Annotated in this window: 97 protein-coding genes and 1 pseudogene (2 of these 98 cut by a window edge); 40 read left to right on the top strand and 58 right to left on the bottom strand. The window is 62.7% G+C overall.

The window, feature by feature from the left end; all coding sequences use genetic code 11:
* The 5 genes from ACFIQF_RS06130 to ACFIQF_RS06110 all read right to left on the bottom strand — a co-directional run.
* Positions 1-3327, bottom strand: the 5' portion of a protein-coding gene (locus tag ACFIQF_RS06130) for a DNA repair ATPase (RefSeq protein WP_393941096.1). 2163 nt of this gene lie to the left of the window's left edge; 3327 of the gene's 5490 nt are visible here — the first part of the coding sequence; the start codon lies at positions 3325-3327; the stop codon falls past the left edge of the window.
* Positions 3328-3568: 241 nt separating this feature from the next.
* Positions 3569-5641: a hypothetical protein gene (locus tag ACFIQF_RS06125; RefSeq protein ID WP_393941094.1), complete on the bottom strand. Its 2073-nt coding sequence runs from the start codon at positions 5639-5641 to the stop codon at positions 3569-3571.
* 75 nt (positions 5642-5716) lie between these two features.
* Positions 5717-6400, bottom strand: a complete 684-nt coding sequence (locus ACFIQF_RS06120) for a ubiquinone biosynthesis protein UbiH (protein ID WP_393941093.1) — start codon at positions 6398-6400, stop codon at positions 5717-5719.
* Between the two features lie 128 nt (positions 6401-6528).
* On the bottom strand, positions 6529-7233 hold the full coding sequence (locus tag ACFIQF_RS06115; RefSeq protein ID WP_393941091.1) for a PspA/IM30 family protein: 705 nt from the start codon (positions 7231-7233) through the stop codon (positions 6529-6531).
* Between the two features lie 39 nt (positions 7234-7272).
* Positions 7273-7911, bottom strand: a complete 639-nt coding sequence (locus ACFIQF_RS06110; protein WP_393941089.1) for a YjfI family protein — start codon at positions 7909-7911, stop codon at positions 7273-7275.
* Positions 7912-8090: 179 nt separating this feature from the next.
* Between ACFIQF_RS06110 and ACFIQF_RS06105 the strand changes: the two genes are divergently transcribed.
* The 3 genes from ACFIQF_RS06105 (at position 8091) to catC (ending at position 10470) form a co-directional block, all read left to right on the top strand.
* Complete coding sequence (locus ACFIQF_RS06105; protein ID WP_393941087.1) at positions 8091-8861, top strand: enoyl-CoA hydratase; 771 nt, start codon at positions 8091-8093, stop codon at positions 8859-8861.
* Between the two features lie 172 nt (positions 8862-9033).
* Positions 9034-10008 (top strand): Bug family tripartite tricarboxylate transporter substrate binding protein, encoded by a 975-nt coding sequence (locus tag ACFIQF_RS06100; RefSeq protein ID WP_393941084.1) that lies wholly within the window; start codon positions 9034-9036, stop codon positions 10006-10008.
* Between the two features lie 177 nt (positions 10009-10185).
* Complete coding sequence (gene catC, locus ACFIQF_RS06095; protein ID WP_393941083.1) at positions 10186-10470, top strand: muconolactone Delta-isomerase; 285 nt, start codon at positions 10186-10188, stop codon at positions 10468-10470.
* Positions 10471-10547: 77 nt separating this feature from the next.
* Here the strand turns inward: catC and ACFIQF_RS06090 are convergent, their stop codons facing one another.
* Positions 10548-11330 (bottom strand): fumarylacetoacetate hydrolase family protein, encoded by a 783-nt coding sequence (locus ACFIQF_RS06090; protein ID WP_393941082.1) that lies wholly within the window; start codon positions 11328-11330, stop codon positions 10548-10550.
* Between the two features lie 230 nt (positions 11331-11560).
* On the opposite strand from ACFIQF_RS06090, the gene ACFIQF_RS06085 reads away from it, so the two are divergent.
* Positions 11561-12868 carry a Glu/Leu/Phe/Val family dehydrogenase gene (locus tag ACFIQF_RS06085; protein WP_393941081.1) on the top strand — a complete coding sequence of 436 codons (1308 nt, stop codon included), beginning with the start codon at positions 11561-11563 and terminating at the stop codon, positions 12866-12868.
* Between the two features lie 71 nt (positions 12869-12939).
* On the opposite strand, the gene ACFIQF_RS06080 is transcribed toward ACFIQF_RS06085, so the two are convergent.
* The 4 genes from ACFIQF_RS06080 to ACFIQF_RS06065 form a co-directional block, all read right to left on the bottom strand.
* On the bottom strand, positions 12940-13584 hold the full coding sequence (locus tag ACFIQF_RS06080; protein ID WP_393941080.1) for a helix-turn-helix domain-containing protein: 645 nt from the start codon (positions 13582-13584) through the stop codon (positions 12940-12942).
* Between the two features lie 54 nt (positions 13585-13638).
* Positions 13639-14724, bottom strand: coding sequence for a YkvI family membrane protein (locus ACFIQF_RS06075; protein ID WP_393941078.1), 1086 nt, complete (start codon positions 14722-14724; stop codon positions 13639-13641).
* A 169-nt stretch (positions 14725-14893) separates the two neighbouring features.
* On the bottom strand, positions 14894-16036 hold the full coding sequence (locus ACFIQF_RS06070) for an NAD(P)/FAD-dependent oxidoreductase (protein WP_393941077.1): 1143 nt from the start codon (positions 16034-16036) through the stop codon (positions 14894-14896).
* A gap of 165 nt (positions 16037-16201) precedes the next feature.
* Positions 16202-16981 carry a hypothetical protein gene (locus tag ACFIQF_RS06065; RefSeq protein WP_393941076.1) on the bottom strand — a complete coding sequence of 260 codons (780 nt, stop codon included), beginning with the start codon at positions 16979-16981 and terminating at the stop codon, positions 16202-16204.
* 281 nt (positions 16982-17262) lie between these two features.
* Between ACFIQF_RS06065 and ACFIQF_RS06060 the strand changes: the two genes are divergently transcribed.
* The 3 genes from ACFIQF_RS06060 to ACFIQF_RS06050 are packed head-to-tail and all read left to right on the top strand — an operon-like array spanning position 17263 to position 20820.
* Complete coding sequence (locus ACFIQF_RS06060) at positions 17263-18216, top strand: Bug family tripartite tricarboxylate transporter substrate binding protein (RefSeq protein WP_393941074.1); 954 nt, start codon at positions 17263-17265, stop codon at positions 18214-18216.
* Between the two features lie 31 nt (positions 18217-18247).
* The gene (locus ACFIQF_RS06055; RefSeq protein WP_393941073.1) at positions 18248-19816 is read left to right on the top strand and encodes a class I adenylate-forming enzyme family protein; all 1569 of its coding nucleotides are present in this window, start codon (positions 18248-18250) and stop codon (positions 19814-19816) included.
* 29 nt (positions 19817-19845) lie between these two features.
* A complete protein-coding gene (locus ACFIQF_RS06050; RefSeq protein ID WP_393941072.1) occupies positions 19846-20820 on the top strand; it encodes a Bug family tripartite tricarboxylate transporter substrate binding protein in 975 nt (324 codons plus the stop codon).
* Between the two features lie 74 nt (positions 20821-20894).
* On the opposite strand, the gene ACFIQF_RS06045 is transcribed toward ACFIQF_RS06050, so the two are convergent.
* The 7 genes from ACFIQF_RS06045 to ACFIQF_RS06015 all read right to left on the bottom strand — a co-directional run bounded on the left by ACFIQF_RS06045 (position 20895) and on the right by ACFIQF_RS06015 (position 28938).
* The gene (locus tag ACFIQF_RS06045; protein WP_393941071.1) at positions 20895-21779 is read right to left on the bottom strand and encodes a hypothetical protein; all 885 of its coding nucleotides are present in this window, start codon (positions 21777-21779) and stop codon (positions 20895-20897) included.
* Between the two features lie 82 nt (positions 21780-21861).
* Positions 21862-22740 carry an HpcH/HpaI aldolase/citrate lyase family protein gene (locus tag ACFIQF_RS06040; protein ID WP_393941069.1) on the bottom strand — a complete coding sequence of 293 codons (879 nt, stop codon included), beginning with the start codon at positions 22738-22740 and terminating at the stop codon, positions 21862-21864.
* A 308-nt stretch (positions 22741-23048) separates the two neighbouring features.
* Entirely contained in the window at positions 23049-24044 is a 996-nt protein-coding gene (locus ACFIQF_RS06035; RefSeq protein ID WP_393941067.1) for a tripartite tricarboxylate transporter substrate-binding protein, read from the bottom strand.
* 46 nt (positions 24045-24090) lie between these two features.
* Entirely contained in the window at positions 24091-25479 is a 1389-nt protein-coding gene (locus ACFIQF_RS06030; protein WP_393941066.1) for an MmgE/PrpD family protein, read from the bottom strand.
* Positions 25480-25504: 25 nt separating this feature from the next.
* Positions 25505-26686: a CaiB/BaiF CoA transferase family protein gene (locus ACFIQF_RS06025; protein WP_393941064.1), complete on the bottom strand. Its 1182-nt coding sequence runs from the start codon at positions 26684-26686 to the stop codon at positions 25505-25507.
* 108 nt (positions 26687-26794) lie between these two features.
* Positions 26795-27961, bottom strand: a complete 1167-nt coding sequence (locus tag ACFIQF_RS06020; protein WP_393941062.1) for an acyl-CoA dehydrogenase family protein — start codon at positions 27959-27961, stop codon at positions 26795-26797.
* Positions 27962-28035: 74 nt separating this feature from the next.
* Positions 28036-28938 carry an HTD2 family dehydratase gene (locus ACFIQF_RS06015; protein WP_393941061.1) on the bottom strand — a complete coding sequence of 301 codons (903 nt, stop codon included), beginning with the start codon at positions 28936-28938 and terminating at the stop codon, positions 28036-28038.
* A 225-nt stretch (positions 28939-29163) separates the two neighbouring features.
* Here ACFIQF_RS06015 and ACFIQF_RS06010 point away from each other — a divergent pair, with 225 nt between their 5' ends.
* The 6 genes from ACFIQF_RS06010 to ACFIQF_RS05985 all read left to right on the top strand — a co-directional run bounded on the left by ACFIQF_RS06010 (position 29164) and on the right by ACFIQF_RS05985 (position 36367).
* The gene (locus ACFIQF_RS06010) at positions 29164-30069 is read left to right on the top strand and encodes an SDR family NAD(P)-dependent oxidoreductase (RefSeq protein WP_393941200.1); all 906 of its coding nucleotides are present in this window, start codon (positions 29164-29166) and stop codon (positions 30067-30069) included.
* 224 nt (positions 30070-30293) lie between these two features.
* Positions 30294-31175, top strand: coding sequence for a MaoC/PaaZ C-terminal domain-containing protein (locus ACFIQF_RS06005; RefSeq protein ID WP_393941059.1), 882 nt, complete (start codon positions 30294-30296; stop codon positions 31173-31175).
* A gap of 6 nt (positions 31176-31181) precedes the next feature.
* On the top strand, positions 31182-32450 hold the full coding sequence (locus ACFIQF_RS06000; RefSeq protein WP_393941058.1) for an acetyl-CoA hydrolase/transferase family protein: 1269 nt from the start codon (positions 31182-31184) through the stop codon (positions 32448-32450).
* Positions 32451-32475: 25 nt separating this feature from the next.
* Positions 32476-33672 carry an acetyl-CoA C-acetyltransferase gene (locus ACFIQF_RS05995; protein WP_393941056.1) on the top strand — a complete coding sequence of 399 codons (1197 nt, stop codon included), beginning with the start codon at positions 32476-32478 and terminating at the stop codon, positions 33670-33672.
* 96 nt (positions 33673-33768) lie between these two features.
* Positions 33769-34746, top strand: a complete 978-nt coding sequence (locus ACFIQF_RS05990) for a Bug family tripartite tricarboxylate transporter substrate binding protein (protein ID WP_393941054.1) — start codon at positions 33769-33771, stop codon at positions 34744-34746.
* Between the two features lie 115 nt (positions 34747-34861).
* Positions 34862-36367 carry a class I adenylate-forming enzyme family protein gene (locus tag ACFIQF_RS05985; protein WP_393941053.1) on the top strand — a complete coding sequence of 502 codons (1506 nt, stop codon included), beginning with the start codon at positions 34862-34864 and terminating at the stop codon, positions 36365-36367.
* A gap of 100 nt (positions 36368-36467) precedes the next feature.
* Here the strand turns inward: ACFIQF_RS05985 and ACFIQF_RS05980 are convergent, their stop codons facing one another.
* From ACFIQF_RS05980 to ACFIQF_RS05960, 5 genes are all read right to left on the bottom strand, one after another.
* Entirely contained in the window at positions 36468-37289 is an 822-nt protein-coding gene (locus tag ACFIQF_RS05980; RefSeq protein ID WP_393941051.1) for a TlpA family protein disulfide reductase, read from the bottom strand.
* A 131-nt stretch (positions 37290-37420) separates the two neighbouring features.
* Positions 37421-37753, bottom strand: a complete 333-nt coding sequence (locus ACFIQF_RS05975; RefSeq protein WP_393941050.1) for a hypothetical protein — start codon at positions 37751-37753, stop codon at positions 37421-37423.
* Between the two features lie 182 nt (positions 37754-37935).
* A complete protein-coding gene (locus ACFIQF_RS05970) occupies positions 37936-39375 on the bottom strand; it encodes an NAD-dependent succinate-semialdehyde dehydrogenase (RefSeq protein WP_393941048.1) in 1440 nt (479 codons plus the stop codon).
* Between the two features lie 82 nt (positions 39376-39457).
* Positions 39458-40690: an ABC transporter substrate-binding protein gene (locus ACFIQF_RS05965; protein ID WP_393941046.1), complete on the bottom strand. Its 1233-nt coding sequence runs from the start codon at positions 40688-40690 to the stop codon at positions 39458-39460.
* Positions 40691-40738: 48 nt separating this feature from the next.
* On the bottom strand, positions 40739-41944 hold the full coding sequence (locus ACFIQF_RS05960; protein WP_393941045.1) for an ABC transporter substrate-binding protein: 1206 nt from the start codon (positions 41942-41944) through the stop codon (positions 40739-40741).
* Between the two features lie 264 nt (positions 41945-42208).
* Between ACFIQF_RS05960 and ACFIQF_RS05955 the strand changes: the two genes are divergently transcribed.
* The 4 genes from ACFIQF_RS05955 to ACFIQF_RS05940 are packed head-to-tail and all read left to right on the top strand — an operon-like array spanning position 42209 to position 45432.
* Positions 42209-42574: a Zn-ribbon domain-containing OB-fold protein gene (locus ACFIQF_RS05955; protein ID WP_393941043.1), complete on the top strand. Its 366-nt coding sequence runs from the start codon at positions 42209-42211 to the stop codon at positions 42572-42574.
* 21 nt (positions 42575-42595) lie between these two features.
* Positions 42596-43789 carry a thiolase gene (locus ACFIQF_RS05950; RefSeq protein WP_393941041.1) on the top strand — a complete coding sequence of 398 codons (1194 nt, stop codon included), beginning with the start codon at positions 42596-42598 and terminating at the stop codon, positions 43787-43789.
* Between the two features lie 21 nt (positions 43790-43810).
* The gene (locus ACFIQF_RS05945; protein WP_393941039.1) at positions 43811-44971 is read left to right on the top strand and encodes an acyl-CoA dehydrogenase family protein; all 1161 of its coding nucleotides are present in this window, start codon (positions 43811-43813) and stop codon (positions 44969-44971) included.
* A gap of 5 nt (positions 44972-44976) precedes the next feature.
* Complete coding sequence (locus tag ACFIQF_RS05940; RefSeq protein WP_393941198.1) at positions 44977-45432, top strand: PaaI family thioesterase; 456 nt, start codon at positions 44977-44979, stop codon at positions 45430-45432.
* Positions 45433-45806: 374 nt separating this feature from the next.
* Here the strand turns inward: ACFIQF_RS05940 and minE are convergent, their stop codons facing one another.
* The 6 genes from minE to ACFIQF_RS05910 all read right to left on the bottom strand — a co-directional run bounded on the left by minE (position 45807) and on the right by ACFIQF_RS05910 (position 51417).
* Complete coding sequence (minE, locus tag ACFIQF_RS05935) at positions 45807-46064, bottom strand: cell division topological specificity factor MinE (RefSeq protein WP_393941037.1); 258 nt, start codon at positions 46062-46064, stop codon at positions 45807-45809.
* Between the two features lie 5 nt (positions 46065-46069).
* Positions 46070-46882 (bottom strand): septum site-determining protein MinD, encoded by an 813-nt coding sequence (gene minD / locus ACFIQF_RS05930; protein WP_393941035.1) that lies wholly within the window; start codon positions 46880-46882, stop codon positions 46070-46072.
* A 71-nt stretch (positions 46883-46953) separates the two neighbouring features.
* On the bottom strand, positions 46954-47697 hold the full coding sequence (gene minC / locus ACFIQF_RS05925) for a septum site-determining protein MinC (protein WP_393941033.1): 744 nt from the start codon (positions 47695-47697) through the stop codon (positions 46954-46956).
* A gap of 210 nt (positions 47698-47907) precedes the next feature.
* Positions 47908-49566 carry a hypothetical protein gene (locus ACFIQF_RS05920; RefSeq protein WP_393941032.1) on the bottom strand — a complete coding sequence of 553 codons (1659 nt, stop codon included), beginning with the start codon at positions 49564-49566 and terminating at the stop codon, positions 47908-47910.
* 14 nt (positions 49567-49580) lie between these two features.
* The gene (locus ACFIQF_RS05915) at positions 49581-50216 is read right to left on the bottom strand and encodes a hypothetical protein (protein ID WP_393941031.1); all 636 of its coding nucleotides are present in this window, start codon (positions 50214-50216) and stop codon (positions 49581-49583) included.
* Positions 50217-50238: 22 nt separating this feature from the next.
* On the bottom strand, positions 50239-51417 hold the full coding sequence (locus ACFIQF_RS05910) for a double zinc ribbon domain-containing protein (protein ID WP_393941029.1): 1179 nt from the start codon (positions 51415-51417) through the stop codon (positions 50239-50241).
* Between the two features lie 317 nt (positions 51418-51734).
* On the opposite strand from ACFIQF_RS05910, the gene ACFIQF_RS05905 reads away from it, so the two are divergent.
* A complete protein-coding gene (locus ACFIQF_RS05905) occupies positions 51735-53027 on the top strand; it encodes a solute carrier family 23 protein (RefSeq protein ID WP_393941027.1) in 1293 nt (430 codons plus the stop codon).
* A gap of 321 nt (positions 53028-53348) precedes the next feature.
* The gene (gene scpC, locus ACFIQF_RS05900; RefSeq protein ID WP_393941025.1) at positions 53349-54869 is read left to right on the top strand and encodes a succinyl-CoA:acetate CoA-transferase ScpC; all 1521 of its coding nucleotides are present in this window, start codon (positions 53349-53351) and stop codon (positions 54867-54869) included.
* 72 nt (positions 54870-54941) lie between these two features.
* On the opposite strand, the gene ACFIQF_RS05895 is transcribed toward scpC, so the two are convergent.
* Entirely contained in the window at positions 54942-55928 is a 987-nt protein-coding gene (locus tag ACFIQF_RS05895; RefSeq protein WP_393941023.1) for a YihY/virulence factor BrkB family protein, read from the bottom strand.
* Between the two features lie 222 nt (positions 55929-56150).
* Positions 56151-57959 (bottom strand): NAD(P)/FAD-dependent oxidoreductase, encoded by a 1809-nt coding sequence (locus ACFIQF_RS05890; protein WP_393941021.1) that lies wholly within the window; start codon positions 57957-57959, stop codon positions 56151-56153.
* Positions 57960-58239: 280 nt separating this feature from the next.
* On the opposite strand from ACFIQF_RS05890, the gene ACFIQF_RS05885 reads away from it, so the two are divergent.
* Together ACFIQF_RS05885 and ACFIQF_RS05880 are read left to right on the top strand one after the other, a co-directional pair.
* Entirely contained in the window at positions 58240-60156 is a 1917-nt protein-coding gene (locus ACFIQF_RS05885) for a sigma-54-dependent Fis family transcriptional regulator (protein ID WP_393941020.1), read from the top strand.
* A gap of 67 nt (positions 60157-60223) precedes the next feature.
* Complete coding sequence (locus tag ACFIQF_RS05880; protein ID WP_393941018.1) at positions 60224-60463, top strand: DUF7661 family protein; 240 nt, start codon at positions 60224-60226, stop codon at positions 60461-60463.
* 532 nt (positions 60464-60995) lie between these two features.
* Here the strand turns inward: ACFIQF_RS05880 and ACFIQF_RS05875 are convergent.
* From ACFIQF_RS05875 to ACFIQF_RS05865, 3 genes are all read right to left on the bottom strand, one after another.
* Positions 60996-62723: an acetyl/propionyl/methylcrotonyl-CoA carboxylase subunit alpha gene (locus ACFIQF_RS05875; RefSeq protein ID WP_393941016.1), complete on the bottom strand. Its 1728-nt coding sequence runs from the start codon at positions 62721-62723 to the stop codon at positions 60996-60998.
* A 68-nt stretch (positions 62724-62791) separates the two neighbouring features.
* Positions 62792-64414, bottom strand: coding sequence for a 5-oxoprolinase subunit B/C family protein (locus ACFIQF_RS05870; protein ID WP_393941015.1), 1623 nt, complete (start codon positions 64412-64414; stop codon positions 62792-62794).
* Positions 64411-65187 (bottom strand): LamB/YcsF family protein, encoded by a 777-nt coding sequence (locus ACFIQF_RS05865; protein WP_393941013.1) that lies wholly within the window; start codon positions 65185-65187, stop codon positions 64411-64413. Before ACFIQF_RS05865 ends, ACFIQF_RS05870 begins: the two co-directional genes overlap by 4 nt.
* Positions 65188-65525: 338 nt before the next feature.
* Here ACFIQF_RS05865 and ACFIQF_RS05860 point away from each other — a divergent pair, with 338 nt between their 5' ends.
* Positions 65526-66200 (top strand): GntR family transcriptional regulator, encoded by a 675-nt coding sequence (locus ACFIQF_RS05860; protein ID WP_393941012.1) that lies wholly within the window; start codon positions 65526-65528, stop codon positions 66198-66200.
* A gap of 38 nt (positions 66201-66238) precedes the next feature.
* Here the strand turns inward: ACFIQF_RS05860 and ACFIQF_RS05855 are convergent, their stop codons facing one another.
* Positions 66239-67429: a helix-turn-helix transcriptional regulator gene (locus ACFIQF_RS05855; RefSeq protein WP_393941011.1), complete on the bottom strand. Its 1191-nt coding sequence runs from the start codon at positions 67427-67429 to the stop codon at positions 66239-66241.
* 247 nt (positions 67430-67676) lie between these two features.
* On the opposite strand from ACFIQF_RS05855, the gene ACFIQF_RS05850 reads away from it, so the two are divergent.
* Positions 67677-68438 carry a hypothetical protein gene (locus ACFIQF_RS05850; protein ID WP_393941009.1) on the top strand — a complete coding sequence of 254 codons (762 nt, stop codon included), beginning with the start codon at positions 67677-67679 and terminating at the stop codon, positions 68436-68438.
* Between the two features lie 92 nt (positions 68439-68530).
* On the opposite strand, the gene ACFIQF_RS05845 is transcribed toward ACFIQF_RS05850, so the two are convergent.
* The 7 genes from ACFIQF_RS05845 to ACFIQF_RS05815 all read right to left on the bottom strand — a co-directional run bounded on the left by ACFIQF_RS05845 (position 68531) and on the right by ACFIQF_RS05815 (position 80221).
* The gene (locus ACFIQF_RS05845) at positions 68531-69607 is read right to left on the bottom strand and encodes a homocysteine S-methyltransferase family protein (protein ID WP_393941007.1); all 1077 of its coding nucleotides are present in this window, start codon (positions 69605-69607) and stop codon (positions 68531-68533) included.
* A 75-nt stretch (positions 69608-69682) separates the two neighbouring features.
* Positions 69683-72589, bottom strand: coding sequence for a tetratricopeptide repeat protein (locus ACFIQF_RS05840; protein ID WP_393941005.1), 2907 nt, complete (start codon positions 72587-72589; stop codon positions 69683-69685).
* A gap of 142 nt (positions 72590-72731) precedes the next feature.
* Complete coding sequence (locus ACFIQF_RS05835; protein ID WP_393941004.1) at positions 72732-74150, bottom strand: formimidoylglutamate deiminase; 1419 nt, start codon at positions 74148-74150, stop codon at positions 72732-72734.
* Positions 74151-74182: 32 nt separating this feature from the next.
* Positions 74183-75340, bottom strand: a complete 1158-nt coding sequence (locus tag ACFIQF_RS05830; protein WP_393941002.1) for a histidinol-phosphate transaminase — start codon at positions 75338-75340, stop codon at positions 74183-74185.
* Positions 75341-75377: 37 nt separating this feature from the next.
* A complete protein-coding gene (gene hutI / locus ACFIQF_RS05825) occupies positions 75378-76634 on the bottom strand; it encodes an imidazolonepropionase (protein WP_393941000.1) in 1257 nt (418 codons plus the stop codon).
* A 350-nt stretch (positions 76635-76984) separates the two neighbouring features.
* The gene (gene hutU / locus ACFIQF_RS05820) at positions 76985-78709 is read right to left on the bottom strand and encodes a urocanate hydratase (protein WP_393940999.1); all 1725 of its coding nucleotides are present in this window, start codon (positions 78707-78709) and stop codon (positions 76985-76987) included.
* Between the two features lie 33 nt (positions 78710-78742).
* A complete protein-coding gene (locus tag ACFIQF_RS05815) occupies positions 78743-80221 on the bottom strand; it encodes a purine-cytosine permease family protein (protein ID WP_393940997.1) in 1479 nt (492 codons plus the stop codon).
* Positions 80222-80363: 142 nt separating this feature from the next.
* Here ACFIQF_RS05815 and hutC (ACFIQF_RS05810) point away from each other — a divergent pair, with 142 nt between their 5' ends.
* Positions 80364-81092 (top strand): histidine utilization transcriptional repressor HutC, encoded by a 729-nt coding sequence (hutC, locus tag ACFIQF_RS05810; RefSeq protein WP_393940996.1) that lies wholly within the window; start codon positions 80364-80366, stop codon positions 81090-81092.
* Between the two features lie 47 nt (positions 81093-81139).
* Here hutC (ACFIQF_RS05810) and hutH read toward each other — a convergent pair whose 3' ends face one another.
* From hutH to ACFIQF_RS05780, 6 genes are all read right to left on the bottom strand, one after another.
* The gene (hutH, locus tag ACFIQF_RS05805) at positions 81140-82699 is read right to left on the bottom strand and encodes a histidine ammonia-lyase (RefSeq protein ID WP_393940994.1); all 1560 of its coding nucleotides are present in this window, start codon (positions 82697-82699) and stop codon (positions 81140-81142) included.
* A 66-nt stretch (positions 82700-82765) separates the two neighbouring features.
* Complete coding sequence (gene hutC / locus ACFIQF_RS05800; RefSeq protein WP_393940992.1) at positions 82766-83524, bottom strand: histidine utilization transcriptional repressor HutC; 759 nt, start codon at positions 83522-83524, stop codon at positions 82766-82768.
* Between the two features lie 20 nt (positions 83525-83544).
* Complete coding sequence (locus ACFIQF_RS05795; RefSeq protein WP_393940990.1) at positions 83545-84324, bottom strand: ABC transporter ATP-binding protein; 780 nt, start codon at positions 84322-84324, stop codon at positions 83545-83547.
* Positions 84325-84433: 109 nt separating this feature from the next.
* The gene (locus tag ACFIQF_RS05790) at positions 84434-85207 is read right to left on the bottom strand and encodes an ABC transporter permease (RefSeq protein ID WP_393941197.1); all 774 of its coding nucleotides are present in this window, start codon (positions 85205-85207) and stop codon (positions 84434-84436) included.
* Positions 85208-85329: 122 nt separating this feature from the next.
* Entirely contained in the window at positions 85330-86244 is a 915-nt protein-coding gene (locus ACFIQF_RS05785; RefSeq protein WP_393941195.1) for an ABC transporter substrate-binding protein, read from the bottom strand.
* A gap of 416 nt (positions 86245-86660) precedes the next feature.
* The gene (locus ACFIQF_RS05780) at positions 86661-87554 is read right to left on the bottom strand and encodes a LysR family transcriptional regulator (protein WP_393940988.1); all 894 of its coding nucleotides are present in this window, start codon (positions 87552-87554) and stop codon (positions 86661-86663) included.
* An 87-nt stretch (positions 87555-87641) separates the two neighbouring features.
* On the opposite strand from ACFIQF_RS05780, the gene ACFIQF_RS05775 reads away from it, so the two are divergent.
* The 4 genes from ACFIQF_RS05775 to ACFIQF_RS05760 all read left to right on the top strand — a co-directional run bounded on the left by ACFIQF_RS05775 (position 87642) and on the right by ACFIQF_RS05760 (position 93335).
* Complete coding sequence (locus ACFIQF_RS05775; RefSeq protein ID WP_393940986.1) at positions 87642-88886, top strand: CaiB/BaiF CoA transferase family protein; 1245 nt, start codon at positions 87642-87644, stop codon at positions 88884-88886.
* Positions 88887-88954: 68 nt separating this feature from the next.
* Entirely contained in the window at positions 88955-90103 is a 1149-nt protein-coding gene (locus ACFIQF_RS05770) for an acyl-CoA dehydrogenase family protein (RefSeq protein ID WP_393940984.1), read from the top strand.
* Positions 90104-90341: 238 nt separating this feature from the next.
* Positions 90342-92273, top strand: coding sequence for a RecQ family ATP-dependent DNA helicase (locus tag ACFIQF_RS05765; protein ID WP_393940982.1), 1932 nt, complete (start codon positions 90342-90344; stop codon positions 92271-92273).
* Between the two features lie 9 nt (positions 92274-92282).
* Positions 92283-93335, top strand: coding sequence for an ankyrin repeat domain-containing protein (locus ACFIQF_RS05760; protein ID WP_393940980.1), 1053 nt, complete (start codon positions 92283-92285; stop codon positions 93333-93335).
* 13 nt (positions 93336-93348) lie between these two features.
* On the opposite strand, the gene ACFIQF_RS05755 is transcribed toward ACFIQF_RS05760, so the two are convergent.
* The 5 genes from ACFIQF_RS05755 to ACFIQF_RS05735 form a co-directional block, all read right to left on the bottom strand.
* Positions 93349-93639, bottom strand: a complete 291-nt coding sequence (locus tag ACFIQF_RS05755) for a hypothetical protein (RefSeq protein ID WP_393940978.1) — start codon at positions 93637-93639, stop codon at positions 93349-93351.
* Positions 93640-93758: 119 nt separating this feature from the next.
* Positions 93759-93998, bottom strand: coding sequence for a hypothetical protein (locus tag ACFIQF_RS05750; RefSeq protein ID WP_393940976.1), 240 nt, complete (start codon positions 93996-93998; stop codon positions 93759-93761).
* 25 nt (positions 93999-94023) lie between these two features.
* Positions 94024-94491, bottom strand: a complete 468-nt coding sequence (locus tag ACFIQF_RS05745; RefSeq protein ID WP_393940974.1) for a hypothetical protein — start codon at positions 94489-94491, stop codon at positions 94024-94026.
* A gap of 35 nt (positions 94492-94526) precedes the next feature.
* Positions 94527-94880, bottom strand: a complete 354-nt coding sequence (locus ACFIQF_RS05740; RefSeq protein WP_393940973.1) for an immunity 8 family protein — start codon at positions 94878-94880, stop codon at positions 94527-94529.
* Between the two features lie 48 nt (positions 94881-94928).
* On the bottom strand, positions 94929-95657 hold the full coding sequence (locus ACFIQF_RS05735; RefSeq protein ID WP_393940971.1) for a YrhB domain-containing protein: 729 nt from the start codon (positions 95655-95657) through the stop codon (positions 94929-94931).
* A gap of 363 nt (positions 95658-96020) precedes the next feature.
* On the opposite strand from ACFIQF_RS05735, the gene ACFIQF_RS05730 reads away from it, so the two are divergent.
* From ACFIQF_RS05730 to ACFIQF_RS05700, 7 genes are all read left to right on the top strand, one after another.
* Entirely contained in the window at positions 96021-96878 is an 858-nt protein-coding gene (locus tag ACFIQF_RS05730; protein ID WP_393940969.1) for a hypothetical protein, read from the top strand.
* A gap of 131 nt (positions 96879-97009) precedes the next feature.
* On the top strand, positions 97010-97651 hold the full coding sequence (locus ACFIQF_RS05725; RefSeq protein WP_393940967.1) for an ABC transporter ATP-binding protein: 642 nt from the start codon (positions 97010-97012) through the stop codon (positions 97649-97651).
* A complete protein-coding gene (locus ACFIQF_RS05720; protein WP_393940966.1) occupies positions 97648-98448 on the top strand; it encodes an ABC transporter permease in 801 nt (266 codons plus the stop codon). The genes ACFIQF_RS05725 and ACFIQF_RS05720 overlap by 4 nt, the downstream gene beginning before the upstream one ends.
* Before the next feature lie 67 nt (positions 98449-98515).
* A complete protein-coding gene (locus tag ACFIQF_RS05715; RefSeq protein WP_393940964.1) occupies positions 98516-99907 on the top strand; it encodes an L-serine ammonia-lyase in 1392 nt (463 codons plus the stop codon).
* Positions 99908-100006: 99 nt separating this feature from the next.
* Positions 100007-100951: a LysR family transcriptional regulator gene (locus ACFIQF_RS05710; RefSeq protein WP_393940963.1), complete on the top strand. Its 945-nt coding sequence runs from the start codon at positions 100007-100009 to the stop codon at positions 100949-100951.
* 114 nt (positions 100952-101065) lie between these two features.
* Positions 101066-101488, top strand: a complete 423-nt coding sequence (locus ACFIQF_RS05705; RefSeq protein WP_393940962.1) for a hotdog fold thioesterase — start codon at positions 101066-101068, stop codon at positions 101486-101488.
* Between the two features lie 245 nt (positions 101489-101733).
* Complete coding sequence (locus ACFIQF_RS05700) at positions 101734-102051, top strand: cupin domain-containing protein (RefSeq protein ID WP_393940960.1); 318 nt, start codon at positions 101734-101736, stop codon at positions 102049-102051.
* Here ACFIQF_RS05700 and ACFIQF_RS05695 read toward each other — a convergent pair.
* Both ACFIQF_RS05695 and ACFIQF_RS05690 read right to left on the bottom strand, forming a co-directional pair.
* Entirely contained in the window at positions 102048-102779 is a 732-nt protein-coding gene (locus ACFIQF_RS05695; protein ID WP_393940959.1) for an aspartate/glutamate racemase family protein, read from the bottom strand. The two genes, ACFIQF_RS05700 and ACFIQF_RS05695, sit on opposite strands and share 4 nt — an antisense overlap.
* Before the next feature lie 71 nt (positions 102780-102850).
* A complete protein-coding gene (locus ACFIQF_RS05690; RefSeq protein WP_393940958.1) occupies positions 102851-103735 on the bottom strand; it encodes an amino acid ABC transporter substrate-binding protein in 885 nt (294 codons plus the stop codon).
* Positions 103736-103958: 223 nt separating this feature from the next.
* On the opposite strand from ACFIQF_RS05690, the gene ACFIQF_RS05685 reads away from it, so the two are divergent.
* Complete coding sequence (locus ACFIQF_RS05685) at positions 103959-105185, top strand: D-amino acid dehydrogenase (protein WP_393940956.1); 1227 nt, start codon at positions 103959-103961, stop codon at positions 105183-105185.
* A gap of 83 nt (positions 105186-105268) precedes the next feature.
* On the opposite strand, the pseudogene ACFIQF_RS05680 reads toward ACFIQF_RS05685, so the two are convergent.
* From ACFIQF_RS05680 to ACFIQF_RS05670, 3 genes and pseudogenes are all read right to left on the bottom strand, one after another.
* Positions 105269-105955: pseudogene (locus tag ACFIQF_RS05680) on the bottom strand (DNA helicase); the annotation flags it as partial.
* 159 nt (positions 105956-106114) lie between these two features.
* Complete coding sequence (locus tag ACFIQF_RS05675) at positions 106115-107014, bottom strand: LysR family transcriptional regulator (RefSeq protein ID WP_393940955.1); 900 nt, start codon at positions 107012-107014, stop codon at positions 106115-106117.
* 29 nt (positions 107015-107043) lie between these two features.
* The gene (locus tag ACFIQF_RS05670; protein WP_393940953.1) at positions 107044-107628 is read right to left on the bottom strand and encodes a cob(I)yrinic acid a,c-diamide adenosyltransferase; all 585 of its coding nucleotides are present in this window, start codon (positions 107626-107628) and stop codon (positions 107044-107046) included.
* A gap of 154 nt (positions 107629-107782) precedes the next feature.
* On the opposite strand from ACFIQF_RS05670, the gene ACFIQF_RS05665 reads away from it, so the two are divergent.
* Positions 107783-108010: a hypothetical protein gene (locus ACFIQF_RS05665; RefSeq protein WP_393940951.1), complete on the top strand. Its 228-nt coding sequence runs from the start codon at positions 107783-107785 to the stop codon at positions 108008-108010.
* Positions 108011-108601: 591 nt separating this feature from the next.
* Positions 108602-110026, top strand: a complete 1425-nt coding sequence (locus ACFIQF_RS05660) for an FAD-binding oxidoreductase (protein WP_393940949.1) — start codon at positions 108602-108604, stop codon at positions 110024-110026.
* 75 nt (positions 110027-110101) lie between these two features.
* Here ACFIQF_RS05660 and ACFIQF_RS05655 read toward each other — a convergent pair whose 3' ends face one another.
* Positions 110102-111385: an MFS transporter gene (locus ACFIQF_RS05655; protein ID WP_393940948.1), complete on the bottom strand. Its 1284-nt coding sequence runs from the start codon at positions 111383-111385 to the stop codon at positions 110102-110104.
* A 124-nt stretch (positions 111386-111509) separates the two neighbouring features.
* On the opposite strand from ACFIQF_RS05655, the gene ACFIQF_RS05650 reads away from it, so the two are divergent.
* Positions 111510-112439: an AraC family transcriptional regulator gene (locus ACFIQF_RS05650; RefSeq protein WP_393940946.1), complete on the top strand. Its 930-nt coding sequence runs from the start codon at positions 111510-111512 to the stop codon at positions 112437-112439.
* A gap of 68 nt (positions 112440-112507) precedes the next feature.
* Positions 112508-112822 carry the 5' portion of a flavin reductase family protein gene (locus tag ACFIQF_RS05645; RefSeq protein ID WP_393940944.1) on the top strand. It continues 300 nt past the right edge of the window, so only the first 315 of its 615 coding nucleotides appear in the window; the start codon lies at positions 112508-112510; the stop codon falls past the right edge of the window.

The following is a 112822-nucleotide window of genomic DNA, read 5'->3' as shown; positions in this document are numbered from 1 at the left end:
CGCCAGCTCCGCTTGCAGATAGTTGGCGGCTGCGCGCAGCAAGCCGTCGATGTCGCCATGCGCGGACAGGTCGTTGAACACCTCCATCAAGCCGCGCTCTTCGGCGAATGTGCGTAGCTGAGTGCTGATGTCCGCTTGCAGGGCCTGTAGCTCGGCCTCGCTCGCAAACAGTGTTTGCATGGCTTGCGCATGCTGCGCACGTCGTGGCCATTGCGCAATGGCTGCGGCCAGATGTGGTTGCTGGATGCGCTCGTGCTCGCTCCAGAAAAGCACCGCCAAGGCGCGCGCGTCCGGGCCAAAGCGCAGCACGCCGGCTGCATCGCGCAATGGCAGTAACGCCTGAATGATCAGCGCCGCATCATGATCATGAATGCCGCGCTCGTAGCCTTCGCGATAACGCGGCGCGGCAAATTCACGAATGGCCTGAGTGAGTGCCGCGTTGTCCAGCGCCAGTTGCCTGAGGCGCGTGTCGTCCCAACCATCACTGCGATTGCGAGCGGCCAGCACCACGCTCAGCGCCAGATATTCGCCCCGATAGAACTCGGGCGACTCCGCCAGTGTGGACACATCCCAATACGCCTGCAGCTGTGCCAACTCCGGACTATCCACCGGCTCGAAGTACTCCGTGCCCACCAGATGCAGGAACAGCTCGCCATTGCGCGGCAGCAGCGTGAGTTCCAGGTCCTGATTACCCACACTGAACTTGTGCCGCCCCAGCTTGATGACGTTGCCACCGCCTTCGAACAGATCGGTGCGATCCTGCAACGAGCGAAACGCCTGATCTCGCAGCGTCTTCACGCGGGTTTCGATATCGTCGGCCTTGACCGGATCGAACAACTCCGCACGCAAGCGCTGCGCCAGTTCCTTGAGCTTGGTGATCAGCGGATCGCCCGCAAAGAAGGCATGCAGCGCCTCACTGGAAGCGAGCTTTTCCGTGCGCTTGGGCAGGCTCTGCACAATGCGCAGCGCGGCATCGAGCACGCCCTGTGCGCGGCGCTGACGCTCGTCCTGAAGCGCTTGCCGTTGCGATTCAAACGTCTCCAGCAGCTCCTCACGCTTGGCGACGATATCGGTCAGAAACTGTTCATGCTCTCCAAACTGGCCTTCGATTTCTTCGAGCTGCACCAGCAGACGCGCCAACTGCTCGTCGCATTTCTCCGGCGTTTGCGACAAGCCCAACGCATTGACGATGCTCTGCGAGAACAAGGCCAACTGCGCCGAGAACTGCGCCACATTCTCTGAGCTGCCAAGACTGCTGCGCCGCTGCTCAGCCCGCGCGCGCACCTGGTTGAGGCGCGAGTAGATCACCGAGATGCGATCCACCACCTGCGTGCGCTGTGTGGCGTCATCAATCTTCAGCCCGCCCATCAGCTCGGAGAGCATGTCGAGCGCCGTCGCAATGCGCGTCATCTCGCCCAGTGGCTCCTTGAGCTGCACCACGGTGGTCGAGGCTTGCGCCTGCTCATCCAGTTGCTTGAGCTCATCCACATAGGGCTGGAGCGCGGCATCGGTGGCGATGTAGGCCGCCGTGCGTTGCGAGACTTCACCCTGCACTTCGTTGACCGCCGAGACCATCGCATCAATGGCCGCCGTATCCACATAGCGCAGCTCGCGCGTGGACATCAACTGGCCGCGCAGCTTGCCCAACTCCTCCAGCGCGGTGACATGCTCGTCCACCGTCGTCCAGTTGTTCAGACGCACGCGCTTGAGCAGTGCCTGATGCTGGGTGGAGACCTCGCTCATCGCACGCGATGACGCCTGGCGAATGCTCTCGACCTTCTCGTACTCGTCGATCACCGCATCGCCCGTGGCGACAATGCCGTGCAACACCTCGTTCATCGCGGCCAACTGCGGCGCGTTAATCCACTGGTGGCGTTCAAACAGCAGACGTGTGGTGTCGATCAAGCGCTCATAGCGCGCCAGAGACACCTCAGGCGCGGCAATTTCCTTGCGCACGCTGTAGATGTCGGAGATTCCACTCACCAGTTCCGCATTGCCAATGCGTCCGAGGAAGCTGTCCTTTTGCGGCTGGCGTGCTGCGTAGTCTTCCGAGGCAAACGGCGTGCGCCAGATCTGCATCGGATGCACGCGTGTGGCCTCGTCGCCATCCGCCGCAAAGATCACGATGCGGCCATCTTCCAGCCGCGCATAGCCGTGGCAGACAATCGGCGGCTGCAATGCGCGCTCGATCAGGTTGTACTTGAACAGCGCCATGCGGCCGCTGCTGGGCTCGTAGAAGATATAGAGCACGTCCTCGCCGTTGGGCGAGCGGATGCTGCGGCGGTAGCGCATGCCTTGCATGTTCTGCTCGAACGATCGATGTTCGCCGTTTTGCAGCACATAGCCACCGGGAAAGATGATGCCGTGATCATCCGGCAACTGAATGCAGGCGCCCGCAATCGCATCCATGCGCAGCACTTGGCGCGTGAGCGTGTTGTAGATGAGATAGCGCCATTGATCTTCGCGATACGGCAGGATCTTCAGGAGAATCATGCTGCCGACTTGCGCGTATTCAAACACCGCATCATCGAGCGACTGATTGAGCTCCTGCACCGGCTCGCTGTAGATGCCCAAACCGTCGTTGGTGTTGTTCTCGACCTTGATGGTGAGCGTGCCGCCCAGCGTCTCGACAAACACCTTGTCGAGAATGTTCATGTGCGAGAAGCGGCCCTGCACCAGATGATCGCGGCCCGCACGCTGCCATTCAAAGTCAAAAGGCGACGGCAGTTCAATATCGCGCTCGCCGCGATTGTCGATGTATTTGACGGTCTTGCCGTCCGGCGAGATTGACCAACGGAACACGCGCACATCGGTAATGCGCTCGCCAATCTGGAAGCTCGCGAGCAGCTTGTTGTCGCGCACGACCAGTTGCATGAGCCGCGTGTTCTTGTAATAAGCGTAGAGCTCCTGAAAGTCCTGCACGAAGCTCTGGATGCCCAGAAAACTGTCCTTCAATTCAACCGGCGTGACCTCGTAGCCATGCTCGGTTTCATCGAGCCGGTAAAGCGCAAACACGTCTTCCACGCGCGTGACCTGCTTGAGGCCCATGAAGACGTTGTAGCCGAACAGCAGCAGGTCACCCACCTGCGTGATGTCGCGGCCCACGCAGTTGTTCTCGGTACGCACACGCATGCGCCCGATGACTTCCATCTGGCTACGGCCAAACTCTTCAAGACGGTCTTCATTGAGTTGGCGGACGAGCTTTTCAAGCGTCTCACCTTGCGCGGCCAAGCGCTTGGCAAGCACCTCATACGACCCACCGCTCGCTACGGCCTGATCGACGACGGAGGCGACGGTGGCATCAGTGGTGTTCGGGGATTCAGACATCTGGTTCCGTTATTTTGGGGTGACTGGGTAGGTGTAGAGGAACGCGGAATTGCGCAGACGCCACGCTTTAGCGACGGCTGTCGCCACCCTCACCCTGCCCTCTCCCGCCAGCGAGAGAGGGAAAAAGAAGAGGCAGCAGCGGAGCATGCAACGCGCGCCATCCTGTGCCGGCTGTGGCTCCCTCTCCCGCATGCGGGAGAGGGTTGGAGTGAGGGCTGACCGCGTCAACCACCGCGCCCCATCAAGCCGCAGGCGGCTGCTGTTCCGTACCCGAGCTGTTGCCCAATAAAGAAGCCATGCCACCGCCCTTGCTGCTCAAGAACTTGTTGAGCAACTCCTGCACGATAGGGCTCTTGCCGGACACGCCCTCAATGGCCTTGCCAACCGACAGCGCCTTGGCAAAGTTGTCGAAGAACGCGCCTTCGCCACCCACGATGTCGATGTTGGCCTTGCTGAGCGCGGACGACAGCACCTCGGCCTGATCCTTGGCCACGCTCTTGTTGGCCTCGATGGCGGCCAGCGCCTGCTCGAGGTTCTTCTCGAGCTGCATGCGGAACTCTTCGTGCGAGCGTGCCTGATCGGACAGGCTGCCCAGCGCCGCAAACTTTTCCGTCAGACCCTTGGCCTCGGCGAACAACTTGTCGCGCAGCACATCGGCCTCGGAGGTTCCCACGTCACGCGTGACGGTGGCCTTGGTCGCACCCACCTGCGCCTCACCGCGCGCCTGCGCGAGCAAGCGCTCTTCCAGCACCTTGGCATCGGCCAGGCCCTGCTTCTCGTTGGCGTCCGCCGTGGCCTCGATCACGCGGGCATGCGCCAGACCCTTTTCCTGTTCGCCCTTGGCTTCCGCAATCAGACGCTCGGCAACGACCTTGGCCTGCGCCATGCCTTCCTTCTCGATGGCGGCAGCGGTGACTTCGCGCACCTTCGCATCGGCAAGACCCGGTGCTGCACGTTCCACTTCAATCGCTTCAGCCATCTTCTTCTTGGCTTCTGCCGTCTTGGCGGAGGCTTCGAGTTCGGCTTGCGCGAGCGTGGTGACTTCCACGGCCTTGTGGCGCGAGGCGATCTCATCGGCTTCGGCCTTCTTCACCTGACGCACCAACTCTTCCTGCGCGGTGGCCTCAGCCGTGAGCACGGTGACCTGCTTCATACGATCGGCCTCGGAGACCACACGCACTTCCTTGATGCGTTCTTCTTCCTGCGCCACGGTCTTTTCCACCGCCACACGTTCGCGAATCACGTTGGCGATGTTGGCCTTCTCGACTTCCACCGCCTTTTCCTTCTCGATGCGCTGCAACTCCACCTCACGCTCGCGGGAGACGATTTCCAGCTCCTTGGCACGCGTGACCTTTTCCACCTCGATCACCACGGCACGCTCGCGGTTTTGCTGCGCCACGGCCACTTCGCGTTGACGGTTTTCTTCGCGAATATCGAGTTGTTCCTGCGTCTGGATGCGGGCGTTTTCGGCCTTCAGGCGCTCTTCCTCCTGCACCTTCTGCGTCTCGGCTTGCTCGCGTGCCTGGATGGTGGAAATCTCCCGCTTTTGGCGCGCTTCGGCATCGGCCTGTTGGCGCTCCAGCGCCAGCATGGCCTCTTTGGTTTCGACGTTTTTCTTGGTCACGGCCAGCTCGGCATTACGCTCGAGCTCGTTGGTGACAATGTTCTGGTTGGCGGTCAGCTCGGTGATTTTTCGGATGCCTTCGGCGTCCAGAATATTGTTGGGGTCGAGCGAGGATTTGGGCGTTTGCTCCAGGTAGTCAATTGCCACGTCTTCCAGCACATAGCCGTTCAGGTCATTGCCAATCACGTGGATGATCTGGTCGCGAAAATCCTGGCGGTTCTCGAACAGTTTCACAAAGTCGATCTGCTTGCCGACCGTTTTCAGCGCCTCGGAGAATTTGGCGTTGAACAGCTCGTTGACGGCGGTCTTGTCCGATGCGCGGTCCACACCAATGGCCTTGGCCACCTTGAGCACGTCTTCTGAGGTTTCATTGACGCGCAGATAAAAAGCCACCGTGATGTCGGCGCGCATGTTGTCGCGGCAGATCAGGCCCTCTTTGCCACGCCGGTCAATCTCCAGCGTGAGCAGCGAGATCTGCATGAATTCCTTCTTGTGGATCACCGGCAAAACCAGGCCGCCGGTGAACTTCACCTTGGGCTGCGAAGTGGTGTCGTTGATGATCAAGGCCGTGCCTTGCGGCACCTTGATGTAGAAGGCCTTGATCAGCGCAAACAGGCCCAGGATGACGATGAAGACCGAGCCGATCACGACGCCGGCCACGATGTACCACTCCATGTTGTCCCAATTCATGCAATTCTCCCGTGTGAAATTTATCTAGCAATGTTGTGGATAAGTTCGCTGCCAGCGCCGGGCCGGCAGCCTTGCCTACCGTTGATTCTCGAAACCAGGAATCTCGCTGCCGTCGAACTCCGCCTTGCTCACCACGCGCCAGGCATTGTGCTCGGGCAGGTGTTCGATCAGCACAATCTCGGTGCCGCGCAGCAGCTCGCGCTCGGGCGAGCGCATCTGCAAATTGAGGCCGCCCCCGCCGTCGTCCACGCTGCCATAGCCTTGCGTGGCATTGACGACGGCGCTGCGCACCAGGCCCGTGCGGCCCAGCAAAACTTTGGGCTCTTCAGCCGGCGCAATCTTGTTGACGATGCCGCGCAGCGGGCGCAGCACCAGCACCGTGGCCATGAAGCCCAGCACCAGCGCCACCACAGCCACCGCAGCGCCGCTGACCAGGTTCACCAAGGTCCAGCTTTGGGGCATGGGCACCAGGTGGCACAGCACATAGGAGGCCAGCCACGAGAGCAAAAACAGCACGGTGAGAATAACGGTCAGCGGTATGCCGCCCAGGCCTACCTTGAGCAGCAGGCCGGCCAAGGCGCTGGCCGAGTGCTCTACGCCATGGGCGTGGTCGCTGCCGTCGAACAGCACCCAGTGGTCGATGGAATCCACCTCGACCAGGCCGAGCAGCGCTATCAGCCAGTACAGCAGCATGAACAGCAACAGCGCCCCGAAAATGAATGTCGGGAACCCCAACGCGTATTGCAAAAACGCTGACATCGCAGCCTCCTCCTCGTTCTAGGCAGCGGTGCGCAAACTGCGCCACGCTGCTGGTGTTGTGGCTTGTGTGGTGCGTGGGGCGGCCCGGTCTGGTGCCAGGCTCGCCCAGGGTGCAAGCGCTTAAACGCTCACGCGCTCTTGCCGCCGGCGCGTTGCGCCTTCAGCCTTTCGAGTACCGATTGCGCATTGCCTTCGCCGGGGGTAATGCCGGCGGCACGCAGCTTGGCATCGAGCGCGTCTTCGCTGCTGTCGCGCGCCAGCTCGGCCGCGCTTTCCATGCGGGCACCGCGCTCGGCCTGCTTTTGCTTGATGCGCTCCAGCGAATCCAACGCGGTTTGCACCCGCGACTGCGAGCCGGTATAGCGGCCTGCTACCGTGGCCTGCGCGCGCTGTACGCTTTCGGTGGCTTTGACGGTGTCGGCCTGCTGCTTGAGGCGCTTGATATTGGTTTGCGCCGTCTGGATGGCCGTGCGCAACTGCTCCACGCTTTGCGTGAAAGCGGCCAGCTGCGTTTCTTCCTGGTCACGCTGCGCCTCCAGCACCGCCACCTTGCCTGCCACTTCGAGCGCCAGCTTTTCGTCGCTGGTCTCCAGCGCCTTGAGCGCGTAGCCCTCGTATTCGCTGATCTTGGCTTGCGTGTTCTGCAGCTGGGTAGTGGCCAGCTTTTGCTTGGCCATGATCTCGGCCAGCGCCTCTTTGGACTTGTTCAGATCGTTGTCGGCATCGCGAATCTCCTGGTCGAGAATGCGCAGCGCCTGGCTGTCGGTCACGGCTTCGCCGGCTTCATGGGCAGCGCCTCGCAACGCGGTCACCAGCTTGTTCCATACGGTCATGATGTTCTCCTTGTGCGGTGGGTCGTCAATGGGCGTGGCTCAGGCCTGCGCCAGCGAGAGGTAAGGCGCCAGCGCCTCGGTGGCCTGGATCACGCTGTCGGCCAAGGTCAGGATTTCGCAAATGATGTCGTCGCTGCTGCTGGTAGCGCGCATGGCGGCAAACATCACATAGCCTTCACCGCCCAGTGCCTGCGGCTCCAGCGCCATGGTGGTGAAGGGGAACAGCTTTTGCAGGCGCAGCATTTGCTCGTTGAGGCCGGCACGGTCGCGCACCTGATCGGCTGGCCACAGATAGGCCTCTACCACCAGTTGTTCACCCGAGAGCGCCACATGCACGGGCAAATCGCCAAACTCGGGCAACACGGCCAGCAGGCTGGTTTCAGTGCCTTCGAGTACCTCGATGTTGAGCTTGCCGCCGTTGGCGAGCGGCGAGCGGCGCAGCTCTTCGGCCAAATCGTGGATGCTGCGGTATGCGTGCTTGCTGGTGTCCATGCTGCCCTCCTGGTGTTGAATGCTGATTGACCCTGGTAGCCGGTGCGGCTGGCGCATCTGCTTTTCCAGCAGTTGCAAAGCCGCGCTGTGCTCTGGAAGAATCCAGACCTCCTTTTTCACCAGCCCCTGCTCCCGCAGCCGCTGGCGGTGCAGACGCTGGTAATGTGCCGATGTTTTCTGTTCCATGTTTTGCACCATAACAGGCATTACATGTAATGTGTACATGTAATAGTTTCAATCTGTAAATTTTCTTCTGAAATCAATTACCTAGCATCGCTTTGGCGGCACGAAAAGCTGCGAGCCGAATCCAGCGCTTTGTCCCGCCAGAGACCCCTGGCCTGCTAGCAAATTTGCACAATGCAGGCATGACTCTGATCGACCTGCACCATGCGCATGCGACGCTGCAAGACAACGGCGTAGCCACCCTCACTTTCCGCAATGCGGGCAGCCTCAACATCCTCTCGTCACCGGTGCTGACCGAGCTGGCGCAGGCCTTTGCCACGCTCGCGCAAGACGACCGTATCCGCGTGCTGGTGCTGCGCGGCAGTGGCGACAAAGCCTTTGTGGCGGGTGCCGATATCAAGGAAATGCGTGCACTGAATGCGGACAATGCGGCTGCCTTCATCACCCGTTTGCGCCAGGTGTGCGAGGCGGCGCGCCAGTTCCCCACGCCGGTGATCGCGCGCCTGCCCGGCTGGACGCTGGGCGGCGGCCTGGAACTGGCCTGCGCCTGCGATCTCCGCGTGGCCAGCAACCGCGTGCAATGCGGCATGCCCGAGGTGAAGGTAGGCATCCCGTCGGTCATCCACGCCGCCTTGTTGCCGCGCCTGATTGGCGCCGCCCGCGCCCAATGGCTGCTGCTGACCGGCGACAACATCGATGCCGCGCAATCGCTGCAATGGGGCCTGCTCGATTACGTGGTGCCGCCCGATCGGCTGGACGACGAAGTGGCGCGCCTGGCCAACCAGCTCGCCAGCTACGGCCCGCAAGCCTTACGCCAGCAAAAGCGCATGCTGCGCGCCTGGGAGAAACAATCGGTCGATGCCGCCATCGAAGACAGCGTGCAAGAGTTCGCCAACGCCTTCAAAACCGGCGAGCCGCAAGCCTATATGGCGAGCTTTGGCGGCAAGCACTGAGGCCGGTGCACGAAATCCCGCCCACCGGGACTGACTGCCGCCACCAATGCCGCACTAGGGCAAACACGGAGCACGAACCCGGCCCCAGCGCCTAGCATGGCAGCCACAACAACATCCAAAACCTGCGAGGCTAACCACCGCGCAGGTTTTTTGCTTTGCGAAAGGACGCTACATGCAACGCCGCCAATTTCTGTCTCTGTCTGCCTTGGGAGCGCTGGGCTCGCTGCCCGCCATGGCCCAGGCCGCCGATGCTTACCCCAGCAAACCGATCAAGGTGGTCATCCCCTACGCCGCTGGCGGTGTGACCGACAGCGTGGGCCGCAAGCTGTGCGAGAACCTCGGCAAGGCGCTGGGCCAGGCTTTCGTGGTGGACAACAAGGCCGGTGCCGGCGGCACGCTGGGCATGGGCGAGGTGGCGCGCGCCACGCCCGACGGCTACACACTGGCGCTGTCGGCCATCAGCCCGCTGACGCTGTCGCCGCATTTGATGAAGCTGCCATACGACCCGGCCAGCGCCATTGCCGCCGTGGCGCCCATGATGTATTCGCCGGTCTATGTGCTGGCCACGCCGGCCTTCAGCGGCAAGAGCTGGGAGGACCTGATCGCCCAGGCCAAGGCCAAGCCGGACAGCATCCGTTTTGCCACCTCGGGCATTGGCTCGGTGGGCCACATCATGCTCGAACAGATCCAGGCCAAAACCGGTGCACGCATGATCCATGTGCCTTACAAAGGCGTGGGCCAGACGGTGAACGACGCGGTGGGCGGGCATTTCGAGATCATGCTGGGCAACCCGTTCGGCACCATCAACGGCCTGCTGCAACAAGGCACCTTGCGCCTGCTGGCCACCACCGGCCCGCAACGCGCACCGAACCAGCCCAACGCCAAAACCCTGGCCGAGCTGGGCGTGCCCGAGGCCAATCTGACATCGCTGTTCGGCTTCATGGCACCGGGCAAAACGCCGCCGGCCATCATCGCGCAGTTGGCGCAGGCCATTCACACGCAACTGGGCCAGCCCGATATCCAGGAGCTGATGCGCAGCACCGACAACGTGCCGCTCCAGCAAAGCCCGGCCGAGTTTGCCGAGCTGCTGCGCAAGGAAAGTGCGGCCAACGCCAAGATCATTGCGCAGGCGGGCATCACGCTCTGACCCGCAAAAACCGGTGCCAGGCCAGCCCATTTGGTTGGCTGCGCAACCAAAAACCGACATTCCCCGTGCGGCAAAGCCCTGCCCCGACAATGCCGGCAAGGGCTGCGACGACAGCGGCCCACCGGTTTTGTTCAACGGCCCGGCTGCTGCCTGGCCCGGTTTCCAAGGAGAAAGAAAATGCTGTTCCTCGTACGCATGGATGTGAACATCCCCCGCGATATCCCCGTAGACGAAGTCAACGACATCAAGGCCCGCGAAAAGGCCTATTCGCAAGATCTGCAGCGCGATGGCCGCTGGCAATCCATCTGGCGCGTGGCTGGCGAATACGCCAACTACAGCATTTTCAATGTGGAATCGAACGACGAGCTGCACAACCTGCTGCAAGGCCTGCCGCTGTTCCCCTTCATGAAGATCTCGGTGACGGCACTGGCGCAACACCCTTCGGCCATCGCCCAGAACTGATCTGAGTCCGGATCACCAGCCTGACAAGGCGTCGAGGCTGCCAGCGCGCACCCCGCAAGCGGTGCGCGCTTTTGTTTTTAGAGCTTCACGTCCACTGCGCCAATCCCGTCGAACGCAACCTGTACGCGCTCTCCGGCCTGCGCCATCAACAGCCCGCACCAACTGCCGGTGGTGACCACGCTGCCCGCACGCAGCACGCCAAAATGCGCCGTGGCGTGGCGCAGCCACTGCGGCAACAACCAGGCCGGGTCTTGCAGCGAATGGCTGCCCTGGAAAGTTTGCACAGGCTGCCCGCCGATCTGCACGCTGCAGCGCTGCACCGCCCAATCGCGCGCCTGGTAAGGCTGCCAGCTGCCCAAGACCAAGGCGCCATGGCACAGCAGATCAGCAGCCTTCAGCGCATTCGGTGCTTGCAACTGCTGCTGCCAACGGCTGTCCACGATCTCGATGCTGACGGCCATCGCTTCGATCAACGCGGAGGCACTGGCATCGTCCAAAGTGGACGCCAGCGCTGCATCCACATCGCAGCCCAAACGTAGCGCTACTTCGGCCTCAATACCACGCAAGAAAAAATGCGTTGCGCGCAAATCTGCACCACTGCCATGCACGCCTTGCGGCGGCAGCGGTGCATGGCCGAGCGGCTGCTGGCGGCTCGGGCCGCCCGATTTCCAGTACCTGGGTGCCTGCTCGGCATCGCCCCACTGCTGTGCGCGGGCACGGTGCACGGCCAGCACATCGGCAGCGGCCAGGTCGGCAGGCCATTGGCCAGCATCCAAAGCCTGGCCCTGGGCGGTGGCCGATTGCAAGGCCCGGGCCAGTGCGGCCGACTCAAACACAGGGGTAAACGCGGAGTGTTGCATAGATTAACAATTATCCTGAAGTCGTATCACGATGTGCTGCATTGCAGCATGACTACTGCTTCAACCAGCCTCAAGTGCTTTATACATATGCCCAGATTGCTCTGGTTTTTGATGGTTAATAAATCAGCATTGTTATGCAAAAAATGCATTCCATGCCAAAAATCTGGCTTTTGACAAGCCGGGGGTGGCAAATTTAAGCTGTGCACACCTTCTTCAACCGCATGGATCGTATGACATCCAACAGCACCCCCTCTGCAGCCTCCAACCACGCGCTGCCTTCGTACCTGGACCCCAAGCATCTGGGCCCCTGGGGCATCTACCTGCAACAGGTGGACCGTGTGACGCCCTACCTGGGCTCGCTCGCCCGCTGGGTGGAGACCTTGAAGCGCCCCAAGCGTGCGCTGATTGTGGATGTGCCGATTGAGCTGGACAACGGCACCATCGCCCACTTCGAAGGCTACCGCGTGCAGCACAACCTGAGCCGCGGCCCGGGCAAGGGCGGCGTGCGTTTCCACCAGGATGTGACGCTGTCCGAGGTGATGGCGCTGTCGGCCTGGATGTCGATCAAGAACGCGGCAGTCAACGTGCCCTACGGCGGCGCCAAGGGCGGCATCCGTGTCGATCCCAAGAAGCTGTCCACCGCCGAGCTGGAGCGCCTGACGCGCCGCTACACCAGCGAGATCGGTTTGTTCATCGGCCCTGCCAAAGACATTCCAGCACCGGACGTGAACACCAACGGCCAGATCATGGCCTGGATGATGGACACCTACTCGATGAACACCGGCGCCACCGCCACCGGCGTGGTCACCGGCAAGCCGGTTGATCTGGGCGGCTCGCTCGGCCGCGTGGAAGCCACCGGCCGCGGCGTGTTCACCGTGGGCGTAGAGGCAGCCAAACTCTCCGGCCTGGCGCTGCAAGGCGCCCGTGTGGCGGTACAAGGTTTTGGTAACGTGGGCGGCACAGCAGGCAAGCTGTTTGCCGACGCCGGCGCCGTGGTGGTGGCCGTGCAAGACCACACTGGCACCATCTTCAACGCCAAGGGCCTGGATGTGCCCGCGCTGCTGGCCCATGTGGCCAACACCGGCGGCGTCGGCGGCTTCAAGGGCGCGGACAAGATGGCCAACGACGACTTCTGGTCGGTCGATTGCGAAATCCTGATCCCCGCCGCACTGGAAGGCCAGATCACCGCCAAGAACGCGGGCAAGATCAAGGCCCGCATGGTGATCGAAGGCGCCAACGGCCCCACCACACCCGAGGCCGACGACATCTTGAACGACAAGGGCGTGCTGGTGCTGCCCGACGTGATCGCCAACGCCGGCGGCGTGACCGTGTCGTACTTCGAATGGGTGCAGGATTTCTCCAGCTTCTTCTGGACCGAAGACGAGATCAACGCCCGCCTGGTGCGCATCATGCAAGAGGCATTTGCCGCCGTGTGGCAAGTGGCGCAAGAGAACAAGGTGTCGCTGCGCACCGCCACCTTCATCATCGCCTGCCGCCGCATCCTGCACGCCCGCGAGGCCCGTGGTCTGTACCCATAAAGCGCAACGCTGCAAACAGCAAGGCGGCCAACTGGCCGCCTTTTTTTATGCTCTGTGCTCTTCTGGCAACGTCAAGTACAAACCGACACCACCTGCGCGGGCTGCTTGCTCAGGCTCAGGTAGACGTGGCCGATGCTGCTGTCGAAATACGCCGCCTCGTGCTTGCTCAGCTCCACCGTTTCGCCATTCTCGAAAACGATGCGCACGCGGCCCGAGAGCACCATCACAAATTCCTGGCCGGGGTGGCGGATGGTTTCGTCAAAGTCGCCCGCCTCGCGCGCGTTGATGATGGCCACCAGCGGCTGCATTTTCTTGTCGGGGAAGGCACCGCACAGCACGCTGTATTCGTATTGATCAGTGTCGTATTTCTGCACGTCATCAAAGCGGTCTTTGATGACGGTGGGCCGCGCCGTCTGCACTGGCGTGTGGCCGGTCATGAAGAGCTGGGTCATGTCGATCTCCAGCGCCTTGCCCAGCTGCAGTACTTTCTCGTAGCTCAGTGCAATCTGGCCGCGCTCGGCCTTGGAGACGGTGGATACCGCCAGGCCGCTGCGCAAAGCCACTTGTTGCAGCGTCAGCCCCTTGTCTTTGCGCGCCTTGCGGATCTTGGCGCCCACCTCCAGCTTGCCCGGCGGCGGCGCGGCCGCTGCCTGCGCGCCTGGCAAGAGCTGCGCCAGAAGTTTCTGGGGAGTGGTCGAGGGTGAAGAGCTGGGCATGCCCGCGATTCTAGGGCCGCGCAGCACAGCCCTGCGGCGCCCGGACCTTGGTAGTTACCGCAAGCTGGCGCTGGCTGCAACGCCGCTCTTGCGCGACATGCGGATCCAGCCGACCAGGCCCAGCGCCATCAGCACAAAGCCGATGTAGCCGTAGATCGGGTACACCAGGCCCACCAGTTTGATAAAGCCGACAAAGCTACCCGCCAGCGCCACCACACCTGCCACCGCCGTGCCGATGCGGAACTGGCGTGTGCCTGCAGGCACGATGCGCGCCATGAAGGCGTAGAGCATGCCGACAGCGGTGTTCAAAATCATGCCGAAAATCACCAGCGACATCAGGTGGCCGAGCCAAGGAGAAATCTGCGTGGCGATCGAGAGCATGGGCATCGACAGGCCGCCAATGGTGTCCATGCGCAGGTACATGGCCGATGCTATCAGCAGCATCAGCACGCTGAGCAGCAGGCCGCCCATGATGCCGCCCCACAGCGCCACTTTGCGCGAGCTGGCCTGGCCGCCCATGATCACGAGGAAAGGCATGCCCGCCACGGTGTTGTACGAAACGTAGAGCAGCGCAGCCACGAGCCATTGGCTGGCGCCCTTGGGCTGCGTCTCGGCCGCCGCCTGCAGCGCGGCGTAGTCGGGATGCGGCGTCATCAGCACATAGCCGGCCACGACGATGGTCATGAACATCAGGAAGGGCGTCACCGCGCCGATGAACGAGATCACGCTCGCCACATCCAGGCAGACGATCAGCACCGTGGCAATGGTGGCGATCACGCTGCCCCAGACCTCGGGAATACCCAGCCATTGGTTCAGCAGCGAACCCGCGCCCGCCAGCATCACCACCGTGATGGCGAACAGAAAGAAGGTGATGAGCAAATCAAACACCGCGCCCAGGTGCTTGCCGAGCATGGCGTTGATCACCTCTTTGTGCGAGTTGGCCAGCAGGCGCTGGCCCATGGTGGAGAAAGCCATGGACAGCAGCACGAAGGCCACGCCCGCCACCACGCAGCCCACCAGGCCCATGCTGCCGAAGCTGGCGAAGAACTGCAGAATCTCCTGCCCCGACGCAAAGCCCGCGCCCACGATCACACCGACGAATGCGCCGGCTATCTTGCTGACTTCCTTGAACGAACCCATGTCTTTGTCTCTCCCTGTTGGATGGTTGGTTTGGGTAAATTTGAGAAGAAAAAATTCGGGGCAGCCCTCACCCCTGCCCTCTCCCGCAGGCGGGAGAGGGAGTAATACCGGCCAGTTCTTGTTCCCTCTCCCGCACGCGGGAGAGGGTTAGGGTGAGGGGGTCTTCCGCTTAAGCAAAACGCGCAGGGCTCAGCTTCTCAGCATCCACACCATGCGCCGTTACCGACTCCGGCAGTGCCTCACGCAGCAACAGCGCACAAGCGGTAGCCGAAGCGCCAGCAGCCGTCTGAATGCCATAACCGCCCTGCCCCGCCAGCCAGAAGAAACCTTCGATCTTCGGGTCCCAGCCGATCACAAAATCGCCATCGGGCGCAAAGCTGCGCAGGCCCGCCCACACATGGTTGGGGCGGCGGATGCGCAGGCTTGTCAGCTCTTCAATCGCGTGGATGCCCATGGCCACGTCCAGCTCTTCGGCCACCACATCGTGCGCGGGCACCGGGTCGGCGTTCGCGGGCGATCCCAGCAGCTGGCCGGCATCGGGCTTGAAGTAAAAGCTCTCATCCACGCCAATCACCACCGGCCAGGCATGCGCATCCATGCCTTCTGGCGGCTGGAAGGTGAAGGCCGTGCGGCGCTTGGGCTGGATGTTCAGAGCCTTGGCGCCACAGGTTTGCGCAACCGTATCGGCCCAGGCGCCGGAAGCATTGACCACCGCGCGCGCCTGCACCACATCGCCGCCCACCAGCGTCAGCGACCACACGCCACTTGCCGCATCGCGCTCGGCCTGCTGCAGCTCGGCCTGGCAGCGCAACGCCGCTCCTTTCTCGCGCATGCCGCGCAAAAAACCCTGGTGCAGCTCGGCCACGTCGATATCGGTAGCAGCCTTGTCGTGCACGGCGCCAATGAGCTTGGCGCCATCCAGCACGGGAACCATTTCCTGGGCGCGCTCGGCCGAAATCATCTCCGCTTCGAGGCCATCGTTCAGGTACATGGCCAGCGCATCGTCCAGCAACTGCTGCTGGCCGTGCTGGCCCACGTACAGCACATCACGCGCAGGCAGCAAGGCATTGCTGCAAAAGCCTGCGGGCGGCTGCATGTAGAAGCTGCGGCTGGCGCGGGTGAGTGCACGGATCTGGTCGGTGCCGTAACTCTCCATGAACATGGCGGCCGAGCGCCCGGTGGAGTGGTAGCCCGGTTGCGATTCGCGCTCCAGCACCAGCACCGAAGCGCCCTTTTGCGCCAGCCGGTAAGCCACCGAAGCCCCCGCCATACCCGCCCCCACCACTGCAAAGTCGTAGACCTGCTCTGCCATGTCAACACTCCAAATTTTTCCAATTGGAAAATTATCTGATAGGAAAATTTGTAACGGTACTATGGTTTACCTTAGCCCGATGGAGCAGAGCGCGGACGAAAAAAAGGACAGGTCCTGTGCGGAACCTGTCCATGTATGGCGGCTAAAACCTCAGGATGCGCAAACTCAGTAAGCCGCCAGCGCCTCCAGGAACTGCCGTTTGATCGCTTCAGCATCCCAGGCCAGTTTGGCCGCATCTTCCACCTCGGCACTACGCAGCAAACCGGTGCCGTTATTGCGACCGTCGATCAAGCGGCGGGCAAAGGCAGCGCCCATGACATTGCCGCTTTTGTCGACCAGATCCCCTTCACCATCATGCAAGCTCCAACGAATCACGTATCCGCGCTGCAACGTGCCGGATGAACTCATGCGGATGCACAGGGTCAGGCCTGCCAACTCACCGCTAATCTGCTGCTCGCAAGCAAAGGTCCTGCTCTTGCTCACTACCAAACCGGCGCCGCTGCTGCTGGAGGGGCCGATGTTGGTATACAAGTCTTCCACCTCGGTATAAACCGTGTTGGTGCCGCTGATGGCACCCACAAACGACCAGGTGCCCATGATGCTGGCGGCATCGCTGCGGCTGTAACCAAACTCAAAACGCGAGATGGCTTTCTCGCCCTCGCCTGGCAATTGAATGTAACCAGTTGTACTGCTGGTAAAGCGCACTCGCACACCACCAGGCGAGCCAGCTTCGACGCCGGAACGGTCACCGCTGCCCAGATAGCGGCCGCCTTCGTAGCGACCCAGTTGCAGGTTGGCCTGCTGGTTGTTCAGCGCGCCCGAAGCCATATAAAACGTAGGCTGGCCATTCTTCTCATAGGCATACATCTGCATCACCAGCACATGGTTCTGCACATCCATGGCCAGACCGCGACCGGGCTTGCCATTGACTTCCTCATTGATCACCCAGGTTCCTGCCGACGGCACAAACGCATGCGCACTCGTCCAAACACATGCCGCTGCCAATGCCCAACGCTTCATAGCTTCCTCAAGATAATTTATAAAGATTTACATTATATGAATAATTGATACATGTTGAAACAAATACAGAGCTTGGACGGTCGCTTAGGCGGCAGCAAAGCAAGGCTTTCACAACGGCAAAGCGCTTTGCAGGCAAACCCGCTCCCCCAGGGGGACGTATTTCCGTAAGGTAGGCGATCAATCTATAAAAAACCACGGAGACTGCCATGCGCCTGTTGCGCCGCCACGCCCTTGCGGCCCTGTTGTTTTCGCCGGTGCTGGCCCTGGCCGCTGATTGGCCGGAGCGGCCCATCACCATCGTTGTGCCAGCGGCCGCTGGCGGCACCACCGACATTGCGGCGCGTGTGCTGGCCGAGAAGATCAGCGGTGCGCTCAAGACCAACGTCATTGTCGAAAACAAGGCCGGCGGTGGTGGCAGCATTGGCACCGCCTTTGTGGCCCGTGCCAAGCCCGACGGCTACACCTTGCTGATGGGCAATATCGGCCCGGTCGCCATCAACTTCAGCCTGTACAAAAAGCTGCAATACAAAGAGAGCGATCTGCGCGGCATCACCAATGTGATTTCAGTGCCGAACATCCTGGTGGTGAATGCCGACACGCCCGTCAAAACCGTGCAGGAGCTGATCGCCTGGGGCAAGCAAAAGCCGCTCACCGCAGCCACCTCGGGCATTGGCCAGTCGCCACACATGTCCAGCGAGATGTTCCGCCAAAAAGCCGGGCTCGATGTGACCCTGGTGCCGCACAGCGGCGCTGCGCCAGCGGTGACGGCGCTGCTGGGCAAGCAGACCGATTTCATGATCGACAACCTGCCCAGCTCCATGCCGCACATCAAATCGGGCAAGTTCCGCGCACTCGCCATCACCAGCAAAGAGCGCTCGGCACAGTTGCCCGATGTGCCCACCATGCAGGAAGCCGGTGTACCGATGGAAGTGACGGCCTGGTTTGACCTGCTCGCGCCCGCGGGCACGCCCGACGCCATCGTCAACCGCCTCCAGCAAGTGGCGCGCGACGCCATGCTGGGCGCCGATATCCGCAGCAAGTTTGCCGATCTGGGCGGCGTGCCCGGCGGCGAAAGCGCTGCCGAGCACGACGCCTTTATTGCGCAAGAGCGCAAGAACTGGGCGCAGATTGTCAAAGCCGCCAATCTGTCGCTGGACTGAATCTTTTTTTCCTCTTTTGACTGTGTTTGCCATGACCGCCTCCGTCGCCCAACAACTGGCCCAGCCGTTTGGCTCCATCCCCGCCATGGTCGAGGCCAATGCCCGTGACCGCGCCCAGCACACCGCGCTGGTACTGGGCAACCAGCAGCTGAACTACCGTCAGCTCAACCAAGGCATGCAGCGCGTCGCCTGCGCCTTGCAAAAACAGGGCTTGCAGCCCGGCGATGTGATCGCCATCTGCGCCAGCAGCAGCGTCAATTACGTGCTGGCTTTTCTGGGCGCTTTGCGGGCAGGCGTAGTGGTGGCGCCGTTGGCCCCGTCTGCCACCGCCGCGCACCTGAGCGCCATGCTCGCCAACTCCGAGGCCAAACTGGTGCTGCGCGATGCCGAGGTGGCCGCGCAATGGCCAGTACAGGCCGATCAGCATGTGCAATGCATTGCCATCGACGATGCGCCGCAAGCCGGCACGCCTTGGTCCGCCTGGCTGGGCGATAGCGCGGCAGATGCGCAAGCGGCGCCCATCTCGCCGCAGCCCGATTGGGCCTTCAACCTGATCTACTCGTCAGGCACCACCGGCGTGCCCAAGGGCATTGTGCAAAGCTGGGGCATGCGCTGGTCGCACGTGCAACGCGCGGTGCTCAACGGCTACGGGCCAGAAGCAGTCTCGCTGTGCGCTACGCCGCTGTACTCGAACACCACCTTGGTAGCGGCACTGCCTACTTTGGCGCTGGGCGGCACGCTGGTGTTGATGCGCAAGTTCGACGCTGCGCACTACCTGCAGTTGGCCGCGCAGCACCAGGCCACGCACACCATGCTGGTGCCGGTGCAATACCAGCGCCTGCTCGATTGCCCCGATTTTGACCAGGCCGATCTGAGCCGCCTGCAGCACAAGTTCTGCACCAGCGCGCCCTTCAAGGCCACGCTCAAAGCCGAGGTGCTGCGCCGCTGGCCCGGCAAGCTGATCGAGTACTACGGCATGACCGAAGGCGGCGTGCGCTGCGAGTTGCACTGCCACGAGTTTCCGCACAAGCTGCACACCGTGGGCCGCGCAGGGCCGGGTGCCGACATCCGCTTTATCGACGAGCAAGGGCGCGAGCTGCCACGCGGCGAAGCGGGCGAGATAGTCGGCGCCTCAGCCGGCATGATGACCGGCTACTACCGCCTGCCCGACAAGACGCGCGAGGCCGAATGGTTCAGCGCCAGCGGCGAGCGCTTTATCCGCAGCGGCGATGTCGGCCAAATGGACGAAGACGGCTTCATCGTGCTCGGCGACCGCAAGAAAGACATGATCATCACCGGCGGCTTCAACGTCTACCCGAGCGACATCGAAAGCATGCTGCTGCAGCACCCCGAGGTGCGCGAATGCGCCGTGGTCGGCGTGCCGTCCGAGGCCTGGGGCGAAACGCCGGTGGCCTACGTGGTGGCCCAACCCGGCAGCGCGCCTGAAGCGGTTGCGCTGCAAGACTGGCTCAACAGCCGTGTGGGCAAAACCCAGCGTGTTGCCGAAGTGGTGCTGACCGAGCAACTGCCACGCAGCGAAATTGGCAAGGTGCTCAAACGCGAACTGCGCGATCTCTACACCAAGGCCCACCCGGCCTGATTCCACCCACCCTGGCCCAGGAGACAAAGATGAAAAACCGCCGCACTCTGTTGGCCGCACTGGCCGTTGCCAGCTGCGCCTTGCTCCCCGGCTTGGGCCACGCGGCCGACTGGCCGAACAAGCCGATACAGCTCGTCATCCCCTACCCGCCCGGCGGCAGCGCCGATCTGCTGGGCCGGCCGCTGGCCATGCAGCTGCAGCAGCAATTGGGCCAATCGGTGGTGCTGGAATACAAGCCCGGCGCAGGCGGCACCCTGGCATCGCAATATGTGGCACGCGCCAAACCCGATGGTTACACCGTGCTGATGGTGCTGGCCGCGCACGCCATCAACGACAGCCTCTACCCCAAACTGCCGTACGACACGCGCAAAGACTTTGCGCCCGTCTCGCTGGTGGCCAACCTGCCGATGATCGTGGTGGGCAGCAGCAAACTGCCGGCCAAGAACATTCCCGAGCTGATCAAGGCCGCGCAGGCCGCTCCCGGCAAGCTGACCTTTGGCTCGGCCGGCAACGGCAACACCGGCCATCTGGCAGGCGAGCTGTTTGCCAGCACGGCCGGCGTGAAGATGACGCATGTGCCCTACAAAGGCAGCGCCGGCGTGGTGAACGCCATGCTGGCGAGCGACATCGACCTCACCTTCGACAGCATCTCCACCTCGATTCCGCATGTGCGCAGCGGCAAGCTGCATGCGCTGGCCGTAACCAGCGCCAAACGCTCGGCGCTGGCCCCCGAGGTGCCCACGGTGCAAGAGCAGGGTTTGAAAGATTTCGACATCACCGGCTGGTACGCCATCCTGGCTCCGGCAGGCACGCCGGCCGACATCAGCAACAAGCTCAGCAAAGAGATCGCCACGGCCCTGCAAAACCCGCAAGTGCAAGCCCAACTGGCCGCCAGCGGCTACGAACCGGTAGGCTCTACCCCGCAAGAGTTGGGTGCCCATATCCAACGCGAGATGGAACGCTGGGCTGCGGTGGTGAAAGCGACGGGCGCGCGCGTGGAATAAGCGCAGCACCGTGCATGAAAAAAGCCCCGCTGGCCTGAAACCACCGGGGCTTTTTAACGCTGAGAAAGCGGTGCTTAACGCGAAGCGGCCAGTTCTTCCAGCGCGGCGCGCAATGCGTCGTCGTTGCTTGTTACCGGTTCGGCAGCACCGTCGGCTGGGAACTTGCGCAAAATGCTGGTGATGCGGTCATTGCCCTGGATCAAACGGTTGGCATAAACCGCACCATTGCCCGAGCTGCCGGTGTTGCGCCAATCGCCTTCGCCGGTGTTCACGCTCCAGGTCATCAGGAACGAGCGCACGGTGCTGCTGGAGCTGCCGCTGCGGTACTTGATGCACTGGGTTTTGCCAGCATCGCTGCCGCGAATCAGCTGCTCGCAGGCGTACATGCCGTCGTACGACACGGCCATGCCATTGCTGTAGGAAGAGCCATTGGTGGTGCGTGTCAGGTCGGCCACATCTTGCTCGATCTGGCCACTCTCCGTGGCATACAACAGCGTCCACATGCCCAACAGCGAGGCGGGCGAATCATCGTAGCCAAACTGGTAGCGCTTGATCTCTTTTTCCTGCTCGCCGGGCAAGGTGATATAGCCCTTGGTGCCGCTGACAAAGCGCAGGCGCACATTGCCCGGGCTGCCGGCTTCTACGCCGCTTTGGTCGCCACTGCCCAGAAAACGTCCGCCTTCGTAGCGGCCGAGCTTGGCGTCCACCACGGCTTCAACCACATTGCCATTTTTCACGTCCTGGATCTTGCCGTTACTCATGTAGAAAGTCGGCTGGCCGCTGCGTTCATACGCATAAACCTGCATTACCAGGATGTCGTTCTGGAAATCAATGGCAAAGCCACGGCCGGGTTTGTCGTTGAGCTCATTGCTGATGATCCAGGTGCCGGCCTGCGGCACAAAAGCATGGGCCATGCCAGTGATGGCCAAGGCGGCGGCGGCAATTGCTTGCTTGAACATATCTCACTCCTGTCGTCTTGGCACTGCAGGTGTGCAGCGCCATCGTGCAGCGAGTATATAGACGCAAGGCCGCAGCCATGTGTCAGAGCGTTTCGCCTCGTCGTGACGCCTGTTGGTGACGCAGCACCGTCTTGCGAGCCAAGGCGATCACCGGCGCATCGACCATGCGGCCATTGACCACACACACGCCGCCTTGCGCTGCATCGGCCGCAGCCAGCACCTGTTGCGCAGCTTGCAACTGGGCCTCGCTGGGCGTGTAGGCCGCGTTCACCTCGGCCACTTGCATGGGGTGGATGCACAGCTTGCCGCCAAAACCGCCGCGCACCGAGCGCTCGGCATCTGCGCGCACCACGCTGCCGTCTTGCGTATTGACGGTAACGCCATCAATGGCTGCAGCCAGCCGCGCACGGCGCGATGCCAGCACCACGGCCAGGCGCACCGGCACCAGCTCGGTTTCATCTGCGGCGCAGGCCATGCCCGCATCCACCTGAAAATCGAGGTGGCCAAATGCCAGGCGCAAGACCTTCGGCGCCTGTGCAATCGCATCGATGCTGTGCAGTCCCCACACCGATTCGATGATGGGCACCACCACACCCTTGCTGCCCACGGCATTGGCGAGCAAAGCCATGGCAGCCGCCTCTTCTGCCTTGGGTAAAACCACGCCAGCGCAGCCCTGGCTGCACAAGGTATGCAGCGCATGTACATCGGCATCGAACCATTCCGTGCCGGGCGCGTTGATGCGCACCAGCAGGCGTGCACGCTGCTGCTCCGTCAACGAATCTATGGCTTGCAGCAGCGCTGCGCGGGCCGCGTCTTTGTCAGCTGGCGCAACCGCATCTTCCAGATCCACGATCACCGCATCTGCACCACTGGCCAAGGCTTTGGCAATGCGCTCAGGGCGGCTCGCGGGCACAAACAACCAGGAGTTGGCATTGGCCAGGGGGTGATTTTCAAGACTCATGACAAAGCGTCCACATGCATTGCGCGCCCAAGGCGCAGCGGGATAAAAATAGCCATCACAGAACTACGATGTTCCGGTATTAAAAATGCAGGCTTGGAAGCGCAGCGGGCTTTGGAACTGCACACCCAAATGGCGAGATGGCCGCGCAGGCTAGGCGCCGAGCTGCAGACAGTACCTGGGTACGGCAAAGCTCGGTAACAACGCATGCGCGGTCATATCGCCACCCCAAAACGAAGACTCTCAAAGCCTCTCTGACGCTTGCTTCCGCCAGAGTGTCTATTGCCTCAACATTTTGGTATTTGTTCCGCTTATTCGGCAGTCACACCTGCGGCTCTGATCACCGTGTTCCAGCGCTTCACTTCCGATTCGAGCAATGTCTTCAGGCTTTGCGGCGTGGCGCGATCCGGGCCTACCAGCTCGCTGCTCAGATCGGCGATGCGTTGCACCACCACCGGGTCTTTCAGTGCCACGTTCAAGGCGGCGTTGATCTTGTTGATGACTTCGGCCGGCGTACCCTTGGGCGCGTACATGCCGTGCCACACCTTCACGTCAAAACCTTTGAGGCCTTGCTCATCGAGCGTGGGAATATTGGGCATGGAGGCCAGGCGCTGCGGCGTGGTGACGCCAAACACCTTGGCGCGATTGCCGTCTTTGATGACGGGCGCAGTCTGCGTGGTCTGGTCGCACAGCAGATCGACCTGGCCGCCCATCAGATCGTTCATCGCCGGGCCGGCGCCCTTGTAGGGCACGGTGGTGAGCTTGACGCCCGCCTGGTGCATGAACAGCATGCCGCACAATTGCGATACCGCGCCAATGCCCGCGTTGGCCAGCGAGACCTTGTCCTGGTTGGCTTTCACGTAGCTGAGCAGCTCCTGGAAGTTGTTGGCCGGAAAATCTTTGCGCGAGAGCAGGGTCATCGGCACATCCAGCACCTGGCCGATGTACTCAAAGTCTTTCAGCGGATCGTAGGGCAGCTTTTTGTACAGCGCCGGTGCGGTGGCCATGCCCATATGGTGGATCAGGATGGTGTAGCCGTCGTTCTTGGCCCGCGCCACGCGCGCTGGCGCAATGGTGCCGCCAGCGCCCACGGTGTTTTCCACCACCACGGTCTGGCCCAGCGATTTGCCCATGGGAATGGCCAGCATGCGCGCCACCACATCGGTCGGGCCGCCTGCCGAATACGGCACCACCATCACCACCGGTTTGCTCGGCCAGTCCTCGGCCAAAGCTGCAGTGTGGGTAGCCAGGGCAGCGCAGGCCAGCAGCGCTGCGCCCGCCGTTTTCTTCAGCATTGCGTGAATCATCTTGTCTCCTTATTGTGCGAATCAGGGGAGCGATTCCCCTGGTTCTTTATACGGCTTCCAGCAGGCTTTCGGTCTTAGTCCAATCCCGCACTTGCCAGAGTTTTTCCACCGCTTTTTGCATTTGCGCGGCGGGTACGTCCTGGCTGAAAGCGGCCAGGCGCATGGCCTTGTCGGTGAGTTCGGCGCGGCTGAGTGTGTTGCCCGGGTCGCCCTTGGGCTCGTCCACGCGGCCGTGCAGCGTGCGGCCATCGGTGGTGGTGACGGTGACCTTGCCGATCCAGCGCTGGGGGTAGGCGGTGTCGACTTCTTCGTCGAGCACCATCGTCACCTTGTCGCGCAGCGCCATGGTGTCGCCAGCGCGGAATTCGTTGTCGAACTCGGTCAGGCCGGCAAAGCCGAAGCGTGCGGCCAGCGCCAGCACCGTGCCCATGGAGAACTTGCTCTGGTGCACCGTGCTCGGGTCGACCACCGGGCCCAGCACGTCGATAGCGCCTTGGTGCACATGGGTCACCACCTTGGCGATGTCAGAGGCTTTGAGCTGGTTGTCACGCATCACCTGCAGCAGCGCATCGGCTGCCGGGTGCGTGTGGCGGCACGAGGCATGCCATTTGAACGAGGTCTCGGCCGTGGCCCAGCGGCTGCCCAGACCGTCGACCAGCTTGGCCGGCTTGCTGTCGGTGGACATGCCTGCCGCCATGCCTTGCGGGCCGCAGAAGATGTCGGCCGCACCGGTGAAGCCGTCTTTGGCCAGGTAGGCTGCCATCAGGCCAGCGCCAGCAGCGTGCGCGGTGTGCAGCTGCTTGCTGTCGGCTGCTGTGCGCAAAAACTCCCACAGGCCGGCCGATTGCGTGCCAGCCGAGCCAAAAGCATGCAGCATTTGCGCAGCGTTCAGGCCCAGCAAATGACCCACTGCGGCAGCCGCAGCCAAGGTGCCAGCCGTGCCGGTGGTGTGGAAAATTTTGTAGTGCGAGCGGCCCAAAAATTCGCCCACGCGAATGCCGACTTCATAGCCCGCCACGCAGGCCGTCAGCAGCTCTTTGCCCGATTTTCCCAGCGCTTGCGCCACCGCCACCGCAGGCGGGAAAACCACCGCAGCCGGATGGAAGACCGAGCCGTTGTGCACGTCGTCCTGCTCGGCCACGTGCGATGCCGCAGCGTTGGCCATGGCCGCCAGATAAGGGCTGCTGGTGGCGCCTTGCGGGCCGATCACTTCGGACGGGCCTTGCTGCGGGCCCATGGCCAAAGCAAAGCGCGTGATGCTCGCCACCGGGCGGGCATTGTGGCCGGCTACGGCCGAGCCGAACCAGTCGATCCACAGGTCTTCGGTTTTCTGTACAACCGCTTCCGGGATATCGCTGTATTTCAGCTCGGCAGCAAAGCGCGCCAGTTGCGCAGCGGCGGTGGTGGAAGTGGCGGTGGTGGGGTTGGTGCTCATGTTTTTGTCGCTCCCAAAAATCAGCTCAAAGGCCCGAGGCCTTGCGCACTGCCGCCAAAGCTTCGGCGGGCAGTTGCAGGGTTTGCAAAATGGCGTCGGTGTGTTCGCCCACCGCAGGCACCGGGTCCATGCGGTAGTCGTACTGGTTGTTGCGGCCGGGCGGCAGCAGCGCAGGCACTTCGCCCACGGGCGTGCCCACATTGCGCCAGCGCTGGCGGGCAGCCAGTTGCGGGTGCGCCCACAGGCCGGCCATGTCGTTGACGTGCGCGTTGGCAATGCCGGCGTCGTCCAGGCGTTGCACCACCTCGGCGGCTTTCAGCGCGCCAAAGATGCGCAGAATCTCGGCCTGCAGTTCGGCCCGGTTGGCGTTGCGCTTGGCATTGCTGTCGAAGCGCGGGTCAGTCGCCAGTGGCGGGGCGAGCAGCACCTGATCGCAGAATATCTTCCACTCGCGCTCGTTTTGCAGGCCCAGCATCACCGTGCCGCCGTCGCCGGCGACAAACGGACCGTATGGGTAGATGCTGGCGTGCGATGCACCCGTGCGCGGCGGTGGCGCAGCGCCTTCAAACGCGTAGTACAGCGGGTAGCCCATCCATTCGCCCAAGGCTTCGAGCATGGACACGTCAATGTGGCTGCCTTCGCCGGTTTTGCCGCGCAGCAACAAGGCCGAGAGGATGTTGGTGTAGGCGTACATGCCGGCCGCTATATCGGCCACCGAGATACCCGATTTGCTGGGCGTCTCCGGCGTGCCGGTGACCGACAGAAAGCCTGCCTCGCTCTGGATCAGCAGGTCGTAGGCCTTTTTGTCGCGGTAGGGGCCGTCTTCGCCGTAGCCGCTGATATCGCAGACGATGAGCTTGGGGAACTCTGCGTGCAGCGCTTCATAAGACAAACCCATGCGCGCTGCCGCGCCCGGTGCCAGGTTTTGCAGCAGCACATCGGCCGTGCCGAGCAGCTGCTTGAGGGCGGCCAGCGAATCCGGGTCTTTCAGATCCAGCGCCAGGCTTTCCTTGTTGCGGTTGAGCCAGGTGAAGTGCGAGGACTGGCCGCGCACGCGGCTGTCGTAGCCACGGGCAAAGTCGCCGCTGCCGGGGCGCTCTACCTTGATGACGCGGGCGCCGAGATCGGCCAGCTGGCGTGCGCAAAATGGCGCCGCCACGGCGTGTTCCAGCGATACGACGGTGATTCCGTCCAATGGTCTTGTCATGAAGACTCCGTTTTTCTCTGTGGATCCATGCATGCAAGGATCACGCTATCCAACGACTGGCAGTGCCTGCCTGCGGGACGCCGATCAAGGGCCGCCCCGCACAGAGGCTTAGAAGGAACGAGGCAGGCCCAGAATGTGTTCGGCCACGTAGGAATAGATCAGGTTGGTCGAGATCGGCGCCACCTGGTAGAGGCGGGTTTCGCGGAACTTGCGCTCCACGTCGTATTCGCAGGCAAAGCCAAAGCCGCCGTGGAACTGCAGGCAGGCGTTGGCCGCTTCCCAGCTGGCCTTGGCTGCCAGGTACTTGGCCATATTGGCTTGCGCGCCCATCGGCTCATGCTTGTCGAACAGCTCGCAGGCTTTCCAACGCATCAGGTTGGCGGCTTCCACTTCGATGAAGGCATCGGCAATCGGGAACTGCACGCCCTGGTTCTGGCCGATGGGGCGGCCGAACACTTCGCGGTCGCGCACATAGTTGGTCACGCGGTCGAGGAACCAGTAGCCGTCGCCAATGCATTCGGCGGCGATCAGGGTGCGCTCGGCGTTGAGGCCGTCGAGGATGTATTTGAAGCCCTTGCCTTCTTCGCCAATCAGGTTTTCTTCGGGGATTTCCAGATTCTCGAAGAACAGCTCATTGGTCTCGTGGTTGACCATGTTCAGGATCGGGCGCACGGTGAGGCCCTTTTTCTCGGCCTCGCGCAGGTCGACCATGAAGATCGACATGCCTTCGCTCTTTTTCTTGACCTCGGCCAGCGGCGTGGTGCGCGCCAGCAAGATCATGAAGTCGCTGTGCTGGATGCGGCTGATCCAGACCTTCTGGCCGTTGATGACGTACTTGTCGCCCTTTTTCACCGCCGTGGTCTTGATCTTGGTGGTGTCGGTGCCGGTGGTCGGCTCGGTCACGCCCATCGATTGCAGGCGCCATTCGCCCGAGGCGATCTTGGGCAGGTATTTCTCTTTTTGCGCCTTGGAGCCGTGGCGCAGCAATGTGCCCATGTTGTACATCTGGCCGTGGCAGGCGCCGGAGTTGCCGCCGCAGCGGTTGATCTCTTCCATGATGACCGAGGCTTCGGTCAGGCCCAGGCCCGAGCCGCCGTATTCCTGCGGAATCAGCGCTGCCAGCCAGCCGGCCTTGGTGAGCGCATCGACAAACTGCTCCGGGTAGGCGCGGGCTTCGTCCACCTTGCGGAAGTACTCGTCGGGGAACTCGGCGCAGAGCGAGCGGATCGCGTCGCGGATTTCGGGGAAGTTGTTGGAGCTGGTTTGTTCGATCATGGTCTGTCCAGTGTTCTTGCTAAGCCCCGGCGCACTGCGCCAGGACGGATATTCGAGAGAAAAGCGGCCTTGACTCAGCGGGGGCGAATGGTGGCCGTGCCTTGCATGGTGAGCCAGCCTTCGTGGTCGTGCGCCCAGAGCTTGACGGTTTTGCCGTCATCTTGCGGCTGGCCGAGCACGGTGAAGGGGTGCAGGTCGAAGGTGGGGCGAATGGCCTTGAAGGAGAAATCCGTCAGCACCGCATCGGGCATGTTGCGGCGCAGCAGATCGACCAGCAAGGTCGCAATCAGCGGGCCGTGCACGATCAGGCCGGGGTAGCCTTCTTCTTGCGTGACATACATGCGGTCGTAGTGAATGCGGTGGCCGTTGAAAGTAAGCGCCGAGTAGCGGAACAGCATGACGGGATCGGCGTTGATCTCACGCTTCCAGGCCGCGTTCTTCTCGGCCGCGGTGGGCTGCGGAACCGGATCGCCGGGCTGGGCGGCAGCGCGGTAGACGATGTCGTGCTCTTCCGTCAGCGCCACGCCGTGCTCGTTGCGGTACTTGTGCTGCACCAGCACAAACAGCAGCTCGCCCGAGCGGCCCACCTTGTGGTCCACCGAGGCGATGCGCGAGACGCGCTCCAGGCTTTGGCCGATCTGGATCGGGTTGTCTGCGTTCCAGTGCAGGCGCCCGCCCGCCCACATGCGGCGCGGCAGCGGCACCGGCGGCAGAAAACCGCCACGCGCCGGGTGGCCGTCGGCACCGAGCTGGCTTTGCGCGGCAATGGCGACAAAGTTCATCCAGTGCCACAGCGGCGGCAGCGTGTCGCCGGGCTGCGGGGCTGCGTCGTTGCGGTCCAGCGTGGCCGAGAGGCCAGCCACCGGCATGGGGTTGATCTGGTCGTGCAGGGATTCGGACTTGCCAACCCAGCTTTGCAGGTGCGCCACTTGCGCTTCGGTCAGCGGGGCGGCGGCGGTAGAGGGGGATTGCGACATGGGGGCCACTGTCGCAGGCAACGGCGCCCGGCGCAATCACAGAAATTGGAACGCATCCTTTGGCAGGCATGAAGTCCTAGGGTGATCCCGGATAAATGAAACGCTGGTTTCAGTTTGCCTAAGTGCTTCCTAGTGAATTGCGAATTGGCAAGCCGGATTTTGGGCGGCATCCTAGTGCGTATTCCCAGCCACTCAGATATTCCCAAGGAAGCACACATGTCCCAAATGCTCGAAGGCAAAGTCGTCATCGTCACCGGCTCCGGCGGCGGTATTGGCCGCGATATGGCGCTGGCCATGGCCAAAGAAGGCGCCAAAGTCGTGGTCAACGACATCGGCACCTCCACCAGCGGCGAAGGCCATGACGACGGCCCCGCGCAAAAAGTGGTCAACGAGATCAAGGCCGCCGGCGGCGAAGCCGTGGCCAATACCGACAGCGTGTCCGAAGCCAATGCAGCCGCCAAAATTGTGCAGTGCGCGGTCGATACCTTTGGCCGTGTGGACGGCATCGTCAACAACGCCGGCATTTTGCGCGACCGCTTCTTCCACAAGATGAGCGTGGACGAGTGGGATGCGGTGATCAAGGTGCACCTGTACGGCAGCTACTACGTGGCGCGCGCTGCGGCCAACCATTTCAAAGAGCAGGAGAGCGGCGCCATGGTGCACATGACGTCGACCTCGGGCCTCATCGGCAATCTGGGCCAGTCCAACTACGCAGCGGCCAAGCTGGGCATCGTGGCGCTGTCCAAGAGCATCGCGCTCGACATGGCCAAGTTCAACGTGCGCAGCAACTGCATCTCGCCCTTCGCCTGGAGCCGCATGATCGGCTCGATCCCTACCGACACGCCCGAGCAGCAAGCCCGTGTGGACAAGCTCAAGCAAATGACGCCCAACAAGATTGCGCCGCTGGCCGTCTACCTGCTGAGCGACCAGGCCAAGGATGTGAACGCCCAGGTGTTTGCCGTGCGCAATAACGAAATCTTCCTGATGAGCCAACCGCGCCCGCTGCGCTCGGTGCACCAGGGCGAAGGCTGGACGCCCGAAGACATCGCCTCGCACGCGATTCCTGCGCTCAAGTCGTCGTTCGTACCGATGGAGCGCTCGCCTGAGGTGTTCAGCTGGGATCCTATCTAACCACTCTGAGCGGCGCAGCCGCTCAGAGTGGCGGCAGCCTCCGGGTGGGTCGGCGCGGTCGGCCCAGACCCTTCGTCGGAGTCACTTAGCTCGGCTCTGCCAGTTTTTTAGCCGGTTTGCGGTGGATGGTCAGATGCCTTAGATGAGATGCCCCGTAGGTGTGCTCTGCTCTTTCCAAAAAATCGCCCGAACGTCCGCCCACCTAACAACTAAAGAGACAAACCATGACCATCCACTACCAGCAACTCAAGGCCCGGGCGTTTGAGCCGGTGCGCCAGCATTACACGCAGCGTGACACGATGTTGTACGCGCTGAGCCTGGGCGTGGGCAATGATCCGCTCGACAGCAAGAACCTGCCGCTGGTGTACGAAGGCATGGACCAGCCCTTGCAGGCGCTGCCGTCGATGAGCTCGGTGCTCGGCTATCCCGGTTTCTGGATGAAGAACGCCGACAGCGGCATTGACTGGGTCAAGCTCGTGCACGGCGAGCAGCGCACCACCATCCACCAACCCATTCCAGTTGATGCCAAAGTGGTGGGCAAAACCCGCGTCACCCGCATCATCGACAAGGGCGCTGGCAAAGGCGCCATCGTGGTGAGCGAGCGTACGCTCGAAGGCGAAGACGGCGTGCTCTACGCCACCATCGACCAGGTCACTTTCTGCCGTGGCGACGGCGGCTACAGCCAGCAGCTCGGCGGCCAGCCCAGCGACGAATCGCTGCCCGCCCTGGCCGCCACGCCAGACACGGCGCCGCAATGGACGTTTGAGCACCGCATTCGCCCCGAGGCCGCCCTGCTCTACCGCCTGATGGGCGATTACAACCCGCTGCACGCCGATCCGCGTGTGGCGCAGGCGGCGGGTTTTGACAAACCCATCCTGCACGGCCTGGCCACTTACGGCATGGTTTGCCACGCGCTGGTCATGACGGCCTGCGGCGGCGATGCCAGCCAGCTGCGCAGCATCAACGCCCGCTTTTCTTCGCCGGTTTTCCCCGGCGAAACCCTGCGCACTGAGATCTGGCAAGACGGCAAGGCGCTGCAGTTCCGCGCTACGGTGGTAGAGCGCAATATCGTCGTGCTCAGCCACGGCAACGGCAGCGTGGCCTAGGCCCCTATGGCAAACCGCAAGGGCCAGCAAATCGCGCTGGCAGAGCTGGATCTGGCGCAGTTCATTCGCGCTGGCGACACGCTGGTGTGGGGCCAGTCGGCGGCCGAGCCGCTGGCACTGATGCAAGCCTATGTGGCACAGCGCCAGCGCTTTGCGCGCACCCGCGTTTTTCTCGGCATTGGCGGCAGCAATACCTTGCAGCCCGAACACGCCGATGCCATAGACATGATCGGCTACGCCGCCGGTGGTTCGCACCGCGCGCTGGGCATGGCTGCCGTGCTCGATCCCGTGCCTTGCCACTACTCGCAAATTCCGCTGCTCATCGGCAGCGGCCGCATTGCCATTGAGGTGGTGTTTGTGCAGGTCTCGCCGCCCAATGACAACGGCGAATGCAGCCTGGGTTTGGCGCACGACTACCTGGTGGCAGCCATGCGCAAAGCGCGCTGCGTGCTGGCCGAAGTCAACGCCGATGTGCCCTGGGTTCCTGGCGCCAGCTTGCGCCTCGCCGAGGTCGATGCCTGGGTGCAAAGCGACCAGGCGGTGGTCGATGTGCCAGCGGGTAAATCCGGCGAAGCCGAGAACGCGATTGCGCAGCTGATCGCCAGCCGTATCGAAGACGGCAGCACCTTGCAGCTGGGCATTGGCAACCTGCCCGATGCGGTGCTGCAAGCCCTGCGAGGCCACCGCGATCTGGGCATCCACAGCGGCACCATTGGCGACCGGGTGGCCGATCTGGCAGAAGCCGGCGTCATCACCAATGCGCGCAAAAGCATCGACGCTGGCGTCAGCGTCACCGGCTTGCTCATGGGCACCGCCCGCACGCGGCGCTGGGCGCACAACAACCAGGCACTGCGCATTGCAGGCACCGATTACACGCACAACGCACAAGTGCTGGGCCAGATCAAAAACCTGGTGGCCATCAACGCCGCGATCGAGGTGGATCTGACCGGCCAGATCAACGCTGAAGTGGTAGCCGGCAAATACCTCGGCGCGGTCGGCGGCGCCATGGATTTTTTGCGCGCTGCCGCCAACAGTGATGGCGGCTTGCCCATTGTGGCGCTGCCTGCCACTGCCCGTGGGCAATCGCGCATCGTGGCGCAGCTGTCCGGCCCGGTCTCCACGCCTCGCGCCGATGCCGGGCTGATCGTCACCGAAAACGGCATTGCCGATTTGCGCGGCCTGAGCCTGCGCCAGCGCGTGCAGGCCATGCTGGCCATTGCCGCCCCCGAACACCGCGATGCGCTGGCTGCCAGCGCTCGCCACCTCTCGCACTAACCAACGCTACCCCCTGGAGAAAGCCATGCGCAAAGCCGCCATTGTCACCCCCTTGCGAACCCCTGTTGGCACCTACGGCGGCAGCCTGCGCCCGGTGTCGGTGGAAGAGCTGGCCGCCACCACGGTACGCGCCGTGGTCGAGCGCAGCGGTATCGACCCGAGCCGCATCGACGACGTGGTGTTTGCCCAGTCTTACGCCAGCAGCGAAACCCCTTGCGTGGGCCGCTGGGCTGCTCTGCAAGCCGGTTTGCCGGTAGAGGTGCCCGGCATGCAGCTCGACCGCCGTTGCGGCGGCGGCCTGCAAGCCGTGGTGACCGCCTGCATGATGGTGCAAAGCGGTGCCGCCGATGTGGTGATTGCCGGCGGTGTCGAGAGCATGTCCAACATCGAGTACTACACCACCGATCTGCGCTGGGGCAAACGCGCTGGCAACGTCACCATGTACGACCGCCTGGACCGTGGCCGCGAGCGCTCGCAACCGGTGGAGCGCTTTGGCGCCATCTCCGGCATGATCGAAACCGCCGAAAACCTGGCCCGCGATTACGGCATCAGCCGTGAAGCGGCCGACGAGTTTGCGCTGCGCAGCCACCAGCGTACTGCGGCAGCGTGGGAGGCAGGCCGTTTCGACGCCGAAGTGGTGCCCGTGAGCGTGCCGCAGAAAAAGGGCGAGCCCAAACTGTTCGAGCGCGACGAAGGCTTCCGCGCCGATGCCTCGCTGGAAAGCCTGGGCAAGCTGCGCGCACTGATGAAGGGCGGCACGGTGACCGCTGGCAACGCCAGCCAGCAAAACGATGCCTCGGCCGCCTGCCTGATCGTGGCCGAAGACAAGCTCCACGAGCTGAACCTGACACCGATGGCCAGCCTGGTGGGCTGGGCTGCTGCGGGCTGCGAGCCATCGCGCATGGGCATTGGCCCGGTGCCCGCTGTGAAAAAGCTGCTCGCCCGTCTGGGCCTGGGCATGCAAGACATGGACCTGGTCGAAATCAACGAAGCCTTTGCCTGCCAGGTGCTGGCCGTGCTGCAAGGCCTGGAATGGAACGACGCAGAGCGCCTGAACGTCAACGGATCGGGTATCTCGCTGGGCCACCCGATCGGCGCTACCGGCGTGCGCATTCTGGCCACCTTGCTGCACGAGCTGGACCGCCGCAAAGGCCGCTACGGCCTGGAAACCATGTGCATCGGCGGCGGCCAAGGCATTGCCGCCGTCTTCGAGCGGTACTAAGCGCAAGGCGCCTCGCTCCGATACGCAATGCCAGCATCGACTGGCACGTTCTCAATCCGGGTTGCGTGATGGCAATCCCTACTCTTGGAGACAAATATGAACCCCATCTCTCGTCGCTACCTGCTGGCCGCCACCGCTGCTGCTGCTTTGGCACTGTGTGGTGCCGCACAGGCCCAAAGCGGTGCACCTATTCGCCTGCTGGTGGGCTACTCGGCCGGTGGCCCGGTGGACCAGGGCGCGCGCCTGTTTGCGCTGGCCTTGTCCAAAGAGCTGGGCAACCCGGTCGTCGTCGAGAACAAGACCGGCGCCAACGCCACCTTGGCCGGCAGCGAAGTCTCGCGAGCCAAACCCGATGGCATGACGCTGTGGTACGCCGCCAGCCCCACCATTACCATCAGCCCCAATGTGATGACCAAGATGCAGTTCGATCCCGCCAAGGATCTGACGCCGATCGCGCCGGTGCTGAGCTACTACAACGTGCTCGTGGTCAACAACGACCAGCCCTTCAAGAACACGCAAGAGCTGGTGGCCGCAGGCAAGGCAGCTCCGGGCAAGCTCAACTACGCATCGGCCGGCGTGGGCGGCTCCAACCACCTGGGCGCTCTGCTGTTTGCCAAGCGCAGCGGCATCGAGATGAACCACGTGCCCTACAAAGGCAATGCACCGGCGATGACGGACGTGATCGGCGGCCAGATCCAGATGATGCTGGACATCATCAGCACCGCCAGCGTCTACATCAACAGCGGCAAGGTGCGCGCCATCGCCGTCACCTCGCCCCAGCGCAATCCCTCTCTGCCCAATGTGCCCACCTTTGCCGAAAGCGGCATCGAAGGGCTCAAAGGCTTTGACGTGGGCGGCTGGTACGCCGTGTACGGCCCCAAGGGCATGGCACCCGAGCTGCAAACCAAGCTCAACAAGGCCGTGAACGCCGCGCTGGCCCAGCCCGAGCTGAAAGCCAAGTACAAGGAACTAGGCTACGAAGAATGGGTGGGCTCGCCGCAAACGCTGAGTGAGCGCGCCGCCAAGGAGCGCCAGATGTGGTCCACCGTGACCCAAGGCATTGTGGTGGACTGAGCCCCGCCTGAGGCGCCTCGCGCTTCTCCCAACAGCGGCGGCCGCAGCTCATCCAGCGCGTGCCGCCGCTGCTACATTCAGGCACTGCTGCAAACAAAAAGAACTGAGACAAACCATGGTTGAACGTATCCACCAACTGCTCGATCGCTGGCTGCAAGAAGCGCCCGAGCGCCCCTTCATCTACCTGCCCGATCGCACGCTCAGCTACGCCGATCTGGGCCGCCTGGTGGATGCGCTGGAAGCCGAGTTGCGCAGCCTGCAGGTTCGCAGCGGCGACCGGGTGCTGGTGGTAGCCGAAAACTGCCCCGAACACGCTGCCTTGCTGCTGGCCTGCAGCCGAGTAGGCGCGTGGGCTTGCGGCGTCAATGCGCGCATGGCACCGGGCGAAGTACGCGCCTTTGCCTACAAGGCCGATGCTCGCGTGATCTACTTCACCGACCGCGTCTCCAAAGCCGCCGCCGCGCATGCCGAGCGCTATGGCACCAGCGCTTCTTGCGTGCCTGGTCTGGTGCACAGCGCAGTGTTTGCCGAGGCCCAGGTAGAGCCCGAGCCGGCCAACAACCCGGTGGCCGCCATCATCTTCACCTCGGGCACCACCGGCGCACCCAAAGGCGTGATGATGAGCCACCGTGGCGTGGCGCACTTTGCCCGCGTGTCGGCGCTCTCGCGCCACCTGGGCCCCAACGACAAGGTCTACGCCTTTGTGCCGATGACGCACATCTTCGGCCTGGGCACGGTCTTGCTCGCCTCCTTGTATGCCGGTGCGGCGCTGGAGATGCGCAGCCAGTTCGAGCCCGGCGATCTGCTGGACGCACTGGCCCACCACGGCATCACCCAGCTGCAAGGCCCGCCCACGCTGTTTGCGCGCTTGCTGCAGTACTGCGAAGAGCACGGCATCAACCGCCCTGCCGCACCGCATTTGCGCTACCTCTACACCGGTGCCGGGCCACTGGATCTGGCGCTCAAACACAAGGTGGAAGCGCTTTTTGGCATGACGCTGCACCACGGCTACGCCATGAGCGAATACGCAGGCTCGCTGCACCTGACCCGCATCGAAGAAGCCCGCAACGACACCAGCGCCGGCTATGCGATTGAAGGCGCTGAGCTGAAGATTGTCGACCCCAACACTGGCGCCAGCATGCCGGTGGGCGAGCGGGGCGAAATCTGGGTGCGCGGCACCGGTTTGATGCCCGGCTATTTCCGCGACAGCGAGGCCACGGCAGCGGCATTGCGCAAAGGCGGCTGGTACGCCACCGGCGACCTCGGCGAGCTGCACGCCGACGGCGCCCTGTTTGTGGTGGGCCGCTTGAAGGAGATGATCATCCGCTCGGGCTTCAACGTCTACCCCAGCGAAGTAGAGCATGCGCTCAACAGCTTCCCCGGCATCCAGCGCTCCGCCGTAGTGGGCCAGAAAGAAGCCGACGGCAACGAGGCCGTGATCGCCTTTGTAGTGCAGGACGCGCAAAACCCGCCCGAACCCACTGCCCTGCAAGCGCACCTGCGCGAAAACCTGGCGCCCTACAAACGCCCGGCCCGCATCATTGCGATTGCCGAGCTACCCGTCAACGCCAACGGCAAAGTCATGAAGCGCGAGCTGCAAGCACGCCTGGAGGCCGAGTAAGCGCGCCTGGATTGCAGAGCCAGCGTGCTTTGTGGCCTGAGTTTGGTGAAGGTGCGAGGCGGTGCACACCTTGCTGGATTGCACCGCAGTCGCTGCCGATTCAACGCCCTGCGCCCAGCACAATCTTCTGCATGAATTCTTCCAGGCTGGCCGCCGACAACTCGCCTACACGCAGGCCCTGCAACTGGCCTTGTGCGTCGTAGAACAAAGTGGTGGGCAAAGCACGGCTGCCAGCAACTTCGGCCATGGCGTTGCGGGTGTCCAGCAACACCTGGGCTTCGGGCAAACCAAAGCCGCGTGCCGCTTTCAGGGCCACCTCCGGCTTTTCTTGCTGGTTCACCCACAGAAACTGCACCTGCGGATAGCGTTGCTGCGCCTCACGCAAGGCAGGCATCTCACGCACACAAGGCGTACACCAGCTCGCCCACAGATTGATGACCACCGGCTTGCCTTTGAACTGCTCCAGCACATGCGTCTTGGCATCCAAAGCCACCAACTGCAGCGGCGGCAAAGCGCGTGCGCTGGATGACAAGTTTTGCACCAGCAAATTGCCGCCCAGCCACAAAGCAGCAAACAAGGCCACCGACGCAGCCAGCGGCTGAAACACCGGCTTCTTGCGCAGCCACAGCCACCATACGTACACCGCTGCCAGCGCCAACGCCGCCCAAGGCTCCCAGCCACCGTCGCGGATATTGAGAATGCTCAGCGGCTGCGCCAGGTACTCGTCGGCATAACGCGCCACAAAACCCAGACGCGCCGCCACCAAGGCGAGCAATGGCAGCAACCAGGTATGCGGCGCCACCACCAGCCCACGTTTGCGCGCCCAGCGCATCAAGCACTGCTCCGCCACCAGGTAAGCCAAGGCCAACACCAGCAAAGCCCAAGGCAAAGCAAACGGCCCGATCTGAAAACTAGCGCCCATCAACATGCTTTCACAGACAAATGACAAACTGCTGCAACCAGTAGTTGCAGCAGTGCTTCCTCAGCGTCTGAGCAGTTTATGGGCCGTTGGTTCCTTGGAGCGCTGGCGCCACTCGCAATGTCTCCGATCTCTCAACTCCTGCAAGCGTAGCCTGCGGAAATAAAGCCTTTCCCCTTGCCAATGGAGTCAGAGTATTGGATGGCCAGGTTCGAGATCATCAAAGCATGGACCAAAATCATCAGCACGCTGCACCAGACAATTGGCCGTTTGCTGTCCAGATCTTGCGGCAGCCAATCCTCCTGAAAATGGATCAGGCCATAGGCAATGCCGGTGATGCACCAGCTGAATGCGAGCATGCTCCAATCGATGTCCGGGCTGGCTTCGCAGCGCGAGAAGTAGCTCCAGATATTGAAGGCCAGGAGAATGATCAGAACGATGGCAGGGTGGTAGAACAGGCTTGGCATAAGCGCCCGACTGTAGTGGTGCGCCGTCCAAGCAGTCTTGCCCTGCAGCAACGGTGGTGCATGTACGGGTTGAACGCTCTTGCTCACCACACATCACCCGCTCACAAAAAAGAGGGCCAGGCCCTCTTTGTCTGCAACAAGTAGCGATGCAGCCATACTGCAGCAGCCGCTCAATAGCGCATTCACTGGTCCTCGCTCACCAGTTTGACATTGCAATAGGCCTGCAGGCCTTCGATGCCGCATTCCGAGCCCCAGCCGCTTTCTTTGACCCCGCCAAACGGTGCTTCGGACATCGATATGTTGAGCGTGTTGATGCCCAGCATGCCGGTTTCCACGCCGTTGGAGAGTTGCTGGCGCACGCCGCTGTCTTGCGTGAAGGCATAGGCGGCCAGGCCGTATTGCAGGCGGTTGGCGCGGCGCAGGGCCTCGGCCATGTCGTCGACCGGGTTGATGAGTGCGACGGGGCCGAAGGGCTCTTCGTTCATCAGGCCAGCGTCTTCGTCCACATTGCTCAGCACCGTGGGTTCCCAGAAGAAGCCAGGGCGCTCCATGCGCTTGCCGCCGGTGTGCAAGGTGGCGCCGCGTTTTTGTGCGTCAGCGATCAGGCGGGTCAGTGCTTCGATGCGGCGCGGGTTGGCCAGTGGGCCCATGTTGCTGGCTTCGTCCAGGCCATTGCCGACCTTGAGCTTTTTGGTGCGTTCAACAAAGGCCGCCACAAAGCTGTCGAACACATCGCGGTGCACATAAAAGCGCGTGGGCGAGATGCAAACCTGGCCTGCGTTGCGGAACTTGCCCGCCACCAAAGCGTCGGCGGCCTTGTTGATGTCGGCATCTTTCCAGACGATGACGGGCGCATGGCCACCCAGCTCCAGCGTGGCGCGCTTCATGCTTTTGGCCGCTTGCGAGGCCAGCATTTTGCCCACGGCGGTGGAGCCGGTGAAAGAGAACTTGGCCACCTCGGGTTGGTCCAGCAGGTAGCCCGAGACCTCAGCCGGCACGCCAAACACCATATTCAGCACGCCAGCGGGCAAGCCGGCATCGTGCAGCACGCGCACCAGCTCTTGCGCGGTGGCGGGGGTTTCTTCGGCCGGTTTGAGGATGAGCGTGCAACCTGCGGCCAGAGCGCCTGCGATCTTGCGCGCAGGCGTGATGGCGGGAAAGTTCCAAGGCGCAAATGCAGCGCAGACGCCGACTGGCTCATGGTGCACGGCAATGCGCTGTGTGGGCGTTTTGCCTGGCACCAGACGGCCGTAGTTGCGGCGGCCTTCCTCGGCATACCAGTCGTAGGTGTCGGCGGCGGCCAGCACTTCGAGCTTGGCTTCGCGCAGCGGTTTGCCTTGCTCCAAGGTCATGCAGGTGGCGATGTGGTCGGCGCGCTCGCGGATCAAGCTGGCGGCCTTGCGCAAGATGTCCGAGCGCGCCAGCGGCGATGTGCGTTTCCAGCCGGGAAAAGCGGCCTGCGCGGCTTGCAGAGCGGCTTGCAGATCGGCCGGGCTGGCGTGCGGCAGATCGCCCAGCACCGATTCGTCTACCGGGTTGAACACCGGCTCGGTCTTGCGGCCCGCAGCGGGTTGCCATTGGCCGTTGATAAACAACTGCAATTGTGGATAAGCGTGTGACATGTTTGCCTCCTGGTGGTGTTTTAAATGCACAACGCGGTCTTCACCGAGATGAGACCGCGTTGCGTTGTGGATAAAGCTGTGCCTATTTCTTCACCAGCGGACATTTGCCGTCTGCCAGGGGGCGGAAGGCCTTGTCGCCGGGGATGGTGGCCAGGATCTTGTAGTAGTCCCACGGGCCTTTCGATTCTTCGGGCGATTTGACTTGCGCCAGGTATAGGTCGTGCACCATGCGGCCGTCTTCGCGCACGTAGCCGTTCTGGCTGAAGAAGTCTTCGAGCTTGTGGGTTTTGAGGTACTGGGTGACGGCCGGGCCGTCGTCCGAGTTGATGGCAGCCACCGCTTTCAGGTACTGGGTGACGGCCGAGTAGGTGCCTGCGTGCACCATCGAGGGCATGGTTTTCTTGCCCATGCGTTCGTAGAACTTTTGCGCAAAGGCGCGGGTTTCGGGCGTGCGGTCCCAGTAGAAGGCGGTGGCAAAGGTCAGGCCCTGGGCGGTTTTGAGGCCGAGCGAGTGCACGTCCTGGATGAACATGAACTGCGGCGCCACCGTCTGGTTTTTCATCAGCCCAAACTGGTTGGCCGATTTGATGGCGTTGATGGTGTCGTTGCCTGCGCTCACCAAGGTGACGACCGAGGCTTTGGATTCTTGCGCCTGCAGCACGAAAGAGGAGAAGTCGCTGGCGTTGAGCGGGAAGTTGGTGCGTCCCACGATCTTGCCGCCACCCTTGCTGACGATGTTGTTCACCGTCTCGGCGCCGGCTTTGCCAAAGGCGTAGTCGACGGCCATGATGTACCAGTCTTTCTTGCCTTTTTCGAGCATGGCGTGCGCCACGCCGCTGGCCATGGCGTAGGTGTCGTAGGTGTAGTGAATGGCGGTGGGAATGCAGGCTTCGCTGGTCAGGCCGTCAGAGGCGCCGCCGGAGGTGAGCACCAGTTTGTTGCGCTCTTTGGCCAGGTTGTACACGGCCATGGCCACGGCGGAGTTGTTGAGGTCGACCACCACGTCCACGCCATCGGTGTCGAACCAGGTGCGCGCGCGGCTGGAGCCCACGTCGGCCTTGCCTTGGTGATCGGCAAACACCACTTCGATTTTCTTGCCCGCCACCGTGCCGCCAAAGTCTTCCACCGCCAGCTTGGTGGCTTCGACCGAGCCGCGCCCCGCCGTGTCGGCATAGGGGCCGGACATGTCGCTGAGCACCGCAATTTTCACCACATCCCCCGAGATGCCCTGGGCCTGTGCAGGCAAGGCGGCAGCGGCCACCGAGGCCGCCGCTGCGGCCAACACGCTCCAATGCTTGGCTGTGAAACGCTTCATGTCTGTCTCCTTTTTTATCGTGCAACGGCCAGGGCAGGCTGGCCAGGTTCAGGACTTTTTGACCAGCGAGCAGGTCGATTTGCTCAAGGGGCGGAAGGCTTCGTCGCCCGGAATCGTGGACAGCACCTTGTAGTAATCCCACGGCGCTTTGGACTCTTCGGGCTTTTTCACCTGCACCACATACATGTCGTGCACCATGCGGCCGTCTTCACGAACATAGCCGTTTTGCGAGAAGGCGTCGTTGATCTTCATCTTTTTGAGCTGGGCTGCCACGGCCAGGCCGTCGTCCGTGCCCGCCTCTTTGACCGCTTGCAGGTAGGTCATGACCGCCGAGTAATCGCCGGCCTGCACCATCGACGGCATTTTCTTCATGCGCTCGAAATAGCGCTGCGCCCAGGCACGCGATTCGGGCGTACGGTCCCAGTAGAAGGCGGTGGCAAAGGTCATGCCCTGGCCGTACTTCAGGCCCAGGCCGTGGATGTCGTTGATGAACATGAGCTGCGGCACCAGCACCTGGTTTTTGGTGAGACCAAAATCGTAGGCCGCCTTGATGGTGTTGACCGTGTCGTTGGTGGCGTTGGCCAAAGTCACCACCTGGGCCTTGCTGGCCGCAGCCTGGGTGACGTAAGAGGAGAAATCGCTGGCGTTGAGCGGGTGCGCCACCTGGCCGACGATCTTGCCGCCACCGCCTTCGACAAACTCGGTGGCGGTGGAGGCCATGGCCTTGCCGGCCGCGTAGTCGACCGAGATGATGAACCAGTCTTTCTTGCCTTGCGCCAGCACGCCTTTGACGGCGGCATTGGTCATGGCATAGGTGTCATAGGTGTAGTGCACCAGCGTGGGGCCGCAGTGCTCGTTGGTGAGCGCGGTGGAGACGGCGCCGGTGTTCATGATCGTTTTGTTGCGCTCGCGGGCCAGGCCGTTGACGGCAATGGCCACGGCCGAGTTGTTCATGTTCATGATCATGTCGACACCTTCTTTGTCGAACCACTCGCGCGCCTTGGTCGATGCCACGTCGGCCTTGTTCTGGTGGTCGGCAAAGACCAGCTCGATCTTCTTGCCCAGCACGGTGCCGCCAAAGTCGGCAATCGCCATCTTGGCCGATTCGACCGAGCCCTTGCCAGCCGTGTCGGCGTACAGGCTGGACATGTCGCTGAGCACGGCAATTTTCACCACATCGCCCGAAATGCCCTGCGCCTGGGCAGCGCCCAGGCAGGCGAACATCGATGCCAGTGCAACCATGGATTTCTTCATTGTCTGTCTCCGTCTCTTGTAATAAAGCTATGCATCCTAGTGGTTTCCAGCCTGGGGGCTTTTGCCTTTATGAAGCCATGTCTTCGCCATTGCCAAAGCCCGGGAAACCCTGATAGTGCTTCCCCGGATGGCCGCCCGGCTGCGGCCCTGTCTCCTGGGTTGATCAAGTGCTGACAAACCCCCTCTTCCGCAACCAATAATTGCGCCAGCAGGCGATATCGCCCATGCTCGACCATCCGCCTTTACACGAAGAAAGACTCTGCAATGACACCGTCGATGTCAAGCCAATACCAGGCAGCCCTGGATGCAGGCAAGTTCGAAATCCAGCGCTGCAAAGCCTGCCAGCAGGCCATTTTTTACCCCCGCGAGCTGTGCCCGCATTGCGGCAGCGACCAGCTCGCCTGGGAACAGCCCTCGGGCAAAGGCACCGTGTACTCGACCACGGTGATCCGGCGCAAGCCCGATGCCGGCGGCGATTACAACGTGGCGCTGATCGACCTGGCCGAGGGCCCACGCATGATGAGCCGCGTGGAGGGCGTGGCGCCAGCCGAAGTGAAGATTGGCATGGCAGTGCAGGCCGAGGTCGTGCAGCAGGGCGGCAAGGGCCTGGTGGTATTCAAGGCCGCATAAAGAGAAAAGACAAGGACAACCATGGCACAAGTACACACCAGCAATGGCCTGCGCGCGCTGCGCGGCAAGGCCGCCATCAGCGGCGTTGCCACCTACGGCTGCGGCGAGGCGCCCGGCTCTGACGACATGATGCTGCTGGCACGCGCCGCGCACGCTGCCGTGGCCGATGCCGGCCTGAGCATGCAAGATATTGACGGCCTGGCCACCTGCAGCGTCAACGCCACCATGTGGCCGATGCCGGTGATCGAGCACCTGGGCATCAACCCCAACTACGTCAACGGCACCATGGTGGGCGGCTCCAGCTTTATCGCCCATTTGCTGCCCTCCATCATGGCGCTGGAGGCGGGCCAGTGCAATCACGTGCTGGTCTGCTACGGCAGCGCACAGCGCTCGGCCGCTTTCGGCCGCAAGGAATCCACAGCGGCGCGCAAGTTCATGGACCCGCAGCTGTTCGAGCACCCGTTTGATCCGGTCATGCCCGTCTCGGCCTATGCCATGGCCGCAGCGCGCCACATGCACCAGTACGGCACCACGCGCGAGCAACTGGCCGCCGTGGCCGTGGCTGCCCGCCAATGGGCGCAAAAGAACCCCGAAGCCTTCATGCGCGATCCGCTGACGATCGAAGACGTGCTCAAGGCCCGCCCGATTGCCGACCCTTTCACCGTGCGCGATTGCTGCCTGGTGACCGACGGCGCCGGCGCCTTTGTGCTCAGCCGCGCCGAAGACGCGAAGCAAGGCCCGAACGCGCCCATCTACGTGCTGGGCAATGCCACGGCCTGCTGGAACCGCCAGATCTCCTCCATGCCCGATCTGACGGTGACTGCCGCCAGCCAATCGGGCGCGCAAGCCTTTGCCATGGCCGGCCTGCAAGCCAAAGACATGGATGTGGTGGAGCTGTACGACGCCTTCACCATCAACACCTTGCTCTTCCTCGAAGATCTGGGCTTTGTCAAAAAGGGCGAAGCCGGTGCCTTTGTGGCCAGCGGCGCCATCGCGCCCGGCGGCAGCCTGCCGGTCAATACCAACGGCGGCGGCCTCTCGTGCGTGCACCCCGGCATGTACGGCATTTTTGCTTTGATCGAAGCCGTGCGCCAGCTGCGCGGCAACTGCGGCGAACGCCAGGTAGCCGGTGCACAACTGGCCTTGGCGCATGGCAATGGCGGCACCTTGTCGAGCCAGGCCACCGCGATTCTTGGTACCGCCGCCACCCTGTAACCCGCGATTGGAGAGCCTCCCATGATCCGAGACAACGAAACCCTGGAAGCCCTGCTCGACAGCGTGCGCCGCTTTGTGCGCGAGCGCCTGGTGCCGGCCGAGAACGAAGTGGCCGAGACCGACGAGATCCCCGAAGCCATCGTGCAGGAGATGCGCGATCTGGGCCTGTTCGGCCTGACCATCCCCGAAAAATTTGGCGGCCTGGAGCTGACCATGGAAGAGGAAGTGCGCGTACTGCTGGAGCTGTGCCAGACCTCGCCCGCCTTCCGCTCAGTGATTGGCACCACGGTCGGCATCGGCTCGCAAGGTATCTTGATGGACGGCACGCCCGAGCAGCAGGCGCTGTGGCTGCCCAAGCTGGCCACCGGCGAGGTGATTGCTTCGTTCGCGCTGACCGAGCCAGAGGCCGGCTCGGACGCCGCCTCGCTGCGCACCACGGCCATCAAAGAGGGCGATCACTACATCGTCAACGGTACCAAGCGCTTTATCACCAACGCGCCGCACGCCGGCATGTTCACGCTGATGGCGCGCACCAACCCGGCCGACAAGGGCGCGGGCGGCGTGTCTTCGTTCATCGTCGATGCCAAGACGCCCGGCATCAGCTTTGGCAAGTACGACAAAAAAATGGGCCAGCGCGGCGCCCACACCTGTGACGTGATTTTTGACAACGTCAAGGTGCCCGCCGCCAACCTGATCGGTCTGCAGGAAGGCCGCGGCTTCAAGACGGCGATGAAGGTGCTGGAAAAAGGCCGCATCCACATCGCGGCCGTGGCCGTGGGCTGCGCCAAGCGCATTCTGCGCGACGCGCTGCAGTACTCGCTGGAGCGCAAGCAGTTCGGCCAGGCGATTTGCGATTTTCAGCTGGTGCAAGCCATGCTGGCCGACAGCCAGGCCGAGCTGTACGCCGCCGAGTGCATGACGATTGATGCCGCTCGCCGCCGCGACGACGGCCAGAACGTGTCGACCGAGGCATCTAGCGCCAAGATGTTCGCCACCGAAATGTGCGGCCGCGTGGCCGACCGTGCGGTGCAGATTCTGGGCGGCTCGGGCTATATGGCCGAATACGGCATTGAGCGCTTCTACCGCGATGTGCGCCTGTTCCGCCTGTACGAGGGCACGACGCAGATCCAGCAGATCATCATTGCGCGCAACATGGTGCGCGAAGCGCGGGCCAACGCATGAGCACGATGAGCGCCCCCGAGCGCCAGCGCATGAGCATCGAAGACCTGAACAGCCGCGTGCCGTTTCTGCGTCTGATCGGTGCCCGCCAAGACCCGAACTTCGACGACGGCATCGTGCGCGTGCACCTGCCCGATCTGCGCGAAGAGCTGTGCAACCAGCTGCCCGCCGCGCACGGCGGCATTTTGATGACGCTGCTCGATGTAGCCATGTCGCGGGCAGCCGTGCTGGCGCCGGGCGCGCCTTCGAGCACCGCCGTCACGGTAGAGATGTCGTCGCGCTTCATCTACCCCGGCCGCGGCCCACTGGTGGCCGAAGGCTGGGTCATCAACCAGGGCCGCTCGCTGTGCACCTGTCAGGCCAATATCTACGACGCAGAGCGCCGCATCCTGGCCACCGCCCAAGGCACGTTCAAATACTGGAAAGCCCACGCCTACGACAAACCCGCCGAAGGCGGTGCATAAGTACGGGGGCAAGTGCGGCAATGTGAACAAGTCGCTGGATAAGCAGGCTCCGGCCAGCGCCAGCTGCCGTTTTCCACCGACTTATCCCCAACAACAACGCGACCCGAAGGTCGCGTTTGTTTTGGAGCTAGTCAGGTATTCGGCATTCCAACAGCAACGTTGGCAGCGAGCAGAGCACTCTTAGCTTCCACTGCAATGGCGAGATGAATCCGTAGGCTAGGCGTCTGGGGCGCAGACAGTACACGTGTACGGCAAGGCCCAGCAACAACGCATACGGGTTCATATCGCCATCTCAAAACGAAGACTGCTGAAACCCGCACCAGCGACAACATCCGGCACAACACCCGTGCAAACCGGAAATCCCCTGGACCTTGCTATTTCTCTGGCAGCTCGATCTTGACTTCGAGGACTTCGAGATTGTCTTGGCGCTCCAGATTGACCCGCACGTCATCCGGATTCACCGACACGTACTTGGCAATCACCGCCATCAGCTCTTTTTGCAGCGCCGGCAGGTAATCGGGCTGGTTGTTGCTGCGGCCCGTGCGCTCGTGCGCCAGAATGATCTGCAGGCGCTCTTTGGCGACCGAGGCCGTCTTTTTCTTTTCACCCAGAAACAGGGACAGCAGGGACATACCGCTTACCTCCCGAAAATACGTTTGAAGAAGCCCGGCTTTTGCGCGTCGGTAAAGCGCATCGGCTTGTCTTCGCCCAGAAAGCGCGACACCACGTCTTTATAGGCTTCGGACACATCGGTGTTGGCCAGGTTGATAGCGGGCGTGCCCTGGTTCGAGGCCTGCAGCACCGATTCGGACTCGGGGATTACACCGATCAGCGGAATGCGCAGAATGTCCTGGATGTCTTCCAGCGACAGCATCTGGCCGTCCTGCACGCGGTTGGGGTTGTAGCGCGTGATCAGCAGGTGCTCCTTGATGGGAGTGCCGCTTTCCACCGCGCGCTTGGTCTTGGAGCTGAGCATGCCCAGGATGCGGTCCGAATCGCGCACCGAAGAGACCTCAGGGTTGGTCACCACCAGCGCCTCGTCGGCGAAGTGCATGGCCATCAGCGCGCCGCTTTCAATGCCAGCGGGCGAGTCGCAGATGATGTATTCAAAGTCCATGCCCGCCAGATCCTTGAGGATCTTCTCGACGCCGTCTTGCGTCAGCGCTTCCTTGTCGCGGGTTTGCGAAGCCGCCAGGATGTACAGGTTGTCGAGCTGCTTGTCCTTGATCAGCGCCTGGTTCAGGTTGGCCTCACCCTGGATCACATTGATCAGGTCATAGACCACGCGGCGCTCGCAGCCCATGATCAGGTCCAGGTTGCGCAGGCCGACGTCAAAGTCGATCACCGCGGTTTTGTGCCCGCTCAATGCCAGACCGGCCGCAAAGCTTGCACTGGTGGTGGTTTTACCAACTCCGCCTTTGCCGGAAGTTACAACGACGATTTTTGCCATCTTTCGATCCGTTCCCTTTACGTCCTCAATTGTTCAAAGCCCGGGCGGGCATCCCCTCAAGCCTGCGCCGCCTAGAGCGGCTCGATCAGCAGTTTTTCGCCATCCAGCCGCACCATGGCCGGTTTACCGGCCACTTCGGGCGGCAGATCCGCATCGACTGTACGGTAGATACCGGCAATCGAGACCAGTTGCGGTTCAAAGCAGGTGCAATAAATGCGCGCCGATGTATCACCTCGCGCCCCCGCCACCGCACGGCCACGCAGCGGGCCATACACATGCACGTTGCCGTCAGCTATCACCTCGGCCCCATAGCTGACGATGGTGTTCACCACCACATCGCTGCCCGCCGCATACACCTGCTGGCCCGAGCGCATGGGCTTATCCACCAACACGGTGGTTTTGGCAGGCAGCTGCACCTCTTTGACGACTTCGACCTCGTGGATCACCTCGCGCACCTCGGGCTCTTGCGGCTCAGCCCGGCGCACGGGCGGTGCTTCGGGCGCGGCGGCCAGACCGGCGGCATGCGCCTGGGCCATTTGTGCAGCACTGCCGCCGCGCACTGCTACCGGCGTGGTGCGGTACTGGCGCAGCAAGGCGATGAGGGCGGGGAAATCGATGGCTTCGTCGGCCTCGCGCAGCTGCGCCAGGTCGATCAGCACCGGATCGTTGTCGAAAAAAGTGGAATCGCTGCCAAAGCGCTCGGTGAACTCGCTCGCCAGCTGCGCAGTGTCCGTGGAGCGCAGAGCAAATGCGACCACCGGCAACTGGGCGCTTTTCATATCAAAACCGCTGCGTTGCGTCGTTTCAGCTGACATGGATAGATAGAGCCGATGGATGGACAGGACTGTAATCGGCAAAGTGTAACCTGCTTGGCACGAATCACCGCCCCGCCTCGCCGCTTTTGCCGGGAAAGCGCTGCAATGGCAACACTCTTTTACCAATACCGGCGCCCCGGCTGACAGCCGCTCGCAAAAAGGGGCGCCGAAGCGCCCCTGTTTGGAGTGTGCCTGACGGCTTGGCGTCCATCAGTGCAGCTTGTTGCCGCAGTGCTCGCAGAACATGTCGTCCTTGCCGACCACCTCAAAGCAGCTGTTGCAGCGCGGCAGGGCCGCAGCCGCTGGTGCGGCTTGGGGAGCCGGAGCAGGCGCTGGCACCGGGGCCGGGGCTGGCACTGGAGCCGGTGCGGGAACAGGAGCTGGCGCAGGGACTGGTACTGGTGCAGGCGCAACCACTGGCGGCGTCACCGGCGCAGGCGTCGGTGCGGGCGCTGGCGTAGGCACCGGAGCCACAACTGGAGCCGCAATGGGAGCCGGTGCAGGCGTCGGGGCCGGTACTGGCGCGACCACGGGCGGCACCACTGGCGCAGCCACTGGAGGCGTCACCGGCGCAACCGTTACGCCCGAGGCTGCACTGGCCGCCGCTTGCGCTGCCAAGCCGGTGGCGGCTACGGCTGCTGCGGCAGGCGCCACCACGGGAGCAGCAGTCACCGGGCTGGCCGTGGGCGTGCTGACAGGTGCCGCAGGCGGAACCTGGGCCGTTGCTGGTGCCGCCACAGGAGCGGGAGCAGGCACTGGCGCGGAGCCAAAGATATCCACAGGCGTTGCTGCCGGGGTGGCCACGGGTGCTGGCACTTGTGCTGCCGCGCCGGGCGCTGGCTGCTCTTGGCCTGCTGCAGGCGCTGCAGCGTTGTGCGCGGCCTGGCGCACCTTGTCGGCGGCTTCGCGGGCTTTCTCTTGGGCCTGGCGCGCTTTTTCGCGGGCCTTGGCAATGCCGGCCTGCAGGCTGGCTTCGGTGGCGGTGTCGCTCAGGCCTTCGGTAGCCAGCAGATAGATCAGGTTGTAGCCCATGAACATGACTTGCATCAGCAGCGCCATGACCACCGACATGATGACCAGGCTCGACAGCGCCAGCGCCACCACGGCGCCCACCGAGCCACCCATGGCATGCATGTTGCCCATGCCGCCAAAACCGCCACCCAAGCCCATGAGCATGCTGCTGCCGCCGGTGATGCCGCCGGCCAGGCCGCTCATCATCATGAAGCCGGGCACGAAACCGCTGGTCAGCACCAGGTAGATGACGCCGAGCAGCATGTACAGGATCAGCACCATCACCACCACCTGGATCAGGCGCTCACGCGCTACCGCCAGCACCAGGCTGATGGCCGATTTCAGGCTGCGGCCGTCCCACAGCGCGGGCATCAGGATCGGCGCCACCAGCCAGAACAGCACGATGAACACCGAGGCGGCCAGCAACACCAGCGCCGGGTGCACAAAGAACAGCAGCACGGGGCCAATGAACGGGATCTTGCACACGTAGTACAGGATGGCCGCCACCACAAACAGCGCAATGAACAGCGCCACCAGCAGCAGCAAATACAGAATCACTTTGGGCACACAGGCCAGGCCGGCCATGAAAGCGTCCTTGAGCGAGCGCGGCTCCAGGTTCTTGGCCTTGTCGAGCAGCATGATGCCCACCGCCGCCGTACCAGCAGCAGACACCACGGCCGCCACCAAGCCCAGCAGCAAAATGCCGGCAATGCCCAAGCGCGTGCCCAAGCCAAAGAGCAGGCCGCTCACCAGCAAGGTCAGAAACATGAGCCCCATCGAACGCCACTGCGTCAATCCTTCGGTACTGCGGAGCAACTGACCGAAGTCAATTGACTTGAATTGCGCTTGTTTCAGCATGCCTTGCCTCCTGATCAGTCGAGTCTGCCGGGCCAGGGTTTGGCTTGAATCACAAAGTGCTCAATGCCTGGCGCCACGTTTTTGTCTGCCGATTTCTTGACCTCGACCGGGTTGCCCGCCTCCGTCGGTGCCGTGCCCGATTTCAGGTTCACCTTCTTGGCGCGCAAATCGCGCGGCGAGACGGTGACATAGATCGTGGCGCTGCCCCGGTTGTCGGCCATCAACGTGGCGATGTCCTTGATCGCGGTCATCGCGTCCTTGTGCTCCTGGCGCGACTTGGCGGCCCAGGGCAGATCGATCACCACCGAGTCGAGCACCTGCACATTGTGCGGAGCCTTGGCCTGGGGCGACACAAAGGCCTGCTCGGTGGTCAGCGTCTCGCTGTGCTCAATGCGTTGCTTGGGCGGCAAGCTGGCCATGGCCTCCACCGCGCGTTGGCGCAGCTCGTCAGCGGCCTGGGTTTCGGCCTTCATCTTGGCTGCCCAATCGGTGTAGACCGGCGCCACGGCGGGCTCGCGGCAGCCCGGTGGCGATGCAACGCCGCACTCCACTTGCACCGATGCCGGCGCGGGCGCGGGTGCCGGCTCTTGGGGCGGGGCCACACAACCGGCCAGCACCACGGCAGACATCAGCGCAGAAATTTTGAACATAGCCTTCACTTCTCTCTCTCCTTCAATTCAACAAATCATCCAAAGTCTGTTTGCGCGCCGGCTTGCGTGGTGCCGGTTTGGGCGCTGCCGCCTCGGCGGGGGCAGCTGCTGCCGCAGGGGCCTCCACCACGGCCGGTGCCGGTGCTGGCGCATTCACCTCGGGCATGGCCGGTACGGCGGGCTTGGCGGGCTCCATGGTTTCGTTCGGTGCCAGCGCAGCATCGGCGGGCAAGGCCGCGGGTGCGGGGGCAGGCGCAGCCACCACGGCCGGTGCCGCTGGGGCCGCTGGCGCGGGGGCAGCGCTGGGCGTGCCTGCGGTTTGCGGGCCGGTCTTGAACTTGCCCTGGGTGTTCCACCACCAAGCACCACCACCCACTACGGCGGCCAAAGCCACCACGCCCAAAGCCACCCACTTGCCCGAGCCGCCCGAAGCAGCCGGTGCCGTGGGCATGGGGTTGCGTGGCGCGTTGTTGCCGCTGGCGCGTGGCTGCACCGGGGCTGGCGCGGCAGATGTGGTGCCCGCCGCTTGGCCAGCAGCCAGTGTTCCTACTGCGGCGGCCAGGCCGGCAGCGCTGGCTGCCTTGCTGCTGCTCGGCTCGGTCTTGCCCGATTTCAGCCAATCTTGGTCCAGCTCGGCACTGGCCGGCTCAGCAGCGCGCAGGCTCGGCGGTGCGGCCACGGTGCCTGCCGTGCTGCCGCCAATCACCATGGCCGGGCTGGTGTCGATGCGCTCACCATGGCGGTCTGGCGCCGGCGCATTGCTGTCTTGCACATTGCCAAACACCAGAATGGCTTTTTCCTCTTGCGGGCTCAGCGGGGTCTTGAGGTCGCGGCGCGTGTCTTCAAAATTGGGCGCCTCCTCAAAGCGGCAACCGCATTTGTTGCAAAAACGCGCATCGCCTTTGCACAAGGCCCCGCAATCGGGACAGGTGCTGTAGGCGGCGGTGGGTGCAGCTGGCAGGCCGCGAGCAGCGGCAGGTGCCTGGGCTGAGCTGGCTACCGGCGTCGCAACAGTTGCGGCTGCCGGGCTGGCGCTGGCACCAGTGATCGGGCTGGCTGCAGGGGTGGCGGCCGGGCTTGAGGCCAGGCTGGCCGCCGGGGCGGTGCTCGCCGCCGGTACTGCCGCCGCGACCTTGCAGCCACATTTTTTGCAGAATTTGGCGCTTGCGGGCAGTGCTTCGCCGCATTGCACACAGTTCATGGTTACACCCTCCAAAGCCGGTGTGCTGTTGTTTGCAGCACACCATATGCGTTTTCAATGTCTGTTTAATTATCCATTGCCAGACCGCATGATGCCAGTCATGGCAGAGACCACGTAATTCGGTTAGTTCGTCGACGCTCACCTGCACAGCCTCTGCCGGGCTGGCCCTTGCCACGCCAGCCTACCAGCGGGCAGCCGCTTTTAAAGAGTTTCCCTCTCTCAACAATTGTTGCCAAATTCACTATGATGCAGCACCTCTGCTCTTGAGGCCGCCCGCTGGCACCCCTGTGCCGGCCCGGCGCGCCTGCCGCACCACCATGTCTGACTCTTTTCTTCCCCGCTGGCGCGAAGTGCGCCCAGGCGCCGACGATGTTGTCGCGCCCGACGAGCGCCTGCCCTGGCCACAAACCTCGGTCATGGGCGTACAACACGTCATCGCCATGTTCGGCTCGACGATTCTGGCGCCCATTTTGATGGGTTTTGACCCGAATGTCGCTATTTTGATGAGCGGTGTCGGCACCCTGATCTTCTTTTTGCTCACCGGCGGGCGCGTGCCCAGCTACCTGGGTTCGAGCTTTGCCTTTATCAGCGTAGTGGGCGCCGCCACCGCCTACAGCGGCTCGGGCCTCAACCCGAACATCGGCGTGGCGCTGGGCGGCATCATTGCCTGCGGCCTGGTCTACACCCTGGTCGGCTTTGTCGTGCAGGCGGTGGGCACCAGCTGGATCGAGCGCTTCATGCCACCGGTGGTGACCGGTGCGATCGTGGCGGTGATCGGCCTGAACCTGGCGGCCGTGCCGGTGCAGAAAATGGCCAGCAACAATTTCGAGAGCTGGATGCAAGCGATGACCTTTGTCAGCATTGGCCTGGTGGCCGTGGTGGCGCGGGGCATGGTGCAGCGCCTGTTGATTCTGGTGGGCCTGATCGTCGCATCGCTGGTTTACGCGGCGCTGACCAACGGCCTGGGCCTGGGCAAGCCGGTCGATCTGTCGGGCGTGGCCGCCGCCCCCTGGCTGGGCATGCCGCACTTCTCTGCGCCGCAGTTCAGCGCCCCGGCCATGGTTCTGATCGTGCCGATCGTCATCATTCTGGTGGCCGAAAACCTGGGCCACATCAAGGCCGTCACCGCCATGACTGGCAAGAACCTCGACCAGTACATGGGCCGCGCCTTCATTGGCGACGGTGTGGCCACCATGGTCAGCGGCAGCGTGGGTGGCACCGGCGTCACCACCTATGCCGAGAACATCGGCGTCATGGCCGCCACCCGCATCTACTCCACCGCCGTCTTCATGGTGGCTGGCCTGATTGCCCTGTTGCTGGGCTTCTCGCCCAAGTTCGGCGCGCTCATCCAGGCGATTCCGCTGCCCGTCATGGGCGGGGTCTCGATCGTGGTGTTCGGCCTGATCGCCGTGGCCGGCGCCAAAATCTGGGTGGAGAACAAGGTTGACTTCTCGCAGAACAAGAACCTCATCGTGGCCGCCATCACGCTGATCATCGGCACCGGCGAATTCACGCTCAAGTTCGGCAGCTTTGCCCTCGGCGGCATCGGTACCGCTACCTTTGGCGCGATCATCCTCTACCAGTTGCTCAATCGCGGCAGCAAGCACTGACGCGGGCGGCGCAGCCGTTTCGCCCAGTTATCCACAAGCAGCCCGGCCATGCCGGGCTTTTTACTGCGCTGATTTTGCTGCGCTGCAGCAAAAATACCGTGTGCCGCAGTACCACTTTTCCACAAGTCGGGTATTCGCCAAAAAACGGTGGTTTCGGGGGCAACGACTGTTAAGATTCGCCGACTTTTGCCGCGGCCCACCAGGCCGCGCAGGGTTGGGGTGTGCGCCGTGCAGGCACAGCTTTTCTGGCTGCCGCTTGCCAGCAGTCGCTGGCCACACCCAGGTTTCCGTAGAACGAAAACATCGTATTGGAGTCTCCCCATGTCGTTGAATGACCGCGTGCGCTGCAGCTCGCTGCACGACCGTATCATGTCGGCCGAACAAGCCGCTGCCCTGATCCCCGATGGTGCCAACGTGGGCATGAGCGGGTTTACCGGCGCCGGTTACCCCAAGGCCCTGCCGCAAGCCATTGCCGCACATGCCAAGGCCGCGCACGCTGCCGGCAAGCCCTACAAGATCAACGTCTGGACCGGTGCCTCCACCGCCGCCGAGTGCGACGGCGCCATGGCCTCGGCCCAGGCCATGGGCCAGCGCCTGCCGTTCAACACCGATCCCATCGCCCGCAAAGCCATCAATGCCGGCGAGATCGACTTCATCGACATGCACCTCTCGCATGTGGCGCAACACGCCTGGTTCGGCTTTCTGGGCCACATGGACATGGCCGTGGTCGAGGTGCTCGGCATCACCGCCGACGGCCTGCTGATCCCCTCCACCGCCGTGGGCAACAACAAAACCTGGCTGGAGATTGCCGACAAGGTGATCCTCGAGGTGAACACCAAGCCGCCGGTCGCCATGGAAGGCATGCACGACATCTACTACGGCACGGCTATCCCGCCGCGCCGCATGCCCATCAGCATGACCAACGCCGACGACCGCATTGGTGAGGCCTACCTGAAGGTCGACCTGAGCAAGGTCGTGGCCGTGGTGGAAACCCACAAGGGCGACCGCGACAACGTGTTTGCCGCGCCCGATGCCAACTCCAACACCATCGCCGCATCGATCATCGACTTTCTCTCGCACGAGATGAAAATGGGCCGCCTGCCCCAGCAAATGCTGCCCATCCAATCGGGCGTGGGCAACGTGGCCAATGCCGTGCTGGCCGGCCTGCTGACCGGTCCTTTCGAGAACCTGCTCGGCTTTACCGAAGTGCTGCAAGACGGCATGCTCGACCTGCTGCGCGCCGGCAAAATGAGCAAGGCCTCGGCCACCGCCATCTCGCTGTCTTCGGCCGCGTACAAAGACTTCGAGGACAACATCGATTTCTACCGCGAGCGCATCATCTTGCGCCCGCAAGAAATCAGCAACCACCCTGAGCTGGTGCGTCGCCTGGGCATCATCGCGATGAACTCGATGATCGAGGCCGACATCTACGGCAACATCAACTCCACCCACATCATGGGCACCAGCATGATGAACGGCATCGGCGGCAGCGGCGACTTTGCGCGCAACGGCTACCTGTCGTTCTTCGTCACGCCGTCGATCGCCAAGGAAGGCAGCATCTCCTGCATCGTGCCCATGTGCTCGCACGTGGACCACACCGAGCACGACACGCAGATCATCGTCACCGAACAAGGCCTGGCCGACCTGCGCGGCCTCTCGCCCAAGCAGCGCGCCAAGGTCGTCATCGACAAATGCGCCCACCCGGACTACCGCCCCATGCTGCACGACTATTTCGACCGCTCGATGCAGCGCTCGGCCGGTCTGCACACGCCGCACATCCTGACGGAAGCGCTGTCCTGGCACCAGCGCTACTTGGACACCGGCACCATGAAAATCGCCTGATCACGCCAAGCTGACAAAAGGCCCCGTACTGCAGTGCTGCAGAACGGGGCTTTTTTGCGCGCTGTGCGCTAGCTAAATCTGAAAATCCACCGTCGCCGCTTCGCCAGAAGCAGGCCTTTGCGCAGGCTGCTCGGGCTCTGGCTCAGAGCTTGGTCCGCTGCGGCCATGCAAGGCGATATCGGCGTTGTCCAAGGCGCGTGCGCAGCTGGCGGCAAACAGCAAAATGGCGGACGAAAAATAGATCCACATCAGCAGCACCACGAGCGAGCCTGCTGCGCCGTAAGCCGACACCACCGCTGCGGTCGACAAATACCAGGCCAGCACCTGCTTGCCCACGGTAAACAGCAGCGCACCAATGGCAGCGCCAGCCACCAGGTAGCGCATGCGCGGCTTGTCGCCCGTGCCAATGCGCATCATGCCGACGAACAGCGTCACCGTGATGATGAAAGACACCGCCTCGTTCACCACGCCCAGCAAAATGCCCGGCGCCTCGATGTGCAGTACCGTGCCAGCCCAGCGCGTAGTCATGCTCAGCACGGTGGTAATCACCAGCGAGATCAGCATCAAAAAGCCCAGCACCAGGATATAGCCCAGGCCGCGCAAACGCTGCAGCAAAGACCACCACCAGGGCGCACCGCTTGTGTCTCTTTCCACACCGTGGTTCCACAAACGCTCCAGCGAGGTTTGCAGTTCCACAAACACACCGGTTGCGCCCGACAGCAGCATGACAAAACCGACCAAGGACGCTATCAGCCCCTGCGACGGCGTCTGTGCACTGCTCAACGCGCCGCTCACCACGCTGGCCACCTGCGAGCCCATGATGTCTTCCACCTGGTGGATCAGATTTCTCTCGATATACGAGCGGTCCAGCCACCAGCCCATCACGCCCACCAGCAGCAACAGCAAAGGCGCCAGGCTCAGCATGCCGTAGAACGACATGGCCGCGCTCATGCGCAAACCATCGGCCCCCAGCCACAGCTGGGTCGCGTTGTAAAAGGGGCGGAACGGGTTGAGTTTGTGCTGCACCTTTTGCAGCAGCGCTAGGTCTTTCTGGGCCATGCCGCGATTCTGGCATTGGCGCAGCCCCAGCGCTGTCGGTCTGCTTCCACAGCTGAAGGCATCCATGGCTGTGCTAGCAAGCAATGTTGTACATCCCCAACTCGCGGCTTCGCCAGGCCCGATAGCAAGTGAAATCGCGCTGGCCACGCCCAGAGCGGCCACCATGGATGACCGCGCCTGGACGCCAGGGGCACGGGCCCCCGGGACACAAGACTTGGACGCTCAGCGCAAATGGTGCACTTGCTGCAGGCCGTAAACCTGCATGGGCAGCCCTTCTTGCCGCGCTTTGAGCTGCAGCGCCAGGTACAGCGAATAGTGGCGCGACTGGTGCAGGTTGCCGCCGTGGAACCACAGCTGCGGCTGCTGCGTGGGCTTCCACATGTTGCGCTGCTCGCCTTCCCAAGGGCCAGGGTCCTTGGTGGTGTCCGAGCCCAGGCCCCAGACCTTGCCCACCTTGTCGGCCACTTGCTGGTTGATGAGATCGGCCACCCAGCCGTTCATCGAGCCATAGCCGGTGGCGTACACCACCAGGTCGGCGGGCAGCACGGTGCCGTCGGTCAGCACGACGGCGTCTTCCGTCAAATGGCTGATGTCCTTGTTCTTGCCCGCTTGCAGTTGGATGCTGCCGTCGATCACCAGATCGCAGGCGCCCACGTCGATGTAGTAGCCCGAGGCTCGGCGCAGGTACTTCATGAACAGGCCCGAATTGTCGTCGCCAAAATCGAGCATGAAACCGGCGTCCTCCAGCTTCTGGTAGAACTCGGCGTCGCGCTCGCGGATGCGGTCGTACACGGGCACCTGGAAGTCGGCCATGATGCGGTAAGGCAGCGATGCAAAGATCAAGTCGGCCTTCTTCGTCGTCACGCCGCTGGCCACTGCGCGCTCCGAATACAGATCGCCCAGGCCAATATCCATCAGCGAATCCGAGCGCACGATGTGCGTGGACGAGCGCTGCACCATGGTCACATCCGCCCCGTGCTCCCACAGCGCTGCGCAAATGTCGTGGGCCGAGTTGTTGGCACCGATCACCACCACTTTTTTGCCCGCATAAGCATCGGGCCCGTGGTGCTGCGACGAGTGCTGCTGGTCGCCCTTGAAAACATCCTGCCCCTTGATTTTCGGGATGTTCGCCTTGCCCGACATGCCGGTGGCAAACACCAGCTGCTTGGGGCGCAGCACGATCTGGCGGCCCTCGCGCTCCACCGTCACTTCCCACTCCTGCTTGGCCTCGTCAAAACGCGCGTTCAAGCAGTTGGTGGACGACCAGTAGTTCACCTCCATCACGCGGGTGTACATCTCCAACCAATCGCCAATCTTGTCCTTGGGCGCGAACACGGGCCAGTTGTCGGGGAAAGGCAGATAAGGCAGGTGGTCGTACCAGACGGGATCGTGCAGGCAGAGCGATTTGTAGCGGTTGCGCCATTGGTCGCCCGGGCGTGGCTGGCGGTCGATCACAATGTGCGAAACACCCAACTGACGCAGCCGCGCACCCAGCGCAATACCGCCTTGGCCGCCACCAATCACCAACACATAGGGCTGGCGGCTCAGGCCCAGTTCGGCGGCCTCGTCCTGCTTGTGGTCCAGCCAGGTCTTGCGGCCACGGCGAATGCCGTGCTCTGCGCCCATGGGGCGGCGCGTGCCCAGCGGCTCTTCAAAACCCTTGAGCTCCTGCACCGCGCTCAGCAACGTCCAGATGTGCCCGTCCTTGATGCGCAAATGGCCCACACCGCGTGCGTGGCGCACATCGATCACCAGCCAGGCGGAGATCACGCCGTCGGCCTCTTCCACCGTCTCGCGCTCGTCCAGGCTGAACACCACGGGCGCGGCCGCGTCGAGCTGCGCAGCCAGCATGTCGGCTATCTGCGCCTGGCCTTCCAGGGTTTTGAGGTTCCAGGTGAGCAGAACCAGATCGCGCCAGAAACTTTCTTCGGCAAACAGCTGGCTCGCGCCAGCAAAATCGCGCCGGGCCAAGGCCTGGTTGAGTTGATCGAGCACGGCCTGCGCCGTGGCGGCGGGCGTTGTTGCAGTCATGTCTTGTCTCCTTGTTGCTTGTGTTGCGCCTGCCCAAGGGCGGCACGCCACTGCTTTTGCAAAGCCTGTGCCAAGCGGCCATGCTGCGCTGCAACCTCCTCGCGAGCTGCGGCCGCATTGCGGGTTTGCCTGCAAGCGGCTGGCAACAAGCCCTGGCGCAGCAAATGCAACACCTGTTGCATCAGCGCTTTTGCACTGCACCACGTGTTGCGGGTTACTCTTCATTGGCAGCGCCCGGGGGCTGGTCCAGAATCGCCCAGGTGTTTGCAGGAGACCCGCCATGCCAGTGCAAAGCTATAGCGCCCACGTCCAGGAACTCGAAGCCTTTGGCATGGGCTATCCGCTGCACGGCCAAGAGCGCGACCGCGCCGTGCTCGGCAGTTGGCGCCGCTGCATAGACCAGCACCGACTCGACCCCAGCCACACCAGCGACGCGCACATCGTGCCCGCCGGCCAGCTGCGCGCCCACCAAGAGGAATCGGAGCCACTGATCCACATTGCGCGCAGCGGGCTGGAGCGCCTGTACCAACAGCTCAAGGGCCTGGATTACGTGCTGCTGCTCGCCGACCAGCATGGCGTGGCGGTAGATTTTCTCGGCCACGACCGCCACGCCAGCGACCTGCGCAACGCCGGGCTGTACCTGGGCGCGCAGTGGCGCGAAGACACGGCCGGCACCTCGGCCGTAGGCACATGTCTGGCCACTGGCGAAGCGATCACCGTGCACCAGAGCGACCATTTCAACTTCACGCACACCACGCTGTCTTGCTCGGCCGCGCCCATCTACAACCTGCAAGGCGAACTGGCAGCGGTGCTCGACTTGTCGCTCCTGCGCTCGCCCGCCGAACGCGCCAGCCAGCAAATGGCACTGCACTTGGTGACAGCCGCCGCACGCCGCGTGGAGCTGGCCAACCTGATGGCGCAATCGGGCTCCGACTGGGTGCTGCGCCTGGCGCAATCGCCCGATTTTCTGGATGTGGACACCGATGTCACCCTCAGTATCGACCCGCGTGGCCGCATCCGCGCCATGACGCATGCCGGCGCCCGCATGCTGGCCACCAGCGCCGGGCTCGACTGGCGCCAACGCCAATTGCTGGCGGGCAAACCGCTGTCGCATTTTTTCGATGTAGACACCAACCAGCTGCCGCTGCTGATGCGCGACCGGCCCGCGCTGGAGCGCATCTTGCGCGCCCGCGATGGCAGCATCTGGTTTGCCTTGGCATTGGCGCCGCAAGAGCGCAGCCGTGCACCCGCCACCAGCCGCCCCAGCTTGCAACCCGCTCTGCAAGCGCTGGATACGGGCGATGCTGCCGTGCGCCAGGTACTGCAAAAAGCCGCCAAGCTGGCTCCGCAAAATCTGCCGATTCTGGTGCAGGGCGAAACCGGCAGTGGCAAAGAATTTCTGGCCCGCGCCCTGCACGCGGCCAGCGGCCGAAGCGGGGCCTTCATCGCCATCAACTGCGCGGCCATCCCCGAGGCCCTGCTGGAGAGCGAGCTCTTTGGCTACCTGCCCGGCACCTGGACCGGCGGCGCCAGCAAAGGCCGGCCCGGCCTGATCGAAGCGGCTGATCACGGCACTTTGTTCCTCGACGAAATTGGCGACATGCCGCTCACACTGCAAGCCAAACTGCTGCGCGTATTGTCCGAATCAGAAATCACGCCCTTGGGCGCACGCGCACCGCGCAAGGTTGATATTCGCGTGATCTCGGCCTCGCACCGCCCGCTGGCCGAGTTGGCTGCAGCCGGCAGCTTCCGCAGCGATTTGCTCTACCGCCTGAACGCTGCCGAGCTGCGCCTGCCCGCACTGCGTGAGCGCAGCGATATCAGTACGCTGGCCAAACGCATGCTCGCCCATCTGGGATGCAATTTGCCGATCAGCGAAACCGCGCTGGCCGCCTTGCAATCACACCACTGGCCGGGCAATCTGCGCGAGCTGCACAACGCGCTGCGCTACGCCGCTGCTCTGGCCGATCAGCAAATCGACACCGCCCACTTGCCCGATGCGCTGCAAGCCACCACGGCGATGGCGGCTGACAGCGCAACGCCACAACCTGCCCCTGCGGCCAGCCTGGAACAAGTGCTGGCCCAGTGCAACGGCAATGTCTCCGAAGCCGCCCGCTTGCTGGGCGTGAACCGCTCCACCATCCACCGCCGCATCCAGCGCCAGCAACTGAGCCGCAGCTTCAGCAAGCCGGGCTGAGCGCAGCCCTCCGCAAAGCGGCAGCGGAAACACCAGCGCGGTGAGCGCAGCGCCCGATAATCAGCCCATGCCCAAACACCGCTTTCATGTCTTTGGCCGCGTGATTGATCTGGAGCCTTCCAGCGCAGGCTGGCGCTGCTTTGCCGTGGGCCAGGACGGCAAACGCGCCCCGCTGCAACTGGCCGTGCCCGCCGACCTGCCCGCCAGCGAACTGGCCCAGTACCTGTACGACATCTACCACGAGATGGCCACGCCCACCAACGGCGATGTGGTGGAGATCACCCTGCCTGGTTCGCCCAGCGCGTAGCGGATACCGAGGCGCCGGTTTGTACACCTTATGTGTACATGAATACACCAAACAGGTATTTACATGCGTCGATTATTCACTTCGACGCTTTCACAGCCCGCTAAACCAAAAGATTCACCGCACAGCTCTCGCAGGCTGTTGGCGTTTGGCTGTTCAGGATGTCCTTCCACCCCTTTCAGCCAGCGCCTGCGATCGCAGCAAATGCCGGCGGTTTGGCTGCCGCAGGACAGCCAAACTTCGTGCTCTGACTTGCGGCAGCTGTTTGACCGCAGCGCTTTGGCGCGAAGGGAGTTTTGCCGCACGCCAGTATTTGCTGTGATCGCAGGTTGCCCCGATTGCCCCGCTACGCATGAACCGCCCGGAGCTTGAAGTCCGTATCGTATTTGGTCATAAAACACCCTGAAAGTTGGATCTATGTCCAACTTCTGGGGTGCGGCTCAGACCCGGCCAACAGCGGCAAGCATTGCCAACAATGCTGAAGCGCCCCTAAGCCTCCCCCTGCACGGCCGCACCAACCAGCGGCCAAAAACCATCACTCCATCCGTGCAATCACCGCACCCGCAGCCTGGTAGCTGCCAGCCTCGGCCAGCAAGCGGATGCGGCCGGCGCGTGGGGCGTTCAGCTGCATTTCCATCTTCATGGCTTCCATCACGGCGATCAGCTCGCCGGCTGCTACCTCGGCGCCATCTGCCACTTTCCAGGCCGTCAAAGTACCGGCCGATGCAGCAGTCACAGCATTCGCATCCACCGTCTCTTGCGGCGTTGCTGCCGTACTGCTTGCGGGTACGGCCAGGCCAGAGAACAAACCGGCAGGCAGGCCCAGCATCACACGGCGGCCGTCGAGCTCGATCGCCACGCGCTGCAAGCTGTTGTCCGGCGCGGGTTGCGGGCGCGCTTCGGGTTGCGCATCCCATTGCGGCATCAGCGTGGTTTCGATCCAGCGGGTGTGTACGCCCATCTTCTCGCCATTGACGAAATCGGCATGCTGCATCACGGCCTGGTGGAAAGGCAGCACGGTGGGTACGCCTTCGATCTTGAATTCTTTGAGCGCACGGCGAGCGCGTTGTGCGGCGACTTCACGCGTTGGCCCCCAGACGATGAGCTTGGCCAGCATCGAATCAAACTGCCCCGCCACCAGCGAGCCGCTTTGCACGCCGCTGTCCACGCGCACGCCAGGGCCGGAGGGCGCTTCAAAGCGCGTCACCAAACCGGGTGCTGGCAGAAAGCCGCGGCCTACGTCTTCGGCGTTGATGCGGAACTCGAAAGCGTGGCCGTAGGGCGCTGGTGTGCTCTCGTCGGCCAGCACTTCGCCCTCGGCCACGCGGAACTGCAAGCGCACCAGATCGGTACCGGTGGTCTCTTCGGTCACCGGGTGTTCCACCTGCAGACGCGTGTTGACTTCGAGGAAAGAGATCGCGCCGCTTTGGCTGAGCAGGTATTCCACCGTGCCCGCGCCCACATAGCCAGCGGCCTGACAGATTTGGCGGGCCGATTGGTGAATGCGCTCGCGCTGCTCGGCGGTGAGGAAAGGTGCAGGTGCCTCTTCCACCAGCTTTTGGTTGCGGCGTTGCAGCGAGCAATCGCGCGTGCCCAGCACTCGCACATGGCCGTGCTGATCAGCCATCACCTGCGCTTCGATGTGGCGGGGCTTGTCGAGGAACTGCTCAACAAAGCATTCGCCCCGGCCAAAGGCCGTCACTGCTTCGCGCACGGCCGCGCCGTACAGCTCGTCAATGTCTTCGGCCTTCCACACCACTTTCAAGCCGCGCCCGCCACCGCCAAATGCGGCCTTGATGGCGATCGGCAAACCGTGCTCGCGGGCAAACGCATGCACCTCGGCCACGTCCTTCACCGGCTCGGGCGTACCCGCCACCAGCGGCGCGCCCACGCTCAGCGCCAGCTTGCGCGCCTGCACTTTGTCGCCCAATTGCTCGATAGCGGCCGGCGGCGGGCCAATCCAGGTCAGGCCGGCGCCGATCACGGCACGCGCAAAGCCTGCGTTTTCCGACAGAAAGCCGTAGCCAGGATGCACCGCATCGGCACCGCTTTGCTTGGCTACGGCGATCAGTTTGTCGATGTTGAGATAGGTCTCGGCCGGGCGCTGGCCTTGCAGCGCATAGGCTTCATCGGCCATGCGCACATGCAAGGCGTCGATGTCATCGTCGGCATACACCGCCACGCTTTGCAAACCGTGGTCGGCACAGGCGCGGATGATGCGCACGGCGATCTCGGAGCGGTTGGCCACTAGAACTTTTTTCATATTTCACCTCGGCTGGCGATCAAAATTTTTCTTCGTCAATCTGCTGCCCAACAGTGCGCAGCACCGCGCTAGGCAATCTCGGCAAAAGGCTGTAGTACCCGGAACTGCAGAAACGCGCCCACCGGCACCTGGCCAGCCAGATCGATATGGTGCGAAGCTATGCAAGCGATGACCGGATAGCCACCGGTCAGCGGGTGGTCGGCCAAAAACAGCACAGGCTGGCCGCTGGCAGGCACCTGGATGGCGCCCAACGCCGTGCCTTCGCTGGGCAGCTCTTGCGTGATGCTGCGTACCAGCGCTTCATCGCCGGCCAGGCGCAAACCTACTCGGTTGGATTGCGGCGTTACCAGCCAGCGCTGCTCGGCAAAGCGCGCCACGGCTTCGGGCGTGAACCAATCGGTGCGCGGGCCCATCACCACGTCCAGCACCACGGTATCGCCCGCCTGGGGCAAAACTGGCGGAGCCAGATCGGGCGCTTGCACGGCGCCCGCCAAGCGCTCATCGCCTATCGCCAAGGCCATGCCTGCAGCCAAAGCTGGCGGGCCAATGCGCGCCAAAGTGTCGGTACTGGCGCTGCCCAGCACTTGCTCTACCAGCCAGCCGCCGCGCACCGCCACATAGCTGCGCACACCGGTAGCGGGCTCGCCCAGTTGCAGCACATCGCCATCGTTCAGGGCCAGCGCAGCATTGCGCTCGGCAAACCAGCTGCAGCCATCGCTGGCCTGAATTTTGAGCGTTCCCGTAGCACCCGTTACCGCCACCACGGTGGCGCCCACGCTTTGCAGTTGCAAGCCTCCGGCGGCCGCTTCAAGCACCGGCAAATTCTCTGCATTGCCCAGCAAACGGTTGGCGCGGCGCATGGCGGCCTGGTCCAAAGCGCCAGCGGCAGACACGCCTTGCCCAGCCTGGCCGGCACGGCCAGCGTCTTGCACCAGGGTTTGCAAACCGGGTGCACGCACCAGCATCGAAGCCTGACTGCGCGTGGTTGCAGGTACTGCAGGGCCCGAAGATGTTTGTGTTTTGCCTGCCGATGAATCGGTAGACGCAGCGCCAGCAACGCTCGCTGTAGCGGCATCAACAAAGCGCACGCGCATGCCGGGCTGCAACAAGGCGGGCGGGTTGCGCTGCAAATCCCACATCGGCACTTCGGTGCGGCCCAGCAATTGCCAGCCGCCCGGCGTGTCGTTGGGATAGACGGCGCTGAAAGTGCCCGCCAAAGCCACCGAGCCCGCAGGTACCTTGGTGCGCGGCGAGCTGCGGCGCGGCACGTTCAGGCTGGCGTGGCCGCCGCTCAGGTAGGCAAAGCCAGGGGCAAAGCCGCAGAAGGCCACGCTGTAGTCTTCGGCCGTGTGGCGGCGAACCAGCTCTGCCACATCGATTCCCAGCAGTTGCGCCACCTCGGCCAGATCTTCACCGTCGTAATGCACGGGGATCTCAACCCGCTGCCCCGCCACCAGGTTTTGCCGCCCCAAGGGCAGGGCCGCGATATGGCGGCGCAGCTCGGCAGCGCTGGTCTGCCAGCGGTCAAACTCGATCAGAATAGTGCGCGCCGCCGGCACCAGCTCGCGCACGCCAGGCGGCAAGGCTGCTTGCAAGGCGGCCAGCAAATCGAGCGTGTGCGCCAGGTCTTGCAGCTCCACCAGCAAGATCCGGTCGCTGACTGGCAAAAAGCGCAGTGCACGAGCGCTCATGCAGCCGCCTTGTCGGTGAACGAGCGGATTTGCACGCCTGCGGCTTCCAGCTTCTCGCGCACTGCACGCGCCATGGCCACGGCGCCAGGGCTGTCGCCGTGCACGCAAATCGAATCGGCCTGCACCTGGACGGTGGAGCCATCGTTGGCCTGCACCGTGCCTTGCTGCACCAGCTGCAGCATGCGCTGGGCCACCAGCTCCGGGTCGTGCAGTACGGCACCGGGCTCGCGGCGCGATACCAAGGTGCCTTGCGGCGTGTAGCCACGGTCGGCAAAGGCTTCAGCGATCACGGTCAAGCCCGCATCCTGCGCCCACTGCGTGAGCGGCGATCCGGCCAGCACCACCAGCGCCAGTTGGCCGCCCACGGCCTGCATGGCTTCGATCACGGCGGCAGCCTGCTTTTTATCTTGCGCAATCGTGTTGTAGAGCGCACCGTGCGGTTTGACGTAACGCACGCTCGTGCCCGCTGCAGCGGCCAAGCCTTGCAATGCGCCAATCTGGTAGATCACGTCGGCCACCAGATCGGCATGCGCCACATCCATATTGCGGCGGCCAAAACCGACCAGATCGCGGTACGCCACATGGGCGCCCACCACCACGTTGTTGGCCTTGGCTTGATGCAAGGTGGCAAAGATGCCGGCCGCATCGCCCGCATGAAAGCCGCAGGCCACATTGGCGCTGCTGACGATCTGCAGCATGGCGGCATCGTCGCCCATGGTCCAGGCGCCCAGGCTTTCGCCGAGGTCGCTGTTCAAATCCATCGCGAGGGTCATGGTTCTTTCCTTCAAGCAGTGGGCCGGCAAGCCGCGGCCAACGGTATTTTGGTGCGCCAAGCGACAGCAGCCGGCCCGGGCCATACGGGGCCTTGTCTGGCGGCTGCGGCAGCAAATGGGCATGCGCAGCCCAGGCTGCTGAGCTGCGTTTTGTTCAACAATTTTCGATTTTAGCCAAACAATATGCAAAAGTGCGGCGGGGTATACCCGTGGTCGCCACGCTGCACAGGCCGCGCCGCTGTCACGTCGGCTGCAGAGCGCAGGCTTTTGCGCCAGGCCCGGCAGCAGCGCCGCTATCATGGTGCGCAGCCCCCTCCCCCACCATCCGAGCCTCTGCCATGACTGCTGCCGCGCCCTCCCTCTCCCTCAACGATCGCGTTGCAGAGCAGATCCGCCAGCAAATCGTACGCGGCGAGTTCCAGCCCGGCGCCCGCCTGTCCGAGGTGGCACTGGCCGAGAGCCTGGATATTTCGCGCAACACCTTGCGCGAGGTGTTTCGCCTGCTCAGCAAGGAAGGCCTGCTGCGCCATGTGCCCAACCGCGGCGTGTTCGTCGCCATCCCTTCGATGGCCTCCATCATGGATATTTACCGCGTGCGCCGCATGATCGAATGCCAGGCCCTGGCCCAGGCCATTCCGCAGCACCCGGCGCGCAAGGAAATGCGTGAGGCGGTGGATGAGCAACGCGCGCTACGCGACAGCGGCCAATGGGTAGAAGTAGGCACGGCCAATATGCGCTTCCACAAAGCCGTGGTGGCGCTGGCCGACAGCGAACGGCTCAACACCTTGTTCTCGCACCTGCTGGTAGAGCTGCGCCTGGCCTTTGGCATGCTCAGCGATGCCGAGTTTCTGCACGCGCCCTATATCGACATGAACGCCGCCATGCTGGAGCGCTTTGAAGCCGGCGACATGGAACAAGCCGCCAAGCTGATGCACGACTACCTGACCCACTCCGAGCGCGTGGTGCTCAGCGTCTACGCCCGGCGCATGAGCGATGCTGGCATGGAGCTGTAGGGGCACAGCGGGAAACAGTGCTTGAACCGCCCCCGTGCCTATGAGCCATACCCAGCGGGACTTTGCCACCGCATGATTGCAGGACCGGTCAGCACTACGCGCACCAGGTCAGCCTGGCGCCCGACGCCCACTTTGCCCACTACGGCTTTGAGCTGGCTGCGCACGGTGTGGAACGACAGCTCGGCTTGCGCCCCGTATTCCTGCAAACTCAGGCCATGGACCAGCGCCTGCGTCAAACGGGCCTCGGCAGGTGTCATGCCATACCAGCCTTGCAAAGCTTGTTCCATGGACTGCAGCTTGGCTGCCGGGTCGCTGATGAAAACCGCAGCCGCAGCGTACTGGCCAAACGGCTGCGACCACTGCGGCAGCGGTGTCACCAAGAGCTGCAGTTGCCCGCCATCCAGGCCGCTCAAACGCATGGCCGTACCAGCGCTGATCGGCTGGCCTTGACCCGTAGCCACCGACCAGCGCATGGCCCTTTGCAAGCGCAGCTCGTCATTGGCGGCCGCTGCGTGCAAGTACTCATCGGCCCCCAAACGCAACAAGCCGCTGCGCTGCAGCATGTGGTGCGCACGCGTGTTGGCATGCAAAACCCGGGCTTGCTCACCGAGCAAGACAACGCCAATCGGCAAACCATCCAGAACCGCCAGGGAGGCCTGCGCCAGCGCCTCGGTGCGATGCAAGCGCCGATGCAAGGCAAAGGCCGTTTGCAAATGTGGCATCAGCCCGTACAAACGCGCTTGTTCGGCATCGCTGTACGGTCCGCCACGCTGGCTGCGCAAGCCCGATAGATTGAAGCTGCGTTGCTCCCGCTTCTCCACCACCGCGGCGAAGGTATGGAACAGGTCCTGCGAATGCATCCAATCGCCCCATTCGGTGCGCAGCAGGTACTTCTCGGGATACAGCTGCGCGCCAACCACCACACAGCCCTCTCGGTGCAAACGCTCGTCGCTCGTCCACACATTGCCATGGCAGTAATGCGCGCCAAAATCGCGGATCGCGCTGTCGCTGAAACCATGGTGCGCCGCCAACTGTGTGGGGCCGCCGGTCACTTCCACCGTCTGACTGGAAAAGTCCTGGCCAAAAATCAGCGCTGCATCGGACGAAAACGTCACACAAAACCTAGCCAGAAAATCGCTCCAACGCCTGGCGTCCAAAGCCGCGTCGTAGATACAGCGAATCAGCCCAGCTACCCCCGCGTTGTCACCCAGCACTCGCTCAGTCGGCATGGCCGTTTGTCTCCTTTACTGCTGCACGAAATGTAACCACAAGCCAGCGTTTTTGATGACCAGACAAACACCAGGGGCAGGCCTGTCACACAGGGAGCACCAAGCTGGCTACAGGGTTCAGGCACTCACCAGGGTTTTCCCTTGACCCATATGGGTGATGGAAGCAAAAACACAAAGCGATACAACCTGCAACAGCACTGCGCCATCGCGCAGCCCCTTGATCCCTGACCCAAAGGAAACCCTGCCCATGCCTCCCTTACCCCACTTGCGCTCGTTGCTAGCCGCCTCTTTGCTGCTGACCGCAGGCGCCAGCGCCACCGCCGCACCGTTTTGGACCGGCTACCGCGGCACCATCGCCAACTCCAGCATTCCGGCCATCGTCAACGGCGAAAGCTATACCGTCAACCTCATCTTCGACAACGGCGGCAGCTCGGCCAATGGGCAGACCTGGACTGGTGCCAACCTCACTTGCGTGGTGTGGTACATGAACAATGACAACAGCGTGATGTTTGTGCAGGACCTGACCAAGGCCAACACCAATTTCGTCAGCGCGGGACAGATCAGCACAGACGCTGCAGGCGCCATGACCTCCATGCTCTCCATGGCCGGCCACGGCATGGGTGGAGCCGCTGCTGGCAGCTTTGTCGGGCAAGGCCTTGCCGGCCTGTTGACCGAGGTTTACGCTGGCGTACCCACCACGGGGCTACCGCCTTCCGTCTTTATTGCCGGCCCTGCAGGCCAGTACACCGACAGTTTTTCTGACGCCAATCCGCAGATTCCCACCACGCCCAATGCCTGGAAACCTGTGGCTCCGTTCACCGGCTGGGGCATCCAGAAAAATCCCCGCTTTGCCAGCCTGAGCGCCTGCGCAGACCCTGCGCCCGTGGTGACGCCGCCCACTGCCACCGGTGCCATGCCCGTACCAAGCTTGGACACCCCTGCACTGGCGCTGCTGGGATTGGCCGCCGCTGCACTGGGCGGGCGTTATCTGCGCCGTCGCCAGTCTTGAATGGGCGATTCAACACCTGCACCGCTTGCGTGGGTGCATGAAAAAAGGGCGTCGCACTTTCGTGCACGCCCTTGTCAGCCTACGCAGGTAAATCAAGCCTCAGCCGGATAAAACAGCTTGCGTGGGCCGGTGGTTTTGACGGCTTGTGCAATGGCGCCGATGTGGTCGGGCGTGGTGCCGCAGCAGCCGCCGACGATGTTGACCAAGCCTTCGGCCGCGAACTCGTGCACCAGGCGGCTGGTGATCTCGGGCGTTTCGTCAAAGCCGGTGTCGCTCATCGGGTTGGGCAGGCCGGCGTTGGGGTAGCAGCTGATGAAGGTATCGGGCGCGGCCTTGACCAGCTCTTGCACGTAGGGGCGCATGAGCGTGGCGCCCAGGGCGCAGTTCAGGCCGATCGACAGCGGGTTGGCGTGGCGCACGCTGTGCCAGAAGGCGGTTACCGTCTGGCCGCTCAGAATACGGCCCGAGGCGTCGGTCACCGTGCCGCTGATCATGATGGGCAGGCGCTCGCCGGTCTGCTCGAAAGCCTCGTCCACCGCAAACAGCGCGGCCTTGGCGTTGAGGGTGTCAAAAATCGTCTCGACCAGAATCACATCGGCACCGCCTTCGATCAGCGCCAGCGTCTGCTCCAGGTAGGCTTGGCGCAGTGCTTCGAAGGTGACGTTGCGGGCACCGGGGTCGTTCACATCGGGGCTGATCGACGCGGTCTTGGGCGTGGGGCCCAGGGCGCCAGCCACGTAGCGCTTGTGGCCGGGCGTGCTGTACTTGTCGCAAGCGGCGCGGGCCAGTTGGGCGCTGCGCAGGTTCATCTCGCGCGCCAGATCGGCCATGTGGTAATCCTCTTGCGCAATGGTGGTGGCGCCAAAGGTGTTGGTTTCGATCAGGTCGGCGCCCGCAGCCAGGTATTTTTCATGGATGTCGCGGATCACATCGGGCCGCGTGATTGACAGCAGCTCGTTGTTGCCCTTCACGTCGTACGCAAAATCCTGGAAGCGGTTGCCCGCACCATCGGCACCGCCGTAGCCTTCGCCCCGGTACTGGGCCTCGCCCAGCTTGAAGCGCTGGATCATGGTGCCCATGGCACCGTCCAAAATGACAAGGCGCTGGGCCAAAGTGGCAGGCAGATCTTGGGCGCGCGTGTACGCGGGCTGGGTGTGGAGCGAATTCATAGCCCGCCATTGTAGGAAAATCGCGCCGCCCTGCCCGGCAAGCAGCGGCTAATCCAGCCAGGGCGCAGGTGATCGCTAGCGCGGCCCGCCCAGCAGGCCGATGAGCTTTTTACGCAGCACCTGCAAGCCAGTTTCGGGCTTGCAGGCGCGGTATTCATCCAGCGTGGCCTTGAGCTGCTTGGCACTCAGCTCGCCTTGCGGGCGCGACATCAGCGCCACATACATGGCGCGCTGCTGCTGCACTTGCTGCGTTTCGCCGTACGAACGCGCCAGTTGCAGGCGCATCCAGTTCAGCTGCAGGGGAAAGTCGGGCGCCCGTTCATCACCCAGGCTTTGCAGGCTGCTTTCTTGCAGGGCAATGGCCTCCTGGTGCCGGCCTTGCTTGCGCAGCAGCACACCCAGGTTGACGCTGGCCTTGGCCGCCTCCAGCCGCACGTCGGGCTCTGGCGCATGCAGGTAGTGTTGCAGCACCCGGCGGTTCAGCGCTTCCGCCTGCGCCAAGTCCTGCTCGGCCAAGGTCAGCGCCTTGCTCCACAAAGCGCGAGCCACACGCATGCGCAAATAGCCCAGACTGTTGCTTTGCCAACGCTGAATGATCTCGTCATACACCGCTATTTCTTCGGCAGGACGGCCCAGTTTGTCCAGCTGCACTGCCTTGTTCGACAGGGCCAGCGCCACGTCTTTTTCGAAGGTCAGGTTCATGTCGTTGCCGTAGCGCGCAATGATTTCGTCGTTCACCACAATGGCCGCCTCGCGCTGCTCCAAACGGGCCAGACAAAAGCCTTTGTTGACCAAGGCATCGAGGCAGATTCTGCGCAGCGCCGGGTGCAAGGCCTGTACGTGCGCGCTGATGACTTCGTCGTACCCGGCAATGGCCTCGCGGTACTTTTGCGCGTTTTGCAGCTCGCGCGCCCGGTCCACCTGCGCCTGTATGGCGTCGCGCTGCTCCAGCGGCAGGTCTTCGTACTGCTCGCCATAGTTCACCGCCACGCCCTGGCGTTGCAGCCGGTTGAGGCAAGTCAGGCGGCTGGCATTGGCGCGCGCCACGGTATCGCGCGCAATCGGACGCGTGCTGTTGGCACACAGGGCCAGCAAGGCGTCGTAGGTTTTGAGTGCGTCTTCGTTGCGCTCCAGCAGCTCCATCTGCAGGTAGGCCAGGTTCAGGTAGCTGCCGGCCACGCGGCTTTGGATGAAGTCGTCCTTCTCGCCCGCAAAGCGCGCCAACAGCTGTTCATAGCTTTGCACCGCCGTTTCAAAATGCAGGTGCTCGCGCTGGCTCACGGCCAGGTCATAGCAGCTTTCCAGCACGGTGTGTTGCACGCCCAGATCGGTATCGCCCGCAAAGCGCTCCAACATGCGCGCCACCACCAAAGCGTGCTGCTGTTCGGCAGCGCTGGGGGTGCTGAGAATACGCTCGCCCTGCTCGTCTCTGCCGTTGCTTTGCACAGGCATGGACGGTGATCTGGCAAGCCAGATGCTGGCCTGCAGCTCCATGCTGACCGCTTGCAAATGCCGCCAAGCAGCTTGTTGCTGCGGGTTGCAATCCGCAGGCTCGGCTTGCTGCTCCAAGGCTTGCAGCAAAGCCAACGCCGCATCGTGCTGCCCCTGCTGCATGAGCACCCGCGCCTGCAGCCGGGTGGCCCGCCCCAGCGCTATTTGTACGGCGGCCTCGCCGTTGTTGGCAAAGCGTTGCCGCATCTGCTCCAGGCATTGCAAGGCCTGCTCGTACTGGCCCAGGTCGTAATGGCTCATGGCCTGGTAGAGCCAGGCCCGCGCCAGCAAGGGCTGCAGTTGCGCACTGCTGTCTTGGCCCAGCACTTGCACAGCTTGCTCGTAACCGGGCAAGGCCGAGGCTGGAGCGCGCCGGTCCACCGCATGAAGCCAGGCTTCCAAGGCGATGTAGCGCACCCGCGCATCGGCATGCTGCGCATGGCGCTGCCAATGCTGGGCGCTCAGCGCTTGGGCCGCTGCCAACCACTGCGCGGCTTGTTCTGTTTGCTCATCGCCAGCGTGTTCTACCAGCTCGTGCAAAGCTTCTGCATGGACTTGCAAGCAGCGCCCCAGGCTGCGCACTTCCGGCGCGCTGTCGCTGTCGGAAAACTGCGCTTGCATCTGTTCGCAAGCAGCCACCGTCTGCAACTGCGTGCTGCTGCCTGGTGGCGCTTCCAGCCATTCCTGGTGCCACCACTGGATGCGCTCCATCTGCGCCAGCGCCAAGGTTTGCCGAATGCCGGTGTGCATGCTGCCCGCATAGGTTTGCAGCAGGTTCTCGATGGCGCTGACTGCCTCTGGCCAGCGCTTGGTCTGGGCCAGCATGCGTACTTGGGCCAAAGCCGCATCGGCAGCCACTTCGCGCAAATCGTCTACGTTGCTGGCCTGCAGATCGGTCTGCAGCTGGGCGAAGCGCTCTTGTGCTTGTTGCGTGTAATCCAACTCTTCCAGCAGCTCGGCCTCGCGCAGGCGGATTTTGCCCATCAGCACCTGCGTGGCAGGCCAGGCATCTTTGCCAAAGCGCTGCACCAGGCGGTCGGCCTCGCGCACCATGTCGACACGGGCAAAGGTGGCGCCGCGGTACACCGTCAGCTCCATGTATTCCAGCCCGGCACGCACCAGCCACTCGCGCACAGCCAGCGATTCGGTCTGCGCAAAGTGCTGCTCCAGCGCCTTCCAGGTGGCCAAGGCCGCATCAAACTCAGCGTTGCGCGCCTGCGCCATGCCTTGGCAAAAACGGGCTTGCGCCAACCAGGGCCAATCGGCGGGCGCTGCGTCGGCCAGGTGTTGTGCCAGCGCATCGGCGGCCTGGGCTTCGGCAGCATGCTGGCCTTGTTGGCGCAGTGCAGTCAGCTTTTCGAACCAGGCCGCTACCAGGTGCTCGCGCAGATCGGGGTCGGCACTGGCGAAAGGCGTGGTCAGTGGCAAAAGGCGGTCGATGACAGCCTGGCTTTGTTCCAGATTTGGCGGCGCAGTGGGGGTAGCAGACATAGGCAGAAGGTGCACACGACGACGCTGCATATTACGCCGCGCCTGCCCGACAGAGGCAGGCGTTTGCACTGTGTTGCAATCGCCAGGGCCAGCCGTCTGGCGACCGAGCTAAGCCGGCATGCGGCCAGCAATCTGCCGCGTCTCAGCCCTGCAACAAAGCTTTGCGCGCCTGCACAAAAGCACGCTGCGCTGCATCGCGCTGCGCATGCTGGCCAGCTTGCACGCATTGCTGGCCGGCCACCCATACATCAGCAATGGCCGAGGTGCGGTGGCTGGCAAATACGTGGCCGGCGTGGCCGCTGTCGGCGGGCAAGCCGCTCAGGGCCACATGCTCTGCGTCGAGCACCACAAAATCCGCCTGCTGGCCCACGGCCAGACCGGCAATGGCGCGGCCGGCGGCTTGGGCGCCACCGGCCACGGCTTGCAAAGTCATGGCGGTTGCCACCTGTGGTTGCGCACCGCCGCCCAGCACATTGCGTTGGCGCAGGTTCAGGCGCTGGCTGTACTCCAGCGCCAGCAGTTCTTCGGCTGCGTTGACGGTGGCATGGCTGTCTGAGCCCACGCCCCAGCGGCCGCCGTTTTGCAGCCACAAAGGCATGTCGAAAATGCCGTCGCCCAGGTTGGCCTCGGTGGTGGGGCAGATGCCGGCCACAGCGCCGCTTTGCGCGGCGCGGGCGTATTCGTCGGGCGTCATGTGCGTGGCGTGGATCAGGCACCAGCGCTGGTCTACCGGTGCGTGCTCCAGCAGCCACTGCACGGGGCGCTGGCCGCACCAGGCGAGACAATCGTCCACCTCTTGGGTCTGCTCGGCAATGTGGATGTGCACGGGCGCTTGCGGCAGCATGGCGTGCAAACCGGCCACGGCGGCCTGCAAGCTGTCGGGCGGTACCGCGCGCAGCGAATGCGGTGCCAAGCCCAAGCCGGCCTGTTGCGCTTGCGTGGCCGGCAGCAGCTGCTGCAGCAAGGCCAGCATGTTGTCGGTGCTGCGGATAAAGCGCGCCTGGTCGGCACGCGGCGGCTTGCCGCCAAAGCCGCTGGTCTGGTAGAGCACGGGCAGCAGCGTGATGCCAATGCCGGTCTTCTGCGCAGCGCGCAGCAAGGCCAGCGACAAGGTGGCATCGTCGGCATAAGGTTTGCCGCCTACATCGTGGTGTACGTAGTGGAATTCGCAGACCGAGGTGTAGCCCGCCTCCAGCATTTCCAGGTAGAGCCAGGTGGCGATTGCCTCCAGCGATTCGGGCGTGATGCGGTTGGCAAAGCCGTACATCAGGTTGCGCCAGCTCCAGAAGCTGTCTTGCGCCTGGCCGCGAAACTCGGTCAGCCCGCCGAACGCGCGCTGGAAAGCATGCGAGTGCAGGTTGGGCGAGCCCGGAATCAGCGGGCCGGCAGCGCGCAGGACAGCGTCTGCTCCGCTGGCCGGCAGTGTGGCCTCATCGACACCGCTGCGCACTTCGCTCAGCTGGCCGCCTTCGTCCCAGCGCAACAAAACATGGCGCGCCCAGCCGGTGGGCAGCAGCGCATCAGCGGCAAACAGCGAGCGCGAAGCGGAAGAAGCAGTCATGACGAGAAACCCAGCAGATCAAGAGAAAAAATTCAGGCCGTGGCCGCCCTGCTTTCCATGGCCGACAACAAGGCCGCCACAAAGTGGTCGTTGTCTTTTTCGGTGCCGATGGAGACGCGCAAAAAGTGCTCGAAGCCCGGCTCTTTCCAGGGCTTGATGATCACGCCCTGGCGCAGCAAAGCCTCGGCCACTGGGGCATTGTTGCGGCCAATGTCGAGGAACAGAAAATTGGCCACCGAAGGTGCAATGCGCAGGCCTTGCAAAGGCTGGCCGGGCGCGGCCAGTGCCAGCAATTGCCGGCGCAGTTGTTCGCGCAAAGCCACGGTGGTGGCAACGCCGGCACGCATGTGCGTCGGGTCGCTCCACGCCGCCAAGGCAGCGCGTTGGGCGGCCATGTTCACGTTGAAGGGCGAGCGCACCTTGTCCATCAAAGACACCAGCTCGGCACTGTCGGCCATACCGTAACCCACGCGCAAGCCGGCCAGACCCCAGGCTTTGGAGAAAGTGCGCAGCACGATCCACGGGCCGGCGCGGTCCATCAGCATGGCCAACACATCGGGGTAGTTGTCGTCGTGCAAGGCGTATTCGTAATAGGCCTCGTCCACCACCAGCACAGTGTTCTCTGGCGTAGCGGCCAGCACGCGCTCGAACTGCTCGCCATTGAGCATGCAGCCCACCGGGTTCGACGGATTGGGCAAGAAGGCGATCTTGGGCGCTTGCGCCAGCGCCTCGCACCAGGCATCCACATCAAAACCCAGTTCGCTGTTCAGCGCCAGCATTTGCACTTGCGCGCCCATCATCTGCGGGTAGATCTGGTGCAGGCCGAACACCGGGCTTTGCGTGACCACCAGGTCGCCAGGCGCCAAAAAGACTTCGCACAAAATCTTGATCAGGTCTTCCGAGCCATCGCCAAACACCAGGCGGTTTTCTGTGATGCCGGTGCGCTCGGCAATGGCCTCGCGCAAGGCGGTGCAGTTGGCATCGGGGTAGTTGCCCACATCGTTGACCACATCGGCAATGACTTGGCGCACCGCGGGGCTGACGCCGAACGGGTTCTCGTTGCTGGCCAGGCGCACGATGTCGTGCACGCCGTAGCGGGCACGCACGGCTTCGTTGGACAGGCCGGCGTTGTAAGCGGGCAGCGGGCGCACTTCGGCGCGGGCCAGTGCGGCGATGGGGGAATCGGTCATGGGAGCATCCTGTGTGTTTGCAGAACGCCGCGGTTTCTCAAGCCACTCGCGGCGTGTAGAGCTTGCCTTGGCGCACCACCGTGCAGGCGGGTTTGTTGCCAAACCAGTAAGCCAGCTCGGCCGCATGCTGCACCGGCCACAGCACAAAGTTGGCGGGGCGGCCAGCGGCTATCAGGCCTTGTTCGGCCTGCAAGCCCAGCGCCTGCGCCGCGTGCGTGGTGATGCCGGCCAGTGCCTCGGGCACCGTCAGGCGGAACAGCGTGCAAGCCATGTTGGCCATCAGCAGCAGGCTCAGGCAGGGCGAGGTGCCGGGGTTGTGGTCGGTCGACACGGCCATGGGCACGCCCGCAGTGCGCAGGCCGGCAATCGGCGGCACCTTGGTATCGCGCAAAGTATAAAAAGCGCCGGGCAGCAAAACCGCTACCGTGCCGGCTTTTTTCATCTCGGCAATGCCGTGCTCGGACAGGTGTTCGATGTGGTCGCAAGACAGCGCACCATACTGCGCCGCCAGCGCTGCACCACCCATGTTCGAGAGTTGCTCGGCGTGCAGCTTCACGGGCAAGCCCAGCGCCTTGGCGGCCTTGAAGACCTGCTCGGTCTCAGCCAGCGAGAAGGCAATGCGCTCGCAGAACACGTCCACCGCATCCACCAGGCCTTCGGCGGCCAAGGCCGGCAGCATTTGCTGGCAGACCAGATCGGTGTATTCCTGGCTGCGCCCGGTGTACTCGGGCGGCAGTGCGTGTGCGCCCAAAAAGGTGGTGCGCACCGTGACACCGCACAGCTCGCCCAGGCGGCGTGCAGCGCGCAGTTGTTTGCGCTCGTGCTCCAGCGCCAGACCGTAGCCGGATTTGATTTCGATCGCCGTCACGCCTTCGTCCAGCAGTTGCTGCAGGCGTGGCAGGGCCAGCGCCACCAGCTCGTCTTCGCTGGCTTCGCGCGTGGCTTTGACGCTGGAGACAATGCCGCCTCCAGCGCGAGAGATTTCTTCGTAGCTGGCCCCGGCCAGCCGCATGGCAAATTCGTTGGCGCGCTCACCGCCATAGACCAGGTGCGTGTGGCAATCCACCAGCCCCGGCGTCACCAGCTGGCCCGCCCCATCGTGCGCCGGCAGGCTTTGGTATTGCGCCGGCACGGCCTCTTGCGGCCCCACCCACACCATCTGCCCTTGCTGCACCACGATGGCCGCTGCGGCGTTGTCTGCCACTGCGGTATCGGCCTGGAACAAGCCCGGTGCCAAGCGCAGATTGAGCCAACGGCCATCGGCAGAGAGAGGGGATTTTGCAGCTTGCACCATGGTTGGATTTTCCGAATTTTTCTGATTGTCAGATTCAGTAGCCGCCAGCGTTGGAGAGGAGTTGCTGCCCAGGGCAACGCAACCCAACACCACGCTCGATTTCGCGCACTACGCCAAAAACTGGCATGCCACAACCAAGTGGCACCCAGCAAAAGCCGCCTTGCAGCGGCGGTGCCGTCCCCCTGGGGGGAAGCGGCGCAGCCGCTCAGGGGGATTACATAAGCTCAGCAAGGCTTTGCAACAAAGTATGAGGGCCTGTCTTGTCACCTCTGCACGAAGACTGCGCATGCCTGCGCCGCCTTCGCCCTTGTGCAGTGCGCTCCATCGCGCACTGCACCGGGTACCAGAGATCACTTCACCATCGGCAGGTTCAGACCGTGCTTTTTGGAGGCTTCTACGGCGATGTCATAGCCTGCGTCTGCGTGGCGCATCACACCCGTTGCCGGGTCGTTCCACAGCACGCGGCCCAGGCGCTTGGCGGCTTCATCGGTGCCGTCGGCCACGATCACCACACCAGCGTGTTGCGAGTAACCCATGCCCACGCCACCACCGTGGTGCAGGCTGACCCAGGTAGCGCCACCAGCGGTGTTCAGCAGCGCGTTGAGCAGCGGCCAGTCGGAGACGGCATCGGTACCGTCCTTCATGGCTTCGGTTTCGCGGTTCGGGCTGGCCACGGAGCCGCAGTCCAGGTGGTCGCGGCCGATGACGATAGGTGCCTTGAGCTCGCCGTTCTTCACCATTTCGTTGAAAGCCAACGCCGCCTTGTGGCGCTCGCCCAAGCCCAGCCAGCAGATGCGCGATGGCAGGCCCTGGAAGCTGATGCGCTCCTTGGCCATGTCGAGCCAGCGGTGCGTGTGCTTGTTGTCAGGGAAGAGTTCCTTGATCTTGGCATCGGTCTTGTAGATGTCCTCGGGGTCGCCCGACAGCGCCACCCAGCGGAACGGGCCCTTGCCTTCGCAGAACAGCGGACGGATGTAGGCGGGCACAAAGCCGGGGAAGTCGAAAGCGTTCTTCACGCCTTCGTCAAACGCCACCTGGCGGATGTTGTTGCCGTAGTCCACCGTGGGGATGCCCATGGCCTGGAAGTCCAGCATGGCTTGCACGTGCTGGGCGCAGCCTTGGGCGGCGGCCTTTTTCAGCTTGGCGTGTTGTGCTGGGTCGGCAGCGGCGGTGTTCCACTGGTCCACGGTCCAGCCCACGGGCAGGTAGCCGTTGATCAGGTCGTGGGCCGAGGTCTGGTCGGTCACGATGTCGGGCTTGGGGCCACCGGCCTTGGCGCGCTTGACCAGCTCGGGCAGGATTTCTGCCGCATTGCCCAGCAAGGCGATGGACACGGCCTCGCCCTTTTCGGTGTGGTGCTTGATCAGCGCCAGTGCGTCGTCGATGTCCTTGGCTTGCTTGTCGACATAGCGGGTGCGCAGGCGGAAGTCGATGCTCGACTGCTTGCACTCGATGGCCAGCACGCAGGCACCAGCCAGCACGCCTGCCAGAGGCTGGGCACCGCCCATGCCGCCGAGGCCGGCCGTGAGAATCCACTTGCCGGTCAGATCGTTGTTGTAGTGCTGGCGGCCGGCTTCAACGAAGGTCTCGAAGGTGCCTTGCACAATACCTTGGGCGCCGATGTAGATCCAGCTGCCGGCGGTCATCTGGCCGTACATGAACAAGCCCTTCTGGTCGAGCTCGTTGAACTTCTCCCAGGTCGCCCACTTGGGCACCAGGTTGGAGTTGGCCAGCAGCACGCGTGGTGCGTCGGGGTGGGTCTTGAACACGCCCACGGGCTTGCCCGATTGGATCAGCAGCGACTCGTCGGCTTCCAGCTTCTTGAGCTGTTCCAGAATCTCGTCATAGCACTCCCAGTTGCGGGCAGCGCGGCCAATGCCGCCGTACACCACCAGCGCCTTGGGGTTCTCGGCCACATCGGGGTCGAGGTTGTTCTGGATCATGCGGTAGGCGGCTTCGGCCAGCCAGTTCTTGCAGTGCAGCGTGGTGCCGTGCGGAGCGCCGATTTCACGGCTGGCGTCGTAACGCGGGTCTTGCTTGGCAACCTGGTTCAGGATGGCGTCGTTGGCGTTCATGGTTTTATCCTTCAGAAAACAAAAATGGGAGGATTAGCCGGCTTGCCCGGCGCGGGGGGAAGAGGAAGAGAAAGACACGTTCGTGGCAGCAGGCGCTGCCGCAGGCTGTGCCGGCGGGTAAATCATGGTGTCAGGCACGTTCATGGTCTTCTTGGCGAGCGGGTAGTACACCAGCGAGGTGACCACCAGCGAGACGATCCAAGAGATGTCGGCACCGTTCATGGCCTTGGCCAGCGGGCCTTCGTACATGGCCTGGTTGAGGAAAGGAATCTGCACCACCACGCCGAGGATGTACGAGCCCAGCGCCACCCAGTTGTAGGCACCGTAGCGGCCGTTGCTGTTGTAGAGCGCGGGAATGTCGACCTTCTCTTTGGAGACCAGGTAGTAATCAACCAGGTTCACTGCGCTCCAGGGCACAAACACGGTCAGCAGCAGCAGCACAAAGTTCTTGAACGTAGCCAGGAAATTGGAGCTGGCCAACAGCGCCACCAGCACCGAGATGGCAACAAAACCCACGATGTAGAGCACGCGTGCAAGCGGCGAGAAATCTCGCTTGTTGTTGAAGCCGCTGACGGTGGTGAGTATGGTCATGAAGCCGCCGTATGCATTGAGGCAGTTGACGGTGAGCTTGCCGGTGACGATCACCAGGAAAATCACCACCGCCAACGGGCCTGCCAGTTCGCCCAGAAAACCGACCTGGTTCTTGATGAAGTTGGCACCCAGGGCGGCCACCAGCGCGCCAAAAGTCATGGCCAGCTGCGAGCTGATGACGCTGCCGCCAAAGGTGGTCCAGAAGGTGGCTGCGGTCGTGGTCTTGCTGGGCAGGTAGCGCGAATAATCTGCCACATACGGAGCGTAAGTCATTTGCCAGCCCGCCGACAAGGCCATGGCGGTGAGAAAGCTCGCCCAGGTGAAGGGCTTCTGGCCAAAGGCCATGGCCACGTCGTACTGGTGGCACAGCTGCCAGGCCAGGTAACCGAAGCCCAGAATGCCGATCACGGTGGAGATGCGGCCCACGGTGTGGATGAGCTTGTAGCCGACGATGGCGACCAGCGCCGTGAGCGCGCCGAAGATCATGATGCCGGCCGCCGGTGTGTGGAAGCCGAACATCAGGTTGATGGCCTGGCCCGAGAGCACGGTACCGGTGGCTGCAAAGCCCAGGTACATCAGGATCACGAGCACCAGCGGCAGAGCTGCACCCTTGACGCCGAACTGCACGCGGCTGGAGATCATTTGCGGCAAGCCCAGGCGCGGGCCTTGGGCCGAGTGCAGCGCCATCACGATGCCACCCAGAATATTGCCGATGAGCAGGCCGATGATGGCCGTCATCGCCTCGGCGCCGAACACCACGGCCAAAGCGCCGTCGACCACGGCGGTGATTTGCATATTGGCACCGAACCACAGCGTGAACTGGCTCGATGGCGAGCCATGGCGTTCGCTCTCGGGAACCATGTCGATGGTTCTGGTTTCCACACGCCCGGACCCTGCAGTCGCGGAAGAATCAATGCTCATGGGGAGGTTCTCCGATTTCGCTGTCTCTCAGAATTACATACAACTTATGCGTTAACCTGCAAAAGTTGTATATACGAATTTTCGTGTTTTACTTGGCCTCTCGTCAATCGACTTTTTCAGCCTTTTGATCCGCACAAACCCTATGTCAGCCACCATTCGAAAGACCGCCCAGCCCGCGGCCATCCCTGCGTTTCAGCGCATCAAAGAGCATGTGCTGCAGCAGATCCAGAGCGGCCAGTGGCAGCAGGGCCAGGCAATTCCGAGCGAGGCGGCACTGGCCAAGCAGTTCGATGTGGCGCGCATGACAGTGAACCGCGCCTTGCGCGAGCTGACCGACGAGCAGACGCTGACGCGCGTGCAGGGCTCAGGCACTTTTGTGGCCCAGCAAAAGTACCAATCCACCCTGGTGCAGCTGCGCAATATTGCGGACGAGATTGCGGCCCGCGGCCACACCCACCGGGGCGAGCTGCAACGCCTGGAGCGCTGCAAGGGCGACGCTGCGCTGCTGCGCAAATTTGAGCTGCCCGAGGCCACCACGCTGTTCCATTCAGTGGTGGTGCACTTCGAGAACGATTTACCCATCCAGGTGGAAGACCGCTACGTCAACCCGGCCGTGGCCGCTGATTACATGGCGCAAGACTTTGGCAGCCAAACCCCCAACGCCTACCTCACGCGCGTGGCTCCGTTGCAAGGCGTGAAGTACGCGATTGAAGCGGCCATGCCCAGCGCCGAGATTGCCGAGTTGCTGCACATGGCTACCAGCGAACCGTGTCTGGTGCTGCGCCGCCTGACGCGCTCGCAAGGCCAGGTGGCATCCGTCTCCGCGCTCTGGCACCCGGCAACGCGCTACCAGTTCACCGGGAGTTTTTAGCAGCTGCTTTTGCGGCGGGCATGCCGCTTCTGGCTCTGGCAGCTGGGTTACAGCGCAGCGCTCGGCAGAATGCGCTGCACGGCCTCGGGCCAATCGGTTTCCAGGGCCCACAGGCGCATGGTTTCGATGTCGGGCGCCAGGTAGCGGTCTTGGGCCAGGTACGGCACCTGGCTGCGGATCAGCGCGTACTGCGCTTCGATCAGCGGCGAGCTCTTGAGGCGGCGGTCAAAGTCCATGCCTTGCACGGCCGCCATGGCTTCCACGCCCACCACCACGGCGGTGTTCTTGGCCATGTCGGCCAGGCGGCGCGCACCGTAGGTGGCCATGGAAACGTGGTCTTCCTGGTTGGCCGAAGTGGGCAGGCTGGTCACGCTGCTGGGCGTGGCCAAGCACTGGTTTTCGGCGGCCAGCGCGGCAGCGGTGACCTGCGCAATCATGAAGCCGGAATTGACGCCGCTGTCCTCGATCAGGAAGGCCGGCAGGCGCGACAAACCGGTGTCCAGCAACAAGGCCATGCGGCGCTCGGAGATGGCGCCGATCTCGGCAATGGCCAGCGCAATGATGTCGGCCGCAAAAGCCACCGGTTCGGCGTGGAAGTTGCCGCCCGAGATCACGTCGCCGTTGTCGAACACCAGCGGGTTGTCCGATGCGGCATTGGCTTCGATGCCCAGCACGCGCGCAGCGTGGCTGAGGTTGTCCAGGCAAGCGCCCATCACCTGGGGCACGCAGCGGATCGAATACGGGTCTTGCACGCGGCCGCAGTTGGGGTGCGAGGGGTCGATGGCGCTGCCGTCGAGCAACTCACGCACAGCCGCTGCCACGGCAATCTGGCCTTGCTGGCCACGGGCTTCGTGGATGCGGGCGTCGAAAGGTTTGACCGAGCCTTGAATGGCCTCCAGCGTCAAGCAACCGGCCACCAGACCGGCGGCCAGCACGCTCTCGGCCTGGAACAGGCCGGCCAGTGCCAGCGAGGTGGAAACCTGGGTGCCGTTGAGCAGCGCCAGCCCTTCTTTGGGGCCCAGCACAAACGGCTCCAGGCCGATGTGCTGCAGGGCTTCGCGGCCCGAAACAATCTGGCCGTTGACCTTGGCCTGGCCTTCGCCAATCAGCACACACGCCAGGTGCGAGAGCGGCGCCAAATCGCCCGATGCGCCTACCGAACCTTTGGACGGAATCACCGGCAAAACATCGGCATTGGCCAGCGCCAGCAATGCATCGACCAGCTCCGAACGCGCGCCCGAATGGCCGCGCGCCAGGCTCACCGCCTTGGTGGCCAGCACCATGCGCACCACATGGTCGGGCAGCGGATCGCCCGTGCCCACGCTGTGCGAGAGCACCAGGTTGCGCTGCAGCTCGGCCAGGCGCTCGTGGGCGATCTTGGTCGATGCCAGTTTGCCGAATCCGGTGTTGATGCCGTAGACCACCTGGTCTTCGTCCACGATGTGCTGCACATGGGCCAGCGCAGCGCGCATGGCCTCATAGGCCGAGGCCGCCATGCTCAAGCGCACACCGCCTTGTTGTATGCGGCGCAGCTGCGCCAGACTGACCTGGCCGGGCACCAGCTCCAGCGAGGAAGAAGAAGGTTTTGTGCTTGTTGCTTGGTTCATGGCTATACCTGTCTATACAGTTAAGAGACGCAAAAAAATCCGGCGCGGGGCTGGTGGTTGGCGGCCTCAGCCGCCGTGCTCCAGGTCGGTACGAAAACGGCTACCCAAGCGGTAACGCATGCCCGGATGCACGCAGTGCACCCAGGTGATTGGCACGCCGCGCAACCAGGTGCGGCGCGTCAGCATCAGGCAGGGCTGCTGGGCTTCCATTTGCAGCCACTGGGCCTGTTCGGCGGTGGGCAAGATGGCGTCCACCACATGTTCAATCTGGTCGTACTGCACATTGCGCACCAGGTAGACCGATGGCTGCAGTGCCGAGAAATCCTGCTCCATGAACTCGGGCACCAGGCGCGGGTTGACGTAGCGGTCTTCGAGCTGCACCGGCAACTCGTTTTCAAAGTGCACGCCCTGCAAATGGAACACCGAGGCGCCCACGTCCAGGTTGAGCGCCGCAGCCACTTCGGGCGATGCCGATTCGCGGCGCATGCTGATGAGCTCAAAGCGGTGATCGTGGCCGCGCTGGGTGATCTCTTCGCCAATATTGGCGATGCGCAGCAAGGTGGACTGCGGCTTTTCCTCGGCCACGAACGAGCCCACGCCCGCCATGCGCACGATCACGCCTTGCTCGGCCAGCTCGCGCAGGGCGCGGTTCACCGTCATGCGGGCCACACCAAAATGCTGCACCAGCTCTTGCTCGGAAGGCACGCGCGCGCCCGGCTCCAGGGAGCCATCGCCAATCTTGCGCAGCACATGGTCCTTGACCTGCTGGTACAAGGCCACAGGCGCGGCCTGCGGCTTGGGAGTGGAGCGTTCGCGGGCTTGCATGGGCTAGGCGTGCTGTGCTGTCAGTGCGCGGCTGCGGCCAGGGCTTCGGCGCGGATTTCTTCAGTCAGCCGCGCCTTCAGCTCCATGAACTCGGGCGTGGTCTTGACGGTGTAGTGGCGCGGGTGCGGCAGGTTCACCGGAATATCGGCCTTGATGCGCCCGGGCCGTGCGCTAAACACTGCCACGCGGTTGGCCATGAAGATGGCTTCGTCGATGTCGTGCGTGACGAACATCACCGTCTTGCGCTCGGCCTCCCAGATGCCGAGCAACAACTCTTGCATCAGCACGCGGGTCTGGTTGTCGAGCGCGCCAAAGGGCTCGTCCATCAGCAAAATCTTGGGGTCGTTGGCCAGTGCACGCGCAATGGCGGTGCGCTGCTGCATGCCACCCGACAATTGCTTGGGGAAGTGCTGCTCAAAACCGCGCAAACCGACCTTGGCGATGAAGTAATCGCTGCGCTCTTTTTGCAGCGCTTCGCTCACACCTTTTTCGCGCAGACCAAAGCGGATGTTCTGCGCCACCGTGAGCCAGGGAAACAGCGTATAGCTTTGGAAAACCATGCCACGATCGGCGCCCGGGCCGGTTACTTCTTTACCACCCAGCAGCACCTGGCCGCTGCTCGGGAAATCCAGACCCGCCACGATGCGCAGCATGGTCGATTTGCCGCAGCCCGACGGGCCGAGGATGGTGACGAAATCATTCTCCTGCACCGCAAAATCCACCGGCAGCAAGGCCTGCGTCTGCTGCCCCTTGTGGCTGGTAAAGGTGCGCGACACCCCTTGGATCGAAAGAAGGCTCATCGATTAACTCCCACGCTCAACACTGGCCCCAGGGCCCACACCAACAGTTCTCGCTGCACCGAAACGCAGGGCGCGGCACTCGTTCTCACGCTGTTCCAACGACGAGCGGTCATAACGTGCTCCACGCAAACAGCCGACGATTGACCGACTTGAAAATAAAGTCCGACACCAGGCCAATCAGGCCGATGACGATGATGCCGAAGATGATCTGGCCGGTGTTCAGCAAGGCCTGGCTGTCAGTGATCATGTGGCCGATACCGGAGGACGAGCCGATCAGCTCAGCCACGATCACATAGGTCCAGGCCCAGCCCAGCACCAGACGCAGTGTTTCGGCAATGCCGGGCGCAGCGCCCGGAATCAGCACCCGTTTGACGACGCCGGTATTGCCCGCGCCCAACGTGTAAGCCGCTTCCACCAAATCCTTGCGGGCACCGCCCACGGCCACCGCCACCATCAAGGCGATCTGGAACACCGAACCGATGAAGATCACCAGCAGCTTTTGCGTCTCGCCCACGCCGGCCCACAGGATCAGCAGCGGGATAAAGGCCGAGGCCGGCAGGTAGCGGCAGAACGACACAAAGGGCTCAAAGAAAGCCTCGACCGGCTTCCAGGCACCCATGGCAATGCCCAGCGGCACAGCCACCAGCGCGGCCAGAATAAAGCCGCCCATCACGCGCCACACCGTCATGCCGATGTCGTGCAAAAAGCCGTACTCGGTAAAGAGCAGAAAGCCTTCGCGCAGCATCGTGATCGGGCTGGCCAAGAAAGTGGGCGAGACAAAACCGCCCAAGGTAAAAACAGCCCAGACCAGCACAAAGAGCACAAAAAAGCCGACGCCCAGCACCCACTTCATGCGGGTGCTGACCGGCTCCAGTGGCGTCATCCAATGGTGACGGCGCGGGCGCGCCGCACTCGCAGCTTGCGGTGCACCAGCAGTCACGGGTTTGTTCTCAGTCTGACCTGTAGTGGGTACCGCAGCCATACACAACTCTCGCCTGTTCTAACTTACTTGATGAAGCTGGCGTCGTACATCACGCCATAGTTCTCGGGGATGGTGCGAATCACGCCTGCTTCCTTCAGGATCGCGGCCGCTTCCTTCATGAAAGGCAGCAGGTCGTTCTCAAAGAACTTCTGGTTCGCCTCTTTGTCTGACCACTTCAGGAACGAAGCGGATTTGCCGAACTGCTCGCCCGTTTGCTTGACGGCCGTGCCCATGATCTCGTAGCTCTTGTCCTTCTCGGCGTTGATCATGGCCACCGCATCAAAGTACGACTGCGTCAGCGCCTTGGCCGCAGCCGCATTGGCCTTGAGCCACTTGGGATCGCAGCCCACGGTGTCCATCACCATCGGGTAGTCGATGGTGGTGGCCAGCACCTTGCCGGCGCTGGGGTTGGCGCGCACGGTCGACAGATAGGGTTCGTACGTCATCGCGGCGTCGTTCTGGCCGGCCACAAAAGCCTGGGCAGCCGGTTGCGGCTCCAGCGATACCGTCTTCACATCCTTGAGCGACATGCCGTTCTTGCTCAGCATCCAGGCCAGGCCAAAGTAAGGCGCGGTGCCCGGTGCGCTCACCGCGATGGTCTTGCCCTTCAGGTCGGCAAAGCTCTTGATGTCATCGCGCACGGCAATGCCGTCTGCGCCGTAGGACTTGTCCATCTGGAAAATCTGCACGATCGGCACGCCATTGGTGTTCCAGGCCACGTGGGTTTCGATCGTGGTGGCCGCGCACTGGATCGCGCCCGAGGCCAGCGCCAGGTGGCGGTCCTTTTGCGGGATCATCTTCAGCTCCACGTTCAGGCCGTTTTTCTTGAAGATGCCGGCCTTGTCAGCCAGGGTCAGCGGAGCAAAGCCGGTCCAGCCCGACATGCCCAGCACGATCTTGGTTTCCTGCGCCTGGGCGCTGTGCGCGGCCATGGCCATGCAGGCGGTGGCAAGCGCGGTTTTCCACAGAGAAAATGGCTGGGACTGGGTCGTTGATGTCATGGGATCCTCCTCGGTCAAGGCGAGAAAAAACAGGTGGGCAAATCGGCTCAGGGTTCCGCTCAAAACGGCGAAATAAAAGTTTGTTTTGCCTGCCCAAGCATGTATATACAGGTTTACCCGACTCGCTAGCCACAAAGGCACCTGCATCTCCCGCACAATGGGACAGACCCACCCAGTGCAGCAAGGCCCGTGCCAGTTCGCAAGCGCTCGGCCAGGCGGCCCGCTGCGCGCCTCTCAGCGATCTATACAAGCTGGCGTTAACAGCATGGCAGCAGCGGGCAAGGCGTGCTTGCCCCGTCCGCGTTCCGCAGCCTTCATGCGCGCTCGCAGCCCCGTTTGGGTGCAGCGCTGCGCTATTGCGGTGCAAACACCTGCTTGCTCACCTTGAGCAAGGGCGCCACCAGTGGCGAGGCATTGCCGCGTGGCACGGTCAGCACCACGGCCTGCTTCACCACCCGGCCCTTGATGCGCTTGCAGATCAGGCGCTTGCCGTCGTGCGTTTTGTCCACGGCCGGGCGCGTGGTCAGCACACTCACGCCGTGGCCGTTGGCCACCATGGAGCGCAGCATCTCAATCGAGCCAAACTCGTAGGCCACGGTAGGCGTAACCGCGGCATCGCGGAACAGCGAGAGAAAGTACTCGCGGCTGCCCGGCAGGTTGATCAACAGCACCGGGTAAGCGGCCAGATCGGTCAGGCTCACACTGGCGGCGCTGGCCAGCGGGTGGCGTGCCGCCAGCAAGGCGTAAGGCTGCAAAGCGGTGACCGGCAAAGCCTCGACACGCGGGTAGGCCAGGCCCAGGTCGTACTGCAACGCAGCGTCCAGCTCGCCGCGCTCCACCTGGCGCGTGAGCGTGTCGATATCGCCCTCCACCAGCTCCAGCGCAATCTCGGGGTAGCGCTTTTGCATCTGCGTCAGTATTTCGGGCAACCAGCGCGCGCCCAAGGTGCTCAAAAAGCCTAAACGCAGCACCCCGGCCATGGCCGCCGTGCGCGGGCCAGACAGCTGCTGCGCCGCTTGCAGCAAGGCGCCGGCCTCGCGCATGCGCACCATGCCGGCCGCCGTCAAATCCATGCCCTTGGCATGGCGGCGCACAAACAGCGGCTCGCCCCACAGGCTTTCGAGATCGGCAATCGCTTTGGAGATGGACGGCTGCGACACATGCAGCGCCTCGGCCGCACGCGCCGCGCCACCGTGGCGCGCCGCAGCCACAAAGTATTCCAGTTGGCGCAGGCTGATTTGCATCATTTTTTCGAATCCAATGTATCAGTATTGAGTATTTTCCTTTGATGCAAATTTACCGCAGCATGGGCGCATTGCAACGCAGGAGCCGCCATGACCACCCCATCCACCCCCGCCAACAGTTCGCGCAACCTGCCGCTGCAAGGCATCAAGATTCTGGATTTCACCCGCGTGCTGGCCGGCCCGCTGTCCACCGCGCTGCTGGCAGATCTGGGGGCGGAGGTCGTCAAGATCGAGCCACCGCAGGGCGACGATTACCGCCACATCGGCCCCATGAAAAACGGCCAGAGCGCCTTGTTCTCGGTGATGAACCGCAACAAGCAAAGCCTGGTGCTCGACATGAAGCACCCCGAAGCCGTGGCCCTGGTGCACGAGCTGGCCGCGCAAGCCGACGTGGTGGTGGAGAACTTCCGCCCTGGCGTGGCTGACCGCCTGGGCATTGGCGCCGACAAGCTGCGCAGCCTCAATCCCAAGCTGGTGTACGTGAGCGTTTCCGGCTTTGGCCAGACCGGCCCCATGGCGCACCGCCCGGCCTACGACATCATCGTGCAGGCTATGAGCGGCCTGATGGAAGCCACCGGCGAGCCCGACGGCGCGCCCACCCTGGTGGGCGAAGCGGTGAGCGATGTGGTGGCCGGCCTGTTTGCCTCCTGGGCAACCTTGGCCGCGCTGCTGCAAGCACAGCGCACTGGCGAAGGCCAGCAGGTGGACGTGTCGATGTTCGACACCACCCTCACCTTTCTTGCCACCTCGGTGTCGCGCTACCTGTTTACCGGCAAGCCGGCGCGCCGCGTGGGCAACCGCCATCCGCTGTCGGCGCCGTTTGGCGTCTACAAGGCCCGCGACGGCCACTTTGCGCTGGCCGTGCTCAACAAAAAACTCTTCGACGCCACCGTGCAAGCCATGGGCCTGCCCGAGCTGGCCGACGACCCGCGCTACGCCACCGACGAAACCCGCTCCGCCAACGAACCCACGCTGCGCGCCGCCATTGAAGGCTGGACGCAGCAGCACGACGTGGCCGACGTAGTGGCCCAACTCGACGCCGCAGGCGTGCCCGTGGCGCCCATCTGGAACATCGAACAAGCGCTGGAATCGCCGCAAATCCAGGCCCGCGGCCTGCTGCGCGAAGTGCAGGACGAGCGCCTGCCCGGCCTGCGCCTGCCTACGCAACCCGTGCACTTCAACGGCGCCGCGCCCAACCAGGCCACGCGTGCGCCAGCGCTGGGCGAGCACACCGACTTGCTGCTGGCCAGCTGGCTCGGCCGCAGCAGCGAAGCCATTGCCGCGCTCAAGGAAGCGGGCGTCATGGGCACGGCCCGCGCCACCGCCGAGCACTGATCTCCAATCGCTGAGCGCCGATCGCTGAACCACCGCACATCCCCGCAACACACCAACAAGAGACCGATATGAGCTTTATCCGACTGGGCGCCACCGAAGAAGACCAGGCCATTGCCGACGCCGTAGCCCGCTTTGCCGAAGAAACCCTGGCCCCCGTGGCCCAGGCCATGGACGAAGAAGCCTTCTCCGCCACACGCCACGTGCCCGGCCTGTCCGAGCTGGGCGTGATGGGCATGAACCTGCCCGAAAGCCTGGGCGGCCCCGGCGTCACGCCCACCGCCATGCTGATGTCGCTGGTGGCCATCTCGCGGGCCTGCGCAGCCACCTCGTCGATGATCGGCGCCCACTACCTGGGCACCGACGCCGTGCTGATTGGCGGCAGCGATGAACAGCGCCAGCAATGGCTGCCCCGCTGCGCCAGCGGCGAATGGCTGGCCGCCTTTGCGCTGACCGAACCCCGCGGCGGCTCGCACCCGGCCGACATGCGCACCAAGGCCGTGCGCGAAGGCGACGAGTACGTGCTGACCGGCGTGAAACACTTCATCTCCAACGCGGCCGAAGCCACCTTCATGGTGGTGTTTGCCAAGACGGACATGGACGCCGGCGCCCGTGGCGTGAGCGCCTTCATCGTGCCGCGCGATCTGCCCGGCATCCAGATCTCCTCGCCCGAAAAGCTGATGGGCATTCGCGGCGGCCATGCTTTCGAAGTGTCGCTCGACAACGTGCGCGTGCCCGCCGCCAACCGCCTGGGCGAAGAAGGCACGGGCTTCAAAATTGCCATGAAGGTGCTCGACAACAGCCGCCTCGACGTGGCCGCCACCTCGCTGGGCATTGCCGAGGCCGCGCTCAAAGCCGCTGCCGACTGGGCCAACCAGCGCCTGGTAGGCGGCGAGCCGCTCGCCACCAAGCAAGGCATCCAGTTCAAGCTGGCCGACATGAAGCTGCGCCTGGAAGCCGCCTGGGGCCTGACCATGCAAGCCCTGGCACTGCGCCAGGCCAAGCAGCCGTTCAGCCAGCAATCGGCCATGGCCAAGCTGTTCGCCTCCGAAATGGTGGGCTTTGTGACCGACGAGGCGCTGCAAATCCACGGCGGCTACGGCTACACACGCGAAATGCCACTGGAGCGCTATGTGCGCGACGCCCGCATTCTGCGCATCTACGAAGGCTCGTCCGAGATTCAGCGCACCATCATCGCCCGCGGCGTGCTCGCCGCTTAAATGGGTCCAGCGGATCAAGCCGATCAAGCGGCCTGATCGGCTCAGCGCACCCAACCGCGCCGCTCCCGCATGCGCCAACGCCCACACGGGCCTTGGCGCATAACCCGTCATACGCTGCTCGCGCTGCAAAACGCGCACAATAGACACTTTGCACCCTTGCGCCACCCGTGCTGCCAGGTGTGTCTTCCAACACCTTGGCCAGGCGCCGCGCCTGGCCCGTATCTGGTTAGCAGCAGCAGTGACTTCCCTTGCGCAAACCGTCCTGCAGGACGCCTTTGGTTATGAGCATTTTCGTGGATCGCAGCAGGCCATCGTCGAGCATGTGATCGGCGGCGGCGACGCGCTGGTGCTCATGCCCACCGGCGGCGGCAAAAGCCTGTGCTACCAGATCCCGGCCATCGTGCGCCAACAGCAAGAGCACGGCACCACCATCGTCATCTCGCCGCTGATCGCGCTCATGCAAGACCAGGTCAGCTCCATGCACGAGATCGGCGTGGAGGCCGCCTTCCTCAACTCCACGCTCGATTTCGACCAGACCCGCGATGTCGAAATGCAGCTGCTCTCGGGCGGCTACACCTTGCTCTATGTGGCACCTGAGCGCCTGAACACGCCGCGCTTTCTGGGCCTGCTCGACGAGCTGCACGCCATGGGCAAACTGGCGCTGTTCGCGATTGACGAAGCGCACTGCGTCAGCCAATGGGGCCACGACTTCCGCCCCGAATACCGCGAGCTCACCGTGCTGCACCAGCGCTATGCGGGCGTGCCTCGCATTGCGCTCACCGCCACCGCCGATGCGCTGACGCGCGCCGACATTGTGGAGCGCCTGCAGCTCGAAGGCGCACGCCAGTTCCAAAGCAGTTTTGACCGGCCCAACATCCGCTACACCATCGTCGAGAAAAAAGACGCCACCAGCCAGCTGCTGCGCTTTATCTCGCAAGAGCATGAAGACGAAGCCGGCGTGGTCTACTGCCAATCGCGCCGCAAGGTAGAAGAGCTGGCCGATGCGCTGGTGCAAGCGGGCATCAACGCCCTGCCCTACCACGCCGGCCTGCCGCCCGAAGTACGCCAGCAACACCAAAGCCGCTTCCTGCGCGAAGACGGCATTGTCATGGTGGCCACCATCGCCTTTGGCATGGGCATCAACAAGCCCGACGTGCGCTTTGTAGCGCACGTCGACATGCCCAAAAACATTGAAAGCTACTACCAGGAAACCGGCCGGGGCGGGCGCGACGGCCTGCCTGCCGACGCCTGGATGGCCTACGGCCTGCAAGACGTGGTGAACCAGCGCCGCATGATCGACGACAGCCCGGCCGAAGACAACTTCAAACAAGTCATGCGCGGCAAGCTCGACGCCCTGCTCGGCCTGGCCGAAGCCACCGACTGCCGCCGCGTGCGCCTGCTGGCCTACTTTGGCGAGCAATACGGCACCGGTGGTGACCGCGACTCGGCCCACCCCGAACTCGCTGCCGCCGCTGCCCACCTGGCGCCGCGCTACACCTGCGGCAGCTGCGACAACTGCATTCAGCCGCCCAAAACCTGGGACGGCACCGACGCTGCGCGCAAACTGCTGTCCACCATCTACCGCGCCCACGAGGCCAGCGACCTCACCTTCGGGGCCAGCCACATCATCGACATCGTGCGCGGCAAAGACACCGACAAAATGCGCCAGTTCGGGCACGACAAACTCTCCACCTTCGGCCTGGGCAACATGTACAGCGAAACCCAGCTGCGCGGCGTGCTGCGCCAGCTGCTGGCCGTGGGCGCGCTGAGCACCGAAAAAGTATTTACCGACGCCGGCTACAGCTTTGAAACCCTGGTGCTGTGCGACGGCTCGCGCGCCGTTCTGCGCGGCGAGCGTGCGGTAGAGCTGCGCGAATCCAGCGCCGCCAAAACCAGCCGCAGCCGCACGCGCAGCACCAAGCCTGCTGCCGCCGCACAAAACCTGGGGCCCGATGCGCAAGTACGCTTCATCAACCTCAAAGCCTGGCGCACCGAAGTCGCCAAAGAGCACAACCTGCCCGCCTACGTGGTGTTCGCCGACGCCACCCTGGCCGGCATTGCCGAGCGCAACCCGCAAACCCTGGACGATCTGCATGGCGTCAGCGGCATCGGCGTGAAAAAGCTCGAGGCTTATGGCGAGGCCGTATTGAAGGTGGTGCGGGCCAGCTAGACTGGCCTGATGAGCACTGCACCCTCCACCGCAAAAGCTGCCCTGGATCGCTGCCTGGATTGGGCCATTGCGAACGACGATTTCCGCAGCATCCAAGCCTGGCTCGATGCCGCTGCCCAGCCCGACCCCGGCCAAGCCTTGCTGGACACCTGCCTGCTGGCCGCCATAGAGACGAGCAACCTGTCTTGCGCCCAATGGCTGCTGCAAGCCGGTGCCAACCCCAATGCGCAAAGCAAATGGGGCGAGATACTCATCAACACCGCACCATCACAAGCCATGCTGGCTTTGCTGCTGCAGCATGGCGCCAACATGCACCTCGCACAGCGCGAAGTACAGCGCCTTTTGCTGGGCCTGCCCCGCGAACCTGACAGCGATCTGCTCGCTTGCAGCGAGGCCGATTTTCAGCAGCACCGCGCTCCCCGCTTTGGCGTGCACAACGCAGAAAACATCAGTTCCGACTTTCACCTGGCCATGATCGAATCTGGCGTTTGTGCCTTTGCGGCTGGCGAGCATTGGCGCTTTGAACGCTCGTTTCTGGATGCGCCCTGGCAACACATCTGGAACGCGCAGCGCAACGGCCAAAGCCTCACCCCACTGCCCGATGGCCGCTGGCTGCAAATCGGCGGCGAGCACGAAGACTCTTACGACCCGGATTTCTTCATCTACAACGATGTGATCGTGCACACGCCGCCGCACAAAAACCGCGGCTGGCGGCGCGAGGTCTACGCCTATCCCCGCGAGGTTTTCCCGCCTACCGATTTCCATTCCGCCACGCTGGTGGGGAACGACATCATCGTCATCGGCTGCCTGGGCTATGCCAACAAGCGCGTGCCCGGCCACACGCCGGTATACGCGCTGGACACCTTGTCCCTGCAGTTCCGCCCCCTGCCCTGCAGCGGGCCTGCGCCCGGCTGGATTCACCGCCACCAAGCAGTTCTGGCACGCCCTGGTGTGATTGCTGTCAGCGGTGGTGAGCAGGAAGGGGCCGATGGCGAATCGCAGGCGCTGCAGGGCTTGTGGGAGCTGGATCTGACGAGCTTGCACTGGGCTCGGCTTGGCTGAGCCAGGTAGGAATTTAATCCGTCAACTCTGATCGTGAGCGAATGCCCTGCTCATTGATTCGACAGCACCATTTAACGTGTGCACTCCAGTCTGAAAAATGGTTTTTTATGACGACGCCTTCTGCCAATAAATCGTCGCGTTCACCATCGGCATTTGCATCTTCCATCATCAGACGTACAGGCATGCCTTCAAACACGCTGTGCCAAACACCCTCTATGTCCATTCTTTGGTCGTGCTTGGAAAATAAAACAGTTTGCTCATCTACCATTTCATTGAAATCAACAGAAAAAACTGGAATATGCATCGGTAGACCTTTATGCCGTTAATGTACAGATTTAGGGGTTCCGCTGTTCTCAACACATTAGCACTTGAGAAATAGAAGGTACCCCTGACAAGAAAACCTCATAACAAAACTGCAAAGCTCTATTTATTATTGGCATGGGGCAATACAGGATCGTCAGTGGTGATTGCTGTGTTCACAGCATCCAGCCATTCCTCCCAAGCAGCCGGGTCCCCAGGGCTGCGGTCTTGCCATATGTGCCAAGACAAAGAACTGAGTATTCCACCCAGCTCATCAGACTTGGTGAGCTTGTATTCATTCTCTAAAAAGTAGTACATGGCGCGATACGCCTGTTCTAGGGTCAGCCTTGGTTCACTCGTCATGTTGCATATATCCTAGAACAATACTTCAAATCAGATGAGACAGAATTTCTGAATCAGCACCCTCAAAACAGTTGAGATATATTTCAGCAAGCTGATCGATGAATACTTGATCGACCTCGTAACGTAAGGCATCCCAGGCAAGCATTTCCCTTTCAGCAAGCATTTTCTCCAACTTCTCGGTCCCAGAAAAATGCAATACATCCCATATGATAGCCTCGAAAAACCTATCTTCTGAGAGATCTTCAAATATGGCTGATAAATTCTCTCCATCCAGTTTCTCAAAGCCATATTTATAAGTACCTGACACTTCTATCAGACCTGATTTCATATTTAAGCGAATGAAATCCGCGACAAGGTTCTTCCCAACAGCTTTAACTGATTCGTCATCTGTCAAGGAGAAGCCATTTATACTGACAGCAGTAATTTCATCCATGGCCGCAAAAATCAATTCGCTCTGTATCCATTTTTGAAGCTTGTACTTCTTTGCAGTCATGTCGGGGCCTTAGCCATTCATTTGGGATCAGTGGTTTATGCAGGATTCTCAAATTCCCATGAGAAATATCTAGCCAGCACCTGAACGGATTCTTCCCAGGTCGCTCTTTCTGATGAATCAACTATTCCAGCTATTTTTCTTTGAATCAAACTGAAATCAAAGTTTTCCACAAGCAGCATGTTTTTTAAATAACAGATATGCTCCCTGGACAATAGGTGTGCCAACCAAGTGGGCGTACAAATACCCACTTGAAATAAATGCCCGCCTTCTGCTCCTGCAGGGCCAATCAACAGAGTCAGCCATACACAAAAGTTGTGAGGTATTTCTGGCGAATATGCTTCCAGGTTCACAGTGCCAAAATTTATGTTTTTAAGAACAGGCTTGCTCATTTAGCTCCCCACATTAGCAGAGCAAGTCCGCACCAGCCCTCGAAATTCTTAATCACGGCGCACTTCCACCAAATCCCCCGTTTTTGCTACAAATAAAGGCCAATTACCGACCAGAGAAAAACCATGTTCACCGGTCTTTATATATTTGGCAGATTGGTAGGGGAATAACCAGCCATCTTCCACTTCATAAATCGCACTATCCACAATAACGCATTCATCATTTTTAATAGTGAAATTTTCTTTTATGAATGCTTCCGCCATTTCTCTCGCTTGGCTGGGTGTAATTAGCTTGCAGGCAGTCTCGCCCCGGCGCTGTAGATAGGCGTTGATCCATTCCTGGTCAAAACGCTTGTCGAGCTTCATCATGTCCAATATCTCGCGCCACTGCCAAACAATGCTTGTCCACCCTCTTCTTCTGTCAGAGCCCTGTTTTTCATAGTCCAGCCATTCCTGATCAGGGAACTTGCTTAAGGCTTGCTCACAACGCAAATACAAGATGTTGAAACAGTCTTTTTCAATATCATCCCAAATAAGGCCCTCGTTACCCTGGTATTCAAGACATTTTTCACTGCAGCCCAACTCGTCTGCTTTAAAAGATGCTTCTACTCGCTTAAAAATACATCTAAAAATAGTAGTCGTTGATACTATTACACGATTGCCAATAGGAACTGACGCATCATCACTGATATAAAGATGTTTACCGAATTTTCTCACCACAGTACCGTCACCTAAAACAGTGAAATTCTTGCTATCTAAACCCAGTGGTAATTCTGCCATTACAAACTCCAATATCTAGTTGTCCAATTTCATCAATAAAATCTGCGCAAAGCTGGATCAGGTGCCAGCAAAGGGCAATTTGCCCCATGTGGTGTGGCGAGTGTTTTATCGGGATCAAAAGATAGGGATTTGGCTAGCCCTGTGTCACATAAGGCTCGCAGCAGCGGCCTGGCCGCAAAGCTTTTACTCACTCAAACACTCACACCCGCTTACAGAAATTACCTAATTTCAGGGCTTGGCGGCGCCTGTTATTGACGTTGGGCAAGCACGCCGCTGTTCCATGTAACGATTGCATGAATACGTGTTTCAATCCGCTTCGATTTATTGCCGCTATTCAATCGACACAACAGCAGGAGAAACACCATGTGGAAACAATGGCTCGTAGCCGGCGCTTTGGCTGGCACCGGATTGGCCCAGGCTTTTACGCCGCAAACAGGCACTTGGGTCGTGACCAGCGAACTCAATGGCAAGCCCGGTCGCGGCTTGGCGATTGATGTGCAGGACAAAACCCTGGCCTTGCAGATGTATGCCTATGAGGCCAATGGCAGCGCCACCTTCTACCAAACCTCTGGCCCCCTGGTGGACAACCAGTACACCGGCACGCTGAACAAGTACCGAGGCGGACGTTACCTGGGCAGCGGTGACCGCACAGGCGTAGACAACGGCAATGAAGGCGTGGTGAAGATGCGCTTTGAATCGGGCACCAAGGGCTACGTCACTTTTCCGGGCGAGCCTGAAAAGGAAATTTCGCGCTTCCAATTTGCCTATGGTCCCAACGCGCAAAGCCTGGTGGGGCTTTGGCTGCTGACACCGCTGACGTCGGCCACGCCGCAATCGGATTTCGTCACGTTGGACACCTACCTGGGCGCCTCCGATTCCGGCACCGGCATGGTGGGCACGCGTGATGGCCGCTTTGGTTGCGACAACCTCGTACGCGGCCCCAATGCAGGCTGGGTTCTGTGTGTCAAGCTCAACCAGGCCAATCAGCTGGCACGCTCTTACTTCTTCAAATACATGGTCAACGACGGCGAAGGCCTTACGGGCAAGAACAGTGAACCAGCCGGCGATCTGCTGATCGTTCGCCGTCTCACTGACGACCGTGGCGATGGGCTGGGCATCATGTTCAAGAGTGCTGAAGACCAGGGTTCGGACGAAGCTGTCGACCCAACCGTGCTGCGCCAGGTTTTGGAGCAAACTGCAGCCCAGGTGGCGACGGACTGATCCAGCGCCAGCTCCCTTCCATCCGGCTGAGCCTGAGACATTCAGGCCTGCCGGATTTTTTGTGCTGAGCAGCGCCCCCAAAATCCGCGCTGCAACCCCAGCCGCAACACAGGTCTACACTGGCGCCTGTCATGTCTTCCTCTGCCCCTCCCCGCTTGTCGCTGCAAGCCCTGCAAAGTCCGATTGCCGGGCCATATTCACTCGACCTGCAAGTGGGTGAATGCATAGCGGTGATGGGCGCTTCGGGCGCGGGTAAATCGGTGCTGTTGCGGCTGATTGCCGACCTCGATCCGGGCAGCGGCGATGTGCTGCTCAACGGCCGATCGCGCAGCCAGTTCAGCGCGCCGGCGTGGCGCCAGCAGGTGATGTATTTGGCAGCAGAGCCAGCCTGGTGGAGCGATACGGTGATGGCGCATTTCCCCACCGGCAGCCAGACCGAGTTGCAGCGCCTGGCCTTGCAGTTGGGGCTGCGAGAGGGCTTTCTCGACATTCCGGTAGCGCAGCTCTCTACTGGCGAGCGCCAACGCCTGGCCTTGTTGCGCGGCCTGTTGCGCCAACCGCAGGTGCTGTTGCTGGACGAGCCGACGGCAGCGCTGGATGAGGCTTCAGTAGCTGCCGTAGAGCAATTGCTGCAAGCCCGGCAAGCCCAAGGCCTGAGCCTGCTGTGGGTCACCCATTCGCACGCGCAAGCGCAGCGCGTAAGCCAGCGCTGCCTGCGCTTGCACGACAAGCAGTTGTCACCTTTGGCCAGCGCTCAAGAGGTGGCCGCATGAACCAGACCATCCATTTGCAGTTCAGCGATTTGCTGATAGGCGCCTGTCTGGTGCTGGCCGCAGCCGGTGCATCCTGGTTGCTGCGGCTCAACCTGCAGCGCAAAGTGTTGTGGGCGTCGCTACGCATGGTGGTGCAGCTGCTCTTGGTGGGTTTTGTGTTGCGCCTGGTGTTCCAACACGCATCGCCTGCCATGACCTTGTTGGTGGTGTTGGTGATGATTGCTGCGGCCGCCCGCGAGGTGGCGGTGCGGCCGCACCAGCGCCTGGCGGGCCAAGGCAATTTGCGCATTGCCGGCCTGGTGGTGGCGCTGTCGAGCCTGTCGACCGTGGTGCTGGCTTTGTTGACCGCCGTGCGGCCCGATCCCTGGTTTGATGCGCGTTACGCGATTCCGCTGATGGGCATTGTGCTGGGCAGCGTGCTCAATTCGGCCAGCCTGGGGCTCGACAGTTTTTTTGATGGCGTGCGCCAAAGCCGTGCGGCGATAGAGGCGCAACTGGCGCTGGGCACGCCTATCCGCCAGGCCTTGGCCTCGCATACGCAAGCAGCGATTCGGCGCGGGCTGATCCCCATCATCAACCAGATGAGCGCGGCCGGCCTGATCACCTTGCCAGGCATCATGACGGGCCAGATTCTGGGCGGCATGGACCCGCTGGAAGCCGCCAAGTACCAGATTCTGCTGCTGTTCCTGCTGACCGGCGCAGGCATCATGGCCGCCGCTGGCAGCGTGTTGCTGGCCGCCAAGGCGCTGACCGATACGCGCCAGCGTTTGCGCCTGGATCTGCTGCACCCTCGTTAACCCGAGGCGCTGTATTTGCGCCATGTTTAGCCGCTATCCTGAGCGCATTTCGCCCACCAGGAAGACCATGGCAGTCAGCGTATTTGATTTGTTCAAGATCGGCATCGGGCCCAGCAGTTCGCACACCGTGGGGCCGATGCGCGCTGCGCATGCGTTTGTACAGCGCTTGCAGCGCCAAGGCTTGCTGGGCCAGGTGGCGCGGCTGCGCTGCCAGCTGTTCGGCTCGCTGGGCGCCACCGGCAGAGGCCACGCCAGCGACCGCGCCGTTATTCTGGGGCTGGCCGGCTACGCGCCCGACACGGTGGATGTGAACGCGGTGGACAGCATCATTGCGCAAGTACAAACGCAGCAGCAGTTGCTGCTGAATGGCGAGCACAGCATTGCTTTTGACCCCGCCACCGATCTGTTGCTGATAGGCGATGTGAGCCTGCCTTTTCACCCCAACGGCATGCGCTTTGAAGCCTGGGATGCACAGCGTGAGCTGCTTGATGCGCAGGCCTATTACTCGGTGGGAGGTGGCTTTATCGTCAGCGAAGAGGCTGCCCACGATACCGAGCGCCAGCAAAGCATTGCGCCCGATACCGAGGTGCTGCCGCTGCCTTTTCACAGTGCTGCGCAGCTGCTGCAACAAACGCAGGCGCAAAGCCAGTCGATCGCGCAGATCATGCGCACCAACGAGCGCCATTGGCGCAGCGATGCCGATATCGATGCCGGCCTGCTGAAGATCTGGCAAGCCATGCAAGACTGCGTGCAGCGCGGCTGCACCACGCCGGGCCGCTTGCCTGGTGGCCTGAACGTGAAGCGCCGCGCCGCCGGCTTTTACGAAGGGCTCACACAGCACAACGCCAGCGCCAATACCGACCCGCTGCAGGTGATTGATTGGGTGAACCTGTTTGCACTGGCCGTGAACGAAGAAAACGCGGCGGGCGGCCGTGTGGTGACAGCGCCTACCAATGGCGCGGCCGGCATTGTGCCCGCCGTGCTGCACTACTACTGGCGTTTTGTGCCCGGTGCCAACGAGGCTGGCGTAATCGACTTTTTGCTGACCGCCGGAGCGATCGGTATTTTGTACAAAGAGAACGCCTCCATCTCAGGCGCCGAAGTGGGCTGCCAAGGCGAGGTGGGCGTGGCCTGCTCCATGGCTGCCGCCGGTTTGTGCGCCGTGTTGGGCGGCACGCCCGCACAGGTAGAAAACGCCGCCGAGATTGGCATGGAGCACCACCTGGGCCTGACTTGCGACCCGGTTGCCGGCCTGGTGCAGGTGCCGTGCATTGAGCGCAACGCACTGGCCGCCGTCAAAGCCATCAACGCAGCGCGCATGGCACTGCGCGGCGACGGCTCGCATGTGGTGAGCCTGGACAAGGTGATCGAGACCATGCGCGCCACCGGTGCCGACATGATGAGCAAGTACAAGGAAACTTCGCTAGGCGGGCTGGCCGTGCACATCGTTGAATGTTGATTAGCTTCACCCCCTGAGTGGCTGCGCCACTTCGCTTGTGTCCTGGTGCGCCCGCTGGAGACGCCAGGCACACCCATGCCACCCTCTACAATCAGCCCCATGGCAATGCATTTTGATTTGGTGGACCTGCGCCTGATGGTGCATGTGGCAGACGCGAACAGCATGACGCGGGGGGCGGAGCTGTCGTTTATTTCGCTGCCTGCGGCGAGCACGCGTATCAAGAACCTCGAAGAGAGCATAGGCGTGAAGCTGCTCTACCGCACCAGCCAGGGCGTGACGCTGACGCTGCCCGGCCAGGCTTTTGTGCAGCATGCACGCACGGTGCTCGGCCAGATTGAGCATCTGCGTGGCGACATGCAAGAGTACGCACGCGGCATCAAAGGCCATGTGCGCGTGTTTGCCAACACCACGGCGCTGGGCGAGTTTCTGCCGCCCGTGCTGCGCACCTATTTGCGCAAGCACCCGGACGTGGATATCGACCTGCGCGAGCGCCTGTCCAACGACATCATCCGCGCGGTGGGCGAAGGCCAGACCGACATTGGCATTGTGGCCGGCCAGGTGCGCACCGAGAGCCTGGTCTCCATGCCGTACCGCAAGGACCACCTGATTCTGGTGGTCAACAACGAGCACCCGCTGGCCAAGCGCAAATCGGTGGCCTTTGCCGATACCCTGGATTACGACTACGTGGGCCTGCACGAATCCAGCGCCATCCACGCATTTTTACGCCAGCACAGCGACCTGCTGCACCGGCCCATCAAGCAACGCATTCAGGTGGGCAATTTCGAGGCTGCCTGCCGCATGATCGAAGCGGGCGTGGGCATTGGCATCCTGCCTGAATCGGCGGCCCGGCGCCACGCCAAGATCATGGACATCCGCATCATCCAGATCTCGGACGAATGGTCCAACCGCGAGATGCAGATTGTGGTGCGCAACCTCGAATCGCTGCCCTCGTTTGCCCGCGAACTGGTGGAGCTGCTGGTGGAAGATGGCGCCTCGCCCGACGATGCCACCAGCCCCGATGCAGACGTGCCCACCAGCAACTGATGGATTGAAGGCCCTGCAGCATGGCGTGCCCACTGCGTCGTGCAAGCGGCAGCCAGCACAGCGGCCCATGGCTATGCTGTGGCCCATCTCTGAATTCAGAACGAAAGCCTGCCCATGACTGCCATTTGGAAAAAGCCGATCTCGCTGGAAGAGCTGCGCGAGAAGGCGCGCAATACCGCGATTGAACACCTGGGGATCGAGTACCTGGAAATTGGTGACGATTACCTGGTGGGCCGCGTGCCCGTAGACCACCGCACGCACCAGCCTTACGGCCTGCTGCACGGCGGCGTGAGCGTGGTGCTGGCCGAAACCCTGGGCAGCGTGGGCGCCATGTTTTCTTCGCCACCTGAGTGGCGCTGCGTGGGCCTGGACATCAACGCCAACCACATTCGCGGCGTGCAAAGCGGCTGGGTCACCGGCACGGCGCGGCCCGTGCATATTGGTCGCACCACGCAGGTGTGGCAGATCGACATGGTGAACGACGAGGGCAAGCTGACTTGCGTGTCGCGCATCACCATGGCGATGTTAAACAACTAACCCCCCCTGAGGCGCTACGCGCCTTCCCCCAGGGGACGGCACCGCCGCTGCGAGGCGGCTCTTGCTGGGTGCCCTTGGATGGGGCGTGCCATGCGTAGTTGGTGCGCGGGCTGGCTTACTTGCTTGATTGGACAAGCCTCTTGGGTGCGTCTTGCCTGAACTTGCGGAGTAGCAAGCTGTAGGTGGCCTTTGGTGCAGACTGATATGCTGGCCTGTCACAAGTGCCAGCAACACCAAGAAATCCCATGACTACGCTTTCTGCACTAGATACCAATCCCATCCAAGCAGCGCATCCGGAAAGCTGGTTTGCCCAGAAGCTGACCACGATCGACGGCGTGAATCTGAAGTACCGCGTGATGCGCGATACGACCGCGTCCTTCCATGTTCACGACGAATCGCCCGAGTGCTTTTTTGTGCTCAGCGGCGAGGTGGTGATGGACACCGAGACGGGCTCCGTCACGCTGGGCCCAGGCATGTTTTACCGCGTTGAGCCCGGCATTTCTCACCGCTCCCGAGTCACCGGCGAGGCCACGCTGCTGGTGCTCGACAAGATGCCTGCTTAGGCCGCGTAAGCCACCGCAGCCAGCGCACGCGCCAGCTCCCAGGCGGGGTCGACCAGCGGCAGGCCAGCTACTTCGGCAGCGCCGGGCAAAGCCAGCGGGATTTCAGTGCAGCCCATGATCAGCGGCACATCGCCATGGCGCGCACGCATGGCCTGCGCCACTTGCGCAAAATCGCTGCGCGCCAGATCCAGCTTGTCGGCCTTCACGCCTTGGTAGATGCCGCGCATGAGCTGTTCACGCTCTGCATCTTGCGGCAGGTGGACGGTGATGCCGCAAGCGGCCAGCGCCTGATCGTACAGACCAATGCGGTAAGTGCCTTGCGTGGCCAGCAACATGCAAGCGCTGTGGCCTTGCTGCTGCAGGCGCTGCGCCACCACACGCGCAATGTGCAGCACCTGGATTTGCGGGTAAGCCTGTTGCAGGCGCTCGTGCCAGGCGTGGGCGGTATTGCAGGCCACGGCCACGGCCACAGCGCCTACGGCTTGCAGCTTGTCCATGCCGGCGCACATCATCGGGAACGGGTCTTGCGCTGTTTCGGGCGCCAGCAAGGCGGCGCTGCGGTCGGGGATGGGCAGCTGCGCCAGCCAGTGTTCGGGATAGGCCTGGTCGACCACGGTAGCGCCTCTGGCTTTCAGGTTTTCGGCGCAGGCCTGCACGAACAGGCGCACAAAATCTGCCCCTGCTGCCGGGCCCATGCCGCCCAGAATGCCTACCGTCTTCGATGTCATGCTTTTCCTCTTTTCCATAAGAAATGGCCCGTTGCCGGGCCATGGTCAAGCGCTAGCTGCTGCTACTGCGATCAGATAGCAGGCTTGTCGCTTTGTGCTGCCAGATTATCCTGCAGTTCCTTGTTCATCGGCAGGCCCAGGGCCTGGTTCTTGGGAGGAATAGGCTGCATGAACCACTTGTCGTAGAGCTTGGTGAACTCGCCCGACTTCATCATGCCGCCGATCACGCCGTCGACGATCTTCTTGAAAGCCGCATCGCCCTTGGGCAGCATGCAGGCGTAGGGTTCCACTTGCAGTGCATCGGCCACGATTTCGTACAGCGCCGGGTCCTTGGCGTTGGCCTTCAGGCCGTACAGCAGGATGTCGTCCATCGCAAAGCCGGCGGCACGGTCGTTTTCCATCAGCAGGAAGCCGTCGGCGTGGTCCTTGGCCTGGGTGATGTTGATGTCCAGCTTGTTGTCCGCGCTGTACTTGCGCACCACGGGCAGGTTGGTGGTGCCGGTGGTGATCGCCAGGGTCTTGCCCTTCAGATCAGCCCAGTTCTTGACGCCGGCGCTCTTCTTCACTGCCACGCGGGTGCCGGTGTAGAAGTAGTTGATGGCGAAATCCACGTCCTTGTTGCGGGCCGAGTTGTTGGTGGTGGAGCCGCACTCGAGCACGATGGTGCCGTTCTGGATCAGCGGAATGCGGTTGGCCGAGGTCACCGGTTGCCACTTGACCTTCAGGTCGGGCTTGCCGATTTCCTTGCGCACCACATCGGCCACGGCGTTGGAGATGTCGACCGAGAAACCGATCGCGTTCTGGCCACCGGCCAGGTAGCTGAAAGGCACCGAGGATTCACGGTAAGCAAAGGTGATTTCACCCGTTTCCTTGGCCTTGGACAGCACATCGGCGTGGGCCGCAGGCAGGCAGGCGATAGCGGCAGCAGCGCAAATCAGCGACGTAACAAACTTCATGGTGAAACCTCCTTGAATCAATCGATGGTGACAGTGTAGAAAGCACCCCTTTGCCCCGGCAATACCTTTTCGGGACAGTCCCATAACGCATGGTTATGGTGCTTGGTGTACTGCGATTTTGTAAAACCGCGTCACCTATAAGCAAACGGCATGCCCGATGCGCATATTGCTATGTGTCAACGCCAATGTAAACGCCTATATTCAAGGGTTTTCAGGGGGTCCCATGCAAGTTTGCATTCTTGGCGCAGGTATTGTGGGTTTGGCAGCCGCCTATGAGCTGCAACAGGCGGGACACCAGGTGACCGTGGTGGACCAGGCTGTGCACGGCGGCATGGGCACCAGCATGGGCAATGGCGCGCAGCTGAGCTACAGCTATGTGCAGCCGCTGGCCGACCCGTCAATCTGGAAGCAGCTGCCCAAGCTGCTGTTCAACCCTGATTCGCCGCTCAAGTTCCGCCTGCAGGCCGACCCGCAGCAATGGGCCTGGAGCCTGCAGTTCATGGCCGCCTGCAATGCCGAGCGCTCGGCCATCAGCACGCGCACTTTGCTGCAGCTGGCCGCGGTGAGCCGCCAGCACTTTGAAGCCATGCAAGAGCGGGTGCAAGGCAACTGGGATTTCTCAACCACCGGCAAGCTCGTGCTCTACCCCACGCAAGCCGGGGTAGATGCCGCCCGCCACCAGCTCGACGTGCAAAGCAAGCTGGGCAGCGCGCCCCAACGCATTGTGACGGCCGCAGAAGCCGTGGCGCTGGAGCCCGCACTGGCGGCCTACCAACCCAAGTTTGCCGGTGCCGTGCACACGCCCAGCGAATGCGCTGCCGACTGCTACAAGGTCTCACAACAGCTCGAAGCCTGGTTGCGCAGCCAAGGCGTGAAATTTTTGATGGGCACCCAGGTCAAAAGCCTGCGCCGCGAAGGCGGCAGCAACGGCAAGATCGTGGCAGTGCAAACCAGCCAGGGCGACATCACGGCCGACCACTACATGGTGGCGCTGGGCGTGGACAGCGTGGCCCTGTGCAAGCCGCTGGGCGTAAACGTGCCGGTGTACCCGCTCAAGGGCTACAGCCTGACCTTGGACGTTGCCCAAGCAGGCAACAAAGCGCCCAGCGTCAGCATTACCGACAGCTCGCGCAAAGTGGTTTTCGCCCGCATTGGTGAGCGCCTGCGCGTAGCCGGCATGGTGGAGCTGGTGGGCCACAACCTGAGCATCCCCCAAGACAAAATCCAGAGCCTGTGCGATTCAACCGAAGCCGTCTTCCCCGGCTGCAGCGATTTCGCCGAAGTGCAGCCCTGGGCCGGCCTGCGCCCAGCCACACCTACAGCCGTACCCATTGCCAAGCAAGCCGGCGCCAGCAACCTGTGGCTCAACACCGGCCACGGCGCGCTCGGCTTTACCTTGGCCTTTGGTACGGCCACGCAGCTGGCGCAGCAGATCAGCCAAGCTGCCTGATCACGGATACTATTGATTTGATAGCTGCTAGAGCGCTCTGGATGAACGCCAGCAGCTGTCTTTATTGAATATGCATTCCTACCCTGGTGCACAAAACAGCTGCGGTCAAACAGCTGCGCATCCAGAGGGTTCGGCAGGCGCACATCACCCCAGCCAGGCACGCCATTAGCGCGCTCTTCAAAACCACGTTTGATCTGCGCAATCAACACAATAACCAGCTGCCGCTCCTGCGCCAAACGCCTGAGCGCTGCCACCTGTTGCATTAACGGTGGCTGGTGGCGCTGTTGGTCGAGCAGCTGCAAGTAGTCGATGACCACCACCGTACCAGATGTAGCGCCACGCAACTGAGCTTGTACATAGTCCGCGCAAATATCGTCCGAACAATCCCACCGAAAACGCGACTGCCACAGCGCAGTATCCGCGTCGGTCACCGTCATCAAGGTTTGTACTTGCGCGGGGGTGCAATCGAGTGAAAAGAACACCGCATTGTGCCCGCTGCGCATGGCCTGCGCCATCAGCGCAAAGCCTATGCGCGTTTTTCCTTGCAAGGGTCTGGCTGCCAGCAACAACAACTGACCTGGTTGCAACTGCTGCGCCAGTTGAAGCACCGGATCAGACGCTACACGACGCGCGACCAGCAAACTCCACCGGCCAAAACCATGCTGCTGGGCGGTCTCATCTAAGGCCTGGTGCAGCGGAATGCTGTTATGCCGGGCACGTTGCCTAGCCTGGCGTTTCAGCACATACAGCGGATCGGATAACGAGCTCATTTCCATGGTCAACCTCCTGTGTCAGGCTGCTGAGCAATCCCTACTTATGCACATCGCCTACAAGCAGGTTGGATGGTAATTGCCCTGCACAAACGGTGCTGCCCCAAGCGGAGGGAGGCGGCGCGGGCCACGCGCGGTCACCAATCTTAGCGCAAGGTTTTACAGGTATGCCGCCAGCACTTTCTGCATCTCGCGCGTGATCGCTTTTACCAACAGAGAATTGGGCTGCGAAGCCGAGCGGATAGCGTTCACCGGCACCTGCAGCTCAGGCGCCAGCGCCAGCACATCGACCTTGTTCTGATCGGCCGACAAAGCCGTGCAGCCATCGACAATCGCCACGCCCAAACCGTGGTGCGCCATGGCCAAAGCGGTGTGGTAGGTTTGCACGGTGACAAAGTGGTTCAGGCCCACACCCGATTCGCGGCTCAGCTGGGTGAGCAGCATGCCCACCGGGTCTTGCGCGTCGAGGCTGATGGTGGGCACGCCGGTCAAGTCATCCAGCGCCAAACTGCCGCCACGCAGCTTGAAGGGCGGCAACATGCCCTTGGGCACAATGCACATCATCGGTGCGCGAGCCAGGTTCTCTTGCTGCAAAGTGGGCTGCTGCACATTGCTCAGCACAAAGCCCACATCGGCCTCTTGCATCACCAGCGCCTGCACGATCTGCGGCGAATGCAAGGATTGCAACGTGACCGTGACATTGGGGTGCTTGTGCTTGAACTGCGCCAGCGCACGCGGCAGCACCTCGTGGCTCAGTGCCAGCACACTGGCAATGCGCAGCTCATCGGTAGCGCGGCCCTTGCGCAGGCTGTCGGCCAGGCGCTGCACTTCTTCCAGCTGGCCAAACAGCTTTTCCATGTGCGGCAGCAAAGCCAGCGCTTCGCTGGTGGGCGTGAGCCGGCCTTTGCTGCGCTGAAAAAGTGCAAAGCCCAGCTGCAGCTCGGCATGCTGCAAAGTGCGGCTGACAGCCGGCTGCGAGATGTTGATGAGCCGCGCCGCCGCGCTCACGCTGCCGGTGTGCATCACCGCGTTGAAGACTTCGATATGGCGCAAACGCATGGCAGCTCCCCTGGCTCGGTCCGTGGCTATCAATGCTCGCTGGCGGCGTCTTGCGCCTGCATGCGGGCGAGGCGCTCGCTCTTCCAGTACACATCGTCGCCACCATCCACGCGGTTGAGCACACGCGCCAGCACAAACAGCAGATCGGACAGGCGGTTCAAATACTGGCGCGGTGCGGGCCGCATGGCCTCAGCCTCTTGCAAAGCCACCACCATGCGCTCGGCACGGCGCGCCACCGTGCGGCACACATGCGCTTGCGAGGCGGCGCGCGTGCCCGCAGGCAAGATGAATTCTTGCAAGCGCGGCAGTTGCGCGTTGTAGTGCGCCAGCGCGTTGTCGAGCTGCAGCAGCGCATCGTCCTTGAGCAACTCATAGCCGGGCATAGACAGCTCGCCGCCCAGATTGAAGAGCTGGTGCTGGATATCGACCAGCAGCTCGCGCACATCGGCGGGCAGGTTTTCGCACAAGAGCAAACCGATGTGCGAGTTGAGCTCGTCCACATCGCCCATGGCGTGCGGGCGGCCGCTGGCCTTGGAGACGCGCGTGTTGTCGCCCAGGCCAGTGGTGCCGTCGTCGCCGGTACGGGTTGCAATTTGGGAGAGTCGGTTTGCCATCGGTAGTCCTTGTCGAGCTTGCGTAAACGGGGCCTATTTTCTGTTACCAGCCACCGCAATTGAGGAGACCTGGAAACAGATTGCAAAAATGATAGCGCACCACGCTTATTTGGTATGCAATAGAGCCCTGTCTGACTCCTACCAGGAAACGCAGATGTCTGCATCCCGATTCACCCATCCGTTTGACGCCCGCAGCGTGCTCTTGTTCGCCTCGATCGCCGTCGGCTCGGCCCTGGCCCAAGCCCAGCCCGCGCCCGGCAACGCCGCACAGTCCAGCGCGGGCGCCAGCAGCAGCCACCGCGCAGTGCCCGCCGAACGCACAATCAGCCCAGCTGACCCACGCCGCCACCTGGCCCGCCAACCGGCCAAAAAGAACCTCTAAGAGCCCCCAGACCCGAACTCTCCCTCCCCGCTACGGCGGGGTTTTTTATTTGCGTTTACGCAATAGAGGGCGCTGAACAGACGATCTCGCAGGCTGTTGGCTGTTCAGGATGTCCTTCCCACCCCTTTCAGCCAGCGCCTGCGATCTCAGCAAATGCCGGCGGTTTGGCTGCCGCAGGACAGCCAAACTTCGTGAACTGACTTGCGCCAGCTGTTTGAACGGAGCGCCTTGGCGCGGAGTGAGTTTTGGCGCACGCCGGCATTTGCTGTGAGCGCAGGTTGCCCCGATTGCCCCGCTTCGCGGGGCAATCGGGGACGCTGGATGTAGGGCACGTTTCTTTGCCTCCTTTCTTGCCGTGCAGCAAGAAAGGAGGTCGCCTGCCGGGGCGAGACCCGGCCGGCTGCAACAAGCAAAACAAGCAACGCCAATTAAAAAACAACCCCCAAGAAACTGCCAGCCACGAGGCTCACAGGCGCGCCCCCGCTCATCCGAAAATATGTCATTTATGCCAGCGCAGCTGTCTGACATCGCACATGGCTGGCGCGCAACGCAGCCTGCAATGCTATCCTCCCGGCAGACTTGGAGAAACCGATGAACGCCCCCGTAACCACCCACCAATTGGCTGCTGCGCAGCGCCCTGTTCCCGATGCTTTTTTGCAGGCCCTGAGCACGCGTTTTGGCGGCCAGTGTTCTACCTCGCTGGCTGTGCGCGAGCAGCATGGCCGTGATGAAGGCTCCATCATTGCGCCACCGCCGGCAGCCGTGGTGTTTGCCGAATCCACCCAAGACGTGCAAGACGCCGTCAAGCTGTGCGACGAGTACAGCGTGCCCGTGATCGCCTATGGCGCCGGCTCGTCGCTGGAAGGCCATTTGCTGGCCGTGCAAGGCGGTATCACCATTGATGTGAGCCGCATGAACCAGGTGCTGTCGGTCAACACCGAAGACCTGACGATCACGGTGCAGCCTGGCATCACGCGCAAGGCGCTGAACGAGGCGATCAAGGACACCGGCTTTTTCTTCCCGATCGACCCGGGCGCCGATGCCTCGATTGGCGGCATGACATCGACCCGCGCCAGCGGCACCAATGCCGTGCGCTACGGCACCATGCGCGAGAACGTGTTGGCGCTGGAAGTGGTGACTGCCAACGGCGAAGTGATCCGTACCGGCAACCGCGCCAAGAAAAGCGCCGCAGGCTACGACTTGACGCGCCTCTTGGTGGGCAGCGAAGGCACGCTGGGCATCTTCACCGAAATCACGCTGCGCATTTACCCGCTGCCCGAGGCAGTGAGCGCTGCGATCTGCTCCTTCCCCAGCATTGAAGCGGCTGTGCACACGGTGATCCAGACCATCCAGATGGGCATTCCGATCGCGCGTGTGGAGTTGGTCGACGTGAACTCGGTGCGCATGGTCAACGCCTACAGCAAGCTCGATCTGCGCGAAGAACCGATGCTGCTGATGGAGTTCCACGGCTCGCCCACCGGCGTGAAAGAGCAGGCCGAAATGGTGCAAGACCTTGCCAACGAGTTTGGCGGCCAATCGTTCGAATGGGCTGAGCGCCCCGAAGACCGCACGCGCCTTTTCACCGCCCGCCACAACGCCTACTTTGCCGCCGTGGCCAGCGTGCCCGGTTGCCGCTGCATCACCACCGACGCCTGCGTGCCCATCAGCCGCCTGGCCGATGCGCTGCTCGAATGCGTGACCGAAGCGGACGCCAGCGGCATTCCCTACTTCCTGGTGGGCCACGTGGGCGACGGCAACTTCCACTTTGGCTATCTGATCGATCCGGACAACGATGCCCAACGTGAGCAGGCCGAGCAACTGAACCACACGCTGGTGGCACGCGCCATTGCGCTGGGCGGCACCTGCACCGGCGAGCACGGCATCGGCATCCACAAGCAAGGCTTTTTGCTGGAAGAAGCCGGTGATGGCGCGGTGGCCATGATGCGCGCCATCAAGCAAGCGCTGGACCCGAAAAACATCCTCAACCCCGGCAAGATTTTTCAGCTGACCGCCTGATTGTTGAAGCCCCAAAAACCATGCCCGCGACAGCCATGCTGCGCGGGCATTTTTATGCGCTTTTCAGCCGTGGCTTCAGGCCGCTGCCGCCGCCATCTGCGCCTTGCGTGCCGCCACACCAGCGCCCACAAAACCAGCTGACACCACGCTCAACACCAGACCTGCTGCAGCGCCATAGAAAACGCCTGCGTTCAGGTGGTGGTCGAGCATGTAGCCAAACACCGGCGCAGCCAGACAAAAGCCCAGATCCAGCCCTGAATACACGGCACCGTACACACGCCCGGTAGCGCCAGGAGGCGCGGCACGCTTGACCAGCATGTCACGCGAAGGGCCAGCCAAACCGGTGCCTACGCCGGCCAGCGCCGCCACACCCAAAGCCGCATAGCCGGGCAGCCAACCCGTGCCCACCAGCGCCAGCAAAACGCCCGAGCCCAGCAGGCTGACGGAGATGACTTTTTCCAGCCGCTCTACCCGGCCCACCAAAAAGCCGCCCACCACCATGCCCGCGGCGCCAAACAACATGTAGCCGGTGACCACATAGGCCGTGATGCTGGCCGGCAGGCCATACAACTGCTGCAGCGCCGGGCTAGCAAAGGACTGGATGGCGCTCATGGCCACCGTGGTCCAGAAGAAGAACGAGAAGCACAGCCACACCGAAGGCAGCTTCAAGAAAGCCAGCGCATGTTCGTTGCTGGCCGGTGCTGCCGCAGCGGCTTTGGCAGCGCCGGGTTTGGCGGCGTTGACGCGGTCATCGAGCGCATCACGGTTGATCACCATGATGCTCAGAATGATGGCCGCCAGTGCCGCGCCACACAGGCAAGCCACACGCCAGGAGCCGGTGGCCGAGGTGATGCCGGCCATGAATACCGGCGCCGCCGCCCAGCCCAGATTGCCCGACAGACCGTGCACCGAGAAGCCGTGCCCCAGGCGCTGCGGCGACAAGCGCTTGTTCAAGATGGTGAAGTCCACCGGGTGGAAAGGTGCGTTGCCCAAGCCGGCAAAAACTGCGGCCAACATGAGCTGCGCGTAGCTGTGCGATGTGCCGGCAATCACGCCCGCCACGACAAAGCTGCTGAGCGCGGCAAACAAAATGGGGCGAGCGCCAAACTTGTCGACCACAAAACCGGCCAGCGCCTGGCCTACGCCCGAGACGATGAAGAACACCGACACCAGCACGCTCAGCTGCGAGTAGCTGAAGCCGAAATCCGCGATCAGCCACGGAAACAGCGGTGGCAGCAGCAGATGAAAAAAGTGCGAAGAACCATGGGCCAGCCCGATCAGGCCGATGGTGCGCGTGTCCTGGCGCAGGCTGCCAATCTGCGTGGGATCGGCGCCGTTGGTGTTATTGATTTTTGTCATGCCCGCATGGTAGCCAAAGGCCTTGCGTCTTGTATGCGATAAACAGCCAATTACTATCGCCAACAGGCCAAAACTCGCCGCGCCTGCGCTGCGGCCCCGATCCACCTCCCGCCCGAGCTGTGCCATGAGCTTGCCTGCCCCGCCATCCCGCTTGCCACACCGGCGCCGTTCTGACCGGTCTGCTGGTCCGCCACCACTGCCGGTGCGCGATTGGCAGTATGTCGATTCGCTGACGCCGCACCTGTTTGTGCCTACGGCCGAGCGCCCGGTGCGCGCCAAGCTGCGGGTCTTGCAGCGCGATACCCAGGTGCTGCCGCACCAGCACCATTGGGCGCAGTTGGCCGTATCTACCAACGGCACCGTGCATTTGCGTGTGCCCTACGCCACCTTTGTGGTGCCGCCGGGGCGCGCACTGTGGATTCCACCGCAGGTAGAACACGCGGTGACCATGGTGGAAACCGCCGAGCTGCGCACGCTCTACATCTACCAGGCTGCCGGCCAATGCGGGCCGCGCCTGCCCGCCGCCGATGAAGCGCCGCAAACCGAGCTGTGGCAGCGTTGCCGTGTGCTGGAGGTGTCGGAGCTGATGCTTGCCCTGGTGCGCGATCTCTCCACCGTGTCTGATGAAGCACAGCCCCCCACTGCTGCCCAGCTGGCACGCGAGCAGCATGTCAGCGCCTTGTTGCTGGACGAGTTGCAGCACGCCACGCAGCTGGATTTGCGCATCGGCATGCCGCGCGACAAGCGCCTGCACAGCCTGTGCCAAAGCGTGCTGCGCGACCCGCTGGCCCACGCCAGCCTGCAAGATTTTGCGCACGACAGCGGCGCCAGTCTGCGTACGGTGGCGCGCCTGTTTCGCCAGGAGCTGGGCTGCACGTATTTGCAATGGCGCCAGCAGGTCATTCTGGCCAAGGCGGTGCAGCTGGGCGCCAGCGGCTTGCCCATTGGCCAGATAGCTGCAGAATTGGGCTATACGCCCAGTGCTTTCAGCGCCATGGTGCAACGTGCCGTGGGTTTGTCGCCAGCGCGTTTTCTGGGCACGCACACACGCTGAATTTTGTTGACCTCCGTGGCCCGCGTTGGCTTGCCAAACGCCTGCCACACACCAATTCATCACCGACCATGAGCATCCACAGCTACGACCCACGCCAAGGCCACCGCCTGCCGCACGATCCCTTCAACGGCATCATCGGGCCGCGGCCCATCGGTTGGATTTCCAGCCTGTCGAGCGACGGCGTGCGCAACCTAGCGCCTTACAGCTTTTTCAACGCCTTCAACTACGTGCCGCCGATCATCGGTTTTGCCAGCATTGGCCGCAAAGACAGCCTGAACAACATTGAAGCGACAGGCGAATTTGTCTGGAACCTGGCGAGCGAACCGCTGGCGCAACAAATGAACCAAAGCTGCGCCGCTGTCGCGCCCGAGGTGGATGAATTT

Source organism: Comamonas trifloxystrobinivorans, from assembly GCF_043359985.1.
Lineage (GTDB): Bacteria > Pseudomonadota > Gammaproteobacteria > Burkholderiales > Burkholderiaceae_C > Comamonas > Comamonas trifloxystrobinivorans.
Note: the sequence above shows the minus strand (reverse complement) of the source record. Positions and strands in the feature narration are given on the sequence as shown.

Excerpts from the sequence above, each read along its gene's own strand:
- ACFIQF_RS06125 (WP_393941094.1), bottom strand. The coding sequence starts at position 5,641 with ATGAATTGGGACAACATGGAGTGGTACATCGTGGCCGGCGTCGTGATC.
- ACFIQF_RS06120 (WP_393941093.1), bottom strand. The coding sequence starts at position 6,400 with ATGTCAGCGTTTTTGCAATACGCGTTGGGGTTCCCGACATTCATTTTC.
- ACFIQF_RS06115 (WP_393941091.1), bottom strand. The coding sequence starts at position 7,233 with ATGACCGTATGGAACAAGCTGGTGACCGCGTTGCGAGGCGCTGCCCAT.
- ACFIQF_RS06110 (WP_393941089.1), bottom strand. The coding sequence starts at position 7,911 with ATGGAACAGAAAACATCGGCACATTACCAGCGTCTGCACCGCCAGCGG.
- ACFIQF_RS06105 (WP_393941087.1), top strand. The coding sequence starts at position 8,091 with ATGACTCTGATCGACCTGCACCATGCGCATGCGACGCTGCAAGACAAC.
- ACFIQF_RS06100 (WP_393941084.1), top strand. The coding sequence starts at position 9,034 with ATGCAACGCCGCCAATTTCTGTCTCTGTCTGCCTTGGGAGCGCTGGGC.
- catC (WP_393941083.1), top strand. The coding sequence starts at position 10,186 with ATGCTGTTCCTCGTACGCATGGATGTGAACATCCCCCGCGATATCCCC.
- ACFIQF_RS06090 (WP_393941082.1), bottom strand. The coding sequence starts at position 11,330 with ATGCAACACTCCGCGTTTACCCCTGTGTTTGAGTCGGCCGCACTGGCC.
- ACFIQF_RS06085 (WP_393941081.1), top strand. The coding sequence starts at position 11,561 with ATGACATCCAACAGCACCCCCTCTGCAGCCTCCAACCACGCGCTGCCT.
- ACFIQF_RS06080 (WP_393941080.1), bottom strand. The coding sequence starts at position 13,584 with ATGCCCAGCTCTTCACCCTCGACCACTCCCCAGAAACTTCTGGCGCAG.
- ACFIQF_RS06075 (WP_393941078.1), bottom strand. The coding sequence starts at position 14,724 with ATGGGTTCGTTCAAGGAAGTCAGCAAGATAGCCGGCGCATTCGTCGGT.
- ACFIQF_RS06070 (WP_393941077.1), bottom strand. The coding sequence starts at position 16,036 with ATGGCAGAGCAGGTCTACGACTTTGCAGTGGTGGGGGCGGGTATGGCG.
- ACFIQF_RS06060 (WP_393941074.1), top strand. The coding sequence starts at position 17,263 with ATGCGCCTGTTGCGCCGCCACGCCCTTGCGGCCCTGTTGTTTTCGCCG.
- ACFIQF_RS06055 (WP_393941073.1), top strand. The coding sequence starts at position 18,248 with ATGACCGCCTCCGTCGCCCAACAACTGGCCCAGCCGTTTGGCTCCATC.
- ACFIQF_RS06050 (WP_393941072.1), top strand. The coding sequence starts at position 19,846 with ATGAAAAACCGCCGCACTCTGTTGGCCGCACTGGCCGTTGCCAGCTGC.
- ACFIQF_RS06045 (WP_393941071.1), bottom strand. The coding sequence starts at position 21,779 with ATGTTCAAGCAAGCAATTGCCGCCGCCGCCTTGGCCATCACTGGCATG.
- ACFIQF_RS06040 (WP_393941069.1), bottom strand. The coding sequence starts at position 22,740 with ATGAGTCTTGAAAATCACCCCCTGGCCAATGCCAACTCCTGGTTGTTT.
- ACFIQF_RS06035 (WP_393941067.1), bottom strand. The coding sequence starts at position 24,044 with ATGATTCACGCAATGCTGAAGAAAACGGCGGGCGCAGCGCTGCTGGCC.
- ACFIQF_RS06030 (WP_393941066.1), bottom strand. The coding sequence starts at position 25,479 with ATGAGCACCAACCCCACCACCGCCACTTCCACCACCGCCGCTGCGCAA.
- ACFIQF_RS06025 (WP_393941064.1), bottom strand. The coding sequence starts at position 26,686 with ATGACAAGACCATTGGACGGAATCACCGTCGTATCGCTGGAACACGCC.
- ACFIQF_RS06020 (WP_393941062.1), bottom strand. The coding sequence starts at position 27,961 with ATGATCGAACAAACCAGCTCCAACAACTTCCCCGAAATCCGCGACGCG.
- ACFIQF_RS06015 (WP_393941061.1), bottom strand. The coding sequence starts at position 28,938 with ATGTCGCAATCCCCCTCTACCGCCGCCGCCCCGCTGACCGAAGCGCAA.
- ACFIQF_RS06010 (WP_393941200.1), top strand. The coding sequence starts at position 29,164 with ATGCTCGAAGGCAAAGTCGTCATCGTCACCGGCTCCGGCGGCGGTATT.
- ACFIQF_RS06005 (WP_393941059.1), top strand. The coding sequence starts at position 30,294 with ATGACCATCCACTACCAGCAACTCAAGGCCCGGGCGTTTGAGCCGGTG.
- ACFIQF_RS06000 (WP_393941058.1), top strand. The coding sequence starts at position 31,182 with ATGGCAAACCGCAAGGGCCAGCAAATCGCGCTGGCAGAGCTGGATCTG.
- ACFIQF_RS05995 (WP_393941056.1), top strand. The coding sequence starts at position 32,476 with ATGCGCAAAGCCGCCATTGTCACCCCCTTGCGAACCCCTGTTGGCACC.
- ACFIQF_RS05990 (WP_393941054.1), top strand. The coding sequence starts at position 33,769 with ATGAACCCCATCTCTCGTCGCTACCTGCTGGCCGCCACCGCTGCTGCT.
- ACFIQF_RS05985 (WP_393941053.1), top strand. The coding sequence starts at position 34,862 with ATGGTTGAACGTATCCACCAACTGCTCGATCGCTGGCTGCAAGAAGCG.
- ACFIQF_RS05980 (WP_393941051.1), bottom strand. The coding sequence starts at position 37,289 with ATGGGCGCTAGTTTTCAGATCGGGCCGTTTGCTTTGCCTTGGGCTTTG.
- ACFIQF_RS05975 (WP_393941050.1), bottom strand. The coding sequence starts at position 37,753 with ATGCCAAGCCTGTTCTACCACCCTGCCATCGTTCTGATCATTCTCCTG.
- ACFIQF_RS05970 (WP_393941048.1), bottom strand. The coding sequence starts at position 39,375 with ATGTCACACGCTTATCCACAATTGCAGTTGTTTATCAACGGCCAATGG.
- ACFIQF_RS05965 (WP_393941046.1), bottom strand. The coding sequence starts at position 40,690 with ATGAAGCGTTTCACAGCCAAGCATTGGAGCGTGTTGGCCGCAGCGGCG.
- ACFIQF_RS05960 (WP_393941045.1), bottom strand. The coding sequence starts at position 41,944 with ATGAAGAAATCCATGGTTGCACTGGCATCGATGTTCGCCTGCCTGGGC.
- ACFIQF_RS05955 (WP_393941043.1), top strand. The coding sequence starts at position 42,209 with ATGACACCGTCGATGTCAAGCCAATACCAGGCAGCCCTGGATGCAGGC.
- ACFIQF_RS05950 (WP_393941041.1), top strand. The coding sequence starts at position 42,596 with ATGGCACAAGTACACACCAGCAATGGCCTGCGCGCGCTGCGCGGCAAG.
- ACFIQF_RS05945 (WP_393941039.1), top strand. The coding sequence starts at position 43,811 with ATGATCCGAGACAACGAAACCCTGGAAGCCCTGCTCGACAGCGTGCGC.
- ACFIQF_RS05940 (WP_393941198.1), top strand. The coding sequence starts at position 44,977 with ATGAGCGCCCCCGAGCGCCAGCGCATGAGCATCGAAGACCTGAACAGC.
- minE (WP_393941037.1), bottom strand. The coding sequence starts at position 46,064 with ATGTCCCTGCTGTCCCTGTTTCTGGGTGAAAAGAAAAAGACGGCCTCG.
- minD (WP_393941035.1), bottom strand. The coding sequence starts at position 46,882 with ATGGCAAAAATCGTCGTTGTAACTTCCGGCAAAGGCGGAGTTGGTAAA.
- minC (WP_393941033.1), bottom strand. The coding sequence starts at position 47,697 with ATGTCAGCTGAAACGACGCAACGCAGCGGTTTTGATATGAAAAGCGCC.
- ACFIQF_RS05920 (WP_393941032.1), bottom strand. The coding sequence starts at position 49,566 with ATGCTGAAACAAGCGCAATTCAAGTCAATTGACTTCGGTCAGTTGCTC.
- ACFIQF_RS05915 (WP_393941031.1), bottom strand. The coding sequence starts at position 50,216 with ATGTTCAAAATTTCTGCGCTGATGTCTGCCGTGGTGCTGGCCGGTTGT.
- ACFIQF_RS05910 (WP_393941029.1), bottom strand. The coding sequence starts at position 51,417 with ATGAACTGTGTGCAATGCGGCGAAGCACTGCCCGCAAGCGCCAAATTC.
- ACFIQF_RS05905 (WP_393941027.1), top strand. The coding sequence starts at position 51,735 with ATGTCTGACTCTTTTCTTCCCCGCTGGCGCGAAGTGCGCCCAGGCGCC.
- scpC (WP_393941025.1), top strand. The coding sequence starts at position 53,349 with ATGTCGTTGAATGACCGCGTGCGCTGCAGCTCGCTGCACGACCGTATC.
- ACFIQF_RS05895 (WP_393941023.1), bottom strand. The coding sequence starts at position 55,928 with ATGGCCCAGAAAGACCTAGCGCTGCTGCAAAAGGTGCAGCACAAACTC.
- ACFIQF_RS05890 (WP_393941021.1), bottom strand. The coding sequence starts at position 57,959 with ATGACTGCAACAACGCCCGCCGCCACGGCGCAGGCCGTGCTCGATCAA.
- ACFIQF_RS05885 (WP_393941020.1), top strand. The coding sequence starts at position 58,240 with ATGCCAGTGCAAAGCTATAGCGCCCACGTCCAGGAACTCGAAGCCTTT.
- ACFIQF_RS05880 (WP_393941018.1), top strand. The coding sequence starts at position 60,224 with ATGCCCAAACACCGCTTTCATGTCTTTGGCCGCGTGATTGATCTGGAG.
- ACFIQF_RS05875 (WP_393941016.1), bottom strand. The coding sequence starts at position 62,723 with ATGAAAAAAGTTCTAGTGGCCAACCGCTCCGAGATCGCCGTGCGCATC.
- ACFIQF_RS05870 (WP_393941015.1), bottom strand. The coding sequence starts at position 64,414 with ATGAGCGCTCGTGCACTGCGCTTTTTGCCAGTCAGCGACCGGATCTTG.
- ACFIQF_RS05865 (WP_393941013.1), bottom strand. The coding sequence starts at position 65,187 with ATGACCCTCGCGATGGATTTGAACAGCGACCTCGGCGAAAGCCTGGGC.
- ACFIQF_RS05860 (WP_393941012.1), top strand. The coding sequence starts at position 65,526 with ATGACTGCTGCCGCGCCCTCCCTCTCCCTCAACGATCGCGTTGCAGAG.
- ACFIQF_RS05855 (WP_393941011.1), bottom strand. The coding sequence starts at position 67,429 with ATGCCGACTGAGCGAGTGCTGGGTGACAACGCGGGGGTAGCTGGGCTG.
- ACFIQF_RS05850 (WP_393941009.1), top strand. The coding sequence starts at position 67,677 with ATGCCTCCCTTACCCCACTTGCGCTCGTTGCTAGCCGCCTCTTTGCTG.
- ACFIQF_RS05845 (WP_393941007.1), bottom strand. The coding sequence starts at position 69,607 with ATGAATTCGCTCCACACCCAGCCCGCGTACACGCGCGCCCAAGATCTG.
- ACFIQF_RS05840 (WP_393941005.1), bottom strand. The coding sequence starts at position 72,589 with ATGTCTGCTACCCCCACTGCGCCGCCAAATCTGGAACAAAGCCAGGCT.
- ACFIQF_RS05835 (WP_393941004.1), bottom strand. The coding sequence starts at position 74,150 with ATGACTGCTTCTTCCGCTTCGCGCTCGCTGTTTGCCGCTGATGCGCTG.
- ACFIQF_RS05830 (WP_393941002.1), bottom strand. The coding sequence starts at position 75,340 with ATGACCGATTCCCCCATCGCCGCACTGGCCCGCGCCGAAGTGCGCCCG.
- hutI (WP_393941000.1), bottom strand. The coding sequence starts at position 76,634 with ATGGTGCAAGCTGCAAAATCCCCTCTCTCTGCCGATGGCCGTTGGCTC.
- hutU (WP_393940999.1), bottom strand. The coding sequence starts at position 78,709 with ATGAACGCCAACGACGCCATCCTGAACCAGGTTGCCAAGCAAGACCCG.
- ACFIQF_RS05815 (WP_393940997.1), bottom strand. The coding sequence starts at position 80,221 with ATGAGCATTGATTCTTCCGCGACTGCAGGGTCCGGGCGTGTGGAAACC.
- hutC (WP_393940996.1), top strand. The coding sequence starts at position 80,364 with ATGTCAGCCACCATTCGAAAGACCGCCCAGCCCGCGGCCATCCCTGCG.
- hutH (WP_393940994.1), bottom strand. The coding sequence starts at position 82,699 with ATGAACCAAGCAACAAGCACAAAACCTTCTTCTTCCTCGCTGGAGCTG.
- hutC (WP_393940992.1), bottom strand. The coding sequence starts at position 83,524 with ATGCAAGCCCGCGAACGCTCCACTCCCAAGCCGCAGGCCGCGCCTGTG.
- ACFIQF_RS05795 (WP_393940990.1), bottom strand. The coding sequence starts at position 84,324 with ATGAGCCTTCTTTCGATCCAAGGGGTGTCGCGCACCTTTACCAGCCAC.
- ACFIQF_RS05790 (WP_393941197.1), bottom strand. The coding sequence starts at position 85,207 with ATGACGCCACTGGAGCCGGTCAGCACCCGCATGAAGTGGGTGCTGGGC.
- ACFIQF_RS05785 (WP_393941195.1), bottom strand. The coding sequence starts at position 86,244 with ATGGCCATGGCCGCGCACAGCGCCCAGGCGCAGGAAACCAAGATCGTG.
- ACFIQF_RS05780 (WP_393940988.1), bottom strand. The coding sequence starts at position 87,554 with ATGATGCAAATCAGCCTGCGCCAACTGGAATACTTTGTGGCTGCGGCG.
- ACFIQF_RS05775 (WP_393940986.1), top strand. The coding sequence starts at position 87,642 with ATGACCACCCCATCCACCCCCGCCAACAGTTCGCGCAACCTGCCGCTG.
- ACFIQF_RS05770 (WP_393940984.1), top strand. The coding sequence starts at position 88,955 with ATGAGCTTTATCCGACTGGGCGCCACCGAAGAAGACCAGGCCATTGCC.
- ACFIQF_RS05760 (WP_393940980.1), top strand. The coding sequence starts at position 92,283 with ATGAGCACTGCACCCTCCACCGCAAAAGCTGCCCTGGATCGCTGCCTG.
- ACFIQF_RS05755 (WP_393940978.1), bottom strand. The coding sequence starts at position 93,639 with ATGCATATTCCAGTTTTTTCTGTTGATTTCAATGAAATGGTAGATGAG.
- ACFIQF_RS05750 (WP_393940976.1), bottom strand. The coding sequence starts at position 93,998 with ATGACGAGTGAACCAAGGCTGACCCTAGAACAGGCGTATCGCGCCATG.
- ACFIQF_RS05745 (WP_393940974.1), bottom strand. The coding sequence starts at position 94,491 with ATGACTGCAAAGAAGTACAAGCTTCAAAAATGGATACAGAGCGAATTG.
- ACFIQF_RS05740 (WP_393940973.1), bottom strand. The coding sequence starts at position 94,880 with ATGAGCAAGCCTGTTCTTAAAAACATAAATTTTGGCACTGTGAACCTG.
- ACFIQF_RS05735 (WP_393940971.1), bottom strand. The coding sequence starts at position 95,657 with ATGGCAGAATTACCACTGGGTTTAGATAGCAAGAATTTCACTGTTTTA.
- ACFIQF_RS05730 (WP_393940969.1), top strand. The coding sequence starts at position 96,021 with ATGTGGAAACAATGGCTCGTAGCCGGCGCTTTGGCTGGCACCGGATTG.
- ACFIQF_RS05725 (WP_393940967.1), top strand. The coding sequence starts at position 97,010 with ATGTCTTCCTCTGCCCCTCCCCGCTTGTCGCTGCAAGCCCTGCAAAGT.
- ACFIQF_RS05720 (WP_393940966.1), top strand. The coding sequence starts at position 97,648 with ATGAACCAGACCATCCATTTGCAGTTCAGCGATTTGCTGATAGGCGCC.
- ACFIQF_RS05715 (WP_393940964.1), top strand. The coding sequence starts at position 98,516 with ATGGCAGTCAGCGTATTTGATTTGTTCAAGATCGGCATCGGGCCCAGC.
- ACFIQF_RS05710 (WP_393940963.1), top strand. The coding sequence starts at position 100,007 with ATGGCAATGCATTTTGATTTGGTGGACCTGCGCCTGATGGTGCATGTG.
- ACFIQF_RS05705 (WP_393940962.1), top strand. The coding sequence starts at position 101,066 with ATGACTGCCATTTGGAAAAAGCCGATCTCGCTGGAAGAGCTGCGCGAG.
- ACFIQF_RS05700 (WP_393940960.1), top strand. The coding sequence starts at position 101,734 with ATGACTACGCTTTCTGCACTAGATACCAATCCCATCCAAGCAGCGCAT.
- ACFIQF_RS05695 (WP_393940959.1), bottom strand. The coding sequence starts at position 102,779 with ATGACATCGAAGACGGTAGGCATTCTGGGCGGCATGGGCCCGGCAGCA.
- ACFIQF_RS05690 (WP_393940958.1), bottom strand. The coding sequence starts at position 103,735 with ATGAAGTTTGTTACGTCGCTGATTTGCGCTGCTGCCGCTATCGCCTGC.
- ACFIQF_RS05685 (WP_393940956.1), top strand. The coding sequence starts at position 103,959 with ATGCAAGTTTGCATTCTTGGCGCAGGTATTGTGGGTTTGGCAGCCGCC.
- ACFIQF_RS05675 (WP_393940955.1), bottom strand. The coding sequence starts at position 107,014 with ATGCGTTTGCGCCATATCGAAGTCTTCAACGCGGTGATGCACACCGGC.
- ACFIQF_RS05670 (WP_393940953.1), bottom strand. The coding sequence starts at position 107,628 with ATGGCAAACCGACTCTCCCAAATTGCAACCCGTACCGGCGACGACGGC.
- ACFIQF_RS05665 (WP_393940951.1), top strand. The coding sequence starts at position 107,783 with ATGTCTGCATCCCGATTCACCCATCCGTTTGACGCCCGCAGCGTGCTC.
- ACFIQF_RS05660 (WP_393940949.1), top strand. The coding sequence starts at position 108,602 with ATGAACGCCCCCGTAACCACCCACCAATTGGCTGCTGCGCAGCGCCCT.
- ACFIQF_RS05655 (WP_393940948.1), bottom strand. The coding sequence starts at position 111,385 with ATGACAAAAATCAATAACACCAACGGCGCCGATCCCACGCAGATTGGC.
- ACFIQF_RS05650 (WP_393940946.1), top strand. The coding sequence starts at position 111,510 with ATGAGCTTGCCTGCCCCGCCATCCCGCTTGCCACACCGGCGCCGTTCT.